Source organism: Pseudomonas sp. 7SR1, from assembly GCF_900156465.1.
GTDB lineage: Bacteria > Pseudomonadota > Gammaproteobacteria > Pseudomonadales > Pseudomonadaceae > Aquipseudomonas.
The window spans coordinates 2,315,975-2,426,653 of sequence record NZ_LT707064.1; the positions used below are offsets into that span (position 1 = coordinate 2,315,975).

Consider the following 110,679-nt stretch of genomic DNA (forward strand, 5'->3'; position numbering starts at 1 on the left):
CTTCGATCAGGCACGCTCCGCCGCCCTGCTGGAACGCCTGCTGCCGCAACAGTCGACCCTGGAACGGGCCCTGGCCTTGACCTGGCTGCAACGCAGCATCGAACAGGCTGCGCCGGCCGTGGCATTGACCCCAGGCGAGGGTTGGAAAGCCCGACAAGGCGCCACCGGGGAAACCTACTGGCAGTGGCAAAGCGCCCAAGTCCCGACCGTGCTGACCCTCAGCGGCGCCCAGGAGCGTCCATTGCAGGCCGCGCTGAGCTTCCAGAGCCAGCAACCGCCGATGGCACCGATGGCGGTGTCCATCACCCGTCGCCTGTCGCGCCTGGTGCCGGGTGTCGATGCCTACACCTTCACCCTCGAATCCGTGGGCAGCAAGCCGTTGTCCAGCGACGGCCTCTATCTGGATGAGGTGATCATCAACAGCAAGGCGTCGACCCCGCTGCGCTACGGCATGCTCGAAGTACCGCTGCCACCGGGTGCCGATGTGGAGCGCACCACCTGGGGCATCCAGTTGCTGGGCAAGGCTGGCAGCGAGCCGACTTCGCTGGAAAAGGCCCGCTTCGAACCCGGCCAGATGGCCTACGCGGTGCCGGTGGATGCCCTCAGTGGCGAACTGCGCCTGCGGCATCTGGTGCGCTTCTCCCAGAAGGGCCAGTTCAACCTGCCGCCGGTGCGCTTCACCCAGGTCTATGCACCGCAGAATCAGGCTTGGGAAAAGAAACCGGCGCTTGGTCAGGTCACGGTCGACTGACATGCGCGGCCTGCTGGTTGGGTGGCTGTTGTGCTTGATTCCTGCGCTGGCGACAGCGCAGGACGAGCCACTGCGCCTGGCCTTCGACGGCCAGCTGCTGCGGGTGGGCCAGGGCCAGGTGCTGGACCGCCAGCCGTTGCCCGATTCCCTGCAGGCACCACTGGGCAGCCTGTGGAAGCTGTTCGTCTACGCCTGGCTGGTGGACACCCATGCACAGGAACCGGCCTACGAGTGCCGCGGCCAGTCCAAGGAAGAAGTGTATTGCTGCAGCGCCGGGAAGAGCATCGGTCGCGACCAGGCCCTGGTGAAGTCCTGTGGGCTGTATTTCGAGCCGCAGCGGCTCGGGCTGGGGGCCACGGACTGGCGCGACTACTGGCAGGCTCGCCAGGCGCCGTCCTGGCTGCTGGACCTGCCCGCCCTGCAACCGCAAAAGCAGGTGCCCGTCGTCGAGCTGCTCAAGGCGCTGGCCACGTTGCCGGCCCAGGACCAGGCCCGTCGGGTGCTGCTGGATGTGGTGCTCAACGCCTCGGATGGCCGGCTTGTCGGTCAATTGGGCAGTCGCCTGCGGGTCAAGACCTGGAGTTGGCTCGGCGAGCAGGGGCCGGCATCGCGCCAGGGTGGCTTCGCCGGTTGGCTGGCCGATGGGACGCCCGTATGGGCCGGGGGGCGGGGCACCAGCCAGCAGGTCCTGAAGGTGTTCGGTGACGGGCTGGCCGCGGCGCTGCCGGTGCGTTGGCCGGCCGAAACGGGACGTTGCGTGGAAGTGGGCCTGTTTGCCCGCTACCCGTTGCAGCGTGTCATGTCGGGTGATCGGCCGGTCGCGCCGGGTCAATTGCGCGGTGATTACCGCGTCGAGTTCGCCAACGGCAACCAGTTGGATATCCATAGCGACGGTGAGCTGTTCCTGACGCCCGGCAAGCTGGTGGCGCGGCTGGACCGGGAGGAATACGTCGCCCGGGTCCTGCAGCGCGAAGCCAAGGCCGAACCCTCCGAAGCGGCCAAGGCCCTGGCCGTGGCGATTCGCACCTACCTGTTGCAGAACGCCCAGCGCAACGGCGATTGCCTGAGCATCGACGACAGCAGCCATCGGCAACGGGTCGCCCCGCGCCCGGCGACGGCCGAAACCCGGTCGATCGCCGCCTGGACCAACGACCTGGTCCTGGCCGGCACCGATGTGACCTATCACTCCGACCAGCCAGGTCCGGACAAGCTGTCCTGGCAGCAGGCGGTGGAACAAGCCAGCGCCGGGCAGCGCTACGACGCCATCCTGCTGCATGCCTATCCACGCGCCAGCCTCAGTCGCTGGGACAATCCGGTGGCGTCCTGCGAAGCGTTGCCGGCTGCCCAGCAATGGCTGCTCAAGCAGCGTCGAGGCTGGCGTCCTCGGCTGGAAAGCGAAGTGGGCTACAACGAAATCAGCGCTTTGGCAGTATGCCGTCTCGCCTTCGGCCGGCCTTATGTCGACCGCGAGCGCCAGCGCATCTACGTTCGGGGCGTGCTATCGCTCCAGGACCGCCTCGACCTGACTCATGAATACCTGCACCTGGCCTTCGAAGCTCATCCCAACGGCCAGGACGAAAACTATATCGAAGGGCTCGCCCGTCACCTCTTGCTGGAATAGACCATGACACTCCGTTATCCACAGGTCTTGCTGTTGCTCTGCGCCATGACCGCGTTGCCCCTGGCCGTTGCCGCTGACGGCATCAAACTCGACACCCCGGTCGGCGGCTGGCGCAGCGGCGCACCGGGCGGCGAGGATGAAAACTTCAGCCAGACCGTCAACTACCCGGCCTCGTCGGTCAATACGCCCCAGGGCCAGGCCGGCACGGCCCGCATTACCGGCCAGATCAAGGCCATGCCCAAGGACACGAGCGAGCCGGGCAAACTCATCGTCAACGGCGTGAGCCTGCCGTTGAAGCTCGATCCAGAGGGGCGCTTCGACCGGCCATTCTCGTTTCCCAACGGCACCAACAGCGTCGAAGTGCGCAGTCCCGATGGCCAGCATCGTCACCGCACCCAGTTCCTCAACACCAGTGGCGGCGCCACGCCGGCCAAGCTGCGGGTCTTGCTGACCTGGGACAGCGACGGCACCGACCTGGACCTGCACCTGCTCACGCCCGACGGTGCCCACATCTGGTACGGCGACCGGGTCGCTCCCAACGGTGCCGCGCTCGACGTCGACGTCACCACCGGCTACGGCCCGGAGATCTTCGCCATGCCGGCACCGATCAAGGGGCAGTACCAGGTCTACGTCAACTACTACGGCGGCGGTTATCGCAACGAGGAAAGCGATGAAGACGCAGAATCAGTCGAGCAGGCAAAACAAGCCCTGACCACGGCGCAGATCACCGTGATCACGGAAGAGGGCACGCCGAGCGAAAAAATGGAGACGTTCGTGGTCCCGATGCGGGCGCCGGGGGAGTTGACCCTGGTGAAAAGTTTTAGTTATCCGTGAGGAGAATTGGCCAACAGCTGTTGGACAATCGTGGGTGGTAGACAGGCAGGAGACTGTCACCGCCTGTCGCCTTCCCTGAATTCCCAACCCCCCTTCCAGTCGATTCCAGAGAGCCCATAAAAAACCGAAACAAACGCCCCACCCCGCGAAAGGAGGCCATCCATGCGCATCCATCACCTGAACTGCGGCTGCATGTGCCCGGTGGGCGGGGCGTTGTTCGATGGCTACAGTCGTGGGCTGACGGCGTGCCTGGTGTGTCACTGCCTGTTGGTCGAAACAGACACCAACGGCCTGATCCTGGTGGACACCGGATTCGGCCAGCGGGATATCCAGACCCCCGAGCGGCTGAGCCGATTCTTTCGCACGTTCAACAACATCCGGTTCGAGCATCGGCTCACGGCGCTGGAACAGATCCGACGCCTGGGTTTCGACGCCCACGATGTGCGACACATTCTCTTGACTCACCTGGATTTTGACCACGCCGGCGGGCTCCAGGATTTTCCCCAGGCGCGGGTGCATGTGATGCGCGACGAGATGGCGGTGGCCCGCTCCGCGAAGACCTGGATCGGTCGGCGTCGGTTCCAGGCCAGGCAGTGGCAGGGTGTGGACAGTTGGGAGTTCTACACCACGGAAGGCGACACCTGGTTTGGCTTCGACTCGGTGCGGGCGCTGATCGGGGCGGAAGAAGAGGATATTTTCCTGGTGCCGTTGCAGGGCCATACGGCCGGTCACGCCGGGATCGCCCTGCGCACCCCCGGCGGCTGGATGCTTCACGCCGGCGATGCGTATTTCTTCCACGATGAAGTCCATCAACCCGAACGCCATTGTCCGCCGGGCATGCGGTTTTATCAGTACATGATGGACACGGACCGTCCGGCACGCCTGCATAACCAGAGTCGTTTGCGGGAACTGGCGTTGTCCCGGGATCATCAACCTGTCGAGATCTTTTGCAGCCACGACGCCCGGGAGTGGGAACGAGCCGTGGCCCGAGCGCGCAAGCTGCGGGTCGACTCCAGTGCTATGCCGTCGGCCACGGGCAAGCAGTCAACCTGACGCTGGCCTGATGTTGCCGAACAGCTGCTTTCCCTTCGCCCACTTTCAGTGGGCTTTTTTCAGGTCCACCAATACCGGACCAGATGAAAGAAGATCGGTGCCGCGAAACACACCGAGTCCAGTCGGTCGAGCATGCCGCCGTGGCCTTCGATCATATGGCCCCAATCCTTCACCCCGCGGTCGCGCTTGATCGCCGACATCACGATGCCCCCGGCAAACCCCAGCAGGTTGATCAGCAAGGCGATGAGGAACGACTGCCAGGGGTTGAACGGCGTGATCCACCACAGCGCGCCGCCGATCAGCGAGGCCAGCAGGATGCCGCCGGCAAAGCCCTCCACGGTCTTCGAAGGCGACAGGTTCGGTGCGATCTTGCGCTTGCCGAACAACTTGCCGCACACGTACTGCAACACATCCGACAGCTGCACCACGATCACCAGGTACGCGATCAGCAACAGGTTGCGGCCCTCGAAACCGGCGATGTCCAGGGTCAGCAAGGCCGGGACGAAGGAGATGCAGAACACCGCGATCATCAATCCCCACTGCACCTTCGAAGCACGCTCCAGGAAGTGCGTACTGTCGCCGCCCAGGGACGCCAGGATCGGCAGCAGCAGGAACACATACACCGGGATGAAGATGGAGAACAATCCGTACCAGTCGTAGTAGATCAGCAGGTATTGCAGCGGCAGCGCCAGGTAGAACGCGGCCACCAGGGCCGGGTAATCGCTGCGTCGGGTGGGCGTCAGGGTCAGGAATTCCCGCAGGGCGTAGAACGACACTGCGTAGAACAGCAGGATGACCGCCGCATTGCCGAGCCAGAACGCGATGCCGATCACCAGCACCATGATCCACCAGGCATTGATTCGCGCGTTGAGGTTATCGATGACCGAGTTCGGTGCGCCCTTGGTCCGCAGTTTGAGGATGAAGCCGATCACGGACGCCAGCACCAGAATCGCGCCGATTCCGCCAAACAACATCAGGGTGTATCGATCCATGTCAGACGTGCTCCGGGGCCAGTGCCAGCAGTGCGGCGCGGCTGCGTTCAAGAAATTGCTCTTTGCTTTCGCCTTCTTCGATGCACAGCGGTGCACCGAAACTGGTGGTGCATAACAGGGGCAAAGGCAGCACCCGGCCCTTGGGCATGACACGGTTGAGGTTGGCGATCCATACCGGGATCACTTCGACCTCGGGATGGCTTTTCATCAGGTGATAGATCCCGCTCTTGAAGGGCAGCAGGCCTTCGTCTGGGTTGCGCGTGCCCTCGGGGAAGATGATCAGCGAGTCGCCGTTGTGCAGGGCATCGAGCATCGGTTGCAGCGGGTTGTACCCGGGATCCTTGCGCTCCCGGTCCACCAGCACGCCATTGAACACCCGGTTGATGATGTAGCGGCGCAGCGGGCTGGTCTGCCAATAGTCGGCACCGGCCACCGGGCGAGTGAGCTTGCGCAGTGCCGGCGGCAGGGACGCCCAGAGCAGCACGAAATCGCCATGGCTGCTGTGGTTGGCGAAATAGATCCGCTGCACCGGCCGCGGCGCGCAACCGAGCCACAGGCTGCGGGCGCCCGTGACCATGCGGGCGGCGGAGGTGATGAGGTTGGCGACCACGGGTTCGAACATGAGGATTCCTTATCCTGAAAAGGCTAGCCAGGGACTGGCCAGGATGAAGCCCAGCGTCAAGACAACTTGTGCCCCCAGCAGGCGCGACTGTCGACGCAACAGCATCAACGCGCCTCGTTGGCGTTCGCTCCACAGGCGGCCGGCGCGTTCGGCCGGCTGCAGGCCCAGGGCGGTGAGGGCCTGATCCAGGGCGAAGGTGCGCTCGGCCAGCGAATGGGCGCTGTCGGCCATGCGCTGGAACAGATCGGCATCGAATGCCACGCGCAGCGCCCAGTATTTTTCCAGCAAGCCGAGGACGATCAATGTGGCACTCAACAGCAGCAACCATGGGTCGATCACGCCCACCAGCCATTGCCCGAACCCCAGCAGCGCCGCCAGCAGCGTCAGCCCGGTGGACAGCTGGTCCAGGGCGTGACCGCGGCGCAACAGGCTCGCGACGGTATGCAGTTCCATGTCGCTGATCATCGCTGGTGCTCCTCGGCCAGTTGCGTCAACACCCGGCGGTGGGTCGGATGCAGTACGACGCCCGGGCGGGCCCGTTGGACTTGCCCGATGGCGTCATCGACACTCGCCGCCCGGCCACTGTGCAGCAGCCACGCGGCCACGGCGGTGGCGCTGCGTGAATAGCCCAGGGCGCAGCAGACCAGCACCGGCCCGTATGGGCGCAGGTTCTCGATCGCCTGCGCCGCTTCCAGGCATTGCCCGGCTGTCGGCACCGTCAAGTCGAGCACCGGCAATGAGCGATAGGCGATGCCAGTGCTGTCCACGGACAGTTCGGCGCAGAGGTCGAGCACGCCGCCGAACGGGCTGCCCTTCAATTCCGCCGACGTAGGCACGCGCCCCAGCCAGACGCCATCCGTGACCTGATCCGGCTGCGGATGCTGGCGTGTCCACCAACGGGAATTGACCCAGGCGGCTGCCAGGTAGGGGGCCAGCATCCAGCGTACGGCGGGGTTCAGCCGGCCATCGGCACGCTTCTGGAACCCGTCGGCGCCGAACAGCAGGTAATTGAGCGCCACCCAAAGCAGCGCCACCGCCGGCCAGACCAGCCACAGCCAGGCGCCGGCGAAGGCAAACGCCGGAATGAACATCGCTGCCGCGCCCAAGGCATAACGCAAGGCCAGTCGCAGGCGTGCGCGGTCATGGCTCAGGCGCGCGCTTCGCAACGGGCTGGGCCGATCCAGCGGCCACAGCCAGACACACAGCCAGCCGGCCAGCGCGCCGGTGGGAACGTCGATGAAATGATGCTGGTAAGTGGTCAGCACCGACACGCCGATCAAGGCGAACCAGCCGTGCATCAGCCAGCGCCAGATACCTTGCAGATGGCGCTGGTAGCAAACCCAGAGGATGACCAGCAACGCGATGTGCAGCGAGGGCGCCTGGTTGAATGGCTTGTCGAAACCGGCCAGCACGTCGAACAGCCAACCGAACACCCCATCCATCTCCGGTCGGGCAAAGGTGAAGCGCAGCGGCCAGAGCAGGAAGCAACTGACCGCGATCGCCTGGGCCGTGAGCAGGCGCAAGGCGTGTCGCTTGAGGGCCTCGCGGCTGTTGGGCAGCAGCAGGGACAAGCCATACAGCAGGTCGATCGACCAGTACGGCACGATGGTCCAGGCCATGAACGGCATGTGGCTTTCCCAGCCGAACACCAGGCTGCCGACATCGTCGCGCTGGGACGTGACCCAGGTGGCGAAGCCGTAGGTGCTGAAGAACAGCGGGGCCAGCAACAGCAGCCAGAACACCGCCGGCTTCAGCAGCGCCGGCTCCCGGGCGGGGGCGATGACAGCGCTCATCACTGCACTCGCTGGGCCAGCGAAACGCTGAAGATGCCCCACGCATCGACCCGCAGGGTGATCTTGCGAAAGCCTGCAGCCTCCACCAGTTGGTCCATTTCCGCCTGGCTGCGCCGACGCATCACCCACGCCTGCCCGGCGCGGTGGCTGGTGAGGGCGCGGGCAATGAGCTCCAGCTGCGGGTGCCACGGCTGGCCGGTGTAGATCAGGAACCCCCCCGGTTCCACCGCTTCGGCCAGGCCCGCGAGGGAGCCGCCGACCATCTGGTTATCGGCGAACAGCTCGTACAGGCCGGACACCACCGCGAGGGTCGGCTTGGGCTCCAGGGCCGCCAGGTCCTGGCGATCGAAAGCATCGCCTTTGACGAAACGGGCGATGTGTCCCAGGCCTTTTTCCTGGATCAGTGCGCTGCCATCACGCACGTTGATGTCGCTGTAGTCCCGCAGCAGGATCGACTCCGGCAACGGGCTGACACCCTGCAGCGCTTCGAGAATGTAGCGGCCGTGGCCGGCGGCGATATCGACGATGCGCACCTCGCGCTGCTCTTCGCGCAGCTTGCCCATGGCCAGGCGCAACAGTTCTTCCACGTGCAGCTTGCGCTGGCGGATGCCACGCCAGCCGATGGAATCCAGGTAGTTCCGGTCGATCAGCCGCCCCAGCGCCGAAGTACCGGTGGCGCGGTTGCGGTAGACATAATCCAGGGTGCTGCCGGAGTCGAAACCGGTGTCGAAGCCCAGCTTCACGCCGGCTGACAGGGTGCTGCCCAGGCGCATGCTGGCGCGGGTCATGCGCCAGTACAGGTCGCGCGGCGAATTGTGCGGCAGCGGCGTTGCCAGGGATTCGGCTTCGGCGCAGGTCGCGCCCAGGCGGTCGGCATCCAGCAGGGAAGGGCGCTCCAGGGGGCGTTCGAAATTCTGCAGGATAAAGCGCCGGGCGCTGGCAATGGCCGGTGCGCGGTGCTTCTCCCCCAGGGTGTCGTGGAAGAAACCCGGCAGGATGTGCTTCTCTTTCTGCAGGCTGCCCAGTCGCTCGAAGAACTGCTCCTGGGGTTTGCGGTGCACCACGAAGTCGGAACCGGAGATCAGCAACTGCGTCGGCACCAGGATCGCCTGGGCATCGGCCACCACCCGCTCGGCGGCTTCGTACAGGCCCAGCAGCACATTGACCGAGATGGCCTTGGTGATCAGCGGATCGCTGTCGTAGGACGCCACGCGTTGCGGGTCATGGCTGAGGAATTTCGCCTTGACGTAGCTGTTGACGAAGAAATTGCCGCGAAACCTGCGCATCAGCGCCAGGCCCGGACGGGCGAAAGGCACGTAGAGCTTCACCTTGAACGCCGGCGATGCCAGCACCAGCGAACGGATGCGCGGTGCATAGTCATGGACCCAGGTCGCGGCGATCACCGCGCCGACGCTTTGCGCCACCACGGCGATGTTCTGTTCGTCGATCTGGTGCTGCGCGCCGATGTGGTCGCAGAACGTCTGTACATCCCGCGCACTGGTGGCAAAGCTCGGGCTGTCGCCCCGCTCGCCAGGGGACTGGCCATGGCCCCGGGCGTCCCAGGCAAAAAAGTCGAAGCCGGGCAGGTCCAGTTCGTCCACCAGGTGCGCGATGCGCCCGGAGTGTTCGTGGCCACGGTGAAACAGCAGCACGGCCTGGCGGGGTTCGCCCGGGGCCACGTCGACGGCCGGCCAGTGTCGGTAGAACAGCTCCACGCCGTCATGGGTGGTGAATGTCCGGTGTTGGGCTTCGCGCATTGCAAGATCCTTTATGCTGAGGGAGCGTTTTCCTTCACTTGGTCCAGGCCATGACGCACCCGGTTGACCAAGGTATAAACCAGCAGGGCGGCAACCACCGCCATCACACCATCGACCCAGGGAGCCCCGAGCCAACCCAGGGCGATGCCAGTCGCCAGCACGCCCAGCACGAAGGCCCGGTCACTCTTGCCCATCGGCCCGTCGTAGCGTCGCGAAGCCCCGACCATCGGCCCCAGCACACCGGCGTATTCGCTGAACAACGCCAACAGCGTGACCGACAACACGAGCAACAGGCTGGCATCGGGAATCAGGGCGAAAGGCAGGATCAGGGCAGCGTCGGCGATGATATCGCATAGCTCGTTGAGGTAGGCGCCCAGATGCGATTGTTGGCCGAACTCCCGGGCGAGCATGCCATCCACGGCGTTCAAGGCCATGCGCAGGAACATCCAGGCTGGCACCAATACGAACACCCAGGGGTGCTGGGCGAACCCGGCGACGATCGCGCCGACCAGCACTGAAACGGCACCTGCCAGCACAGTGACCTGGTTGGCGGTGACGCCCTTGTCGTAGAGCCGTTGGACCATGGGCCGCAGCAGGTTCTGGAAGGCGGGTTTGAGTTGGTAGATCGAGGGCATCGCGATGGTCTCGGGACGTTGGCGGACGTGATGAATGCAGGTGCGAGATTACGACAGGTCATGGCCTGGCTGGTGGGGTATTTCTCCAGATTGGGCTCAGGTCTACATCTTGCCGTGAAAGGCCTGGCTGGTCTCGCGTGCCGGGGAGCACGAGGGACCGTCCCCATGGCCGCCACGCTGGCCGTGGCGTCATAGCTGCCCGGCGACTTCGACGATCAATTCCCTGAACCATTGCTGCGCCGGATGGGACTCGCTGCGCCTGTGCCAGATCAGGTCGAAGGTCATCGGCGGCAGCGTCACCGGTGGCGGGAACATCACCAGCTTATGGCTGCCGGCCGCGCTCATCGCCACTCTTCGCATCACCGTGGCGGTCAGCCGGGTACGGGCGATCAGCGAGGGGACGGCGAACATCTGCGGCAATGTCAGGGCGAGCTCCCGCTGTTTTCCTTGCTGGGCGAGAGCCTGGTCCACCACGCCGTACAAGTCTTGCTCGGGAGACACCAGGACATGGCGCAGCGCCAGGTAAGCCTTGAGGGTCATGGCGCGGCGGGCAACCGGATGGTCATGGGCCACGATGGTGACGAATTCGTCCCTGAGCACGGTTCGATTCAGGATCCTCGCCGCAGCCTGGGTCGGCGGCACGCCCACCGCCGCGTCGATCAGGCCGTTGTCCAGCATGTCGACGGTATGGTCGCGGTCGTTGAACGCATGGACATTCACCCAAACCCCCGGCGCCTGTTCGGCGAGGGCCTGCAACAGGGCGGGCAGGAGCACATAGGCCGGGTAGTCCGACAGGCCGAGCTTGAATACCGCGCGAGCCTCGGCAGGGTTGAACGCGGGGCGCTCCACCAGTGCCACCTGCAACTGATGCAACGCCTGGGCGATCGGCACCGCCAGTTCCCGGGCCCTGGGTGTCGGCAACAGACCGTCGGCGCTGCGGGCAAACAGCGGATCGCCCCACAGTTTGCGAAGCCTGGCCAGGGCCGCGCTCATCGCCGGCTGACTGACCCCCACCCGAGCCGCGGCCCGCGTGACGTTGCGCTCGGTCATCAGTGCGTCGAATGCCACCAGGAGGTTCAAATCGATGCCATGAAAATCCATGAATCAAATAAACATCCATATCGGTTATTTGTTAGACGGATCGTATCCCGCCCTCGCACTATCTCGCTACCCCACCTGGCCACAGCGAGAAACCGATGAATATCTCCAGCATCAGCCTTGCCGACCAACTGCGCGCCGAGCGCCTGGCGGTCGAAACGTTCTACCGCGCGTTCAGCGACAAACAACCGGATCTGGTCGACGAAGTGCTGGCCCCGCACTGGGACGACATCCCGTTGGCGCCGGGGCAGGCCCCCGGCCCTGAAGGCATCAAGACCATCATCCGCAGCGTTGTCCAGGCGTTCCCCGATGTGCGGATCGTTATCCACGACGTGGTCCAGGAGCCTGGAAAAATGGCCGTGCGCGCGCAAATCAGCGGCACCCATGACGGTGAGCTTTTCGGCATCGCCGCCACCGGCAGGCAAGTCAGTTTCCCCATCCATGAATTCCACCGCTTCCACGACGCGAAGCTGACGACGACATGGCACCTGGAAGACTGGTTCGGCGTGTTCATCCAGCTTGGCCGGTTCCCCACCCAGGCCTGAAGAGGAGTCTGCCAAATGAAGAGCGCTTTGATTCACGAGTTCGGTAGCCCGGATGTGCTGGTCGCTGGTGAAGCGACCCTGCGAACCCCTCAACCCGAGGAAGTCGTCGTCAGCGTCGAGGCCGCCAGCGTCAACCCGCTGGACGTCAAGATCATCGCCGGCTACATGCAGCCGATCTTTCCCGTGACGTTTCCCTATGCGCCAGGCACGGATTTCAGTGGCGTGATCGAATCGGTGGGCGAGCGGGTGAGGCACCTGAAGGCCGGCGACCGGGTCGTCGGCCGCACCACCCCCAGCCACGGTGGGGCCTTCGCGCAGCAGCTGGTCATCGCCGCCGCCGAGCTTTGCGTCATTCCCGCGTCGATGGGTTTCGAACAGGCCGCCGCCTTACCAACGGCCTATGGCACCGCCGCGCAGGCGCTGTTCGACGTCGGCAAGTTGCAGCCAGGGCAGCGGGTCCTGATCCATGCCGGGGCCGGGGGCGTGGGCAGCATGGCCATCCAGCTGGCCCAGCTTGCCGGCTGCCATGTGATCGCAACCGCATCGGCGAAGAACATCGAGCTGGTGAAAAGCCTGGGCGCCGACGAGGTCATCGACTACCGGAGCCAGACCCTTGAAGGTGTGCGGGATATCGACCTGGTGCTCGATACCCTGGGCGGCGAGACGCTCGAAGAGTCCTGGCAGGTGCTGCGCCCCGGGGGACACATCTCGACCCTGGTGGAGTTCAACATCCAGGGGCGGGACGGCTGCACAGGCGAATTCGTCTTCTTCGCCAGCGCAGTGCCGTTCCTTCCCGAGGCGGTCAGGCAGTTCAGTGCGGGCCGGCTGCAAATCATCATCGACTCGAGCTTTACCTTGTCCGACACCCGCGCGGCGCTGGAGAAGGTCGCCACCGCCCACGCGCGGGGCAAGGTGCTGATTCGTCCGGGTACCTGAGCGGTCAGGCCTGGGCCACCGTTTGTCGATGCATCGAGCGAAGGTCGTCGAGGTAGTCAGCCTCCAGGCCTTCCAGGGCAGCGCACCGCGTGACCAAGTCGCGGCGACGGACCTTGCCGGTGATCTGCGCCATCGCCATCAAGCCCTTGAGCACACCGGCCTCCTGGGCAAACCGCTGGACCCGTTCGAGGGTCGCCTCGGGTACGCCGGTCATCGACAGGTAGCGGGCAAAGCAATTGCGCGAGCCAGCCAGGAGCGTGAACACGTCATGCAGCGCGCGAAACTTGGTCGTGTCGCAGGCCAGGGGGTTGTCCAGCAGCGTTTCGAGGTGGCCGTAGAACCAGGGTTCCACCTTGAAGCCGTCCAGGAACGCCTGATGGCGCTGGCGGAATGAACGCTCGACACTGTGTCGTGGCGGTGTCCACTCCAGGCAGAACATGCGGCGACTGCCCTCGTTCTGGAAGAACTGGTCGATCACTTCCTGGGGGTAGCGGTATTCGCACAGCACACTGGCGGCATTGTCATCGACGATGTCCCAGGTGCCGTCGGCATGGGCCTGGCGCAGCACGACAACGTGCTGGGCATGTGAGCTGCGGTATTCGGGACAGTGTGCAAAGTAATACACGTCCCCCGACAGGAAGGCGCAACCGTAGGCCTGGATCTGCTGGTGGATGACCGGCAGCAGCTCATCCAGGTGTTCGGCCTTGCGCTCATGAAAACGTACGCCCAGCAGCGCCAGGTCGTCGTCGGCGAAATAGCCGCTTTGCAGCGCGTACTTGGCTTTGTTCTGCACCACCATCTGCTGGAAGATATCGTCCACCGCCGGCAAGGCGTTGTAGAAGAGCCAGTCCACTTCTATGCCCAGGCGTTTCATGAACACAACGGCATGGCGCTGGAAGCAATTGAGGAAACGTCGGTCGTACAGGTGCACATCGTAGGCAAACGGTTGTTCTTCCATGACGGGCGATCCTCGCCTAGGCAGTCAGGTAGTGCTCCAGGAGGAGCCCGGCGACAGCTGCCGGGCTGCCCAGGAACTGGGGGGCCAGATGGTCGGTTTCGAACTCGATCTCAAAGGCATCCTCCAGGCGCGTCACCAGGAGCATCAGCTTCATCGAGTCCACCCCTGCTTCGAGAAAAGACAGCTGCGGGTCGACCTGGACGCTTTGGGGCGCCACTTCCTTCATCAGCGCGTAGACCTGCGTGAGCACGGTCTGTCGATCGGTTTCAAGCTCTGTGGAACTCATCGGATGCCTCCATCAATCAATCATGAACGCGCCAGCGGAACGGGCTGCGCGGGGCGACGCAACTGGGCCAGTCCCAGCAGCCCGAGGGCGGTGACCAGGCCGGTGCCGATCATCAGCGCCGGGCCGGATGTCGGGCCCAAGACCGATGCGGAGGTCGCAAAGGTCAATAACAAGGGGCCGGTGGCCTGCATCGAATAGGCGCAGAACGTGCTGCGACTGCCCACCAATGCCGCCTGGGCATCGTTGTTCGCGCAGCGCATCAATTGGCTGCGAACGGCGATTCGCAGGTGGTTGGTGACGAATCCGACCAGGAACGCCCCGACCAGCGACAGCGGCACCAGGGGCGCCAGGACCATCAGCGCATCCACCACGATCAGGGCGCTGGCGAACAGCACCAGGCGGTGCTTGCCCAGGGGCAGCAGCGCGGCCAGGAAAGCCCCGATGCCCGCGACGCCGGACGCGATGCCGAAACTGGTGGGGCTCCAATGGTTAACTTGCTGGTAGACGACCGGCATCATGCTGTTGAAAGCGCCGATGTGCAGGGCGATCAACCCGAGGCAGGCCATCCAGCCGTAGGGCATTTCGAACGTATCGTCCCGGCTTTGCCTGGCCTGCCGAGGGGCAGGGCCCGGGGCCTCGACGATGACGCTGCGCCTCATCCGGCCGGCCAGCAACGCCGGGCTCAGGGCCGCCCCCGTCAACGCCACGGCCATCAGAAAGACCGAATCGTCGAGCAGGCCCAGCAGTGCGCCACCGGCCAACGACCCCGAGAAACCGCCGACCTGGATGGCGGTTTGCATATAGCGCGCGGCATCGTCCGCCGGTAGCCAGCCGGCGACGACCCGGCGGGTGTTCTCGATTTCCAGGGAACTGGCCGTGAGGAAATCGACTGTCCCCACCAGCAAGGCGATCAACAGGAAGACACCCAGGGCCGAGGCCAGTCCGGACCAGGCGAAGAGTGCTGCAATGGCAAAGGCCGAGATACGCAACGCCACCAGCCAAGGGGCGTCGATGTTGGCCGCTCGTCCTCGACTCAGCAGATCCAGCGCGAAGGGAACGGCGACCGAGAGACACAGGACCACGCCAAGGGGGACGCTGGAACCGGAGAGCTTGAGCGACATCCAGATCACGCCGGTCAATACGGCCTGGTCGCAAGCCGTGGACAGCGCAACGACACCGTAGAACAGCAAGTTTCGCGACGACATGAATGAAACTCCGGTGGGGCCAACCGCGTGACGGGCGATTGACCAGGGCGTGGACCGTCGAACGAGCGCCTCGAAGCAAACCCGCCCGCCACAGCCTTGATGATCGGCAGAGAGGGCGCGACGAGGACGCCTGAAAATACCCAGGCCCCGACACGCGGCGCAACTTGCGTTAGCAAAACTAAAGGCCACTGCAAAAACCTAACGCAACGCCACGAGGGTGTTTGCCAGTAGTAGGCTCTGACGACCGATGCCATCGGACGCAGGAGCGAGCGGCGTGGAAAGTGAAGGACTGCAAACACTGATTTCAAAGTTGAAAGGCAACCCGCGCAATGGGGTTGTGTTTCATCAACGTACGGAAATGGAACGTGTCCGGTTCGCTGACGTGTACCAGGAGGTTTCGCTGGTTTCGCGCCAGCTCGCCGAGGTAGGCCTTCAGGCGGGCATGCAGGTCGCGGTGATCGCCGAGAACGGCAAGGCGGCTTTTTTACTGGACCTCGCTTTATTGAATATCGGCTGCATCGCCTTGCAGATTCCCGAGAAAACCGCCCGCAGCGCCCTGGCCGACATCGGCCAGCAGAACATTGCCTTTGTGCTGGTCAGCGCCTTGTACCGCGACGAGGTGGACCCTGGTTCATGGGAGCCCGTCGGAACATTCCATGGCTTGAGGCTGTGTCGGAACCGGGCGTGTCCGAATGCCTTCGCTGCGGTTGCGGGGCCCACCATTTTCTCCTCCGGCACCAGCGGCAAAGAGAAGAAGATTCGCGTCAACAACGCCACCGTCCTGCTCAATGCCCGGCAGTTCTTCTCGGCCATCGACGCCCGGCCGGACGACAGTTTCCTGATCTTCCTGCCCCTGTCCAATTATCAGCAGAAGCTGTTGATCTACGGGTGCATCGATGCCGGCATCGACATCGTGCTCAGTGGCATGCAGACCGCCATGCAAGCCCTCAAGCAGACCTCCCCGAGCCTGTTCCTGGCCCCTCCGCTTTTTTATGACGCGATGTGGCGCCTGGCCGATGGCAATGGCCAGAAGCTGCGCGAACTGTTCGGCTCGAACATGCGACAGATGTGGAGCGGCATGGCTGCGTTGCCGCAGGCTGTGCTGGACGGATATCACACGGCGGGCCTGCCGCTTCTGGAAGCCTATGGCATGACCGAGTACGGCCCCATTGCCGTCAACACCCTCCAGCACAACCGACCGGGTTCGGTCGGTCGGGCACTGGTGCCGGGCAGCGTGACCCTGGAAAGCGACGGGGAGATTCTGCTCAGGTCGCATCGGCGGCTGACCTGCGGATACGTGGACCAGCCAGAAGAAGTCGCCAGGGCGGTGTATCGGGACGAAGTCGTCATTGCCACCGGCGACGTCGGCCGTATCGATGCCGACGGCTATATCTTCATTGAAGGCCGCAAGAACGACACGATCATCACATCAGGTGGCCAGAAAATTCACCCCACGGCCGTCGAGCAGTCATTCAACAGCCTGCCTGGCGTGCAGTACGCCGTGGCGCTGGGAGCCCGCCGTCCCCACCTGGGAATGTTGCTGGTGGTCGAACAGATCGATTCGAGCGCCCGGCAACTGATCGAAAAGACCATCGACGATTACAACGCCGGTGCCAGCGTACCGATCCGCAATTATTTCCTGTCCACCGAGCCGTTTACCGCCGAGAACGGTTTGCTGACCCGGAACCTGAAGCTGCAACGCAAGAACATATCGTCCCGATACGAAACTTGCGTATTCAATTGAGTCGTCACGCAAACATTGATCTTCCACACTGAGCAGGCAAGGAGATTTACCTTGGACGCGTTAAAAGAAGACTTCGGACTTAGCGATGAGGAAATTGCTTTCTTCTTCAAGAATGGATACGTAAAGCCGTTCAAGGTTTATGAACCGGAAGAGATGGAGCGGCAATGGCGAACGGTGCGGCTGCAGACACTGGACCGCAGCAACGCCGTGTATGCCGACAATACAATCTCCAACGCCGGCAACAATAACCTCGCCAACTATGACCGGCACCTGGATATCCCTTTCCTCGGCCAGCATGTCTGCAACCCCAGGATCGTGCACAAGGTGCGCAGCCTCATGGGCAAGGACCTGCTGTGCTGGCGCACCGAGTTCTTCTCCAAGTACCCCGGCGATGCGGGCACCGACTGGCACCAGGCCAATACCTTCGCCGGCGTGGCGGGGCGTCCCCATATCGTCTGGCCCGATGACTCGGGACGTCGCGGGACCCTGACCGCCTGGACCGCTTTCACCGACACGATGAAAGACACCGCCTGCATGGCGATTGTCCCCGGCACCCACAACATGATGCATTACGACGAAGAGAAGCGTCTGATCTTCAACCCCGAGAAGAACAACAACCTCGTCAAGGACGGCGTCCGTCGTGGGCTGTGGGGCTACGATTACCGCGACCTGCAAGTCGACCCGGACTGGAAGCCCGACGAGTCCAAGGCGGTCTACTTCGAGATGAAGGCCGGCGAGTGCGTGATCTTCTGGTCGACGGTGCTGCATTCCTCGCTTCCGCACCTGGGCCTGACCGACAAGATGCGCCTGGGATACTCCGCCCGCTACGTACCCCCGGAAGTCCTTATCCACCCCGATACCGACATGCTCCACGAGTTCGGTGGCGAGGTCAGCCTGGAGAATTACGGTGCTGTCGTGGTGTCGGGCGAGAACCGCTACACCCATAACCGTATCCGCGAAACGAACATGCTGGGCGAGCCGTTCATCCCTGCCTGATGACTCCAGGGCCGGAGCATCTGCGGCCCTGTTCCGTAAAAGGACGAATGCGCATGCGCATAATGATTGACGCTTGTTCCTACGCCCTGGGTGAAGTCGAACGTCCTTATCACGATGTGCCTGACTTCAAGGCTATGCTCGATCGCTTCGGCTATCCGGACGAGCCGGGGGTATTCGGCTGGGGAAGCTACTTCAAGACCGACGGCGATATATTCGACCTGGGCATCAGGTCCGCTCGCCAGACCCTGGCCCAGAGCCGCGTGTCTGCCGGCGATATCGACTTCGTCATGTTCTGCTCGACCTGCTTTCCCGGCAACGAGATCGAGTACATCAATTTCAACGTTCGGCTGTATGAAGGTCTCGAACTGAGAAAGGCTTTTCCCATCGGCGTCACCCTCAACAACTGCATCAGTTTCATGAGTGCCATCGTGATGGCTGAGAGCATGGTGCGCGCCGGTGTCTACAACAACATCCTGATCATCACCGCCGACAAGGTCTACGACGAGTCCATACGCTTCAACAACTTCGCCTTGCTCAGCGATTCGGCGGCCAGTTGCCTGGTCACCCGGTGCGATGGGCCGGGCCTGGAGATCGTGTCTTCGCGTTTCGGCGTCAGCCAGGATCCGATCACCTCCAACCACGGCAAGGACGAGCCCGAACTCTACGGGCGAATCCTGAATGAAGTCCTGGAGACTTCCGGGATCACCCTGGCCGATATCAGCAAAGTGTTCTGCAACAACATCTTCCGCCCCGTGACGCAGCTCAAGGAAACCCGCCTCGGGTTTTCGCGTCGCCAGCTGTACCTGGATAACGTGGCGCGCTGCGGGCACTGCTTCTCGGCAGACACGATGATCAACTACGTCGATTACGCCCGGCAAAACACTCCCGCCGAGGGCCAGAAATTCCTGTTCTCGATCGACGCGCCCAACCTGCGCGCCAATCTGCTTGCCCAATACACACCTCAACCGTGATTCAGCCAATCCCGCTCTCTGGAGGAACGCCCATGAACATGCCAACCCAGGAACTGCACACTCAGACCGACACCGGCCCGTTGTCCACGGTCCACTCCATTTGGGCGGAAGTGCTCAAGCACCCGGCGCAGACCGACCAGGCGGACTTCTTCGACGCCGGGGGCAACTCGATGCTGTTGATCGCGATACTGAACCTGATCCACGAACGGCTCGATCGCGAGATCAACCCGGCCGCGCTGGTCAACGGCATCACCCCGGCCAGGCTCGCTGAACTGGCCGCCTGAGCATGCCCAGGCCGACGCAGAGACCCACAGGGAAGGATTTCTTATGATCGAGTTCATTGATTCTCGCGGTGTGCCTGTGCGAGTGCAGGACGCCGACGAAGCAGACGAATTGGAGACTGCCCTGACGGGCATTCTTGGGATGGAGTTCGATCCACTTCCACTGTTGCAGCGGCGCGAAGTGCGTTGCCCGATTTCTAGGTTGATCGAAAGCGTCGTCAGGTTATCGAGCATGGAGGACCGGCAGATCCAGCAGGCCACGCTGCTGCTGGGCGGTCTCGATCCCGAGTGTTTGAACCCCCGCGAGCAGGGGCACCTGGCGGCCTGCAATCATTGGGTCAATCAGGACTACGAACTCGCCCATGCCTGCTGGCGCGAACTGCTGGCCCAGCATCCGCGGGATGTGGTGGCCTTGTTCAGCGTGCACATGCTGGAGTTCAACATGGGGTGGACCGAGCGGATGCGCGAAACGGTGCTCACCATAAGACCCTTCTGGGGGCCCGCGCATCCCTTGTATGGATACGTGCGCGGCATCGAAGCCTTTGCCCTGGTGGAAAACGGCGACTATGACGCCGCCAGTGTCGCGGCCGAATGCGCGCTGGCGATCAACCCCCGGGACATCTATGCGATCCATGCCGCCTGTCACGTCGGCTACGAGCGCGGGCAGTACGCCCAGACGCTGAAGTGGCTGGACGACACCGAGGACAACTGGGGCGACAACCTCTGCATGCGCATCCACCTGTGGTGGCATCACGCGCTGTTCAACCTCTATATGCAGCGCCCGGAGGCGGTCCTGCAGACGTTCCATCAGAAAATCAGGATCAAGAACGACCCCGACGGGTACGAGGACCTGGACGCAGTCAGCCTGTTGTGGCGCTTGTCGCTGACGGGGGTGGATGTTTCCGAGCTGTGGCAGGAAGTGGCGCAATACTGGATGCCTTCCATCGATCAGTCGCAGTACTGGTTCAACGATGTGCATTCGATCATGGCGATGGCCAGCTCCAATCACCAGGTGCTGGTGCAGCGCATCCTGCGACGCATCGACTCCACGTATGCCAAGGTCCCGATGATCGCCAACGTGACACGCACCGTTTGCCGGGGGCTGATTGCCTTCCAGCAGGAGGACTACGACAGCGCCCTGGATCTGTTGAGCAAGATCCTGCCGGCGGTGCGGGCCATAGGCGGCAGCAATGCGCAGCGTGACCTGCTGGAGTTGACCACCATCGAGGCGGCCATACGGGCCCGGCAGTTCGATCGTGCCAGGCAGCTCATCCAACAAGGACGCAGCCTGCGTCATCCTTCGCCTTTTCGGACGTTCTTCGTCGACCGTCTGCAGGACGAGGAGCCGATCCACCTGCGCGCATGACCGAGCCGGAAAAGGCATTGCGCCCAAGGGTGCAATGCACTTTCTTCAGCGCTGCGGGGAAATGATTCCGTCGAGCAGGCGCTGCAGGTTCCCCGAAAGGATCAGGCGCGCATCGTGATCGCTGATGGCCTGGTCCGGATCGACAATGAAGGCGCGCAGTCGCTTGTTGATCGCCTCATGATTGTTGATGGGCCAGTCTGTCCCGAAGATGATCTTGTGATTGATCTCGCTTTCCAGCAGCGTGCTCAGCACCGGCGAACGGCCGCGGGCGTCGATCGCGTGCTGGGCACCACTCAAGTCCAGGTAGACGTTGGGGCGGTACTTGCACAGCTGGATGCACTGCACCTGGTCGTTGACTGCGCCGTGGGCGAGGATGAACGGGATGTTCCGGTAGCGACGGGCGGGCTCGTCCACCCACATGGCCTGGGCGGGGGCGAAGGACAGGGCGGGGGAGGTGGGCCCGATGTGCAGCAGTACGGGCAGGTGGTGGGCGTCACAGTATTCGTAGAACGGCGCGAGCGCCGGATCATCGGCCTGGTAGCCGCAGGGCGGGTAGAGCTTCATGCCGCTGAAGCCGTATTGCTCGATGCCGCGGATGAACAGGTCGAGCCCGTCTCGCCCCCAGCGTGGGTCCACGCCGGCGAAGACCGCGAAACGTCCGGCATGGCGCTGGAGAATGGCCCGGTGTTCCTGGAACATCTCGTCGATGGTCAGCTCGGTATCCGGCAAGGCGAAGGAGAAGTCCGGCAGCAGCAGGACGGAGCGGCTGATTCCGGCCCTGTCCATCGCCGCGATCTGGGCATCTCCCTGGTGATCGGCCAGTTCGCGCTGGAACTGATCGAGGATCCTCGTGCGGGAAACCGGGAATCCACTGGCCCGCAGCTTCACTTCGATATTGTCGGCCACCCCCTCCAGGAAACTCAGCGGTGTGAAGCGTGTGGAAGCGATATGGCTGTGGCCGTCGATGAGCGTCGGTTCGTCAGTGCCCCCGGGTGTGTCACTCATCGCCCACCTGCTGCTGGCGCAGGAAGCGGGCGTAGCGCTCCATCATCTGCCTGACGACGCCTTCGCTTTCGCGGTCGACGCCGAAAACATAGCGGGGGAAATCCAGCTCCTTCTGCACCGCCCAGAGTTCATCATGCTGGTCGGGGGAAAAAAGCTGTGCCGGGTCGCCCGCGGCGATCCAGCCGATGGGCACCGTGGCGCCTGGCTCCAGCGCGGTCTTGATATGCACCACGCCGTTGATGCGCACCTCCGCGCCTTTGCCCAGGCGAGCGCCGTTGAAGACCGACGCACCGGTCGCGACGAACACCTCGTCGTCGATGCGGCAGCCGGTCAGATGGCAGTGCGGGCCCACCATCACGTGATTGCCGATGTGGCAGTCGTCATGGGCGGTGCTGCGGATCACGGCGTTTTCCATGACGATGCAGTTTTCCCCGATCGTCAGCGCGCCACCTTCCGCGACGAGGACCGCACCGTGTCCGATCACCGTTCCGGCACCGATGGACACATTGCCTTCGAGCACGGCGCTCGATGCAATCCGCGCCGTGGGGGCGATTTTCTGGTTGAGTTTGGCTTTGCCAGGCATGCGCAGATTCCTTTGCGTTACTGTTTTTCTCCAGAGACGAAGAATACGCCGATCCCCGCCCAGCCGCCCGGGCTCTCGATGCTTTGGGTGATCACGGCCATCTCGCGCCGGGCCAGTTCGAGTTCGTCTTCTGGAATCACTTCCATCTTGTAGCCAAAGACCAGGTCGCAGAAAGCGCTCGCCCCGATCAGCGACGTGGATACCAGCAACATGCTGCAGCGGATATCGCCATAGCCGGCCTGTTCGAAATAGCTCGCCAGCTTGCTGCCGACGTGACGGTCGCCTCCGCGAGCGGCTTGGGCCCTGGCCACGCGGGCGAGGAACGACTGCAGCTCGGGCGGCTGGGGCGAGGCGCCGAACCAGCGATCGTCAATGTCGCAGATGCACAGGCGCCCGCCGATGGCCAGGCTGCGGTGGATATTGCGCAAGGCGCTCAGGGGCTCCGACAGGTGCTGGAAAACCATGCGCGCGTAGCTGAAGTCGAACTGCCCCGGCTCGGTCAGGCTTTCGTCATACAGGTTGCATTGGCGCACCTGGGCTTCGTCGATGCCGGCACCGGCCAATTGCTTGCGCGTCTCGCTGATGCTGGTTTCGTTGCAGTCCAGGGCCATCAACCGGCTGGGCTGGGCCCGAAGCGCAATCTGGGTGGTGATGATGCCCGGGCCGCAGCCGACATCCAGGACCCGTTGTCCCTGGGTCAGCCCGGCTTGCCTCAGATGATCGAACTCCAGGTCCAGCGCAATGCCGGCCTGGGATTTCAGGCGACGCAGGGAGTCTTCATTGTCGCGAAAGGTCCCTAGCTGATACGACTCGTCAACGATCAAAACCATGAGCATTCCCTTCCATTTTTTTCTGTAGCCAGACTATGTCGACCAGAGTGTCCTCCAGCCTTGCGATCCGAGGAATCCGTACACATTCGGAGAAACCCTGAGACTTGCACCCGCGGGCACTGGCGTGGTTCGGCCCCAGGATAATGGCCACCAGCGACTCGAAACCGGCCTCTCTCGCCGAGACCTCCAGGGCTTGCAGCAATCGGATCCCGACCCCGCGGGCACGCATGTCCCGTCGTACATACACGGCGACTTCCGCCATGGTTTCGTCGTCGGGCCGTGCGGAAAAGGGTTTCAGGGCACCCCACGCGACCGTCTCGCCGTCACTCGACAGATAAACGAGAACGGCGAAACGCCGGTTCTTTCCGAAGTAGGTCAGGGCGAATTTTTCATGGGTGTGCTGGGGAACGTCACAATTGGCGAAAACCTTGTCGGCAATGGCCTGATTGTAGGTTTCCACCATGGAGGGCAAATCATCGGGAGTGGCCGGCCGAATCATCTGATAACTTCCTGTAGAACACGTTCAGCGTCGAATTTCCGCTCGCTCCCACCGCGCCGCCCAACAGAAAGGGGCTGTCGGAAAACCATGAGGCGTGGCGTTGCATATGGCTGTCCACCACACTGATCAGCGTGTGCACGCCTTGCTCTTTGCCCCTTGAGGCGCACGCGCTGGACAGCACATCGAAAACGCTGGAACTGGCATCCTCGTCTTCGCTGTGCAGCACCAGCTTCATGCTTCCGTCATAACCGGCGCGTTCGTGGAACCGAAAGTACACGGCCCAACCCGATGCAACGCCATCGCGGCGCGTGCAAGCATAAGCACCCCCCGGCCGGTGCGGATTGAATATCTCCGCGACACACTCCGCCGGGCTGGAAAAGCGCTGGGCGAGGACCCGTGTCCAGGCGTCGCTCCCCATGCTGTCGGTCAGGCATTTCAAGATTGCATCGGGGGCCATGGGGTGCGCGTGGTAAGCATCCGATCCAGTACTTTTCACGATGACGAGCCCCCTCACTCACCCAGTCTTGATGTCCGTTCGAGTCTACGCCCAAGCATGTCGCGCAAACGGCGCGTTAGATTTTTTAAAGCCACGCCAGTAACGCTTAACGAGCCTTGACGCCGTGGCGGATCGCTCAACAGGGCGCCGGTTGCAGGGACTTGCTGGCGGTATCGATGATGCGCCTTCCCACCAGGTCCTTGACCACCGAGTGGTTCATCCAGCCATGCCAGTAGAGCGGTTCGCGGTAACTGCTGTCCGGCATCAGGTCCACCAGTTGTCCTTCTTCGAGCAGCGGCGCGGCGACATCCGCGGGCATCAGCGTATAGCCCAGCCCCGCCAGGACCGCATCCTGGACCATGGGCAATGAAGGCAAGTAATGACAGGGGAACCGCTCGATCGAGACGCCGAGCAGTTCGCGAAGGAAGGCGGTGTGGCGCGTGTCATTGCGCCCCCGGGTGATCGCCGGCGCGTCGAGCAGCGAATGCGTGCCCATGCCGCGGGCCAGATAGCGGCGCATATAGTCGGGGGTGCTGACACATTTGTATTCCATGGCCCCCAACGGATGGACTTCAAACCCATCGAGGGGATCGGCGACCACCGACACGCACCCCTGGACATCCCCGCGCTTGAGAATGTTCAGGCTGGAGCAACGATCATCGGAAATGATTTCGACACAGACCTGTTCGGCCCGCATCAACTCGATCAACAGCGGGGCGAACCAGGTATTGAGCGAGTCGGGGTGTACACCGATGGCAATCTTGGAGTTCGTATTGCCTTTGCGCGACAGCAACCTCAGCACATCATGTTCGAGCGAACGCAGTGCCGAGACATGCTGCAACAAGGCCTGGCCGGCCGATGTGGGATGAATGGGTCTTTCGCGAATGACCAGGATGGTTGAAAGCGAGTTTTCCAGCGACTTTATTCGTTGCGAAATGGCACCGCTGGTGATGTTGAGCGCCGAGGCCGCGCGTTCAAAGCTCTTGTGTTCGATGACGCAGGCAAACGCTTCCAACTGTTGGCGATCCAGCATGACAACCTCCCTGTAAGCCACCGCGTTATCAGGCCAATAACGCAGGGTCATGAACATCCGTGTGCTCGTGGCTGACTGGCCACCCCACATACATTTTCATTGGCAGCGGCAATCCGAAAACGTCGGATCGTTTGAATAAGGAAGACTGTCATGGGGAACGCTGCCCCAGTTGATCAAATCACAAGCGCGCCCCATAGGGTGGGGCGTTGCGTTCGTATTTCCTGTTCGATACGAATCACGTCGCTTGCGCCTGAGCCGTCGGCATAGTCCGAACGGCTATATTGTTATGCGAACAAAATAGACCCATAACGCCCCTTGAGACAAGCCCTGGATCCAATCCATTCGGCGGGCCGAGTCATGGCTTTGCGGTGCTATCGGGCGCCAGCGAAAGGGGGCGCGGTGAGGGTGCCTGTCGGCCAGAGAATCGCCTGGGCGACGATGGTCCGCTCACCATTGAAAGTAACGGCCGGGCCACCATGCAGCGTATAGCCCATTTTCAACGCATCGCTGACCCGATGACAGAATGCGGCATCGTCGGGGCCTGTCAGCACCCGGTAGATGGGAAGCCCGTCGGGCGGTAGGTTCATGGTCATTCTCCTTGAGTACGACGGCAGCGAAATGCCCTCCGTCCGTTCGACGCCGCCGTGGGGAGCGTCCTGCACACCGTGAGGCAGTCTACTCGCCGTGGATCCGGGCAAACAACGGTCATGCCGCATCGGCCCGCCACCCGACACCGCTGCAATACCCAACCGACACCGCCTTGCGCCGTTGCCTACAACTACGCCAGAATCCGCCGGCTTGTGCGCCTGGGGTCGCGTCGGTAGCTTGGGACCTGTCACTGATTGTCAGTGATCGGGTTTAGTCGCCCGTTGTTGCTAAGTCGCTCAAGCGTCCTTCAGTCAGGGATCTCCCCATCCCTGCACTTGATGGTGGCTGTGCGCAGGGCGCCTTTGGGCGCGCCGATTTCTTAGCTCGTCGGTCGACTAACCTGCGTACAGCTGCCTCCCAATCGTTTAGTCGCGAGCGGGTTGTAGCCTTAACCAAACGAGAGCTAAGGCCATGGTCAAAATTACACCGAACCCCCCAGTCAACGACGAACACGTCTCCCGCGCCCAGACTGCCCGCAACAGGAAAATCGACGACGCAGCCTCCCGAGCATTGGATTTCTACCTGAAACCCAAGCCCGACAAGGAAACGTCCGACACTCTCAACACCCTCTTTCGCATCGTTTCCGATGTCGATTCCGAATGCCTCCTGGCCAGCCTCAGCGAAAACCTGGCTTCGGCCAACGCCATGATCAGCGACCTGGCCTTCGACCTGGACGGGTCCAGGCGGTATGTGGCGTTGGGGATCCAGCAGGTGATCGAGTTGAGTGAACTGTTGGCCAATCGAGCGTTGGATATCGTTGAGGTGAGGTAGTCAGCGGACACGCTGTCCCGGATAGGAAAAAGGTCTTGCCACGGCAAGGCCTTTTTTATGCCCGAATGCAACTCGTCCCGCCTGCCGTGAAAAACCCTAATGTGCAGGTAACGTCTTCGATCTCGCCATGAATTAACTTCCAGGAATGTCCATCGCTGAAACGTATCAGCATCCAGGAAAAACTCTGAATATGCACAAATGCATTTTTTTGCTTGACCCCTTTGGGGAGCCTCTATAAGGTTGTTTTCACTGTATGCGCATACAGTATTTATCAATCTTTATTCAGTTCAATCCATTCATGGACGAGGTAGTAGCTTATGAAAACCAACGCTGAAAAATTCGGTGTAACCCCCCATCAACCCAGCCTCTGGACCCGCGCCGATGCGTTGAAAGTCCGGGCGGATGATCCCACCACCACCCAGCCTCTGGTCAGCGCGGATTTCCCCGTATTGAGCGACGACGTGTTTATCTGGGACACCATGCCCCTGCGCGACCTGGACGGTAACGTGACGTCCGTCGATGGCTGGTCGGTGATCTTCACCCTGACGGCCGACCGTCATCCAAACGACCCGCAGTACCTGGACGAGAACGGTAACTACGACATCCTGCGCGATTGGAACGATCGTCACGGTCGGGCAAAGATGTACTTCTGGTTTTCCCGTACCGGCAAGGACTGGGAATTCGGTGGCCGTGTGATGGCCGAAGGCGTTTCGCCGACCGTTCGCGAATGGGCCGGTACGCCGATTCTGTTGAACGACCGAGGTGAAGTGGACCTGTATTACACCGCCGTCACCCCAGGCGCGACCATCGTCAAGGTGCGCGGTCGGGTCGTGACCACTGAACATGGTGTCAGCATGGTCGGCTTCGAGAAGGTCAAGCCGCTGTTCGAGGCCGACGGCAAGATGTACCAGACCGAAGCCCAGAACGCCTTCTGGGGTTTCCGTGACCCATGGCCATTCCGCGACCCGAACGACGGCAAGCTGTACATGCTGTTCGAGGGCAACGTGGCCGGTGAGCGCGGCTCGCACAAAGTGGGCGAGGCCGAAATCGGCGACGTGCCACCGGGTTATGAAGATGTTGGCAACTCGCGCTTCCAGACCGCCTGTGTCGGCATTGCCGTAGCCCGCGACGCCGACGGCGACGACTGGGAAATGCTGCCGCCCCTGCTGACCGCCGTGGGCGTCAACGACCAGACCGAACGCCCGCACTTCGTGTTCCAGGACGGCAAGTACTACCTGTTCACGATCAGCCACACCTTCACCTATGCCGACGGCGTGACCGGGCCGGATGGCGTGTACGGCTTCGTCGCGGACTCGCTGTTCGGCCCCTACGTGCCGCTCAACGGCTCCGGCCTGGTACTGGGCAACCCATCCTCCCAGCCATTCCAGACCTACTCGCACTACGTGATGCCAAACGGCCTGGTGACCTCCTTCATCGACAGCGTACCGACCGACGAAACCGGCACGCAGGTTCGCGTGGGTGGCACCGAGGCACCCACGGTGGGCTTGAAGATAAAAGGGCAGCAGACGTTTGTCGTGGCCGAGTACGACTATGGGTACATCCCGCCGATGCTTGACGTCACACTCAAGTAATAGCGGTACGGGGCTTTCAGGCAACGGTTTTGAGGTCGATGACAAAACCGTTGTGGATATGATCGAGATATCCCGCCTGATTTATTGCGATGTTGGTCGCGAGCCCCGTTGAACAACGAGTCGTAGCCTTCTTCGCGACTGGCTGCAAGGATGCAGCCAGTCGCGAATGCATTTGCCTGCGACGTATGTACACAAGCCCCTCTGTGGGAGCGAGCTTGCTCGCGATAGCGGTGCATCCGCAGCATTCCAGCCAGCTGTTTATCGCGACTCCACGAGCCTGGCCAAGACCGACATCGCCTTGCGCCATCGCCTACAACTACGCCAGAATCCGCCGGCTTGTGCGTCTTGGGTCACGTCGGTAGTTTGGGGCCTGTCACTGCTCATCAGTGATCGGGTTTAGTCGCCCGTCTCAACCTAAGGCGTACCAAGTCCCGTCGGACAGGCTTTGCTGTTCCTGTATTGATGGTGGCTGTGCGCAGGGCGCCCCCGGGCGCGCCGGGATTCTTAGGTTCACCGGTCGACTAACCTGCGCACAGCTGCCGCCCTCTCGTTTAGTCGCGAGGTGGTTGCAGCCTCACTTACAGGAACCTAAGTCGATGGCAAAAATTACACCGAACCCTCCAACCGCAGATGAGCATGTATCTCGCGCTCAGTCTGCTCGTAACAACAAGCTCGATGACGCTGCCAACCGGGCGTTGGATTACTACCTGAAGCCTACGCCGAAAAGCGAAACGTCTGACAAATCCAACACCATCTTTCGTATCGCACCTGATGTTGATTCGGAATGTTTGCTTGCCAATCTCAGTGAGAACCTGGCTTCGGCTAATGCCATGATCAGTGATTTGGCGTTTGGTCTTGAGGGATCACGACGGCATTTTGCGTTGGGGATTTTGCAGGTGATTGAGATGAGTGAACTGTTGGCGAATCGGGCTTTGGATATTGTTGAGGTGAGGTAGGGCGGGGTTCGCTGCCCTCCTGGCGTAAAAAAGGTCTTGCTTGGCAAGACCTTTTTCGTATCCGAGAGTCGCGAAACGACGAGCGCTCAGATTGTCCAACAACCTGTTGGAGAATTGTCTAAGTCAGCAGGACATCAGTGGGGGCGGTAATCGGCGAGCCGATTCTCAAAGTACTGTGCCGTCTCCTGATCAGTACAGTATAGGTAGCACCCTTTCATCCCACGGGTCATCAGCGTTCGGTAGGTGTTGATTGCTGGTGGGTAAAGAGGACATGGCAGGGGCTATCCGTAGGGTTCCCGTTTCGCTGTAGGACGCAGCGCAATATGTCGTCAGAATATTCTCTTCTGATAGCATTTGGGAATCATACGGTGTTCGATGACCTTTGCTGTCGAGCGCGGGGATACTTACGAGCGACGTTGTTTGGTCATCAGGCGAGATTTGGATGGGGATGGATAAAGTCCGGGCATTAAAAAGCCGGCTTATGGCCGGCTTCTCGTTGACTGACTCAGTTCGTTTTTGACAAACCTCACCAGCCTTCAAAACGTACATCCGGCTCTTGCGGCCGGCTGTGGGACTTGGTCAGAAAGTGATCTGCCTTGTCGGTGCGAGGCGTGGGCTCGCAAATGTGGGGCGCAGGATACGCGGGTTTTTGGCAGAAGCCCAGTGGTAAGTGGTGTGGAATCATTGGGTTAGGGTGGGGTTCAGGTAAAAAGCGGGGGCTGCTTTGCAGCCCAGCGGGGATGAATCCCCTCACCACAGATGTGCTCACCGTTGAAGCTTCTAACCGCCGAAGCCCAACACTAGAGCTTCGGTGGTTGTCTTTCCGAGCGGGACGATCAATCGCACACCGGCGGTCTCTGTTTGTTGAGGGTGGACCACCAGAAGACCCAGCCGATCACCCGTATGTTCTGCGCTTCGATCTGTTCGGTGCTGAAAACTTCGTCCGGGTAAGCCACGCTGTTGTGGCTGCGCAGGCGCAGTCGGTTGCCGGGGATGCGGTGCAGGTACTTGATGCGCAGCATGCCGTCGTGTTCGAGGGCGTAGATCTGGCCGTCGACGATTTGGGTCAGGCCGCGGTCGATGGCGAGGGTGGAGCCGTCTTCGATGCGTTCGGCCATGCTGTCGCCGACCATGGTGGTGCAGATGGCGTCGCTGGGGTTGATTTCCAGGGATTCGAGGTGGCTGCGGGGCAGGCGGGTGGTCTGGCCGGGGATCTCGATGACGTGGGTCTTGATCGCGCCGGGGGCGATGGGGGCTTCCTTGTAGTAGGGCAGTTCAATGTCCGTGGCTTCCGGCACGCTGTAGACGCCCTGGTTTTCGGCGGCATCGTAGGTGGTGCCGGGCCCCAGCCCCAGCGGGGTTTGCGGGCCTTCGCCGTTGGCGAGCCATTGGGGGCTGACGGTCAGCAGGCCGGCGATGCCATGGATGCGCCCGGGTGGGATGCCACGGTTGAACCAGTTGTTCACGTGCTGCGATTTCACGCCGTATAACTTCGCGAAGTCGGCGGAGCGGATATTGGCTTCTTTAAGAAGGGCTCTGAAGCGGTCGCCACTGGAGATCTTTTTCATAAACGGAAAGTTTAGGGGCGACTGTGTTTTGAGCAATAAACATGTCGTGCAAATTTATAAGACGATCTTTCCGTTTGCGGGAATTGAATTGAGTGAGCTAAACGCAGATAAACGTTGTTCGGCACTATTAATACATTGAAGTATTAAGCGATGCTCCAGGCATAAAAAACCCCGGTGGAAACCGGGGTTCTTCTGCAAGTTCAGGCTCAGCCCTTGTAGGCGGCAACCGACTTGGTGATCGCTTCGCGGGCGGCGTCAGCACCGGCCCAGCCTTCGATCTTGACCCACTTGCCCTTTTCGAGATCCTTGTAGTTCTCGAAGAAGTGCTCGATCTGCTGGATCAGCAGTTTTGGCAGGTCGGTGTATTCCTTCACATCAACATACAGCTGCGACAGTTTGTCGTGTGGCACTGCGATGACTTTGGCATCGCCGCCGCCGTCGTCGGTCATGTTCAGGATGCCGACCGGACGGGCGCGGATGACCGAACCTGGGGCAACCGGGTAAGGGGTCACCACCAGTACGTCGAGGGGGTCACCGTCGTCGGCCAGGGTGTTGGGGATGTAACCGTAGTTGGCCGGGTAGAACATCGGGGTGGCCATGAAACGGTCAACAAACAGGCAATCGCTGTCCTTGTCGATTTCGTATTTGATCGGGGCGTGGTTGGCCGGGATTTCGATCGCAACGTAGATGTCGTTCGGCAGGTCTTTGCCAGCCGGAATCTTGCTGTAGCTCATTGGGCGGTGCCCCCGTTAGTTGACCAAAAGGCTGGTCGGATTGACCAAAAGTGGCGGCGATTATAGGCATATTCAGCCGCTGATGCCACGTATCAAGGGTCTTAGAGACCTTGGTATGACGCCTGGTAGACCGGATCTTCGGCCTGAAGTTGCCGCAGCCGGGCCAACGGATCCTGGCGGTAGAAAAGCCGCAGCTGTTCATACACCCTGGGGTATGCCTGGTGCAGCAGGTCCGGGGCGCTGAAGAAGTATTCGCTGGTGACGGCGAAGAATTCCGCAGGGTTTTCCGCCGCGTAGGGATCAATGAGGGTTTGTGCATCCGGATTCTGGTCCAACTGGCGATCGAGGTCGTCAAAGGCCTGTTGCATGGCCTCGGCCCAGTCCTGGATCCGCATGTCGGCATGCAGCGGCGGCAGGCCGTTGGCGTCGCCGTTGAGCATGTCGAGCTTGTGGGCCAGTTCGTGGATCACCAGGTTGTAGCCGTCCCAGCCGCCGCTGGCGATGACGCCGTCCCAGGCCAGGATGATCGGCCCCTGGGGCCAGGCTTCGCCGCTGTGTTCACCATCCCATTCGTGCTCGATGCCGCTGGCGTCCCGGTAGCGCTGGGGGCTGAGGAAGTCGTCGGGGTAGAGGACGATTTCGTGGAAGCCCTGGTACCAGTTCAGATCCCCCAGGTGCATCAGCGGGAGCTGGGCCTGGGCCGCGAGCAACAGGCGCTGCTCCTGGTGCAGTTCGACGCCGGGCAGGGCGGTCAGGTGCTTGTCATGCAGGAACAGCACGCAGGCTTCGCGCAGCCACTGGTCCTCGGCGGGGCTGATGCCGTCGAGGAAGCACAGTTGATGACGCACTCGTTGCCAGGTTTCATCGGCAACGGGGTGCCTGGCGAGGGTGCGTCGGCGACGCCAAGTGCTCAGGGACCACATGATGGGTCAGCGCGATGCGGCGTTGGAACCGCGGGCCAGGCGGCTGCGGACCAGGCTGATGACCATCGGCAACAGCGACAAAAGGATGATGCCCACCACCAGCAGCGACAGGTTCTGCTTGATGAATGGGACGTTGCCGAAGAAGAAGCCGAGGGTGACCAGGCCGCCGACCCACAGCACGGTGCCGAGCACGCTGAAGCCGAAGAAGCGCATGTAGGGCATTTTCGCCACGCCGGCGACGAAGGGGGCGAAGGTGCGGATGATCGGCAGGAAGCGCGCCAGGGTCACGGTCTTGCCGCCGTGCTTGTCGTAGAAGTCGTGGGTTTGTTGCAGGTAGTCGCGGCGGAAGATCTTCGAGTTCGGGTTGCTGAACAGGCGCTCCCCCGCGGTGCGGCCGATGAGGTAATTGGTGCTGTCGCCGAGGATCGCCGCCAGCATCAGCAGGCCACCCAGCAACCAGGGGTCCATGCCGCCGCCCGCCGCCACGGCGCCGGCGATGAACAGCAGCGAATCCCCCGGCAGGAAAGGCGTCACCACCAGGCCGGTTTCACAGAAGATCACCAGAAACAGGATGGCGTAGATCCACGGCCCATAGTTGGTCACCAGCATGTCGAGGTACACATCGAGGTGCAGGATGAGGTCGAGGGGGTTGAAATCCATGCAAAACACCTGTGGTGGTGGCCTGGCTCGGCAGGCTTTGGGTCGGGCTTTGAGTATGACTACAGCGTGTGTAGCTTTTTCTTACAAGCCGGGAAGAGCGGCATTATACGGTCTGGAGGGGGAGGTGCGGGGTGAGTTTGTAGCTAGGGATTTCGGTGGTGTTCTGGCGGGGTGAAGGCTCTTGTGGCGAGGGGATAAATCCCCTCGCCACAAAGGGGGTGGTGTTGTGGCAGGGGACTCAGCCACAGGGTCAGATCCCTTCGCTGATCGGCAGCACGTAGTTCTTGAACTCGGTGTCTTCCTTGAAGCCGATGGACTCGTAGGTTTTCTGCGCCGCTTCGTTGTTGCTGCTGGTGGAAACGCGCATGCGCACGGCGTTGGTTTCCTTGGCCATTTTCTTCGCGGTGCGGATCAGGTGGTCGGCCACCAGCTGGCGGCGGGCGTCTTCGGCGACGTAGATGTCGTTGAGGATCCACACGCGCTTGAGGGACAGCGACGAGAAGCTTGGATAGAGCTGGCAGAAGCCCAGCAGCTTGTTGTCGTCGTCATCGGGCAAGGCCAGGTAGATCACCGACTCCTTGCGGCGCAGGCGCTTCTCGAGGAAGGCCCGGGAAGAGTCCGGGTACGGCAGTGAGCCGTAGAATTCACGGTATTTGACGAACAAGGGCGTCAGCAGGTCCAGGTGTTCCAGGGTCGCTTGGATAATCCGCATGGTAGGTCTCGCTAACAAAAGGTCGACAGAAATTCTGACAACGATGGTGCCTTGTCGTGCTTCGATGCTGCCTGAAAGCGGATCAGAAACGCAATCGGGCGCCGGATCAGTCTTGGGGCGGCATCAGTAGGAAGTTACCTTTCATCTCGGCGTTTTTTTCCGACTCTAGAGTGTGAACCTGGGCTTCGTCCTTCAGGTTGACCCCCGAGAGCTGTCGGCGGCAGGCCTCGCGCATCAGGTAGATCAGGCGATGGGCCGCCATGCCGTAGCTCAGGCCTTCGAGCCGGACGTTGGAAATGCAATTGCGATAGGCGTCGGTCAGGCCGACCTTGGGGTTGTAGGTGAAATACAGCCCCAGGCTGTCGGGGGAGCTGAGGCCGGGGCGTTCGCCGATGAGGATCACCGACATTCTTGCGCCGAGCCGCTGCGCCACTTCGTCGGCCACGGCGACGCGGCCCTGTTCCACCAGGACCACCGGCGAAACCGACCAGCCTTCGGCGGCGATCTGCTCTTCCAGGCGCGCCAGGAATGGCAGGGTATGGCGATGCACGGCAAGAGCGGAGAGGCCGTCGGCTACCACGATGGTCAGGTCAACGCCGCCGGGGTGGGCGGCGGCGTAGTCCTGCAGGGTCCGGGCGGACGCTTCGTCGAGCCGTCGGCCCAGGTCCGGGCGCTGCAGGTAGCTGTGGCGGTCGCTGGCGGCACTGTGGAGCAACAGGCTCTCGCGACCGCGCTCGCTCAGTTGCGTGCGCAGGCCCTGGTGATCGAATGCCAGGTGCACGGCGTCCCGGGCCTGGGCGTGGGCATACTGGAAATCCAGCTGTGCCTGGGTGGGCAGGCTGGTGCCGGTGCGGCCCAGGGCGATGCGCGCCGGTGTCAGGCGGCGCAGTTCCAACCAGGGGTTTTGCGTGTCGACAGGTTTTTTATCCATCGGCCAATACTCATCCAAATGCGGCTTATCCCAAATGTGCCAAGGCGTGGCGGAACGCCGGTGGCAGGTTGTCGCCGAACCGCACCCGGCCATCGGCCTGGGTAAAGATGCCCATGTTGGCGAGCCATTGTTCGAACTCCGGCGCCGGTTTCAGGCCCAGGGTCTGGCGGGCGTAGAGGGCGTCGTGGAACGAGGTGGTCTGGTAGTTGAGCATGATGTCGTCGGAGCCGGGGATGCCCATGATGAAGTTGATCCCGGCCACGCCCAGCAGGGTCAGCAGGGTGTCCATGTCGTCCTGGTCGGCTTCGGCGTGGTTGGTGTAGCAGATGTCACAGCCCATCGGCACGCCCAGCAGCTTGCCGCAGAAGTGGTCTTCGAGGCCGGCGCGGATGATCTGTTTGCCGTTGTACAGGTATTCCGGGCCGATGAAGCCTACAACCGTGTTCACCAGGAACGGGTTGAAATGCCGTGCCACGGCGTAGGCCCGGGTCTCGCAGGTCTGTTGATCGACGCCGTGGTGGGCGTTGGCCGACAGCGCGCTGCCCTGGCCGGTTTCGAAATACATCAGGTTGTTGCCGAGGGTGCCGCGATTCAGGCTCAACCCGGCCTCGTAGCCTTCTTTCAACACGTTCAGGTTAATGCCGAAACTGGCGTTGGCCGCTTCGGTGCCGGCGATGGACTGGAATACCAGGTCCAGGGGCACGCCACGGTTCGCCGCTTCGATGGAGGTGGTGACGTGGGTCAGCACGCAGCCCTGGGTGGGGATGTCGTAGCGTTGGATGATGGCGTCGAGCATTTCCAGCATGGCGCAGATCGAGGCCGTGCTGTCTGTGGCCGGGTTGATGCCGATCATGGCGTCGCCGTTGCCCAAGAGCAGGCCGTCTAGGATGCTGGCGGCGATTCCGGCGGGCTCGTCGGTGGGGTGGTTGGGCTGCAGGCGTGTGGACAGCCGGCCACGCAGGCCGAGGGTGCCGCGAAATTTCGTCACCACGCGGATTTTCTGCGCCACCAGCACCAGGTCCTGGACGCGCATGATCTTCGACACCGCCGCCACCATTTCCGGCGTCAGGCCCGGGGCCAGCGCCCGCAGGCTGTGCTCGTCGGCGGCATCGCTGAGCAGCCAGTCCCGAAATCCACCGACGGTGAGGTGGCTGACCGCTGCGAAGGCCTGTTTGTCGTGGGTGTCGACGATCAGCCGGGTGACTTCGTCGGCCTCATAGGGAATCAGTGCTTCTTGCAGGAAATGGCTGAGAGGAAGGTCGGCCAAGGCCATTTGCGCGGCGACTCGCTCGCCATCGTTGAGTGCGGCGACCTCGGCCAGGAAATCCCCGGAACGCGCCGGGCTGGCCTTGGCCATCAAGTCCTTGAGGCTGTCGAAGCGATAGGTCTGGGCGCCGACGGAATGGGCGAATGCGGCCATGGGCGGTGTCCTCCTGATTCTCTGAATAACTTGAATACACCCCGTGATCCTGTGGGAGCGAGCAAGCTCGCTCCCACAGGGGGTTGGCATGCACTTCTATATGGCAGGCACCGGGCCCTCGGCCCGGTGCCGGTGCAACTTCAGATACCTGTGAGCATAGCGTCCGCCGGGGCGTTGGAGCGTTGCTTGGCGGTCAGTTGGAAATACAGGTAGCCGGCAATCATGAAACCGAGGAAGACCAGGCAGATCACCGGGTTGAACCAGGCCATCGCCACCAGGCACACCACCGCCAGGAACAGCGCGATGCCCGGTACGATCGGGTAGCCCGGGGCGCGGAAGGTGCGTTCCAGGTTCGGTTCGGTCTTACGTAATTTGAACAGGCTGAGCATGCTGATGATGTACATCACGATGGCGCCGAATACCGACATGGTGATCATCGCCGCCGTCAGCGTCATGCCTTGCAGGTTCACCAGGCCATCGCTGTAGATCGCCGCGATGCCGATCACGCCGCCGGCCAGGATCGCCCGGTGCGGAGTCTGGAAGCGGGACAGCTTGGCCAGGCCCCGTGGCAGGTAGCCGGCCCGGGCAAGGGCGAAGAACTGGCGCGAGTAGCCGAGGATGATCCCGTGGAAACTCGCCACCAGGCCGAACAGGCCGATCCACACCAGCATGTGCATCCAGGTCGAGTCGTTGCCGACCACGGCTTTCATGGCCTGGGGCAGCGGGTCATTGATGTTCGACAGTTGCCGCCAGTCGCCTACGCCGCCGGCCATGATCATGACGCCGATGGCCAGGAAGACGAGGGTCAGGATGCCGCTGACATAGGCCCGGGGAATGGTGCGTTTCGGGTCCTTGGCTTCTTCGGCGGCCATGGCCGCGCCTTCGATGGCCAGGAAGAACCAGATGGCGAAGGGGATCGCCGCGAAAATGCCCGGGATCGAGGCGAGGCTGAACTCGTTGGAGCCGGCCCAGCCGTTGAGCACGAAGTTGCTGAAGCTGAAGCCCGGCGCGACCACGCCCATGAACACCAGCAGTTCGGCGACCGCCAGCACCGTGACCACCAGTTCGAAGGCGGCGGCGATGCTGACGCCGAGGATGTTCAGGGTCATGAAGATCACGTACGCGCCGACGGCCGCGAGCTTGGGATCCAGTTCCGGAAATTGCACGTTGAGGTAGGCGCCGATGGCCATGGCGATGGCCGGCGGCGCAAAGACGAATTCGATCAGGGTGGCGATGCCGGCGATCAACCCGCCTTTCTCGCCAAAGGCCCGTCGGCTGTAGGCAAAAGGCCCACCGGCGTGGGGAATCGCGGTGGTCAGTTCGGTGAAGCTGAAGATGAAACAGGTGTACATCAGCGCCACCATGAGGGCGGTGACGAGAAAGCCCAGGGTCCCTGCGGTTCCCCAGCCGTAGCTCCAGCCGAAGTACTCGCCGGAAATCACCAGGCCGACGGCAATGCCCCATAAATGCAGGGTGCCGAGTGTGGGTTTGAGTTGAGTCGTGGTTGTCATAAGTCCTCTCTTCTTTTTTATTGTTCGATCTGTTGGACTTTCGGGTTTGTGGTGGAGCGGGCACGCAAGGCTCATGCCAGAGCGGTGGGCGGTAAATGGATGTTGTCAGTGAGGGCGCTATCGCGAGCAGGCTCGCTCCCACAGGGATCTGTGGATAACTCTTTTTCCAGGGTTGGCAACAGATCCACTGTGGGAGCGAGCCTGCTCGCGATAGCTGTCTAAGGGGCAAGGTAGGAGAACCTGCCTTGCCCCAATGGCTTAGAAGAACCCCAGCGGATTGATGTCGTAGCTCACCAGCAGGTTCTTGGTCTGCTGGTAGTGGTCGAGCATCATCTTGTGGGTTTCACGGCCGACACCGGACTTCTTGTAGCCACCGAACGCGGCGTGGGCCGGGTACAGGTGGTAGCAGTTGGTCCAGACGCGCCCGGCCTTGATGGCCCGGCCCATGCGGTAGGCCCGGTTGATGTCGCGGGTCCACAGGCCGGCACCGAGGCCGAACTCGGTGTCGTTGGCGATGGCCAGGGCTTCGGCTTCGTCCTTGAAGGTGGTGATGCTCACCACCGGGCCGAAGATTTCTTCCTGGAACACGCGCATCTTGTTGGTGCCCTTGAGCAGGGTCGGCTGGATGTAGTAACCGCTGGCCAGGTTGCCCTCGAGTTTTTCCACCGCGCCGCCGGTGAGCAATTGCGCGCCTTCGCCCTTGGCGATCTCCAGGTACGAGAGGATCTTGTCGAACTGCTGCTCCGAAGCCTGGGCGCCGACCATGGTGTCGGTGTCCAGCGGGTCGCCGCGCTTGATCTGTTCGATTTTCTTCATCACCACTTGCATGAATTCGTCGTAGATCGACTCCTGCACCAGGGCACGGGAAGGGCAGGTGCAGACTTCGCCCTGGTTGAAGAACGCCAGCACCAGGCCTTCGGCGGCTTTTTCGATGAAGCTTGGCTCAGCCTGCATGATGTCTTCGAAGAAGATGTTCGGCGACTTGCCGCCCAGTTCCACGGTGGACGGGATGATGTTCTCGGCGGCGCATTTCATGATGTGCGAGCCCACCGGGGTGGAACCGGTGAAGGCGATCTTGGCGATGCGCTTGCTGGTGGCCAGGGCTTCACCCGCTTCCTTGCCGAAGCCTTGCACCACGTTGAGCACGCCGGGTGGCAGCAGGTCGCCGATCAGTTCCATGAGCACGCAGATGCCCAGAGGGGTTTGCTCGGCCGGCTTGAGCACCACGCAGTTACCGGCGGCCAGGGCCGGGGCCAGTTTCCAGGCGGCCATCAGCAGCGGGAAGTTCCACGGGATGATCTGCCCGACCACGCCCAGTGGCTCATGGATGTGATAGGCCACGGTGTTGCCATCGATCTCGGCGGCCGCCCCTTCCTGCGCCCGCAGGCAGCCGGCGAAGTAGCGGAAATGATCCGCTGCCAGGGGGATGTCGGCGTTGAGGGTCTCGCGTACGGCCTTGCCGTTGTCCCAGGATTCGGTGATCGCCAGGGTCTCGAGGTTCTGTTCGATGCGGTCGGCGATCTTCAGCAGGATCAGCGAACGCGCCTGGGCCGACGTGGCGCCCCAGGCATCAGCGGCAGCATGGGCGGCGTCCAGGGCCTTTTCGATGTCTTCGGCCGTGGAGCGCGGGAATTCGGCAATGGGCTGGCCATTGACCGGGGAAGTATTGGTGAAGTACTGACCTTTGACAGGCGCGACGAACTCGCCGCCGATGTAGTTACCGTATTTGCTCTTGAACGAAACGATAGCGCCTTCAGTACCGGGGTGAGCGTAACGCATGATGAGTTCTCCTTGGCTTTTGTGCTTATACGGGAGGCCGCGCAAATCGAGCGCCGGTATTTAAACCTAGAGCAAAGGTTGGGCCATTGCCTTGCAGGGCCCGTAAATCAAGACTTCAGGAGGAGTTCGTCGGACAAACGGATAGCCGGTGTGACGATCGCGATACGGCGGGTGTGACACTTTGTGCCATGGGTGAGACAGTCTGTGACTGCCGGGTCTCGCCAGCATTGCATTGCCGGTTGGGCTGGAGGATGCTGGGGCATGCGCCAGATGGCCTGCCGAACACCGTTATGGCGAAGGGGTATCTTTTGGTGAGTGGATGTACCTGTGGCGAGGGATCTATCCCCTCGCCACAGGTTAAGTGCCAGCCCCGGGATCAAGTGCCCAACCAGGTTCAAGCGTCACGTACAGGTTAAGTGTCAGATAAAGCATCAGGTGTCCGGACCGTTACTCCAACAAGGCCGCAACCTTCGGGGAGAATAATAAGAAATGCACAGCAACCATTTGACCCGCCATGCCCAGCAAGTCTTCACGGTCACCCAGGGTAAGGCCCATTTGCAGGGCCCTGGCAGCGATCCATCGATCGCCCGTTCCTGGCTGCGCTGCCTGGAGGATTATCACCTCGACCCGGCCCAGAACCTGGCGCCGACGGTGCTCGAGCATGGCCGGGTGCTGGAGAGCCGCGAGCGCCTGCAGCAGGTGCTGAATATCGCCGGCACGGAAATGACCAGCCTGCACCAGCAACTCTCCGGCGCCGGTCATGCGGTGCTGCTCACCGACGCCCGGGGGGTGATCCTCAATTGCGTCACCGCTCCCAGCGAACGCAAGATCTTCGAACGGGCCGGTCTCTGGCTCGGCGCCGACTGGAGCGAAGCCTGCGAAGGCACCAACGGCATCGGCACCTGCCTGGTGGAGCGCCAGGCCCTGACCATCCACCAGGAAGAACATTTTCGCGGTCGCCATACCGGCCTGACCTGCTCGGCGAGCCCGGTCTTCGACCCGCACGGCGAATTGATGGCGGTGCTCGACGTGTCCTCGGCCCGGCCCGACGTGTCGCGCCAGAGCCAGTTCCACACCATGGCGCTGGTCAACCTGTCGGCGAAGATGATCGAGAGCTGCTACTTCCTGCGTTGCTTCGACGATCAATGGCTGTTGCGCTTCCATTTGCAAGCCGAATCCGTGGGCCTGTTCAGCGAAGGGCTGCTGGCTTTCGATGGCGAAGGGCGGATCCGCGCGGTCAACCAGAGCGCCCTGAACCTGCTCGGGCACATGCGCGGTGGCTTGATCGGTCAGCGGGTCGAGGACTTTTTCGACTGTTCCCTGGACGAATTGCTGGGCCGGGCCAGTCCCCAGGCCAGCGCCAGTTGGCCACTGCGCAGCCGAGATGGGCGGCATCTGTTCGCTGTCTTGCGTGGCCAGGCGCGCAGCGTGCCGGTGCCGATCGCGCCGGCGCTCAAGGCCATCGAACCCGCGCGGGCGTCGGGTATCTGCCTGGGGGATACGACGCTTCAGGAGCATTTTCGCAAGGCGCTGCGGGTGTTCGAACGCGACGTGCCGCTGCTGATCCATGGCGAAACCGGCTCCGGCAAGGAGGCGTTCGCCAAGGCCGTGCACCACGCCAGCCAGCGCGCCGGCAAGCATTTTGTCGCCCTCAACTGCGCGGCCATCCCGGAAAGCCTGATCGAGAGCGAACTGTTCGGTTATCGCGGCGGCAGTTTCACCGGGGCCCGCAAGGAAGGCATGCGCGGCAAGCTGCAGCAGGCCGACGGCGGAACGTTGTTCCTGGACGAGATCGGCGACATGCCCCTGGCCTTGCAGACCCGGCTGTTGCGCGTGCTTGAAGACCGCCAGGTGGTGCCCATTGGCGGCGAGCCCGAGCCTGTCAACGTGCGCATCATCAGCGCAACTCACCGGCAATTGCTCGAGCGGGTCCGGGATGGCAGCTTCCGCGAGGACCTGTATTACCGGCTCAACGGCCTGGAGATTGCCTTGCCGCCATTGCGCGAGCGCGGCGACAAGGCCCAGTTGCTGGATTTCCTGCTGGCCGAAGAGGCTGGTGCCGACATGATCAACCTCGATGAACCGGCACGCCAGGCGTTGCTGGGGTTCGACTGGCCGGGCAATGTGCGGCAGTTGCGCAATGTCCTGCGCACCCTGGCCGCGTTGTGCGAAGGCGGGCGGATCGGCCTGGAAGACTTGCCGGCGATGATCCGCCAGCGCCCGGTTGCCGTGGTCGAAACGGTGGCAGAACGGCCCCTGGAAGATGCCGAGCGCCTGGCGTTGCTCGATGCCCTGGAGCGTCAGCGCTGGCACATGACCCACACGGCGGAACAACTGGGGATCAGCCGCAATACCCTTTACCGAAAGTTGCGTAAACACGCCATCGCCCGCTGAGCCGCAGCGCATCTACCTGAAGGAATGCGGTCAACTGTGGGAGCGAGCCTGCTCGCGATGACGGCGGCACATCCAGCATCAACGCAAGTTGACCCACCGCTATCGCGAGCAGGCTCGCTCCCGCAGGGGGTATGGGCTGTTTGCAAGTCTGGCGGGCACCTGTAAAGGCGGCGTGAAATCGAAACACAAGGTGCGATTTCCCCCTCCCTAGGCTAACCTGCGGCCATGTTTTACGAGGTCGACTATGCACATCCATATTCTCGGTATTTGCGGCACTTTCATGGGTTCGATGGCGGTCCTGGCCAAGGAGCTGGGCCATCACGTGACTGGCTCCGACGCCAACGTCTACCCACCGATGAGCACCCAGCTGGAAGCCCAGGGCATCGAACTGACCCAGGGCTATGACCCGGCGCAACTGGACCCCGCGCCGGACCTGGTGGTCATCGGCAACGCCATGTCCCGTGGCAACCCGGCGGTGGAATACGTGCTCAACAAGGGCTTGCCCTATGTGTCGGGGCCGCAGTGGCTGGCCGACCATGTGCTGCAGGGCCGTTGGGTCCTGGCAGTGGCCGGCACCCACGGCAAGACCACCACCAGCAGCATGCTGGCCTGGGTCCTGGAGCACGCCGGCATGAGCCCGGGCTTCTTGATCGGCGGCGTGCCGCAGAATTTCTCGGTATCGGCGCGCCTGGGCGGCACGCCGTTTTTCGTGATCGAGGCGGACGAATACGACAGCGCGTTCTTCGACAAACGCTCGAAGTTCGTCCATTACCGTCCCCGCACGGCGATTCTCAACAACCTTGAATACGATCATGCGGACATCTTCCCTGATCTGGCCGCCATCGAACGGCAGTTCCATCACTTGGTACGTACCATCCCGAGCGAAGGCCTGGTCATCCACCCCACCACCGAACCGGCCTTGCAGCGCGTCATCGAGATGGGCTGCTGGACCCCGGTGCAGACCACCGGCGCGGGCGGGCAGTGGCAAGTGAAATTGCTCAGCGAAGATGGCTCGCAGTTCGAGGTCATGTTTGAAGGCCAATCCCAGGGTGTGGTGGAGTGGGCGTTGACCGGCCAGCACAACGTCGCCAACGCCCTGGCGACACTGGCGGCGGCCCGGCATGTCGGTGTGGTGCCTTCCATGGGCATCGCCGCATTGAGCGCATTCAAGAGCGTCAAGCGGCGTATGGAGATAGTCGCCCAAGTGCGCGGCATCACCCTCTATGACGACTTCGCCCACCACCCGACCGCCATCGCCACCACCCTCGACGGTTTGCGCAAGCGCATCGGCGATGCGCCGTTGATTGCCATTATCGAGCCGCGCTCCAACTCCATGAAGCTTGGTGCGCACCGTGATGGCCTGCCCGAAAGCGTGGTGGATGCCGATCAGGTGATCTGGTACTCACCGGCCAACCTCGGTTGGGACCTGGGAGCCACTGCGGCGTTGTGCACGGTGCCGTCGATTGTCAGCGATTCCCTGGAAGGCATCATCGAGCGCGTGAAGAGCCAGGCACAGCCCGGCACGCACGTGGTCATCATGAGCAACGGTGGCTTTGGCGGCCTGCATGGCAAACTGGCCGAGGCGCTCAAATGAATACTCGCCTGGGGGACAATGGCCCCGAACGCATCACACTGGCAATGACTGGAGCTTCCGGCGCCCAGTACGGCTTGCGCCTGCTCGATTGCCTGGTGCGGGAAGATCGCGAGGTGCACTTCCTCATCTCCAAGGCGGCGCAACTGGTGATCGCCACCGAGACCGACGTGAGCCTCCCGGCCAAGACCCAGATGATGCAGGCGTTCCTCACCGAATACACGGGAGCTGCGGCGGGGCAGATCCGTGTGTACGGCAAGGAGGACTGGATGTCGCCGGTGGCTTCCGGCTCCGGCGCGCCGGCGGCGATGGTGGTGGTGCCGTGTTCCACCGGAACCCTGTCGGCGATCGCCACCGGTGCCTGCAACAACCTGATCGAGCGGGCCGCGGACGTGACGCTCAAGGAGCGCCGGCAGTTGATCCTGGTGCCTCGGGAGGCGCCGTACTCGAGTATTCATCTGGAGCATATGCTCAAGCTGTCGAACATGGGCGTAACCATCCTGCCGGCTTCCCCCGGGTTTTATCACCAGCCGCAGACCATCGACGACCTGATCGATTTCGTGGTCGCGCGAGTCCTCAATCTGCTGAACATTCCCCAGGACATGTTGCCGCGTTGGGGGGAGCATCATTTGAGCAGCGATGAATAAGCTGCTGGTCCTGGCGCTGGCGCTGCAACTGGCCGGCTGTGCCACCGCTCGTACCCTCGACGCCGCCAAGCCTGGTGCGCCGGTGGTATATGCCGGGACGCGGCTGGATCTCTATGCCCTCAATGGCGGTTGTTGCGCCAAGGACCGCTTCGGCGCCGAGGCCCCGCGCTATCCAGGCGTCGACCTGCCGGCCAGTGCGTTGCTCGACACCCTGTTGCTGCCGCTGTCGTTGTTCACGGCAATGGGCGTGGGGTTCCAGGCGACTGGCGGGATGTAGGGCTCAGAAGAGGTAGCTGCACGAAAGCACTCCCGTGGCGAGGGGATTTATCCGCGCTGGACTGCGCAGCAGTCCCAAAACCGCAACAGGCGTATATCAGGCCGATCGAGCTGGCTGCCTTGGGGCCGCGTCGCGGCCCAGCGGAGATGAGTCCCCTCGCCACAATTGCCTCGCACCACAAGCGCTTGGCTTGGATACGGGGCCGCTTGCCCAGCCTACTTGCCCAGCTTGCGCAACTCATCCGACTCCACCACCCGCACCCCATCCTGCTCTTCCAGGGCCAGGCGCCACATGGCGCGGGCCAGTTGGCAGGCTTCGATGCCGTGGTACTTGCCCGGGATCAGCTTCGACAAGGGGCCGGCCAGTTGCTCGGCCAGGCGAGGCTCGGGCCGTTCCCCCAGCAGCAGGGAAGGCCGGCAGATGGTCAGTTGCGGCCAGTCCTGGGCCTTGAGCGCCGCTTCCATCTCGCCTTTGACCCGGTTGTAGAAGATCGACGATTTTGGATCGGCCCCCAAGGCGCTGATGACGATCAGGTGCCGGGCCCCCAGTTCCCGGGCACGCTTGGCAAACGCGACGACCAGGTCCAGGTCCACCGCGCGGAAGGCCTGTTCGGAGCCGGCTTTCTTGAGGGTCGTGCCGAGGCAGCAAAAGGCGATATCGACCTGGCCGTCGAGTCGCGGCAGTACGTCGGCCGGCTCCCCGACCGGGTTTTCCAGGCGCGGGTGCTCCGCCAATGGCCGGCGTGAAGGCGCCAGGACCCGGCTGATGGTCGGTTCGTTGAGCAACCGGTCCAGTAGGTGTTCCCCGGTCAGCCCGGTAGCGCCGGCGAGCAAGACATGCTGAGGCGTCAAGTACATGGTGTTTCCCCCTTGATACGGTTCAGCTTAGTTGCTCTTTTGGCCCTCGTCGTTCAGTGCGGTACTTTGCAATGCTTTGCGCGCCTGCTGTTTACGCAGCAGTTGCCAGTGGGAAAGCACCGTCCTGGGCGCCCAGATCTGCGGTTCGGAGGCTTCGAAATTGTCCGCCTGTTCCCGTTCGGCAACGGTGGCCTTGGCCAGCTTGAAAGCCTGTTCCAGGTCGTCGGTCTGGTTCAGTGCTTGGGCGAACAGCGCATCGCCGAAATAAGTGAAGTTGGCCTCCTCGGAACAGCCGAAGGACACCCGGTCCGCCCGGGAAGCGGTCATGATCAGGGTGCGTTCGTCCTTGAGGGCCGGAATGAAACCCCCTGAGTAGCAGGCCGAGATCACCACGATCTTGTCGCGGTTTTTCAGGGGCGCCAGCACCGCCGCCAGTTCATCGGCGGGCAGGTCGGCCAGTTCCATGCGCGGTTGGTCCAGGACCAGTTCGTGTTCGCTGGTGCCATGGCTGGTGAGGTAGATGAACACCAGGTCTTCCGGGCCGCTGCGCTCGGCCAGTGTGCGGGCGGCGCGCCGCAGGCTTTCGCGGGTGGCCATGGGACGGTCGCCCAGGTGGTCGCGATGGTTGACCAGGCGGATCTGGCCGAACGCACCGAAGCGGCTGGTGAGCATGTTGGCGACATAGTCGGATTCGCGCAGGAACACGCTCTGCTTGCCGTCGCCGCCCAGGGTCAGGCTGTAGAGCTCCACCGCTGCCGTCGAGGCGGGGATGTCGGCCAGTGCGTCGTCCAGCAGCCGGCCCTGGGCCAGCAGGCCGAGTTCGAGTACATCCGGCAGCGGTTTGCCGTCGGCGTCGCGCACCCGCTGGCCATTGGCCCAGATACCGCTCTGTACCGTGCCGTCGGTGAGCGCCAGGGTGCCGCGACCGTTATAGCTGTCGTTTTCGAACTGGCCGATGTAGAAGCTGCCATCGGGCAGGTTCAGGCGGCCCTGGCCGGTGAAACGCCATTCATTGAATTGACCGCGGTAATGGCTGCCATCGGCACCGATCAGTTCGCCCTTGCCGGTGAGGGCGCCTTCCTTGAACTGGCCGATCCAGACATCGCCATCGGCGTTTTCGTAGCGACCGCGGCCGCTGAGCTGGTTGTCCTTGAACCCGCCGACGTAGACATCGCCATCGGCGCTGTTGAAGGTGCCCCGGCCTTGCAGCTGGCCGTCGACGAAGTTTCCGGTGAACTGATTGCCGGCGGCATCCAAGCGTTGGCCTTCTCCGTTGGGCTTGCCGTTGGTGAAGGGCCCCTGGTACTGGCTGCCATCGGCGAGCTCAAGGCGTCCGAGGCCTGAATACCGGTCGGCCTTGAATTCGCCGCGGTAGGTCATGCCGTTTTCCTTGAGCGTGCCTTCCCCGTCTCGCCGGCCGTGCTTGAACCCGCCGCTGTAGCTGCTGTTGGGCGTGCTCAGGCTGCCCTGGCCATGGAACAGCCCATGCTGGAACTGGCCGCGATAGACCTCGCCGTTGCTGCCGTGCCATTCCCCGTTGCCATGCCATTGGCCTTGGTCGAACTGCCCGGCGTACCAGCTGCCGTTGGGGTAGTCGACGCGCCCCTGGCCTTGCAGCAGGCCGTTCACCAGCTCACCGCGGTAGCGGCCGCCATCGGGCAGGCGAGCGTCGGGCGGCAGCAGCGATTCGCCGTCGCCGCAGGCAGTCAGCAAGAGGGTCAGGGCCAAGGGAGCAAGTGAGCGCATAACGGGGATCCAGGTAATCAGGCGACGAGTATGCCGCAGCTGCGCCTTCTGGATATAGAGAAGCGGTGCGAAACTGCCTGGGCGGCTTCGCTTCCGCCTGGGTTCACACGAAGCAGAGCGACAGGGGCTCGGCGATGTAGGCCGGTTTGTCCGAGCCTTCGATTTCCAGCGTGGCGGTGGCCTTGAGCAGCCATTGGCCGGGTTTTTTCTCGGTCACGTCCACCAGGTCGACCTTGAGCCGGACCCTGGAATCGACTTTCACCGGCTGGATGAAACGCACGCTGTCGAGTCCGTAGTTGACCACCATCTTCACGCCCTCGGGCAGGATCAGGATGTCTTCCATCAGCTTGGGCATCAGCGACAGCGACAGGAACCCGTGGGCAATGGTGCTGCCGAACGGGGTCTGTGCCGCCTTGACCGGATCGACGTGAATGAACTGGAAGTCACCAGTGGCTTCGGCGAACAGGTTGATGCGGTCCTGGTCGATGCTCAGCCATTCGGAACGTCCCAGTTCCTTGCCGACATAATCTTTGAGCGCTGCAACAGGCACATAGGGCATTGAGACTCTCCTTGGTTCATCGGTTTTATCTGGAGCGGGGACCTGGGTCCCCGGAGAACCACTGTAGATCAACATGACGGACCGGGCAGGTCATCGACCATGCTTTTTACGAATGCCGGACCATAGCGCGGGCATGCTTATAATGCGGGCGCATTCAATGGGGACATGTCGCGGGGGAAAGAGCGGATGCTGTTACGGGGCCTGACCTGGCTGGTGCTGTTCCAATTGCTGGGCACCGCCATCAATCACTTGTTCTTGCCGGTGCTGCCGGGGCCGATCATCGGCCTGCTGCTGTTGCTGGGTTACCTGGTCATGCGGGGCGAGGTCAGCGAGCCGCTGAGCCTGGCCGCCAGCAGCCTGTTGCGGTACCTGCCCTTGCTGCTGGTGCCGCCGGCGGTGGGGGTGATGGTCTATGCCCGGGCCATCGCCGCCGACTTCTGGGCCATCGTCGGGGCGCTGACGTTGTCGCTGGTCTTCTCCGTGGCGCTGACCGGCGTGCTGATGCAGCGCCTGGCCCGGCGTCACGCTCCGGCGCCGGAGGACTCGCAATGATGCTCGATTGGCAAGGCGCCTGGACCTCGGTGATCCATCATCCACTGTTTGGCATCGGCATCACCCTGGGTGCCTATCAACTGGTGCTGGCAGCGTTCGAAAAGACCCGCTGGATATTCCTGCAACCGGTGTTGATGTCGATGCTGGTGCTGATCGGTGTGCTGGTCGGTTGCGGCATCAGCTACGCCGAATACCGCAAGAGCACCGAGATCCTCAGCATCCTGCTGGGCCCGGCCACGGTCGCCCTGGCGGTGCCGCTGTATTTGAACCTGCGGCGGATCCGGCAATTGTTCTGGCCGATTTTTACTACGCTGGTGATAGGCGGAGTGTTCGCCACCGGGTCCGCAGTGCTGCTGGGGTGGGCGTTGGGGGCCGAGCATATGATCCTGATGACCATGGCGCCCAAGTCGGTGACATCGCCGATCGCCATGCTGGTGGCCGAGCAGATCGGCGGCGTGGCGGCCATGGCCGCGGTGTTCGTGCTGATCACCGGCGTGCTGGGGGCGATCCTGGGGCCGGGCATCCTGGACCGCCTGGGCGTGCGCAGCCCTGAGGCGCGGGGCATGGCGTTGGGCCTGACGGCCCATGCGGTGGGCACTTCGGTGGCATTGCAGGAAAGCGAGGAGTCCGGAGCCTTCGCGGCGCTGGCGATGAGCCTGATGGGCGTGGCCACGGCGGTGCTGCTGCCGCTGGTTGTATCGATGACCGTCTAAGGAACTGGGTTATGACGTTGCCGCTTTTCCCGTTGAACACGGTGCTGTTTCCCGGGTGCATCCTCGATCTGCAGATTTTCGAGGCGCGCTACCTCGACATGATCGGCCGCTGCATGAAGCAAGGTGAGGGGTTCGGGGTGGTGTGCATCCTCGATGGCCAGGAAGTCGGTATCGCGCCGCAAGGCTACGCGCGGGTCGGCTGTGAAGCGCGGATCACCGACTTTTCCCAGCAGGACAACGGCCTGCTGGGGATTCGCGTGCAGGGCGCACGCCGCTTCATCGTGCACAGCAGCACGGTGCAGCCGGATCAACTGACGGTCGCTGAAGTGGAGTGGCTGGAGGAAGAGCCGGAGCAACCGTTGCAGGACGAGGACGCCGACCTGGTGGCGTTGCTCAAGGCCCTGGCCGAGCATCCGATGGTCGAGGCGCTGAACATGGGCACCGAAGCGACCGGCCAGCAATCGCTGGCCAACCAACTGGCCTACCTGCTGCCGTTCAATGAGCTGGACAAGCTCGACCTGCTGCAGCTCGACGATCCCCAGCAGCGCCTGGACGCCATCCAGGCCTTGCTCGACGAGTTGCAGGGCGAACTCTTCGCCTGACACCACCAGACAGCACCGATCCCCTGTGGATGCGAGCTTGCTCTGGATTGCCTAATAGGCATACCGCAGCATCCCATGGGGCAGGTGTCGCAATGCAAAGAAGCTGAACCCCGCCACCAGGGCCGGCAGGACCAGCCACCAGATCTTCGGCGGCATGGCCTGCAGCGGCGCCTGGCGCTGGCTCAGCCACAGCATGGCGGCGCAGACGCAGGCGGCGAGCATGGCGCCAGCCAGGATGTCGCTCGGCCAGTGGACGCCGAGGTATACCCGTGACAGCGCGATGGCCAGGGCCGGCATGCAGCCCAGCAACAGCCAGGTCAGGCGCAGGCGCGGCGGCTGGCCACGCCCGGCCAGGACGGCGAGGGCCAGGAACATCGCGAACGAGCCGGAGGCATGGCCGCTGGGCATGCTGTAGCTGGTCAGGGGTTCGGTGAGGATTTCCGGACGCATGCGGGCGAAGAAATGCTTGAGTCCGGTATTGGCCAAGGCGGTGATCAGCATCGTCGAACCGGCGAAGATTGCCTGTCGCCATTGACGTGCCACCAGCAGCAGGACGGTAAGCAGTACGCTGAAAATCAGCATGTAGCGGAATTCGCCGATCAGCGTGAAGGTCACGGCGATTTCATCCAGGTTCGGGCTGCGATGCTCCTGGACCAGCGCCATCAGGCCCTGGTCGAAGGCGCTCAGGTAGCGGAACCCGATGAACAGGCCGATCAGGATCACCAGGCCCAGGCCGGCGATCAATGCCGCGGCATGTCGATGGCGGCGCAGGCTGCTGTTGACGCTCAAGCCGATCATCACGGCGATGCTGCCGATAACCACGCCGGCCTGGGGCCAGAAGCCTTCGGGCAGCGGCAGGCGAAACGCCGCCCCGGTGGCCCAGCCCGGCAGCAGGTACGCCACGCTCCAGCCCGCCGCGGCCAGCAGGCTGACGGCGGCAAAGCGCGGGAACGGCATGTCGCACATCCCGGCCACCATCGGCAGCATCGGCCTCAGCGGGCCGATGAAGCGGCCCACCAGCAGACTGGCGATGCCGTAGCGCTGGAAATAGTTTTCCGCGGCGCTCATCCATTCCGGGTGATGGCGCAGCCCCGGCAGGCGCCGGATGTTCTGGTGGAAGTGCCGCCCCAGGAAATACGACACCAGGTCCCCGAGCAAGCCCCCCAGCAGGCCCAGCAGCAACGTCTCGCCCAGGGACAGCGCGCCGCTGCCGGCCAGCACCGCCACCGCAAACAGCAGCACGGTACCCGGCACGATCAGCCCGGCGATTGCCAGGCATTCCACACATGCAACGATGAATACCGCTACCGCAAGCCATTGCGGGTTGGCGGCCAGCCATCCTGTGATGCTATCGAGCCATGGGCCCATAAGAACAACTCCGTTGAAAAGTGATCGGCATGCAACCTTTCCTGCACCGGGCCCTTGCGGGAGCGAGAGACCGTGGTCACCGAGACCCTTGTGGGAGCGAGCTTGCTCGCGATGGCGGTGGGTCAGTCAGCCCCCCATTCTGCTGATCCGACGCTATCGTGAGCAAGCTCGCTGCCCCAGGGTTCGGCGGTGCTGTGTTCATCCAAGCAAAAAATAGTCGCGACCTTCGACCTGGCCGCGTCGCAACGGGTTACGGGTGCACCAGGGGGCATAGGCCGCATCGACGAAGCGATAGGGCAAGTGTTCGTCGCGCCCCAATGGGATGCCCAGGCGGGTGGTCTGGATCACATTGACCGTCGGTACGCCCACGTCCTCCACCAGCAGGCGTTCGGGGTCGAAGCGCCTGGCATCCCAGTCCGGCACTTTCAGACCCAGGGCCTTGCACAGCAGGGTCTGGCCGGCGCAGAGCTTTTGCGGCGTGCGCGGGCGACCCTGGGCGTCGGGGTTGTTGAGCAGCATCTGCGCCAGGCTCTGGGGTCCGGAAATGCCATCGACCCAAGGGTAGGCCGATTTGATCAACACGGCGTTACCCGGGCCCTGGGCGCTGAAGTTCAGCGAATCGCCGCCCCGGGCGTAGTACATATAGATGTGTCCGCCATCCAGAAACAAAGCCTTACGTTTTTCCGTGTAGCCCAGCGAGGCGTGGCTGCCTTTTTCGGCAAAGTAATACGCCTCGGTCTCGATGATCCGCGCGCTGAGCCACAGTTCGCCAACCTTGTGGCGGATGACTTTGCCCAGCAGGTCCTGGGCCAGTACCTGGGCGTCGCGATCGAAGAAGGCGTGGGGCAGGGCAGTGGGCGTAGAAGGCGAGTCGGTCATGACGATGGGCGAAGTGAGGCCAAAGGAAGCGCGATGATAGCAATGCCAATCTTAATCACCGCTGAACAGGTGAAATTTGTGCCGGTTTTGTGCTTCCGCCGGTCACCGCTGCGAGTCCACGCTGTTAGTCGAGGGATACGACAGTTATAATCTGCCGCTTTCTCCCTCGCCAAGACCACACAGACCATGACTGAGTCCGTTCTTGACTACATGACCCGCCTGGGTCGCGCCGCTCGCGAAGCGTCGCGCATCATCGGCCGGGCCAGCACCGCGCAGAAAAACCGCGCCCTGCAGGCCGCCGCCAATGCGCTGGACGCTGCGCGCGCCGAGCTGTCCGCCGCCAACGAGCTGGACCTGGCCGCCGGCCGGGCCAACGGCCTCGAGCCGGCCATGCTCGAGCGTCTGGCGCTGACGCCGGCCCGCATCGACGGCATGATCGTCGGTCTGCGCCAGGTCGCGGCACTGCCGGATCCGGTGGGGGCGATCCGCGACATGAGCTATCGCCCGTCGGGCATCCAGGTCGGCAAGATGCGCGTGCCCCTGGGCGTGGTCGGGATCATCTACGAGTCGCGGCCGAACGTGACCATCGATGCGGCGAGCCTGTGCCTGAAGTCCGGTAACGCGACCATCCTGCGTGGCGGTTCCGAGGCGATTCATTCCAACCGTGCCATTGCCGCCTGCATCCAGCGCGGCCTGGCCGAAGCCGGCCTGCCGGCGGCCGTGGTGCAAGTGGTGGACACCACCGACCGCGCCGCTGTCGGCGCGCTGATCACCATGCCCGAGTTCGTCGATGTCATCGTGCCTCGTGGTGGCAAGGGGTTGATCGAGCGGATCAGCCGCGACGCCCGCGTGCCGGTGATCAAGCACCTGGACGGCATCTGCCACGTCTATGTCAGTGCCCACGCCGATCTGCCCAAGGCCCAGCGTATCGCCTTCAATGCCAAGACCTATCGCTATGGCATCTGCGGCGCGATGGAAACCCTGCTGGTGGACCAGGCCGTGGCCCGGGACTTCCTGCCGCCCATGGCTGCACAGTTGCGCGAAAAAGGCGTCGAGCTGCGCGGTTGCGAGCGCACCCGCGCGGTCATCGAGGCCGTTGCGGCCACCCAGGAAGACTGGGACACCGAGTACCTGGCGCCGATCCTGTCGATCCGCGTGGTCGACGGGCTGGATGAAGCCATCGAGCACATCAATCGCCACGGCTCGCACCACACCGACTCGATCGTCAGCGAGCACCAGGGCGAAACCCGGCGCTTCGTGGCCGAGGTGGACTCGGCGTCGGTGATGATCAATATCCCGACCTGCTTCGCCGACGGTTTCGAATACGGATTGGGTGCCGAGATCGGCATTTCTACTGATAAGCTGCACGCCCGCGGCCCGGTGGGCCTCGAAGGCCTGACCTGCGAGAAGTACATTGTGGTCGGTGACGGCCAGTTGCGCGGACAGGAGCCGGTCTGACTTGGGCGATCTCGACCCGGCAGTCGCTGCGACGATGACAACCGCGCCCCGGCGCATCGGCATCCTGGGCGGCACGTTCGATCCGGTGCACATCGGCCATTTGCGCGGTGCGCTGGAAGTCGCCGATGCCCTGGGCCTCGATGAGCTGCGCCTGACGCCCAGCGCCAGGCCGCCGCACCGGGGAACGCCGCAGGTATCGGCACAGGACCGTCTGGCGATGGTCGAGTGCGCGGTGGCAGGTGTGCCGCCGCTGGTGGTGGACGCCCGCGAATTGCAGCGGGACAAGCCGTCCTACTCCATTGACACCCTGGAGCTGATGCGTGCCGAACTGGCCGCCGATGCCCAGGTTTTCCTGCTTCTGGGCTGGGACGCATTTTGCGGCCTGCCTACTTGGCATCGCTGGGAGGAGTTGCTCCAGCATTGCCACATCCTGGTGTTGCAGCGCCCGGATGCCGACAGCGAGCCGCCGGATGCCTTGCGCAACCTGCTGGCGGCCCGCTCGGTGAGCGACCCGCTGGCCCTGAAGGGGCCGAGCGGACAGATTGCATTCGTCTGGCAGACGCCGCTCGCGGTATCCGCCACCCAGATCCGTCAACTGCTGGCCAGCGGTAAGTCGGTACGTTTCCTGGTGCCCGACGCGGTCCTGGCCTACATCGATGCGCACGGGCTGTACCGTGCGTCGAACTGAACAAGGCGTGCTTCACTGTTACGAAGCGCCCGAACATATGAGCAAAACGAGTTTTATATGACGAACAAAGACACCGTAATCGAGAACCCGATGGTCAAAGTGATCGTCGATGCCCTGGAAGACGTGAAGGCCCAGGACATCCAGGTTCTGGATGTTCGCGAAAAGCAAAGCATCACCGACTACATGATCATCGCCACCGGTACCTCCAATCGCCAGATCAACGCGATGCTGGAAAAGGTCCGTGAAGAGGTGAAGAAAAAGGGCCTCAAGCCTCTGGGCGAAGAAGGCAAGGGCGACAGCGACTGGGTACTGCTGGACCTGGACATCGCCATCGTGCACATGATGACCGCCTCGGCACGCCAGTTCTACGACCTGGAGCGCCTGTGGGCCGGTGCCGAGCAGAGCCGTGCGGCCGATGCCCGTCACCACAGCCCGGAAAACACCCATGAGCACTTCACCAAGCTCAACAAAGACCAGCAATAAGGGACCGCTGTGCGACTGCGCCTGATCGCCGTCGGTTCCCGCATGCCCAAGTGGGTCGAAGAGGGCTGGCATGAATATGCCAAGCGTCTTCCGTCCGAGCTGGCCCTGGAACTGGTGGAAATTCCGCTCAACACCCGTGGCAAGAACGCCGACGTGGCGCGCTTCATCCGCCAGGAAGGCGAAGCCATGCTGGCCAAGGTCGGGCCGAACGAGCGGATCGTCACCCTGGAGGTCCATGGCAAGCCCTGGAGCACCGAGCAACTGGCGGTGGAGCTCGATCGCTGGCGGCTGGATTCGCGCACGGTGAACTTCATGGTCGGCGGTCCGGAAGGGCTGGCGCCGGAAGTCTGTGCCCGGGCCGACCAGCGCTGGTCGTTGTCGCCCCTGACGTTGCCGCACCCGCTGGTGCGGATCCTGATCGGTGAACAGCTGTATCGTGCCTGGACAGTCCTGTCCGGGCATCCTTACCACAAGTAATCCAGCCCTCATGCCCCAGCCGATCCGCATCAAGGACCACGAAAAAGACGCCCGCCTGGTGCGCAGTCGCGTCGTGTTCGGTGCCATCACTGTGGTGGCGCTGATTGGCGTGCTGATTGCGCGGCTCTATTTCCTGCAGGTCATCCAGTACGACTATCACTCCACACTGTCGGAAAACAACCGGGTGCATGTCCAGCCGATTCCGCCGACTCGCGGGCTGATCTTCGACCGCAATGGCGTGGTGGTGGCCGATAACCGGCCCAGCTTCAGCCTGAGCATGACCCGCGAGCGTTCCGGCGACTGGCAGAAGGTGCTCGACGTGATCGTCGAAGTGCTGCAGCTCACGCCCGAGGACCGGGCCATCTTCGAGAAACGCATGCGCCAGGGGCGGCGGCCGTTCGAGCCGGTGCCGATCCTGTTCGAGCTGACCGAGGAACAGATCGCCCTGATCGCGGTGAACCAGTTCCGCCTGCCCGGCGTCGAGGTGGTGGCACAGTTGGTCCGGCATTATCCCCAGGGGCCGCACTTTGCCCACTCGGTGGGCTACATGGGGCGGATCAACGAGAAAGAGCTCAAGACCCTCGACCCGGTCAACTACAGCGGTACGCACCACATCGGCAAGACCGGCATCGAGCGCTTCTACGAGGCCGAGCTGCATGGCCAGGTGGGCTACGAGGAAGTCGAGACCAACGCCCGGGGCCGCGTGCTGCGGGTGCTCAAGCGCACCGACCCGATTCCCGGCAAGGACATCGTGCTGAGCCTGGACATCAAGTTGCAGGAAGCCGCCGAAGCGGCGCTGGGCGGGCGGCGGGGGGCCGTGGTGGCGCTGGACCCCAACACCGGTGAAGTCCTGGCGATGGTCAGCCAGCCGAGTTTCGATCCGAACCTGTTCGTCACCGGCATCAGTTTCAAGGCCTACGCCGAGCTGCGCGACTCCATCGACCGGCCGCTGTTCAACCGTGTGCTGCGCGGTCTTTATCCCCCGGGTTCCACCATCAAGCCCGCGGTGGCGATTGCCGGCCTCGACGCCGGGGTGGTGACCGCCTCGAGCCGGGTCTATGACCCTGGCTACTACATGCTGCCCAACTACGATCACAAGTACCGCAACTGGAACCGTACCGGCGACGGTTACGTGGATCTGGAAACGGCCATCATGCGTTCCAACGACACCTACTTCTACGACCTGGCCCACAAGCTGGGAATCGACCGGCTGTCGTCCTACATGACCAAGTTCGGGATCGGCCAGAAAGTCTCCCTGGACATGTTCGAGGAGTCGCCGGGCCTGATGCCGTCCCGGGAATGGAAGCGGGCGACCCGCCGCCAGGCGTGGTTCCCGGGTGAAACCCTGATCCTGGGGATCGGCCAGGGCTACATGCAGGCCACGCCGTTGCAACTGGCCCAGGCCACGGCCCTGGTGGCCAGCAAGGGCAAATGGCACCGTCCGCACCTGGCCAAGACCATCGAGGGCCAGACCCCCGTGGACCCGGATCCGATGCCGGACATCATCCTGCGCAATCCGTCGGACTGGCAGAAGGTCAACAACGGCATGCAGCAAGTGATGCATGGCGCCCGGGGCACGGCGCGCAAGGCGGCCATCGGCTCGCCGTACCGGATCGCCGGCAAGAGCGGTACGGCCCAGGTGGTCGCCATCAAGCAGGGCGAGAAGTACGACCGTTCCAAGGTCCAGGAGCGCCATCGCGACCACGCCCTGTTCGTCGGTTTTGCCCCGGCCGAGAACCCCAAGATCGTCGTGTCGGTGATGGTGGAGAACGGTGAGTCCGGTTCCGGCGTCGCCGCGCCGGTGGTGCGTCAGGTCATGGACGCCTGGCTGCTGGATGAGCACGGTCAGCTCAAGCCTGAATTCGCAAGCCCTATCAGCGCGGAGGCTACGGCCCGTGAAGAGTAATTTCGACCGGATCCTCTCCAGCGAAGACGTGATGCGCCGTCGCGCCACCCTGCTGCAACGCATGCACATCGATGGACCATTGCTCATCCTGCTGCTGATCCTGGCCGCCGGCAGCCTGTTCGTGCTGTATTCGGCCAGCGGCAAGAGCTGGGACCTGCTGGCCAAGCAGGCCACTTCGTTCGGTATCGGCCTGGTGTCGATGATCGTCATCGCCCAGTTGGAGCCGCGCTTCATGGCACGCTGGGTGCCCCTGGCCTATGTCGTCGGCGTGAGCCTGCTGATCGTCGTGGACGTGATGGGCCACAACGCCATGGGCGCCACGCGCTGGATCAACATTCCCGGGGTGATCCGCTTCCAGCCTTCGGAATTCCTGAAGATCATCATGCCGGCGACCATCGCCTGGTACCTGTCCAAGCGCTCCCTGCCGCCGCAACTCAAGCATGTGTGTATCAGCCTGTTGCTGATCGGCATCCCGTTCATCCTCATCGTGCGCCAGCCGGACCTGGGCACGTCGCTGCTGATCCTGGCCGGCGGCGCCTTCGTGCTGTTCATGGGCGGGCTGCGCTGGCGCTGGATCCTGAGCGTGATCGCCGCCGCCGTGCCGGTGTCGGTGGCCATGTGGTACTTCGTGATGCACGACTACCAGAAGCAGCGGGTCCTGACGTTCCTGGACCCGGAGAGCGACCCGCTGGGCACCGGTTGGAACATCATCCAGTCCAAGGCGGCCATCGGCTCGGGCGGTGTGTTCGGCAAGGGCTGGCTGATGGGCACCCAGTCGCACCTGGACTTCCTGCCGGAAAGCCACACCGACTTCATCATCGCGGTGATGGGCGAGGAGTTCGGCCTGGTGGGCATCTGCCTGCTGCTGCTGATCTACCTGCTGCTGATCGGTCGGGGGCTGGTCATCACTGCCCAGGCCCAGACCCTGTTCGGCAAGTTGCTGGCGGGCAGCCTGACCATGACGTTTTTTGTTTATGTTTTCGTCAACATCGGTATGGTCAGTGGCTTGTTGCCCGTGGTGGGGGTGCCGTTGCCCTTCATTAGCTACGGAGGAACTTCGCTGGTGACGCTACTGTCAGCGTTTGGGGTTTTGATGTCGATTCATACACACCGCAAGTGGATCGCTCAGGTTTGAATAAGGTGAAGAGTTCAATGCAAGCAATGCGTGGCTGGTCGACGCGACATGTTCCGTGGATCGGCCTGGTCGGCTTCCTGGGCGCTGCGTCGCACGCCTTGGCCGGCGAATACGAAGGCTCGCCGCAGGTGGCCGAATTCGTCGGTGAAATGACCCGCGACTATGGCTTCGCCGGTGAGCAACTGATGGGCGTGTTCCGCGAGGCCGAGCGCAAACAGTCGATCCTCGATGCGATTTCCCGGCCCGCCGAGCGGGTCAAGCAGTGGAGCGAGTACCGGCCGATGTTCATCACCGAGGCGCGCATCGCCCGGGGCGTGGACTTCTGGCGCCAGCATGAGGCCGCCCTGGCCCGCGCGGAGCAGGAATACGGTGTGCCGGCCCAGGTCATCGTGTCCATCATCGGCGTGGAGACCTTCTTTGGCCGCAACACCGGCAACTTCCGGGTCATCGACGCCTTGTCGACCCTCGGCTTCGATTATCCGCCGCGCGCCGAGTTCTTCCGCAAGGAGTTGCGTGAATTCCTGCTGCTGGCCCGCGAAGAACAGGTCGATCCGTTGACCCTCAAGGGTTCCTACGCCGGGGCCATGGGCCTGCCGCAATTCATGCCCAGCAGTTTCCGCGCCTATGCAGTGGATTTCGACGGCGACGGCCACATCAATATATGGACCAACCCCACCGATGCCATCGGCAGCGTCGCCAGCTATTTCAAGCGTCACGGCTGGGAAGCCGGCCAGCCGGTGGTCAGCCGTGCCGACGTGCGTGGCGACCAGGTGGACCAGGGGCTGAGCGAGGGCATCGAGCCGACGAAAACCGTCGGGGAGTTGCGAGCGTTGGGCTGGTCGAGTCATGATGCGCTGCGTGATGACATGCCGGTCACCGCCATGCGCCTGGAAGGCGAACAAGGGCCCGAATACTGGATGGGCCTGAAGAATTTCTACGCGATCACGCGTTATAACCGCAGTGTGATGTACGCCATGGCCGTGCATCAGCTGTCTGAAGAGCTGGTAAAAGCACGGGGCGTCAAATAATGCGGGCATTGCCTACCTGTCAACCCCTGAAGCTCGTGGCATTGGCCGCGTTGTCGCTGCTGGTCGTCAGCTGTTCGACCAGCCGCGCGCCGGCCCAGAAGAACAGCACCGCCGTGCGTGCCACGCCGGGCCTGGACATCAACCGTGCCCACAAGGACGGCGCGCCGTGGTGGGACGTGGATGTCTCGCGCATTCCCGATGCCACGCCGACCCTGCACACCGGTCCCTACAAGGCCAACCCCTATACGGTACTGGGCAAGACCTACTTCCCGATGGCCGATTCCAAGCGTTATGTCGCTTCGGGCACGGCCTCCTGGTATGGCACCAAGTTCCACGGCCAGAACACCGCCAATGGCGAGGTGTACGACCTGTATGGCATGAGCGCGGCCCACAAGACCCTGCCGCTGCCCAGTTATGTCCGGGTGACCAACCTGGACAACAACAAGAGCGTGATCCTGCGGGTCAACGACCGCGGGCCGTTCTATTCCGACCGTATCATCGACCTGTCGTATGCGGCGGCGAAAAAACTCGGTTACGCTGAAATCGGCACCGCGCGGGTCAAGGTCGAGGGCATCGACCCGCAGGAATGGTGGGCCCAGCGAGGCCGTCCGGCGCCTTTGATGCTCAACGAGCCGAAAGTGGCGCAGAATGCGGCGCCGGCGGTGACGGCTTCCACCGGAACGGTGGAGCAGTGGACGCCTCCGCCGCAGCAGCACGCCGCGGCCGTCGTGCCGATGCAGGTCGAGGCAAAAAAAAACGCTTCTGCAATGGCGTCTGGCCAGTATCTGCAAGTGGGCGCGTTCGCCAACCCGGACGCTGCAGAACTGCTACGGTCGAAGCTGAGCACGATGGTGAGCGCTCCGGTGTTCATCAGCTCGATCGTGCGCAACCAGCAGACACTGCATCGGGTGCGCCTGGGGCCGATCGGTTCTCCGGGTGAGGTCCAGCAGGTCCAGAACAGCGTGCGCCTGGCCAATCTCGGTTCGCCGAGCCTGGTCACCGCCGAATGATTTGATTCAAGGCCCGCTTGCGGTTCGAGCGGGTCAGGTTGTTGGCTCCATGAATAACAAAAGCCCGGCAAGGGATGTGAGTGAGCAACTTAAATACGCGGCAGCTCCAGGGCTGCCTGTTTAGTTTTGCCTTTGGGCAGTCCCATTAGCGATTTCGAGAGACGGATGAACATCACCACCTTTGCCAAGCGCCTTTGCCTGCTAGTCCCGCTGCTTCTTTCTCCCACCGCGTTCGCGGCCGAGATGATGCCGTCGCCTCCACAACTGGCGGCCAAATCCTTTGTGCTCATGGATGCCAGCAGCGGCAACGTGCTGGTCGAGAGCAATGGTGACCAGCGCCTGCCTCCGGCCAGCCTGACCAAGCTGATGACTGCGTACATCGCCACCCTGGAGATCCGTCGCGGCCAGATCGGCGAAAACGACCCGGTCACCGTCAGCGAAAACGCCTGGCGCACCGGCGGTTCGCGGATGTTCATCAAGGTCGGTTCGCAAGTGACCGTCAGCGACCTGCTGCACGGCATCATCATCCAGTCCGGCAACGATGCCAGCGTCGCCCTGGCCGAGCACATTGCCGGCAGCGAAGACGCGTTCGCCGACATGATGAACAAGACGGTCGCCGACCTGGGCATGACCAACAGCCACTTCATGAACCCCACCGGCCTGCCGAACCCCGAGCACTACTCCTCGGCTCACGACATGGCGATCCTGGCGCGGGCGATCATTCACGAAGACCCGGCGCACTACGCCATCTATTCCCAGAAGGAGTTCTTCTGGAACGGCATCAAGCAGCCTAACCGCAACCTGCTGCTGTGGCGCGACAAGACCGTCGACGGCCTGAAGACCGGCCACACCGAAGAGGCCGGCTACTGCATGGTGTCTTCGGCGGTTCGTGACGGCATGCGCCTGATCGCGGTCGTCTTCGGCACCAACAGCGAAGTGGCCCGTGCCGCCGAGACCCAGAAGCTGCTGACCTACGGTTTCCGCTTCTTCGAAACCCAGACCTTCTACCAGAAGGGCACCGAACTGGCCCAGGCCCAGGTCTGGAAAGGCACCAGCAGCCAGGTCAAGGCCGGCCTGGCCCAGGACCTGACCATGACCCTGCCAAAAGGCCAGCTCAAGAAGCTTGCCGCCAGCATGACCATGAATCCACAACTGACCGCCCCTATCGCCAAGGGTGACGTGATCGGCAAGGTGGAAGTCAAACTGGAAGACAAAGTGGTGCACAGCGCCGACCTGATCGCCCTGGACGCGGTCGAGGAAGGTGGTATCTTCCGCCGCATGTGGGATAGCATCCGTCTATTCTTCTACGGCTTGTTCAACTGATTCGAGTGTTGACCCTCATGGCCCCGTTCCTGTCCGGCGCGGGGCCATGTTCGTTACCACGGCTTGTGAGGCCGTACGCCATGACAGACTCTGAAGTAAAGGCGCCAAAAATCGAATTTCCGTGCGCGGATTACCCCATCAAGGTAATCGGCGATACAGGGGTGGGCTTCAAGGACAGGATCGTCGCCATCGTCGAGAAGCACGCCACCGTTGATCTCAAGAGCCTGGCCGAGCGCCAGAGCACCAACGGCAAGTACACCACGATTCAGTTGCACATCATCGCCACCGGCCAGGAACAGCTGTACGACATCAACAGCGAACTGCGGGCGACCGGTTTCGTGCACATGGTGTTGTGATGCCGGGCACGCTGGGCTTTCGCGAGCTGGGCCGGATGGCTTACGAACCGGTCTGGCATGCCATGCAGCGCTTTACCAACGAACGCGGTGACACCACCGCGGACGAAGTCTGGCTGGTGGAACACCCGCCGGTGTTCACCCAGGGCCAGGCCGGCAAGGCCGAGCACCTGCTGCTGCCGGGGGATATTCCGGTGGTGAAGGTCGACCGCGGCGGGCAGGTGACTTACCATGGCCCCGGCCAGCTGGTCGCGTACCTGCTGCTGGACGTGCGCAAGCTGGGGTTTGGCGTGCGTGAGCTGGTGACGCGCATGGAGACCTGCCTGATCGAGCTGCTGGCCAGCTACGGCGTGAGCGCCGCAGCCAAGCCGGATGCACCGGGCGTCTATGTCGACGGGGCGAAAATCGCTTCCCTGGGCCTGCGGATCCGCCACGGTTGTTCGTTTCACGGCCTGGCGTTGAACGTGGACATGGATCTTTCGCCGTTTCGACGGATTAATCCCTGTGGTTATGCGGGGCTGGCGATGACCCAGCTGCGCGATCACACAGGAACGATTGAATTTGCCGAGGTAAGTGCCCGGCTGCGCGCGCAGCTCGTCAAACACCTCGACTATGCTGAGCAGACGACCCTCACGGGCGGAATCGACTGATATGACTACTGATGCAGTGCAAACCATGATCCCGACGCAGGATGTTACCGAACGTCCGGCTCCGCGTGCCAAGGTCGAGGCCGGCGTAAAGCTGCGCGGCGCCGAGAAGGTTGCACGCATCCCGGTCAAGATCATCCCGACCACCGAGCTACCCAAGAAACCGGACTGGATCCGCGTGCGTATCCCGGTTTCCCCGGAGGTCGACCGGATCAAGGCGCTGTTGCGCAAACACAAGTTGCACAGTGTCTGTGAAGAGGCTTCCTGCCCGAACCTGGGGGAGTGCTTCTCCGGCGGCACCGCGACGTTCATGATCATGGGGGACATCTGCACCCGTCGTTGTCCGTTCTGCGACGTGGGCCACGGCCGTCCGAAACCATTGGATGCAAGCGAGCCGGAAAACCTGGCCGTCGCCATCGCCGACCTGAAGCTCAAGTACGTGGTCATCACGTCGGTGGACCGCGACGACCTGCGTGACGGTGGTGCCCAGCACTTCGCCGACTGCATCCGCGAGATCCGCAAGCTGTCGCCGAACGTGCAGCTCGAAACCCTGGTGCCGGACTACCGTGGCCGCATGGACATCGCCCTGGAAATCACCGCCGCCGAGCCGCCGGATGTCTTCAACCACAACCTGGAAACCGTACCGCGCCTGTACAAGGCCGCGCGTCCGGGGTCGGACTACCAGTGGTCGTTGACCCTGCTGCAACGTTTCAAGCAAATGATGCCGCACATCCCCACCAAGTCCGGCCTGATGCTGGGCCTTGGGGAAACCGACGACGAAGTCATCGAGGTCATGAAGCGCATGCGTGAACATGACATCGACATGCTGACCCTGGGCCAGTACCTGCAACCGTCGCGCAGCCATCTGCCGGTCCAGCGCTTCGTGCACCCGGATACCTTTGCCTGGTTCGCCGAGGAAGGCTACCGGATGGGCTTCAAGAACGTCGCTTCCGGTCCGTTGGTGCGTTCCTCGTACCATGCCGACGAGCAGGCGAAGCTGGTCAAGGCCGAGCTGCTGGGTTCCTGATTCGGCGGCCAGCCTCCAGAATGCCCGCGCGGTGTCTCGCCAGCGGGCATTTTTTTGCCTCGGATTTCTGTAAATTCAGCCTTTCTTGTAGCAACCGGCGGCGATCCCTTCTGTTCGGGCTCGTTCCTGACTACTGTGTGTGCATCACTTCCCAGGGAGATCCATGGATGACCGTTCGACCCACGCACGCCCTTTGTCCTCACCAGATGGTCCCCGCGTTGCCGCCCGAGGGGGTGATCGCCGTGATCGCGCCGGCCGGTCCCGGCGTGCTGGACACGGAAAAGGCAGTGCAATGGATGCGTGCCCGTGGCCACGAGTTGCGGATATTCCCCGGGGTCTATGAAAAGGATGGCTACCTGGCTGGCAGCGACGACGTTCGCCTCGACGACTTCCACGCCGCCTTCGCCGACCCCGAGGTCAAGGCCATCATTTGCCTGCGCGGTGGCTATGGCACGCCGCGCTTGCTGGATCGCATCGATTTCCAGCTTCTGCGCGACAACGCCAAGCCGTTTGTTGGCTACAGCGATATTACCGCGCTGCACCTGGCCATCAGCCGATACGCGGGTTTCGTCACGTTCCATGGGCCGTTGCTCAACGCCGATCTGCTGGGGGGCAAGGAGCCCTCCACCGTCACTTCGTTTTTCAGCTTCCTGCGCGGGCAGATGAAGGCGGGCAGCGTCATGATCCATCCCGAGGCCTATCCGTTGACCGTCGTGAAGCCTGGCATCGCCCAGGGGCGCCTGTTGGGGGGGAATCTGTCGATTATCGCGGCCACCATGGGCACGCCTTATCAGATCGATGCCGACGGGGTGATTCTGTTCATCGAGGACGTCAACGAGCCGCTGTACCGCATCGACCGGTTACTGACCCAGTTGCGCCTGGCCGGCACCTTGTCGCGGCTCAACGGCGTGCTGGTGGGGGATGTGGCCGGGGTGGATGGCGAGGCGCTGAATCGCTTGCTCAAGCAGACCTTCGAACCTTACGGCATCCCGGTGCTGTCCGGCTGGCGTAGCGGGCACTGCGATCCGAACCTGACCTTGCCCATGGGGGCCTTGGTGAAGCTGGATGCGGGGGGCAAGCGGTTGGTATTGGAACAGGATGTGGTGGCCGACCGTCAGGCTTGATGTTGAGCAGCCCCAGGGGTTGGATGTGTGTCCAACTCCTGGAGACAGCCCGTTTGAGCCGGGTTTCCATGTGGAAGCGAGCTTGCTTGCGGCCGCAAGGTGAGTCAGCGGTTGCGCAGGCCTTCCAGCAATTGATGGGTCGGGTACCCATCCGCCGGCCAGCCGAAGGATTGCTGGGCACTGCGAATCGCCTTGCGGGTGTTGGCGCCGATGATGCCGTCGGGGTTGCCTGCGTCGTAATTGTGCTTGCTTAGCAGGGTTTGCAGTTCGATGCGTTCGCTGCGACTCAGAGGCAGGTCATCCTTGGGCCACTGGCCGTAGATCAATCCCCCCTCTCTGAACCGCTCCGACAGCAGGCCCACCGCCAAAGCGTATGACGAGGAGTTGTTGTACTTGAGAATGGCGCGGAAGTTGTCGAGCACCAGGAACGCCGGGCCGCGATAACCGGCGGGCAGCAGCAGGGCCGCCGACAGTTGTTCGGTGCCGGGCGGGACCTGGCTGCCGCTCGGCAGGCTGACCCCCAGTTGCAGCCATTCGGAGACCGGCTTGCGGACCGAGCCATCGGCCAAGGGGTAGTTGAACCCATCCTTGAGTCGCACCTCGAACCCCCACGGCTGGCCGCGTTGCCAGCCGGAGCTTTGCAGGTAGTGGGCGGTGGAGGCCAGGGCGTCGGTGGCGCTGCCCCAGATGTCGCGGCGGCCGTCGCCGTCGAAGTCCACTGCGTGGGTGTTGTAGGTCGTGGGGATGAATTGGGTCTGGCCCATGGCGCCGGCCCACGAGCCGAGCATTTTTTCCGGTGTGATGTCGCCCTGTTGCAGGATTTGCAGCGCGGCGATCAGTTGCGCGTGGGCGAAGCCCGGGCGCCGCCCTTCATAGGCCAGGGTCGCCAGGGAGTTGATCACCGACTTGTTGCCCTGAAACTGGCCGAAGTTGCTCTCCATGCCCCACACCGCCACCAGCGCCTGGCGATCCACGCCATAACGCTGCTCGATGTTCTGCAGGACCTGGGCATTCTGCTGGATCAGGTTCTTGCCTTTGCTGACCCGCAACGGGGACAGCGCGCCATCGAGGTATTCCCAGACCGGCCGGGTGAACTCCGGCTGACTGCGATCGGCCTTGATCACGCTCATGTCCGGGCTCACGCCGATAAAGGCGCGATCGAACAGGTCGGCACGAATTCCGGCGGCCAGGGCCTCCTTGCGAAAGCTCGCTTGCCATTCGGCGAAGGTCTGGGTGGGAGCGATGTCGAGGTTGTCGCCGGTGGGCACCACAGGTGGGACCACGGCCGGAGCGGTCACGGCGGGAACGGTCTGGAGTGGTTGGGCGTCGGCGGCGGTGGGTTTTTCTGCGCAGGCGACTAGCAGCGCGAGGCTTGTGGCAGCAGCCAATTGGCGCAGGGGCCAGCGGCGAGAAAGACAGAAGGGCATGCAGGGGTCCAGAAATACAGATCAGATGCTGACCTTATCATGGGCGAGGCACAATTGGGCTGGTCCCGATGTTTCAAGCCGCCACAAAGCAAGAAGCCTCCCAGTTGTCAGACTGGAAGGCTTCGCGGCGGTAGCTGCCCTTGCCCTTGGCGGGTCGTTCCTGACGGCTTCGGAACAGGGGCTGGGCGATGATGGACTTGGCCTTGTTGGGGCCATGCCTGGATGGCTTTTTGCGCATGATCGGATCTCTCCTGGGGGATGATTTCTTGCGAGGCAAATCATGGGACAGGACTGGGTTTTTGTCCAGTCCCTGCATTGTGCAGGAAGTGACGTTCAGACGGACAGGCAATTTGTGGTGAGAGATTGCCTGTGGCGAGGGAATTTCCTGTTGGGGTGTGAAGCCGCGCTGGAGTCTGGTGCTGCAGGGTTTCAGGTGCGAATCAAGGGGGGCGCTTCGCGCCCCAGCGGGGATAAATCCCCTCGCCACAGATAAGTCCCGTTGCCACAAATGATCCCGTTGCCACAGATGAATCTCTTCACCACGGGTAGTCCCCTGCCGGGTAAGTCTCCAGTCAACGGTATGCAGTGTGCTCTGCCGTGTGTTTATTCGGCGGGTAACGGCAGGCGCTGGCCGGCCATCAACAGCGTCAACCGGCTCAGGCTCATCCACGGCGAGCCTGCGGCCTGGCCCTTGATCTGCGCATCGATGCGCTGGGCTTCCAGCAGCAACTGCGCCCAGCGCGGTGCGGAATAGCGTTGCAGGGCCTTGCTCATCAGCGGTTTGCGCTTGTCCCAGACCGGGGGGCGGGCCTGGCTGAAGGCTTTGTCCAGGGGGACGCCCTGGCTGTATTGCAGCGACAGGTTGGCCAGCAGGCGCAACTCCCGGGCCAGGGCCCAGAGGATCACCGGCGGCTCGACGCCTTCGCCCCGCAAACCCTCGAGCATGCGCAGGGCATGGGCGGCTTCGCCGTTGAGGATCGCATCGGTCAGGCCGAAGACATCGAAGCGCGCACTGTCGGCTACGGCGGCTTGCACCGTTTCCACGGTGATCTGCCCGTCTTCGGCCATCAGCTTGAGCTTTTCGATCTCCTGGGCGGCGGCCAGCAGGTTGCCTTCGACCCGGGCGGCGATCAGTTCCACTGCGTCCTGGCTGGCCGACAGGCCGGCCTGGGACAGGCGCTGACGGATCCAGCTCGGCAACTGGCTGACGTCCACCGGCCAGATCTGCACGAACTGGGTCTGTGGGCCTTCGACCAGGGCCTTGCCCCACTTGGTCTTCTGCGCGCTGCCGTCGAGTTTCGGCAGGCTGATGAGCAGTACGGTGTCCTCGGCCGGTCGTGAGCAGTATTCGATCAGCGCGGCGGCCCCTTTGTCGCCGGGTTTGCCGGACGGCAGGCGCAGTTCCAGCAAGCGTTTCTCGGCGAACAAGGACATGCTCGCACCGGCCTGGAGCAAGGTGCCCCAGTCGAAGCTGGCGTCGGCGGCGAACACCTGGCGCTCGTCGAAGCCTTGTTGGCGGGCGGCGCAGCGGATGGCGTCGGCGGCCTCCTGGCACAGCAGCGGGTCGTCGCCGCTGATGATGTAGACCGGCGCGAGGGCACCTTGCAGATGTTTGCCGAGTTGGGCGGGGGCCAGCTTCATAGACGGTTCATAAGAGAGGGCGAGCGGGGCGCGAGGGCGCCCCGCAAGGCTTATTCAGAAGGGATCTGCAGGGGCGACTGCTGCGGGGTTTGCGCCTCAGCCTTGCGTGCCGCTTCCAGCGCTTCGGCTTCTGCCTTGGCTCGGGCATCGGCGGTCTGCTGCAGTTGATCCAGTTGGGTGGGCGTCAGTTGCTGCAGGCGCAGCATCATGCGCTGTACCAGGTCACGGCGTATTTCGCCGCGCACTTCGCTGGACTCCTGGTCGGAACCGGTGATGTTGTTGCCGTCGTGCAGGTAGACCTTCTGCACCTGGAGCTTGTCGTCCAGCAGCATCAGGTTATTCCGGCCGCGCACTTCATAGCTCAGCACGCTGGACAGCTCGTACTCGGCCGAACGGCCGGCACCGGCGTAGCTCAAGCTGCGCTGGGTTTGCTGCTCGTTGGTCAGGACCAGCTTGTACGGTGCCCCGCTGTAGATTTTCACGCCGCTGCTCTCCAGCGTCTGGCGCAGCATTTTCACGGTGTCGCCATAGGCATCCCGTGCGCTGAGATCCAGCTCGGTGATGGCCAGCTCGGTGGTGCCGGTGCCCCGCAGCTGGAAGCCGCAGGCGCTCAGCAGGACGGTCAGGCCCATGACCAGCAGATTACGTTTGATCATCTTGTTGCTCCCCTTGAAACCCTATGGGCCGACAGTGCGGCCCCGCAGGTCATATTCGGCGCCCGGCCGCGGCCGGGCGCCCGATCCAATTAGCTTGCGACGATATTGACCAGTTTGCCGGGCACCACGATCACTTTACGGATCGTCAGGCCGTCGACGAAGCGCAGCACGTTTTCGTTGGCCCGTGCGGCGGCTTCGACTTCTTCGCGACTGGCGCTGGCCGGCATTTCGATCTGCCCGCGCAGCTTGCCGTTGACCTGGATGACCAGGGTCAGGTTGTCTTGAACCAGCGCGCTTTCATCCACCACGGGCCAGGAAGCGTCGATCACCGGGTCCGCGTGGCCCAGGCGATTCCACAGTTCATGGCTGATGTGCGGGGTGATCGGAGCCAGCAGCAACGTGACGGCCTCCAGGCCTTCATGCAGCAGCGCACGATCCTGTTCAGTACCTTGGGCGGCTTTTTCCAGGACGTTCATCAACGTCATCACCTGGGCGATGGCGGTGTTGAATTTGTGATTCTGGCCGACGTCATGGCTGGCCTGCTTGATGGCCAGGTGGATCGCGCGGCGGATGGCCTTCTGTTCGTCGTTCAGGACGGTGATGTCCAGCTTGCCCGGCAGGCCCTGGGTGACGTGGGCCTGGGCCAGGCGCCAGACGCGCTTGAGGAAACGGTGCGAGCCTTCGACGCCGGAGTCGGACCATTCCGCGCTCATGTCCGGTGGCGAGGCGAACATCATGAACAGGCGGCAGGTGTCGGCGCCGAACTGGTTGATCATCGACTGTGGGTCGACGCCGTTGTTCTTGGACTTGGCCATCTTCTCGGTGCCGCCGATTTCCACCGGCAGGCCATCGGCGATCAGCTTGGCGCTGATGACCTTGGCCTTGCTGTCACGCTCCAGCTCCACGTCCGCCGGGTTGTACCAGGTGTAGGCGCCGTTGGCCTCGCGGCGGTAGTAGGTCTCGGCGACCACCATGCCCTGGGTCAGCAGGTTCTTGAACGGTTCGTTGGAATTGACCAGGCCTTCGTCGCGCATCAGCTTGTGGAAGAAGCGCGCATAGAGCAGGTGCAGGATCGCATGTTCGATACCGCCGATGTACTGGTCCACCGGCAGCCAGTGGTTGGCTGCCGCCGGGTCTACCAGGCCGCCTTCATAGCGCGGCGAGGCATAGCGGGCGTAGTACCAGGAGGACTCGACGAAGGTGTCCATGGTGTCGGTTTCACGCTTGGCCGGTGCGCCGCATTTCGGGCAACTGCACTCGTAGAACTCGGGCATGCGGGCCAGGGGCGAGCCGGCACCGTCGGGTACGACGTCTTCCGGCAGGACCACCGGCAGCTGGTCTTCCGGCACCGGGACGTCGCCACAGGCGTCGCAATGCACGATCGGAATCGGGCAGCCCCAGTAGCGCTGGCGGCTGATGCCCCAGTCGCGCAGGCGGAACTGGGTGCGGGAGGCGCCCAGGTTCTTCTTGATCAGGGCCACTTCGATGGCGTCGAACGCGCCGGCGAAGTCCAGGCCGTCGAATTCGCCGGAGTTGATCAGCTCGCCGTGCTCACCGTAGGCGTCCTGCCAAGGGGCCGGGGTCTGGTCGCCCGCGCTGGTGCGGACCACCGGCTTGACCGGCAGGTCGTACTTGTGGGCGAATTCGAAGTCACGCTCGTCGTGGGCCGGCACCGCCATCACGGCGCCATCGCCGTAGTGCATCAGCACGTAGTTGGCGACCCATACCGGAAGTTTCTCACCGGTCAGGGGGTGCTCGACGAACAGCGAGGTCGGCAGGCCTTTTTTCTCCTGGGTGGCGACATCGGCTTCGGCCACACTGCCGCTCTTGCATTCGGCGATGAAGGCTTGCAGTTCGGAGTCGTTCCGGGCCGCCAGGGTCGCCAGCGGGTGCTCGGCGGCGACGGCGACGTAGGTGGCGCCCATCAGCGTATCCGGGCGGGTGGTGAAGACTTTCAGGGTACCGGCTTCGCCGATGGAGGCGACATCGTACGGGAACTGCACTTCCATGCCCCGGGACTTGCCGATCCAGTTGCGTTGCATGGTCTTGACCTGTTCGGGCCAGCCGGTCAGTTCGTCGAGACTCTCCAGCAGCTCATCCGCGTAGGCGGTGATCTTGAAGTAGTACATCGGGATCTCGCGCTTTTCGATCAGCGCGCCGGAGCGCCAGCCGCGGCCGTCGATGACCTGTTCGTTGGCCAGTACGGTCTGGTCCACCGGGTCCCAGTTCACGGTGCCGTTCTTGCGGTAGATCACGCCTTTTTCGAACAGGCGGGTGAACAGCCACTGTTCCCAGCGATAGTAGTCGGGCTTGCAGGTGGTGACCTCGCGGGACCAGTCCACCGCCAGGCCCAGGCTGCGCAGCTGGGACTTCATGTAGGCGATGTTTTCGTAGGTCCACTTGGCAGGGGCCACCTTGTTCTTCATCGCGGCGTTTTCCGCCGGCATGCCGAAGGCGTCCCAGCCCATGGGCTGCAGGACGTTCTTGCCTTGCATGCGCTGGTAGCGGGAGATCACGTCGCCGATGGTGTAGTTGCGCACATGCCCCATGTGTAGCTTGCCGCTGGGGTAAGGGAACATCGACAGGCAGTAGTAGGTTTCCTTGCCTGGCTGTTCGCTGACTTCAAAGGACTTTTGCTCGTCCCAGAAAGACTGGGCGGCGGCTTCGATTTCACGGGGCTGGTAGTGTTCGTGCATGGCTACTTTTGTACTGAATGGGGTGGCCCAATCCGCTTCGTTGCCATGCTGGACGCGAACGACGCCAAATGTGGCGCTTTCGATGCCCAGCGGAGCTGGAAGTGGAGTTACAGGAAGCGCCGTAGCATACATGACCGCGCTCCGCGGAGGGAAACCCTGATTGCGTGTCGGACCGTGTCGACAGCCGGCGCCACCGAGCGTTCAGGGCCGTTGGTCGCGGCGTCCTGCCGGTTTGCCCAGCGAAGCTAAGCTTCTCAATGGGGAGTGAGTCTTATCTTCAATGAGGTGAGGGATGGTTGAATCACAACGAAAAGTCGCTACACCGGAGTTGTATGAAAAACTGATCGATCGTCTCGGGGTGGCCCTGGACGCTGCAAGAACCGCCGGTCGCTTGCGCGATGAGCGTCCGGCAGAGCTGGAACTGCGTGGCTTGAGCCCCGCAGAGTTCGAACTGGTCAAGGCTTACCTCGAACAGGTCGGACATCAGGCCCGCACAAGCGGGGCCCAGGTACTCCAGCGTCTCGATGCGCCCCGTTCGGCCAAGGTTGTCTGGCTCAAGGATCGGACGCCCGACAAGGATGCTGCAAAGGTCCGGTCCATGCAGTTCAAGTAAGCCGGATTCACGCGTGCTGCTTTTTTGATTCAAGGTCTTTTCGAATCTGTTGTCGCTTTGCGTCAACCCACCTAGGCTTCGGGCATCTATGGAGATGCCCGATGCCGTTTCGCTATTTCATCAAACAGCTTTTATTACCTCCCGGCCTTCTGTTGCTGTTGCTGGCGCTTGCCTGGTGGTGGCGTGATTCCCGGCCGCGCCTGGCCCGCCTGTGTTTTATCGTGGGGCTGGGCGGTTTCTGGCTGATGAGCCTGCCGGTGGTGGTGCAGTGGAGTGCCAAGGGCCTGGAGCGCGAACCGCCTTTGCTGCACAGCGAATGGGCAGGTCTGGCCCAGCGGGCCGATGCCATCGTGATACTGGGCTCGGGCCGCGAGCGCGGCGACCTGGCCTGGGGCGCCGACCAGCCCACTGGTGTCGGCCTGGAGCGCCAGCGTTATGCGGCGCGCCTGGCCAAGGCCTCGGGACTGCCGGTGCTGACCTCCGGCGGCCTGCACTACGGCAGCCCGCCCTCCGAGGCACAGTTGATGGCCGATTCGATGCGGGACGATTTCGGCGTCACCGTGCGCTGGCAGGAAGGGCGCAGCCGCACCACTTGGGAAAATGCCCGGATGAGCGCCGAGATCCTGCTGCCGGCGGGTATCAAGCGGGTCGTGGTGGTGACCCAGGCGTGGCACATGCCACGGGCGGTCATGAGCTTCGAACGGTCGGGATTTGAAGTGGTGCCGGCGCCGGTGGGTTTCCTGGGGCAGGACAATGCGCGACCGCTGGGTGGCTGGATGCCGGAGTTCAAGTCGATCTGGCAATCAGGGCAGTTGATGAACGAGGCGGTGGGGCTGGTGGGGTATTGGTTGTTCTATCGCTGAACGGCCTTGTGATGAATGGCCTGTCTGTGGCGAGGGGGTTTTATCCCTGCTGGGCTGCGAAGCAGCCCCGAAAAAGAACCGACACTGTGGTGTGCCAGACAGTTTGAATGGGGGGCGCTTCGCGCCCCAGCGGGGATAAAGCCGCTCTCCATGGGGGCGGGAAAAGGCCTTAGACGGTCTTGGCCATCCGCCCCGCCATCAGCGCCCAGCCCACCAGCAACACACACAGGATGATCAATGGCCACGAGCGCCATTGCAGGTACGGTGTCAGTCCATGCATCGGCACCACGTCGCCATAGAGGATGCCTCGCTCGAATTGAGGGATCTGTGCGGTGATTTGCCCAAAGGGGTCGATCAGGCCGGTCACGCCGTTGTTGGTGGCGCGGATCATCCAGCGACCGGCTTCCAGGGCACGCATCTGGGCCATTTGCAAGTGTTGCAAGGGGCCGATGGACGTGCCGAACCAGGTGTCGTTGCTGATGGTCAGCAGCAGGTCGCTGCGGGCCGACAGGCCTGCGGCGAATTCTGGATAGACCACTTCATAGCAGATGAACGGCGCGATCTGGTAACCCTTGGCCTGCAGCAATGGCTGGTCGGACGGGCCGCGGGCGAAATCCGACATGGGCAGGTCGAAGAACGCGATCAGGCCCCGCAGCAGGTCCTGCAGGGGCACGTATTCGCCGAACGGCACCAGCTTCTGCTTGAGGTAGGTGCCGTCGCCTTCGCCGGTCACGGTGATGCCATTGAAATAGCGCTTCTCGTGGCGCACCAGTTGGCGAATCGGCACGCCGGTAATCAGCGCCGATTGCCGCTCGGCGGCGAAGTTGCCCATCATGTCCAGATAGCCCTGGGCAGATTCCTTGAGCACCGGGACCGCCGTTTCCGGCCAGATCAGCAGGTCGACGCGTTTGGAGGCGAAGCTCATGTCGCGGTACAGGGCCAGTTGCGCGTTGAGCTGATCGGGGTCCCACTTCATGTTCTGTTCGATGTTGCCCTGGATCGCCGCGACACTCAGCGGGTCGCCCGAAGGGCTGGTCCAGGCATGCCCCTTGAGCGCCATGCCGACGATCCACGGGCCCGCCAGCAATGCCACGCCGGCCGCGATGAATCCCTTGCGCCTGGCGCGGATCAGCCGGGGCGCGTTGTACAGCAGCGCAGCGGTCAGGGCCAGGGTGAAGGAAATCAGCCACATTCCGCCCAGCGGCGCGAGGCCGGCCAGCGGACCGTCGAGCTGGCTGTAGCCGGAATACATCCAGGGGAATCCGGTGAGGAACCAGCCGCGAAAGGCCTCCTGGCCGAGCCAGAGCGCGGCGAAGGCCAGGGCGTCGGCCAATGGGGCTTCGTTGCGCCGCAGCCAGCGGGCCCAGAGCCAGGCGGGCAGGGCGAAGAACCAGGCGATGGCGGCAACGAACAGCAGCATCAGCAGCCCGGCAAGCAATACCGAGGCGCCGCCGAAGTTATGGATGCTGACGTAGATCCAGCTGGTGCCGGCGCCAAACAGGCCGAAGCCGAAGCACCAGCCGCGGCCCCGGGCCTGGCGAGGGGAAAGCTCGCGCAACCCTGCGTAGAACAACCCCACCGCCAGCAGTGCCAGGGGCCAGATGTCGAAAGGCGCCAGGGCCAGGGTGGTGATCGCGCCGGCCGCCACGGCCAGCAGGTTACCGGGCCAGCCGGGGCGGGTTATCCAGCGCATGTATGTCCTTAGCGGGTCTCGAGTGGTTTAACGGGCGATGGGTGACAGGCGCAGCAGGTGGATCCGGCGGCTGTCGGCGTTCAGGATGCGGAAGCGCCAGGAACCGATTTCCGTGGTTTCGTTGCGCTTGGGCAGGTGGCCGAAGGCGCTCATCACCAGGCCGCCGACGGTGTCGAACTCGTCGTCGGAGAACTGGCTGTCGAAGAACTCGTTGAAGTTCTCGATCGGCGTCAGGGCCTTGATCAGGAAGTCGCCGCTGGGCAACGGCTTGATGTAGCTGTCTTCTTCCACGTCATGCTCGTCCTCGATGTCGCCGACGATCTGCTCTAGCACGTCCTCGATGGTGACCAGCCCGGCCACGCCGCCGTACTCGTCGATGACGATGGCCATGTGGTTGTGGTTGGCGCGGAACTCGCGCAGCAGCACATTGAGGCGCTTGGATTCGGGCACGAAGGTGGCCGGACGCAGCAGGTCCTTGATGTTGAAGCTGTCGCCGTTCTCCTGGAGGATCAGCGGCAGCAGGTCCTTGGCCAGCAGCACGCCCATGACATCGTCGTGACTCTCGCCGACCACCGGATAGCGCGAGTGGGCCGAGTCCACCACGGCTGGCAGGAATTCGCGGGGTGTCTGGGTCGCCTTGATGCTGATCATCTGCGAGCGCGGGACCATGATGTCCCGTACCTGCAGGTCAGCGACCTGGATGGCGCCCTCGACGATGGCCAGCGCTTCGCTGTCCAGCAGTTTGTTCTGGTGTGCATCGCGCAGCAGCTCCAGCAGCTCCTGGCGGTTTTTCGGCTCATGGGCAAAAGCCTGGGTGAGCTTGCCCAGCCATGACTTCTGCCCGTTGGTCGATCGATCTTCGCTCATAGCGATTACTCTGAATCCTTTGTCGTTACAGGTTGATGTATCAGTGTTCGTCGTCGGCGTAGGGGTCGGGATGACCCAACTCAGCTAGCAACGTTCGTTCCAGCGCTTCCATTTCCTCGGCTTCTTCATCTTCAATATGGTCGTACCCCAGAAGATGCAAGCAGCCGTGAATCACCAGATGGGCCCAGTGGGCCTCGGGGCTCTTGCCCTGTTCGGCCGCTTCGCGCTCCACCACCGGCACGCAGATCACCAGGTCGCCCAGTAGCGGAATGTCCAGCAGATCGTCGGGCACGTCGGCGGGGAACGACAGCACGTTGGTGGCGTAGTCTTTCTGCCGCCAGGTGTGGTTCAGCTCGCGGCCTTCGGGTTCGTCCACGAGGCGGATCGTCAGCTCCGAGTCGGCGCTGCGCTGGCGCAACGCCAGCTCGCACCACTGGCGGAACTGGGCTTCCTGGGGCGCGGGGTGTTCACTGGCCAGTTGCAGGTCGAGTTCAAGCATCGGGGCGATTGCCTTTGCCGTCATGCGTGTCCTCGGCCGCGCGCTGTTCGAAGCGCTCATAGGCCTCGACGATGCGCTGTACCAGTGGATGGCGCACGACGTCCTTGGGCATGAAATGGGTGAAGCTGATACCCGGCACGTCCTTGAGCACCTGGATCACATGGTGCAGCCCGGACTTGGTGCCACGAGGCAGGTCGACCTGGGTGATGTCCCCGGTGATGACGGCGGTTGAGCCGAAGCCGATCCGGGTCAGGAACATTTTCATCTGTTCGACGGTGGTGTTCTGGCTTTCGTCGAGGATGATGAAGCTGTTGTTCAATGTACGACCGCGCATGTAGGCCAGCGGCGCGACCTCGATGACCTGGCGCTCGATCAGCTTGGCGACATGTTCGAAGCCGAGCATTTCGTAGAGCGCGTCATACAGGGGCCGCAGGTACGGGTCGATCTTCTGGGTCAGGTCGCCCGGCAGGAAACCGAGCTTTTCACCCGCTTCGACTGCCGGCCGCACCAAGAGGATGCGCCGGACCTGTTCGCGCTCCAGCGCGTCCACCGCGCAGGCCACGGCCAGGTAGGTCTTGCCGGTACCGGCCGGGCCGATGCCGAAGTTGATGTCGTTGCCCAGGATTTCCTTCACGTAGCGCTGTTGATTCAAGCCGCGCGGGCGAATCATGCCTTTCTTCGTGCGCAGGGCCACGGCAGGTTCCGACGGGGCGTGGTTGTCGAGTTCTTCGACAGCCGATTCCTGCAGGAACAGGTGGACCGTGTCCGGCGACAGCTCGCTCCCTTTGGTTTCCCGATAGAGACGGCGCAGGAGGTTTTCCGCGGAGGTGGTGTGCTTGGGTTCGCCGATCAGCTCGAACTGGTTTCCGCGGTTACGGATCTCGATGGCCAGGCGCTGTTCGATCAAGCGCAGGTGCTCGTCGAATTGCCCGCACAGATTGGCGAAGCGGCGAGCCTCAAAGGGCTCGAGGATAAAGCGATGGGGTTCGATGGGTGCGTTCAAGGTCGTTTTTAGCCGCCCGGGGCAATTGAAGTGAAATCAAGGATAACGCCAGTAGGCTGGGTGTGAAAGGTCTTAAACGATCACAGGGCTCGACACTATCCCTATGGGAGCGAGCCAGCTCGCGGTGGCTGAGTGTCTGTCGACATTGGCATCAACTGATCCACCGCTATCGCGAGCAGGCTCGCTCCCACAGGCAATGGGGGGTTACTGGACCAGCGAACCCCGCAGGGAGTGCGGTTGCGCGGAGTCGATGTGCACGTCGGCGAACTGGCCGATCAGGGCCGGGGTGTCGCAGCGGAAATTGACGATGCGGTTGTTTTCGGTCCGTCCTTGCAGTTCGCCAGGGTCTTTTTTCGAGTAATCGGTCACCAGGATCCGCTGGATGGTACCGACCATTTGTCGGCTGATCTCGAAACCCTGCTGGTTCAAACGGTGCTGCAAGGCGTTGAGCCGTTCCTTTTTCAATTCCTCGGGGGTGTCGTCCGCCAGGTCGGCCGCCGGAGTGCCGGGGCGCTGGCTATAAACAAAGGAATAGGAAAAGTCGAAACCCACGTCTTCGATCAGCTTCATGGTCTGCTGGAAGTCTTTCTCGGTTTCGCCGGGAAAACCGACGATAAAGTCCGAACTGATGCAGATCCCCGGAACCGCCGCCCGCAGTTTGCGCAGTTTGGACTTGTACTCCAGCGCCGTGTGGTTGCGTTTCATGGCCGCGAGGATCCGGTCGGAACCCGATTGCACCGGTAGATGCAGGTGCTTGACCAGTTCCGGCACCTCGGCATGGGCGCGAATGAGGCTGTCGGAGAACTCCAGGGGGTGCGAAGTGGTGTAGCGAATACGGTCGATGCCGTCCACCGCCGCGACCACGCGGATCAGTTCGGCGAGGTCCGCGAGCCGGCCGTCATGGGTCAGGCCACGATAACCGTTGACGTTCTGCCCCAGCAGCGTGACTTCTCGAACGCCGTTCTCCGCCAGATGGATGATCTCGGCGATCACGTCGTCGAATGGCCGGCTGACTTCTTCGCCCCGGGTGTAGGGCACTACGCAGAAAGTGCAGTACTTGCTGCAACCTTCCATGACCGAGACATAGGCGCTCGGGCCATCGATGCGGGGCTCGGGCAGGTGGTCGAATTTCTCGATCTCGGGGAATGTGACGTCGACCTGCGGCAGCTTGGTGATGCGCGCCGCGTCGATCATTTCCGGCAGGCGGTGCAGGGTCTGCGGGCCGAAAACCACGTCAACGTACGGCGCACGGTCACGAATCGCCGCGCCTTCCTGGCTGGCCACGCAGCCACCCACGGCGATGACCATCTCCGGGTTGGCCAGTTTGAGTTCGCGCCAGCGGCCGAGCTGGGAGTAGACCCGGTCCTGGGCGCGTTCGCGGATCGAGCAGGTATTGAGCAGGATCACGTCCGCGTCTTCAGCGCGCGCGGTGACTTCCAGGGCCTGGTGCTCACCCAGCAGATCCACCATGCGCGAGCTGTCGTACTCGTTCATCTGGCAACCGTGGGTTTCGATGTAAAGCTTCTTGGCCATGGACCTGGGTCTCACGTGATTCAAAGAACCGCGCATTATAGGGAACAAGTCCCCCGGTTCCTACCGCTGTGCGAGCAACGGCTATGCTATAGTTCGCGCCCTCATTTTTACCCGCCGATGTGTTTCGCCTGCCATGACCAAACGTGAAGCTCCAATCTACAAGGTGATTTTCCTCAACCAGGGCCAGGTGTTCGAGATGTACGCCAAGCAGATCTACCAGAGCGATCTGTGGGGCTTCCTGGAGGTAGAAGAGTTCGTCTTCGGCGAGCGCACGCAGGTGGTCGTCGATCCGAGTGAAGAAAAGCTCAAGGCACAGTTCGAAGGCGTGGTGCGCAGTTTTGTGCCGATGCACTCGATCGTGCGTATCGACGAGGTGGAGCGCCTGGGCACCCCGAAAATCAGCGAAGCCCGTGGCACGGTTGGCAACGTGATGCCATTTCCGATGCCGATGCCCGAGAAGTAAGTCAAGACCGAGGTGCTCCCAATCGCGAGCAAGCTCGCTCCCACGCTGGATTGTCGATGCTCGCAAACTTGTGCGCACAGAGAGCCCATTTGGGAGCGAGCTTGCTCGCGATGAGGCCATCAAGGCCGAAGAATAGTCAGGGCAGTGGTGAAAAAGGCGTGCGCCCGTCGGCGTTCTGCAATTCCATCAGGTATTTGCGGAAGATCTGTCCCAGCACCTGGGTTGCCACTTCCAGCTCGTCGCGGGGCATCTGCTCGGCGACTTCGTCGGCGGTGTCCAGGGCTTCTTCGGCGCCATTGACCGCTGCCATCTTCAGGACAATGTAGGCCTGGACGTTATTGGCGGGTACGCCTTCGCCATGGAAGAACATGCCGCCCAGCTTGAACTGCGCCTGGGCATGGCCTTGCAGCGAGGCTTTTTCGAAATAGTCGAGGGCCAGCTTGAGGTCGCGTGGCGCGGCCTTGCCGTCGTAGTAGAACTCACCCAGCTCGTATTGCGCTTGAGCATCGCCTGCGTCCGCCGCTTTTCGACAGGCGTCGAGCGCCGGTGCGAGATCTTGTGGCTGGGTGTTGAGCGTGCAACGGCCCATCGCCGGGATCAACAACGAGTTGCCGCCTGCCTGTGCATTCGCCAGCAGGGGCTGAAGGAGCAACAGGCAGCCCAGGGCAAGGGTGCGGCCGGTGCGGTTCATGGGAATCGACTTACCTCTGAGGGGCGCGCGGACCCTCCGGGGGATCCAATAAGCGCGCATTATGAAATAAGCAGGGCCATCCTTACAAAGTCTTTACTCGTTTTTCTGCTGCTGATGGGCATCAATGGCGGCTTCAGGGGTAAAGGCGTAGGAAAAGAGGCCGGGGGCTATCGTCAATCACTGACGCTGGTGTCAGCCAGCGTCAGTTATCCACAGGCTTACTTCAGCGCAGCGAAGGCTCGTTCGGCCGCATCGAGGGTGATCTTCAGCTCGGCCTCGCCATGGGCGATGGAGGTAAAGCCGGCTTCGAATGCGCTCGGTGCCAGGTAGACGCCGCCTTCGAGCATCAGGTGGAAGAAGCGCTTGAAGCGATCTGCATCGCTGGCCATGACATCTTCGAAGGTCACGATGTCATCTGCGCCGCTGAAGTACAGCCCGAACATGCCGCCGGCCTGGGTGGTCACGAACGGGATGCCTGCGGCGTCCGCACGAATCTGCAGGCCGTCGAGCAGGCGGGTGGTGTAGTCGGTCAGCTCGGCGTGGAAGCCGGGGCGGCTGATCAGGCGCAAGGTGGTCAGGCCGGCGGCCATGGCCAGCGGGTTGCCCGACAGAGTGCCGGCCTGGTAGACCGGGCCCAGCGGCGCGATGCATTCCATGATGGCGCGCTTGCCGCCGAAGCAGCCCACTGGCATGCCACCGCCGATGATCTTGCCGAAGGTGCTCAGGTCCGGAGTCACGCCGTAATGGGCCTGGGCTCCGCCGAGGGACACGCGAAAACCGGTCATCACTTCATCGAAGATCAGCACCACGCCATGTTGGTCACACAGGCTGCGCAAGCCTTCGAGGAAACCGGGGGCCGGCGGAACGCAGTTCATGTTGCCGGCCACCGGCTCGACGATGATGCACGCCACTTCCTGGCCGACTTCGCCGAGCATCTTCTCGACTTCTTCCAGATCGTTGAACGGCAGGGTCAGGGTGTGTTTGGCGAATGCCGCCGGCACGCCGGCCGAGCTGGGCACGCCTTGGGTCAACGCGCCGGAACCGGCCTTGACCAGCAGGCTGTCGGAATGGCCGTGGTAGCAGCCTTCGAACTTGATGATGCTGTCGCGACCGGTGTAGCCGCGGGCCAGGCGGATGGCGCTCATGGTCGCCTCGGTGCCGGAGCTGACCATGCGCACCATCTCCATGGACGGCACGATGGAGCAGACCAGGTCGGCCATCTCGGTTTCCATCGCGGTCGGGGCACCGTAGGACAGGCCGTGCTCCAGTTGCCGGCGTACGGCATCCAGCACGTCCGGATGGCTGTGCCCGAGGATCATCGGGCCCCACGAGCCCACGTAGTCCACGTAGCGCTTGTCGTCTTCGTCGGTGACATATGCGCCTTCGGCGTGCTTGAAGAACAGCGGGGTGCCGCCGACGCTCTTGAATGCACGGACGGGGGAGTTCACGCCGCCGGGGATATGTTTCTGGGCGTTGGCAAACAGGGTTTCGGAACGGGACATGGTCGGTCTCTCGAAATCGGAATCAGTTGATGTGCAACAGGCTGTTGAAGGCGCGGGCGCGGCGCGTCACCTCGGCGGTGCTGTCGGCGCCGAACAGGCCGTGGACCACGGCGAGCAGGTCGACACCGTGGGCCACCAGCGGGGCGGCATTGTCCAGGGTGATGCCGCCAATGGCGCATACCGGGATATGCAGTTTGACGCGGGCCTGTTCGAGCAGTTCAAGGTTTGCGCTGGGCGCGCCGGGCTTGGTGTTGGAGTTGAAGAAGCGTCCGAAGGCGACATAGCTGGCACCCTCGCTGGCCGCCTGTTCGGCCAGCTCCAGGCTGGAATGGCAGGTGGAGCCGATGATCGCCTTGCGCCCGAGCAGCGCCCGCACCGGTGCCAGCGGGCCATCGGTCTGTCCCAGGTGCACGCCGACGCCCAGGCGCGCAGCCAGCTCGGCATCGTCGTTGATGATCAGCTGGGTCTTGTAGCGTTCGCACAGGTTGCGCAGCGCTTCGGCTTCGCGCAGGCGCCGTGCTTCGTCGCTGCTCTTGTCGCGGTATTGCAGCAGGGTGACGCCACCTTCCAGTGCCGCTTCGACATAGGCGAGGAACTTGCCGGCCAGTAACTGGCTATCGGTGATGGCGTAAAGGCCACGTAGTTTCATGCAGCAGGCCTCCGGTGCTAGGAGCAGAAATCCAGCGGCAGGCGACGCGGCACGAACTGGCCTTTGCCCAGCTGTTCGGCATCGCGCAAGGTGCGCCAGGTGTAGTCCAGGGCTGTCTTCACGGCGCTGGCAAGCTGTTCGCCCTGGGCCAGTCGGCCGGCCAGGGCGCTGGCCAGGGTGCAGCCGGAGCCATGGTAGCTGCCGGGCAGGCGCTGGCAGGTAAAGGTTTCGCGACGACCGTCCCGGCTATACAGGCGATTGTGAACTTCATGTTCGTCGCCATGACCGCCGGTGATCAACAGGTGCTTGACGAAGGGCAGCAGTTTTTCGGCGCATTCATCCGCGCTGCCCTCGGGCAGTTCGGCGAGGATGCGGGCTTCGGGCAGATTGGGGGTGGCAATGATCGACAAGGGCAACAGGCGTTCGCGCATGGCGTAGCCGACTTCATCCTTGCCCAGGCGACCACCGCCGCCGGCGCGCAGCACCGGGTCGCAGACCGTCGGCAAATGCGGATGCGCCTGGAGCAGCTCGACCACGGTGTCGACCATTTCCAGCGAGCCGAGCATGCCCAGCTTGACTGCCGCCACCGACGAATCGTTGAGCACGGCATTGGCTTGCGCCAGGACCCACTCCCGGTCGAGTACGCGGAAATCGCTCACGTTCACCGTGTCTTGCACGGTCAGCGCGGTAACCGCCGCAGCGGCGTGACAACCCTGGGCGAGCAAGGCTTCGATATCTGCCTGCAGGCCGGCCCCCCCACTGGGGTCGTGGCCGGAGAGACAGAGGACAACGGGGCGAGAGCTGTAGATATTCATGGTGCGCGAGCTTACCACCAAACCCATTCGATCGGCGCACGCCTGTAGCAGGGGAAACAGCTGCAGGCAGGATTTATGTGTGGCGAGGGATCCAAGGCCCTGTACGAAAAGCCTTGATGCCTGTTCATGCTGCGTTGAAAACTGCCCCGCACTGCCTGACCTTCGTCTCAAGACTTTTCGTACAGAGCCTGGCGAAACGCTAAAGTCCCCTCGCCACCCTCGAGCCTGGCTGCAGGGGCGCATCGCAATCTGACCAAAGCAACAGCTCTAGCTCAATGCATTGCGCTGAAACGCCCGTTCTAGAGCGTTCTGGTGGAAAAATTTCAATGGTGCAGATTGGCCATCAGCGGCTATGCTAAAGATGGATCCAACACATAACAGGTAATGCCGGTTTTACGTCTACTCAGGGAATGGGGGGCTTCCTGACTCAACCGGACAGGCCACGCTGGGGCTTAAATGCGCTATTTGCTGATGTTGCTGCTGTGCTTGCCCCCCTTGGCGAGCGCCCTCGAATTCAATGAGTTCACCCAACGCCTGTCCCTGGGTCAGGCCATGCAGGTTTTCGAAGACGTCAACGGCACGGCCACCCTCGACGATGTCATGGCCCAGGCCGCAACCGGTGGCTTCAAGCCCCATGGCAAGGACACCCTCAACGCCGGTTATTCACGGTCGGCGTTCTGGCTGAAAATCGACCTGCACTACCGTCCCGAGAATCCCCAGGCCCAGCGCACCTGGCTGCTGGAGCTGGCGTATCCGCCGCTGGACCACCTCGACCTGTACCTGCCGGACGCCACGGGAGCGTATCGCCTGGTTCGCCGGACCGGCGATGCGCTGCCGTTCGCCGCCCGGGAAATTCGCCAGAACAATTATGTCTTCAGCCTGGACTTCAAGCCCGACCAGCGCCAGACCGTGTATCTGCGCCTGCAGAGCGAGGGGTCGATCCAGGCGCCGCTGACGCTGTGGTCCAGCACCGCTTACCTCGAACAGCAACCGGTGCGCCTGTATGTGTTAGGGACCATCTATGGCGTGTTGCTGGGGATGCTGGTCTACAACCTGTTCATCTACCTGAGCGTGCGAGACACCAGCTACCTCTATTACATCGTCTACATCGCTTCGTTCGGCCTCTATCAGTTGTCGGTCAACGGCGCGGCGGTGGAGTTCTTCTGGCCGGACAGCCCCTGGTGGGCCAACGCCGCGACGCCGTTCTTCATCGGTTGCGCAGGACTGTTCGGCAGCCAGTTCGCCCGCAGCTTCCTGCAGACCACCCAGTACTGCCGCTGGATGGACCGGCTGTTGCTGGCCTTGATCGCCTACAGCGCCGTGGTGATCGGCCTGTCTTTGATGACCAGCTACGCCCTGGCACTGCGTCTGGCGACACTACTGGCGCTGGTCTTCACCGTGGTGATCTTTGCCGCCGGGTTGTTCGCCTGGTGGCGCGGGTTGCGGGTGGCTCGTTACTTCATCATCGCCTGGTCGGCGTTCTTGGTGGGGGGCATCGTCAACACGATGATGGTGCTCGGCTACCTGCCGAACGTCTTCCTGACCATGTACGCCAGCCAGATCGGCTCGGCCATCGAGGTGGCGCTGTTGTCCCTGGCCCTGGCCGACCGCATCAACGCCATGCGTGAACAGCAGGCCCAGACGCTGTTCGACGCCGGGCAGAAACTGGAAATGCTCAACCAGCAGTTGGTCCAGGGCAACAAGCTCAAGGACGAATTCCTCGCCACCCTGACCCACGAGCTGCGTACCCCCATGAATGGTGTGATCGGTTCCCTGGAGCTGATGGAAACCGTCGAAATGGGGGAGGAGCTGATCCAGTACCAGCAGACCGCCGCCGGTTCGGCGCGGGACATGATGCGTATGGTCAACGGTATGCTCACCCTCACCGAGTTGCAGGCGGGCAAGCTCAAGGTTTCGCCGGCACCGTTCAGCCTTCGCGGGATGATCGATGCCCTGCAGGTGCAGTTCGGCAGCAATGCCGGGGCCAAGGGGCTGGATTTCAAGGTTGACGTGGCATCCGGCGTGGCGGATCGCCTGCTGGGGGACAGCGGCAAGCTGGCGCAATGCCTGGAGTGCCTGTTGGACAATGCCATCAAGTTCACCCGGGTGGGGGGGCTTGCGCTGCGAGTCAGTGGCAGGCCAACGGCGCTCGATCGATGGGCGCTGTCCTTCGCCGTGATCGATACCGGCATCGGCTTCACCGACCTGGGCGAGGCGACGTTGTACCAGCGGTTCTTCCAGCTCGACGGCTCGATGACCCGTGAGTTCGGTGGTCTCGGCGTCGGCCTGGCGATTTGCCGGCAACTGGTGGAGTTGCTCGGTGGCCGTTTGACCCATACCTCCGAGCCCGGCCGTGGCAGCCGTTTCCAGCTGGACGTCGAATTCGAGACGGCACTGCCCGTGTCCGTGCCCACGCCGTTTTCGTTCGGCGCTCGGCAGGGCGCTCGCCGGCCCCAGGACTGCACGGTGCTGTTGGCCGATGACAATAGCGTCGATCAGTTGGTCATGCGCGGCATGTTGCTCAAGCTTGGCTATCGGGTGCGTACGGTCGACAACGGGCATGCGGCACTGGAACTGTTGCAGCAAGACAGTTTCGATGCGGTGTTGCTCGACTGCCAGTCGACCCCGCTGGACGGGGCGGCGGTCTGCTGCCAGATCCGTACCCTGGCCGGGTGTGAAGATGTGCCGGTGCTGGTGGTCAGTCCCTCCCTGGAGCAGCCTTTCTGTCCCTCGGGTTCTTTGATCGATTACCTGAGCAAACCGGTGAAATTCGAGGTGTTGCAGACGATCCTGCAACGGCGGGTGCTTTGTCCTAAGCAGGGTGAAAGCGCCGATATTTAGGCAGGTATGACACTTTGTTCGGCCTGGAGGCGGTGCTTAACTGAAGGTCTGCTGGCCGACCGAGGAGCCCCGTCATGAACCTGCACCAGTTCGCCGAAACCCACGACGTCACCAATCAGCCCCCCTCCCTGGACGGTGCCAACCTGTATCGCATCGACCTGCCGCTGCAACAGTGGTCGCAGCGTTTTGGCGCTGGCTGGGCACAGGCGCGGATCGATGAGTACGGCGCGCTGGCCGGTGGGCCGTTGATGGAGGCGGGCTTCCTGGCCAACCAGAACAAGCCGGTGTTTTCCAGCCATGACCGTTATGGCCACCGCATCGACCTGGTGGAATTCCATCCCGCCTACCATCAGTTGATGCGCACCGCCATCGAGCATGGCCTGCCCAGTCTGCCTTGGGCCCATCCGCAACCCGGTGCCCACGTCGCCCGGGCTTCGATGACCTACCTGCATAGCCAGGCCGAAGCGGGCACCGGTTGCCCGTTGACCATGACCTTCGCCAGCGTGCCGGCGTTGCGCCTGCAACCGGACCTGGCCGAGCGCTGGCTGCCGAAAGTGCTCGCCACCGAATACGACCCGCGCAATGTCGGCATGGCGCACAAGGCCGGGGTCACCCTTGGCATGGCGATGACCGAGAAACAGGGCGGCACCGATGTGCGCGCCAACACCACCAAGGCCTATCCGGTGGGCGCCAGCGGTCCGGGGCAGGCCTATGAGCTGGTGGGTCACAAATGGTTCTGTTCGGCACCGATGTGCGATGCCTTCCTGACCCTGGCCCAGACCGACAAGGGGTTGAGCTGTTTCCTGCTGCCGCGCCACCGCCCGGACGACACCCGCAATCAGTTCTACATTCAGCGGTTGAAGAACAAGCTGGGCAATTGTTCCAATGCCTCCAGCGAAGTCGAGTTCCGTGGGGCCCTGGCCTGGATGATGGGCGAAGAGGGGCGGGGGGTACCGACCATCATCGAGATGGTTGCCATGACACGCTTCGATTGCATGGTCGGTTCCAGCGCCCTGATGCGCCAGGCCCTGACCCAGGCCAGCCATCATTGCGCGCACCGCCAGGTCGGCGGCCGGTTGCTGAGCGAGCAGCCGCTGATGCAGAACGTCCTGGCCGACCTCGCCCTGGAAAACGAGGCCGCCCTGGCCCTGAGCCTGCGCATGGGCCGGGCGCTGGATCACTTGAGTGACGAGCACGAGGCCAGGTTCGCCCGGCTGGTGACGGCGGTGGGCAAATACTGGATCTGCAAGCGCGCCCCCGGGATGATCAACGAGGCCGCCGAATGCATGGGCGGTGCCGGTTACGTGGAAGACAGCATCCTGCCGCGCCTGTACCGGGAAGCGCCGGTCAACTCGACATGGGAAGGCTCCGGCAACGTGCAATGCCTGGATGTATTGCGGGCCCTGTCCAAGGAGCCGGGGGTGCTGGAAGTGCTGTTCAGCGAACTGGGCGACGGCCACGGCGACAAACGCCTGGCCGCCCATATCGAGGGACTGCACACGGCGTTCAAGGACACCGACGACATCCAGTACCGCGCCCGGCAGTTGACCGAAGACATCGCCGTGGGCCTGCAAGCCAGGCTGTTGCTGGAGGCGGGGAACAGCGAGGTCAGCGATGCCTTCATCGCAAGTCGCCTGGGTTCGACCGGCCGGGCGTATGGAGCCCTGCCTCGGGGGTTGAATGTCGAGGCGATCGTGGCGCGCTCGACTCCGCATGGCTTTTAGAAACACCACCTCTCCCTGTGGGAGCGATCAAGCTGGCCTCCACAGGGGCTGAAGATCAATTGTGGGTGAATGATCGAGCGCGCCAATACGCCACTGTTCCCGTCGGGCGGCGATGCAGGCAAGATGAAGGCCTGCAAGTCAGAACACAGGAAGCTGATCGTGACCGAAGCGTTTATTGTCGTTCAAACCGCCGAGCAAGCCGTAGACCGGCTCGCGGCACTGCACGAGCGTGCGACCACCGCGCTGAACCAGGCGCTCATGCGTTACCTCAAGGATCGAATCGAACCGGATGCCGAGCAGCGGGCCTTGTTTCGCTATCCCGCCCTGCGCCTGACCTACCATTGCCACGGCGAAGTCCCACAAACCACCCGGGCCTACGCCAAGGTCCAGCTGCCGGGCACTTATTGCGTCACCGTTACCCACCCTGCCGCGTTCCGTAAATACCTGCTGGAACAGCTCGTCCCGCTGATGCATGACTTTACCGTCACCGTGGAAGTGGGTGTCAGCGAACAGAACATCCCGTACCCGTACGTGGTCGAGCAGGGTGACGAACTGGCCGGCTCCGGCGTGACGGCAGCGGTGCTGGCGCGGGTTTTCCCCAGCACAGACCTGTCGGCCGCCACCGACGGCATCGCCGACGGGCTCTATGACTGGGAAAATACCGACCCGCTGCCCCTGGCGCTGTTCGATGCCGCCCGCGTGGACTTCTCCCTGCGCCGACTGGTGCACTACACCGGTAGCGACTGGCGCCATGTGCAACCTTGGATCCTGCTGACCAACTATCACCGCTATGTCGACCAGTTCATCGTCCACGGCCTGGAGCAGTTGCGCAGCGATCCGCGTTTCGTGCGTATGGTCCTGCCGGGCAACGTGATCATCGACAAGAACATGGACCACGGCGAAGCCTCGGCCATCGCCGCCGGCGTGGTCTGGCACCGCTACCAGATGCCGGCCTATCACCTGCAGGCCAGCGACGGCCATGGCGTGACCCTGGTGAACATCGGGGTGGGTCCGTCCAACGCCAAGAACATTACCGACCACCTGGCGGTACTGCGACCGCATTGCTGGCTGATGATCGGTCACTGCGGCGGCCTGCGGCAGTCCCAGACCATCGGCGACTATGTCCTGGCCCACGCCTACATGCGCCGCGATGGCATCCTCGACCGGGTGGTACCGCCAAACATTCCGATTCCGGCCCTGGCGGAAGTGCAACTGGCGCTCCAGCAGGCCGCGGCGAATATCACCGGCGAGAAGGGCGACGAGCTGAAGAAGCGCCTGCGTACCGGCACGGTACTGACCTACGATGACCGCAACTGGGAACTGCGCTGGGCCCAGGAACGTCCGTTGATCAACCTGTCTCGCGCCGTGGCGGTGGATATGGAGAGCGGCACCATCGCGGCCCAGGGTTATCGCCTGCGGGTGCCGTATGGCACGTTGCTGTGCGTTTCGGACAAGCCGCTGCACAGCGAGATCAAGCTGCCCGGTTCGGCCAACGCGTTCTATGAACGGGCGGTCAACCAGCACCTGAAGATCGGCATCGCCGCGCTGGACCTGCTGCGCACCGAGCTGAACTCCTTGCACTCCCGCAAGCTGCGCAGCTTCGACGAGCCTCCGTTCCGCTGATGTGACGGTGGTTATTTAGCGGTCGGGCCACTAGCATTGGCGGCCCTGATCGCTAGATGCCGTGCCACTATGTCCCGTTCTCCTCGTCCCGCTTCCCGTCGTCCCGGCGCGAAGCCACAGGCAACCGCGCCGCGCCGCGTGGCCAAGCCCCCGCCGGCGGAGCCGAAGCTGATCCTGTTCAACAAACCCTTCGATGTGCTGACCCAGTTCAGCGATGGCCAGGGGCGGGCGACGCTCAAGGATTTCATCGACATACCGGGCATTTATCCGGCCGGGCGATTGGATCGCGACAGTGAAGGGTTGCTGCTGCTCACCAACGATGGGCAATTGCAGGCGCGCATTGCCGACCCTAGGCATAAGCTGGCCAAGACCTATTGGGTGCAGGTGGAAGGCGAGCCGAGTGCCGGGCAGTTGCAGCGTCTGCGCGATGGCGTGGAGTTGAACGACGGCATGACCTTGCCGGCCGAGGCGCGGCAGTTGGATGAGCCGCAGCTGTGGCCACGCAACCCACCCGTGCGCTTTCGCAAGAGCGTGCCTACGAGCTGGCTGGAATTGGTGATTCGCGAGGGGCGCAACCGCCAGGTCCGGCGCATGACCGCTGCGGTGGGCTTGCCGACGTTGCGCCTGGTGCGGGTCAGGATCGGCGACTGGACGATCGAAGGGCTCGACCAGGGCCAGTGGAAGGAAGTGCCGGCGCGCTTATAGCGTCCCGGATTCGATCAGGCCGATCACCACGCTCTTGATGATGAACGCTGCCACGCCAAGGCCCAGCACGAAGAACAGGATGAACGAGCCGAAGCGTCCGGCCTTGGATTTCTTGGCCAGGTCCCAGACGATGAAACCCATGAAAATGATCAGGATGCTGACCAGGCCAGTCATCATCCACTCTTCGAAAACGGCAGGATCCATCGAAACACTCCGGCGTGGGCGGGGTTGAAAAGGCGCGGCGAGTATACGGCATGGTGCAAGCGCGGGGGATTGGCCTGCGGCGGTGTGTCGCAGCTATTCATCGCCTGGGCTGACGCGATCGCGAGCAAGCTCGCTCCCACGTTGGATTTATGACAAGCGCAATATCCATGCGCCCGGCCCCCCTGTGGGAGCGAGCTTGCTCGCGATGGCGGCATTACCGCTGTCAGTGATTTGGCCGGTCCACCGCCATCGCTTGCTCAGGATTTCATGGGGATATTCAGTTACGCAGGTGAGTCAACGGCAACTCGGTGCTGTTGAGCACCTGGTTCAGTACGAAGCTCGAACGCACGCTGGTCACGCCGTCGATCCGGGTCAGGTGTCCCAGCAGCAGCTTTTGGTAATGGTCCATGTCCGGTACCACCACCTTGAGCTGGTAGTCCGCGTCCATGCCGGTCACCAGGCTGCATTCCAGGACCTGCGGCAGGTTGCGGATGGCCGCCTCGAAATTCTCGAAACGCTCGGGCGTGTGGCGATCCATGCCGATCAGCACATAGGCCGTCAGGCTCAGGCCGAGCATCTTGCGATCGAGCAGGGCGACCTGGCGTGAAATATAACCGTCGTCTTCCAGCTGCTTGACTCGTCGCGAGCAAGGGGAGGGCGACAGACCGATGCGCTCGGCCAGTTCCTGGTTGGAGATCCGCGCATCGCGCTGCAATTCCGCCAATATGCTCAGGTCGTAACGGTCGAGTTTGCTCATCGGTCGGGCCTTTATCTTGATAATTGCGGCAGATTATCTCTCTGGGGTTAAAAATTGCGCAAGTGATGTTTAAAGCAGCAATCTTCGCAATCATCTGTCGGCCCGTGAAGCCTATCCTTATCACCAAGATCACTGCTCGGACAAACAGTCCAGTGCAGCCCGCCGAATCAGGCCGGCTGCGGTCGCGGCACCCACCGGTGCCGGCAGGCCCCCGAGCTGCACACTGTCCAGAAGACGGCGTGAGGTGAGCCGACGTCAAAAGCGTCGAGCACGGACAAAATTCACAAGGGGAGGCCGACGGGCCTCCCTTTTTTATGCCTGCGAAATAAGCCCCGGGGCTGATAATCTGTGCAGAACCGGCCTGGGCTTTTCCAGTCTCATGTTCAGGCCCTGAACCCGTGTGAGGAATTTCATGAAGTCGCGCATCTGGCGTTTGGCAGGTGTTGGTCTGTTGTGGGCAAGTGTCAGTGCGCAGGGAATGGCCGACGATCAGCAGAATCGTGGCGGCCCGCAGGGTTACCCAGGCCAGCCCCGGCCCCAAGGCAACGAGATCATTCGTGGCGATAACAGTCGGCAGTTCGAGGTCCAGCCGCAGTACCCCAGTGGGCAGCAGGACGTTCGTCCACCTTACGATCCCAACGCCTACGGTCGCCCGCCGCAGCAGCAACCCGGCAACAACCTGCCGATCCAGGGCCGTCCCGACAGCGTGACCCAGACCCGGGAGCCGCAGCCGGGTTACTACCGCGATATTCCGCGCCGCAGCGAGGGTTACCCGGCCAATGGGTCGCGACCTGGCCATGACAGCCGTCCCGATCCGCACTGGGCCGGTAGACCGGACGGGCATGGCAACGGCTGGGGCCCAGGGCCGCAGTATCGTCCCGGGTATGTGATCGACCGTTTTCCGGACCGTCACTATCGCGTGCCCTATCGCGGCGAGGATTATTTCTATTCGGGTGGCTACTGGTATCGACCCCAGGGGCCGCGCTACGTCGTGGTGCAGCCGCCACGAGGCATTCGTACCCGTTATCTGCCCGATTACGCCCGGGAAGTGTGGATCGGCAGTTCGCTGTTTTTCCTCGCTGCCGGGGCCTATTACATCTATGAAGCCAACACCCGGGATTATGTGGTGGTCGACGCGCCGGTGGCCAACCCGCAGCCGCAGCCCCAAGGCAACGGTTTCGACGTGTTGGCTTATCCGGCCAACGGCCAGTCCCCCGAACAGGTCAACCAGGATGGCTACGAGTGCTATCGCTGGGCAGTGCAGCAGAGCGGCTTCGACCCGCGCAACTACACCTACCCGCCGGCACCGGAAGTGGTACAGACCTATCGCCAGGCCCAGGGTGGTTGCTTGAGCAGCCGTGGGTATCAGGTGACTTACTGATACCCACAACCGAATCAGCGTCGACACCTGCTTCTGTGTCCGGCATCAAGCGCTGGTGTGCTTCACCACTTCCGACGGATCGGCATGGACCAACACTTCTGCCTTCGGATAGGCCTGGTGGATGGCGTCGGCGGCCTGGTCGCTGAGGCCATGGGCCACGGACAGGGTCAGGTCCCCTGGTAACTCCAGGTGCAACTGCACGAACCAGTGGTTGCCGGAGATTCGCGTACGCAGGTCATGGGCACCGAGCACGCCCGGCACGGCGCAAGCCAGTTCCAGCATATGCTGGCTGACATCGGGCGGCAGTTCCTCGTCCATCAGCACCGCGAAGCTTTCCCGGGCGATCTGCACGGCGCTCCACAGAATGTACGCGGCGATGCCCAGGCCGAACCACGCATCGACCTGGAACCAGCCGAGCCCGGCCAGCACCAGTGCTACCAGGATGCTGCCATTGAGCAACAGGTCGGAGCGGTAATGCAGCGAGTCGGCACGCACCGCGTTGGAGCCAGTGGCACGGATGACTCGATGCTGCAACGCCAGCAGCGCCAGGGTCAGCACCAACGAAAACACGATCACACCGACACTCAGCCAGGGCGCATCCACCGGGACCGGCGCTTTCATGCGTTCGAACGCCTGCAGCGCGATGAGCACGGCACTGCCCCCGATGAACAGCGCCTGGGCCATGCCGGCCAGGGACTCGGCCTTGCCGTGCCCGTAGCGGTGGTCGTCGTCGGCGGGGCGCAGGGCGTAATGCACCGCCAACAGGTTGAGCAGTGAGGTGACACCGTCCAGCGCCGAGTCGGTCAGGCCGGCGAGCATGCTCACCGACCCGCTCAACCACCAGGCCAGGGCCTTGGCGACGATCAGGATCAACGCCACGGCCACCGAGGCGCGGGTGGCCAGGCGCAGCAAACGGGCATGCTCGGTGCTGGTAGTCATGACGCGCTCGTTCCTTCGGCGGCGCCCTTCATGCGGCAGGCTTGAGGCCGAAGGCAGCCAGTTGCTGGGCGCTGCCCTTGTGCTGGATCAGCCGTGGATCGTCCAGCGGGAAGCTGCGGCCCAGTTCGCTTTCCAGGATCGCTTGCAGCTTATGGTTGTCGACACTGCCGTCGGCGTTGATGGCCGGCTTGAGTTTCTCCGGGGCGATCTGGGCGCTCTTGCCCGGTTCGAAGTAGATGGCGCCGGTGGCAAAGTCCACGGCGAACGCGATCAGGCCGGGAATAATGTAGAACAGCAGGCCGACGGCATCGAGGGCGGCGATGGCCGGGTCGATCTTGCCATCGATCTGTCCACGGCGATCGGGATAGAAGATCGAGCCGCAGGCACTGAGCTGGGTCAGCAGGGTGGCGACCAGGACGCCGCCGATCACGCGAAATGGCATACGCATAACAATCTCCCGAGCAGGTAAAGGCGTTGCTGGTTGGAGTCCAGACCACGCGAAACAGTTCGCCGTTATACTCGGCCCTCCGTTCTGGAGCTAGTGGCCTGTGTGGCTAATTTGTGCACTCAACTTCGGCGCCAGAACTTGCCAGGCTGCGTTGCCAATCCTCGCCGTAGCGGGCTACGAGTCGTCATGCGCCTTGCCTGACAAGCCTTGGCACTCGAAGTTGAGCACTTGAATTAACCGTACAGGCCACCCGCATGATTTTTTTGCCGATTGATGAAGTTTTACCCGCCCTGCGCCAAGCCTTGGCATCGCGCCACGAAGCCGTGCTCGAAGCACCGCCCGGTGCCGGTAAAACCACCCGCGTTCCCCTGGCCTTGCTGAACGAGCCCTGGCTGGCCGGACAGACCATCCTGATGCTCGAACCCCGGCGCCTGGCGGCCCGGGCGGCGGCCGAGCGGCTGGCCAGCGAACTGGGGGAAAAGGTCGGTGAAACGGTGGGCTACCGGATTCGCCTGGACAGCAAGGTAGGCCCGAAAACCCGTATCGAAGTGGTCACCGAAGGCATCCTCACCCGCCGCCTGCAGGACGATCCGGCGCTGGAAGGCGTGGGCTTGCTGATTTTCGATGAGTTTCATGAACGCAGCCTCGATGCCGACCTGGCCCTGGCCTTGAGCCTCAACGGCCGGGAGCTGTTTCGCGAAGAGCAGCCGCTGAAGATCCTGCTGATGTCCGCCACCCTCGAAGGCGAGCGCCTGGCCGGGCTGCTGGATAGCGCGCCGATCCTGCGCAGCCAGGGGCGGATGTTTCCCGTGACGGTGCGTTGGGGCCGTCCGTTCCAGCCCGGCGAATTCATCGAGCCGCGGCTGGTGCAGACAGTGCTGCAAGCCCTGCACGATGAAACGGGCAGCGTGCTGGTGTTTTTGCCTGGGCAAGCGGAGATCCGCCGCGTCCATCAGCAATTGGCCGATGCCTTGGGCGAGAGCGGCGATGTGCTGCTGTGCCCGCTGCATGGCGAATTGGACCTGGCGGCCCAGCGCGCCGCCATCGACCCCGCGCCAGCGGGCCGACGCAAAGTGGTGCTGGCCACCAATATCGCGGAAACCAGCCTGACCATCGACGGCGTGCGGGTGGTGATCGATGCCGGACTGGCCCGAGTGCCACGTTTCGACCCGGGCAGCGGCATGACCCGCCTCGACACCCAGCGTATCTCCCGGGCCAGCGCCACCCAGCGGGCCGGTCGCGCCGGGCGGCTGGAGCCGGGGGTGTGCTACCGCTTGTGGTCCGAGGACCAGCACGAACAACTGGCGGCCTACGGCAGCGCCGAGATTCTTTCGGCGGATCTGGCCGGGCTGGCCTTGCAATTGGGACGCTGGGGCGTGGCGCCGCAACAGCTGGTCTGGCTCGACGTCCCGCCTGCCGCCGCATACGCCCAGGCCCAGGACCTGCTGCAACGCCTGGGCGCCCTGGAAGGCGAGCAACTGACGCGCCATGGCCAGGCCATGGCCGAGTTGCCGGCCCATCCACGCATTGCCCATCTGCTGCTGCGCGGCCAGGCCTTGGGGCTGGCGGAGATGGCGTGCAACGTCGCGGCGCTGTTGGGTGAGCGAGACATTCTCCGGGGCGCCGGCGCCGACCTGCACAGTCGCCTGGCCCTGTTGTCCGGCGAAGAGCGTGCGGCACGCGGCGCCCAGGGCGGGGTGCAACGGGCGCGGCAACTGGCCCGGCAATATCGCGGCTATCTGCGGGGCAAGGCCGAAGAGGCCGTAGCCGACCCCGATCATCCGCGCTGGCTCGGTGCGCTGCTGGCGTTGGCCTATCCGGATCGCGTCGCCCAGCAGCGGCGGCCCGGTGGTGCGGAATATCGCCTGGCCAACGGCCGTGCCGCGCTGTTTGCCGAGGCTGACAGCCTGATGAAGCAACCGTGGCTGGTGATCGCCGACCTCGGCAGCCGCCAGGGCCAGCGGGAGGAGCGCATCTATCTGGCGACGGATTTCGACCCGACGCTGTTCGATTCGGTGCTGGCCGAGCAGGTTCGCACGGTGGATCAACTGGACTGGGATGAACGCGAAGGCGTGTTGCGGGCCGAGCGCCAGCGCAAGGTCGGTGAGCTGGTCCTCAGCCGCGAACCGCTGACCGGCCTGGACGAATCGGCGCGCAGCCAGGCGCTGGTGAACCTGGTTCGGCGCAAGGGCCTGGAGCTGCTGCCCTGGACCCCGGAGCTGCGACAATGGCAGGCGCGGGTTGCGCTGCTGCGTCGGCTCGACCTGGACGCCAAGGGCGAAAGCGAATGGCCCGATGTCAGCGACCGGGCGTTGCTGGACAGCCTCGAACACTGGTTGATGCCCTATCTGGGGCGAGTCTCGCGCCTCAGTCATTTCGCCAACCTGGATTTGTCCAGCATCGTTCACAACCTGCTGCCCTGGCCATTGCCGCAGCGCCTGGACGAGCAGGCTCCCCATCACTTGAGCGTGCCCTCGGGCTCGTCGATTCGCCTGGACTACAGTGAGCATCCACCCATCCTGGCGGTGCGCTTGCAGGAGCTCTTCGGCCTGGCCGATACCCCGCGCATCGCCGGCGGACGCCAGGTGGTCAAGCTGCACCTGCTGTCGCCGGCACGGCGGCCGGTGCAGGTGACCCAGGACCTGGCCAACTTCTGGCGCAGCACCTATGTCGAAGTGAAGAAGGACTTGAAGGGGCGCTACCCCAAGCATTACTGGCCGGATGATCCGTTGGTGGCCGAAGCAACGGCACGGGTCAAGCCGCGCAAGTGAGCTGACCCCGGCGCAGGTCCAGTTGTGGCGGCGATGCGGCCTGGGTCAAGGCGATGCCGGCAGCAGGAACCGTGCAATCACCGGCAGATGGTCGGAAATGCGCAAGGTATCGTCCTGCCGCACCCTGGCTGCGACCCGCTTGATCTGCGGGCTGTAGAACAGGTAGTCGACGGTGCGGTCGGGGCCGTTGAGGCCGGGGTCGTTCGGATAGTGGGTCAGCCAGTGCTTGCGGTCGATGCCGCTGGCCTCGTTGTTGGTGGGAATCATCGGGTATTTGTCCCATAGCAGATGCAGCGAGCTGTCTGCGGAATAGGGCGTGCGTTGTTCGACCGGCAGGCGCAGGTACTGGCCCAGGGGCAGGAGGTTGAAGTCGCCGCCGATCATCCAGGGCGTGCCTGCCGATTCGAGCCTGTCCAGGGCCCTGGCCACGGCCGCGACCTGCTTGGGCAGGGTTTCATCCGACTCGTCAGCCCGTTCCAGATGGGTGTTGAGCACTGCCAACTGACCGCCACCGTTGAGTGGCAGGTAGCTCATGAGCAAGGCATTTTTGGGTTGGAACTGGCGGCTGACGACATTGGCGTTGGCAACGGGCAGTTGCACCCGTTCGGCGTGGTCGATGCGGTAGCGACTGAGCGTCGCCAGTTGCCGGCCGACGCTGCCGAAGATCCGCGGGTTGGGGATGAAGTCGGCTTTCCAGTCGAAGGCGCTGGTGCTGCATGGATAGAGATCGGCGAGCCGCTCTTGCAGCAACTTGAACTGGTTCTGGTAGTCGCTGGCCTTGGCGCCGTTGTCCAGCTCCTGGAGCAGGACAATGTCCGGCTGCTCGTCGCGGATGACACGTGCCACTTCATCGAGGCTGAAGGCCATGTCTTCCAGGGTCGGGCTTTCATCGTCGCCCCGGGCCAGGTCGTTCCAGAACACATAGCGTTTGCCCGCCAGGAACTGGACGTTCCAGGTCATCACCTTCAAGGCCTGGCCGGGCATCAGCGGCGCCGCATTGGCAGTGCAGCTGACCGGCAGGGTTTCCCGGTCCTGCGGACGCCAGGTCAGGCTGTAGATCGACAGGGCGGCCAGGCAGAGGATCGACAGCAGGCCCAGCAGGGTGTAGCGCAGTAAACGGGTCATGGCTCGGCTTTGGGCGGTACGCAAAAGTGATCCCGAGCATAACCGAGAGCGCTTCCCAGGCCCAACCCCGATACCTGCATGGCACCTGTCACGAGTTGTCGGTTTTTTCTTCGATCAGCATGAACATCCGGAACAGCACCACACTGGTGAACAGCTGCAGGAAGCTATGGACGCTGTCGATCAGCAAGGTGACCCAGGGGTTCTGCGGTGGCGGATACACCGAGACGCTGGCCCCCTTGAGCAGCCACAGCGGGCCCATCACGCCAAGAATGCACAACAGGATCCGCCAGAAGCGACCGCGGCTCATGCGCAGGCTTTGCTTCATCGCCGCCAGGGGCGCCAGGCCCCTGAGCACCAGCAGGTATTCGCTGAATGCCAGCGTCACCATCAGCCACAGGCCCGGCAGCAGGTACAGCGAGATACCCAGCAGGATCAGCAGCGTGTTGAGGGCTGTCAGCACGGCGAAGCGTGGCCACAGGGTGAGGGCGGCGGCCAGGAGGTCACGGGCGCGGGGCGATTCGCCGCGGCTGCGTGCATCGAGAAACAGGATCAGTGCAGCGGTGTACAGCGGATATACCAGCAGCCCGACGATCAGGCTGTAGCCAGGAAATCCGTCGGGACCGACGGCGCTGTCCACGCCTTGCTGCAGCACGGCTTCGAGTATCACCAGGGGCAGGCACAAGCCGGCAATCCGGCCCAGATGGCGCTTGAAGAAATACAGGGAGTCGCGCAGCACGTCTAACGGATTCATGGGTCGGTATCGCAGTTCAACAAAGCGGTCTGACACTTTAACCGATCAAGCCACCGCACAAGCAAACGTAAACATCTGGTAAAGAGCATTGAAACCTTCCCGGCGAGCCCCATTACTGGCTGGCAGCGGTCCTGCGGGACCGGCATGGTTTTTTACCCGGCAATCTGATGAGGTCGCCATGAACAGCGAAGAACAAACCCTGATCGATGGACTGTTTTCACGGCTGCAACAGGCCGAAAAGGACTCAGCCCCGCGCGATGCCCAGGCCGAGGCGCGGATCAAGGAGCATATGGTCAACCAGCCGGCGGCGGGCTATTTCATGGCCCAGGCGATCCTGGTGCAGGAGGCGGCGATCAAGCGCCTCGACGAACAGAATCGGCAGCTCGCCCAGCAGGTGGAACAATTGCAGGCCGACCTGCAAAATGCCCGCAACCAGGGCGCGGCGCCCAGCGGCGGTGGTGGCTTTCTCTCGAGCATTTTCGGCGGCAACCGCGATTCCCGGCCGGCTCCGGCTCCGGCTCCGGTCGCTCCGGCTTCCGGCGGCTGGCGCGAACCTGCGCGCCCGTCCTTCAATAGCGCCCCGGCCCAACAGGGCTTCGGCACGCCTGCGGCTGGCTACGGCGCGCCGCAGCAGCAGGCCCCGGCGACGAGCAGCTTCCTGGGCGGCGCCCTGAAAACCGCGGCGGGCGTGGCCGGTGGCGTGATGTTGGCACAGGGCATCAGCAGCCTTTTCCATAACAGCCAGCAGCCTCAGGAAATCGTCGAGATTCTCCAGCAAGAGCCGGCCCAGCCGGTCAATGACACCGGTGGCGGCGACAGCGGCTGGGGCGACGAGCAGCGCGTCGCCGACAACCAGAGCTGGGGCAGTGACCAGGACGGTTTCAGCGACGCGGACTACAGCGACGATTCGTCTTTCTTCGGCGACGACGATTCCTTCGTCTGAGCCCGCCATTCGTCCGGGGTGCCAGGCACCTCGGACCGATTATTCGCGGAACGATCCCCGGGGCTGGCATACTGGGCGCCTTTCGGGCCTGGTGGCCTGACCCAGAGCCTGCGCGCTTGTGCATTCAAGAGGATCCGCGGTGAAAAAAATCGCTGTGTTCGCCGATGTCCAGAACCTCTATTACACCGTCCGCCAGGCCTATGGCTGCCATTTCAACTATGCGGCCTTGTGGGCCGATGTCAGCAGGCAAGGTCAGATCGTCGAGGCCTATGCCTATGCCATCGACCGCGGTGACAGCAAGCAGCAGCAATTCCAGCAGATCCTGCGCAACCTGGGGTTCACCGTGAAACTCAAGCCCTACATCCAGCGCAGCGATGGTTCGGCCAAGGGCGACTGGGACGTGGGCATCACGCTCGACATCATGGACGCCGCCGACCACGTCGACGAAGTGGTGCTGGCTTCCGGTGACGGCGATTTCGACATGCTGCTCGAACGCATCATCCGCAAGCACGGCGTCCAGGCCGTGGCCTATGGCGTACCGGGGTTGACGGCCAACTCGTTGATCCGCGCCGCCAGTCGCTACGTGCCCATCGAAGGCGCGTTGCTGCTCAAGAATTGATCGTTACGGAGTTCACACGGGTTTGGAACGCATCGCAGTCATCGACTTTGAAACCACCGGTATCACCCCCAGCAGCAGTTGCCGGGCCACCGAGATCGCCGTGGTGATTCTCGAACAGGGCCGCATCGTCGACCGCTACCAGAGCCTGATGAATGCCGGTGTGCGGGTGCCCGCGTTCATCGAACAACTGACCGGCATCAGCAATGCCATGCTGCGCAGCGCGCCGCCGGCCGAGCGGGTGATGAACGAGGTCAACGAGTTCGTCGGCATCACGCCGCTGCTGGCCCATAACGCCGCGTTCGACCAGAAATTCTGGGATTTCGAATTGGGGCGGATCAAACGCACCCGCCTGCAGAACTTCGCCTGTTCGCTGTTGCTGGCCCGGCGCCTGATGCCGACGGCGCCGAACCACAAGCTGGGTACGCTCAACGCCTTCGCCGGCCTGCCCCATACCGGCCAGGCCCACCGGGCCATGGCCGACGCCGAAATGGCCGCCAACCTCACCGCGCACCTGGCCTCGGAGTTGCGGCAAAAGCATGGGTTGCGGGAGTTGTCCCATGATTTGCTGTGCAGCTTGCAGAAAGTGCCGGCGGCGAAGATCAACGATCATCTCAAGCGCCATCGCGGCTTTTAGGCACACCGCCGGACAACTGTGGGAGCGAGCTTGCTCGCGATAGCGTCGGATCAGTCAGCTTCTCTGTAACTGACACTCCGCCATCGCGAGCAAGCTCGCTCCACAGTTGATCAGTGTCATTTCCCATTGCCTTCCAGGTGCCCCAACGGCACGCGCTTTTCAATGGCACTGGACAGCACGATCGAAGTCTTGCTGAAGCCGAACTTGGCGATACGGTTGATCAGCTCTTCCAGTTCCGGCATGGAGCCGACCGCCGCTTGCATGATGACGCATGGATCGCCGGTCACCCGGTGGCATTCGGTCAGTTGTGGGATCTTGCACAGCTCGTCGTAGGTCGATTGCTTGCCGTGCTGGTTCATGCGCAGTTCGATGACGCATTGCACCGGCAGGCCGATCTTGGCCATGTCCACCTTGGCCTGGTAGCCGGTGATCACGCCGCTGGCCTCCAGTTTGCTGACCCGTTCGGCCACGGCCGGGGCTGACAGGTTCACTTTGCGGGCCAGTTCGGCGTAGGACGCACGACCGTTTTCCAACAAGGCGCCAAGGAGCATGCGGTCGTATTTATCCACGGTTCGGCTTCCAGTTCGGGTGGCTTTCGAAAGCCTGGTTTATAGCGCCGATCTCCTTGCTTTGAAAAGTGTATGGCCTGGATAAACAGGTTTTGTAGCTTATTTTCCGTCCATCGCCTTTTTAGAATAGCGGCTCTCATTGTCCTGACTTCGAGCTCTCCATGCCTGGCACACGCCGTTTTTCCCTGCCGTTGATCGCAGCCTTCTTCGCCTTGTACGTCATCTGGGGTTCTACCTACCTGGTGATTCGCATCGGCGTCGAGCACTGGCCGCCATTGCTGCTGGCCGGGATTCGCTTCGTGCTTGCCGGGTCAATGATGTACGGCTTCTTGCGTTGGCGCGGTGCGCCGGCGCCGACCTGGGCGCAATGGAAGGCGGGGGCCATCATCGGTGTGCTGTTGCTGAGCTTCGGCAACGGCGCGGTGAGCGTCGCGGAACATACCGGCGTGGCCTCTGGTGTAGCGGCGTTGGCCGTGGCGACGGTGCCGCTGTTTACCTTGCTCTGCGGCTATTTCTGGGGCGCTCGTAATACGCGTCTGGAGTGGGCGGGGATTGTGCTGGGGCTGATCGGCATCGCGATGCTCAACCTGGGGTCCAACCTGCAATCGAGTCCCCTGGGCGCGACGTTACTGGTATTCGCGGCAGCATCCTGGGCTTTCGGCTCGGTGCTGAGCAAGCACCTGCCACTGCCGGCAGGGGCAATGGCCAGTGCCGTGGAGATGCTGGTGGGCGGCGTGGTGCTGTTGATCGGCAGTGTCGCCAGTGGCGAACACCTGGACCGCATGCCTCCCCTGGAAGGCTGGTTCGCCCTGGCGTACCTGACCTGTTTCGGCTCGATCATCGCCTTCAATGCCTACATGTATCTGCTCAAGCACGTGCGTCCGGCGGCGGCCACCAGTTATGCCTACGTCAACCCGGCGGTGGCGGTGCTGCTGGGAATCGTGTTTGCCGGTGAAAGCATTGGCATCGAAGAGACCGTGGCGATGCTGGTGATCATCAGTGCCGTGGTGTTGATTGGGCTTCCCCAGTGGCGCAAGCCCAAGCCAGCAGCCTGATTTGAGGTAAACTGCCGCGCATTGCACACCTTGCGCTGATTTTTCCTACGGTACTTCCATGACTTTCGCCACCCTTGGCCTGATCGAACCCTTGCTGCGCGCCCTCGAGACGCTCGGTTACCAGACCCCGACCCCGGTGCAGGCCCAGGCCATGCCGGCCGTGCTGGCCGGACGCGACCTGATGGCCGCGGCCCAGACCGGCACCGGCAAGACTGCCGGGTTCGCAGTGCCCTTGTTGCAGTTGCTGACCACTGAGGGGCCGAAAGTCGCTTCCAATTCCGTGCGCGCACTGATCCTGGTGCCGACCCGTGAATTGGCCGAGCAGGTTCACGAAAGCGTTCGCCAGTACGCCCAGCACCTGCCGCTGAGCACCTACGCGGTGTACGGCGGCGTGAGCATCAACCCGCAGATGATGAAGCTGCGCCGGGGCGTCGACCTGCTGGTCGCCACGCCGGGTCGCCTGCTCGACCTGTTCCGGCAGAACGCGCTGAAGTTCAACCAGTTGCAGACCCTGGTGCTGGACGAGGCCGATCGCATGCTGGACCTGGGGTTTTCCGAGGAACTGGCAAATATCTACAAGGCATTGCCGAAAAAGCGCCAGACGCTGCTGTTCTCGGCCACGTTCTCCGATGCGATCCGCCTGCTGGCCGGGCAGATGCTCAACGATCCGCTGAGCATCGAAGTCAGTCCGCGCAACGTGGCCGCCAATACCGTCAAGCAATGGGTGGTGACGGTGGACAAGAAGCGCAAGCCGGAACTGTTCGTGCACCTGATGCGCAAGAACAAGTGGAAACAGGTGCTGGTGTTCGCCAAGACCCGCAACGGGGTCGATGCGTTGGTGGAGAAACTCCAGGGCCTGGGCGTCAACGCCGATGGCATCCACGGCGACAAGCCCCAGGCTACCCGGCAACGGGCGCTGGACCGTTTCAAGCTGGGCGAGATCCAGATCCTGGTGGCCACGGACGTGGCGGCCCGTGGACTGGATATCGAAGACCTGCCGCTGGTGGTGAACTTCGACCTGCCCATCGTTGCCGAGGACTACATCCACCGTATCGGCCGTACCGGCCGGGCGGGCTCCACCGGGGAAGCGATTTCCCTGGTGTGCGCCGATGAGGTGAATCTGTTGTCGGCCATCGAGATGCTGACACGCCAGGCCTTGTCGCGCCGGATGGAGCCGGATTTCGAGCCTGAGCACCGGGTGCCGGATACCGATGCCAGTGGCCAGGTCATCAAGAAGCCGAAAAAGCCGAAGAAACCGAAGGCCTCGGGCGGCGGTGGCAAGCGCAACCTGGGCAAGTGGGTCGACAGCGGCGACTCGGCGCCTGTGGAGCCGTCGATCAAGCCAGTGCGAAAAGTGCCGGTGTTCAATACCGGGCCGCGTAAGCGCAAGCCTTGATGTGCTTTGTCTGGTAGATCGCTATCGCGAGCAGGCTCGCTCCCACAGGGATCGCATACGCCGTCGAACTGTGGGAGCGAGCCTGTTCGCGATGGGCGCGTCGCGGTATCAATTCTTGCGCTGTAGCCACTCCAATATCCCCAACCCCGCTGCCCGGCCGCTGGCAAAACAGGCCGTCAGCAAGTAGCCGCCGGTCGGCGCTTCCCAGTCGAGCATTTCCCCGGCGCAGAACACACCGGGTATCCGCTTGAGCATCAGGCGTTCGTCCAGGGCTTCGAATGCCACGCCACCGGCACTGCTGATGGCCTCGTCCAGTGGACGGGGTTTTACCAGGGTGACGGGCAGAGCCTTGATGGCCTGGGCCAGGCGTGCCGGGTCAGCGAAGCATTCGGCGGGCGTAAGTTCGCGCAACAGCGCGGCCTTGAGCCCGTCGATCCCCAACTGACTGTGCAAGTGCTTGGCCATCGAGCGTGAACCGCGAGGTTTGCTCAGGGCCTGCTGGATCTTATCCACAGGTCGGCCCGGCAACAGGTCCAGATGAAGGGTCGCGCTGCCGTGTTGGTTGATCGCTTCGCGAATCGGTGCCGACAGGGCATAGATCAGGCTGCCTTCGATGCCGGTGGCGGTGATCACGCATTCGCCGAGGCGCGGTAGATCGTCGTTCAAACCGATGGCGATGTTTTTCAGCGGAGCGCCGGCGAATTTGCTGATCATCAGATCGCTCCAGGCCTGCACGTCGAATCCGCAATTGCTCGGTTGCAGTGGCGCAAGGGTGACACCGCGCTGTTCCAGGGGCAGCATCCAGGCGCCATCGGAGCCCAGGCGCGACCAACTGCCACCGCCCAACGCCAGCAGTGTCGCATCGGGCAAGAGGGTCTTTTCGCCGTCCGGGGCGGTTACGCGCAGGCTGCCGTCGGGGTTCCAGCCCAGCCAGCGATGGCGGGTATGAATCATCACCCCGGCATCGCGCAGGCGCTTGAGCCAGGCGCGCAACAGGGGGGCAGCCTTCATGTCGGTGGGAAACACACGGCCCGAGCTGCCGACGAAGGTGTCGATGCCCAGGCCGTGGATCCACCTGCACAGCTCATCGGCCCCGAAGGCCCGCAGCAAGGGGGCAAGGTTCGGCGCGCGTTCGGCGTAGCGGGACAGAAAGGCCGGGAAAGCTTCCGAGTGGGTGATGTTCATACCGCCGACACCGGCTAGCAGGAACTTCCTGCCCACCGAGGGCATGCCGTCGTACAGGTCGACCCGGACGCCGGCCTGGCTCAACACCTCGGCCGCCATCAGGCCGGCGGGGCCACCGCCGATGATGGCAATGTTGGGTGTGTCGGATTGGGGGGCTTGGGTCATGGCGATTGGTGAGGCTGGGGAATAAGCCGCGCATTCTATCAGCACAGACCCTTGTGGGAGCGGGCTTGTACTGGGTGTTCTCGGGAGGCGTGATCAAAAAGTAGCCAGGCGTGCGCAAGCTACAGGCGACATAGCCTGTAGATCATTTCACTCAGGTTATCCACAGGCCGCTCCACAGGCATTGTGGGTAACGCGCCCAGCATTCAATGACAGCCTGATGACACCCAGACCTTTTGTGCGCTGTGGTGCAGGATGCCATGGCGTCGGGCGAGGGCCTTGCGGTCCTTGCTGTAGCCGCCACCGATCACGCCGACCACCGGGATGTCGCGTCCCAGGCAGTGGCGCATCACGCTTTCGTCACGGGCGGCGAGGCCTTCGTCGGTCAGCTTCAGGTAGCCGAGGGCATCGTCCTTGTGCACATCGACGCCGGCGTCGTACAGCACCAGGTCCGGCTGGTAGAGCGGCAGCAGATAATTGAGGGCGTCGTCCACCACGCTCAGGTACGCGGCATCTCCCATTCCCATCGGCAGCGGGATGTCCCAGTCGCTGTGGGCCTTGCGGGCCGGAAAATTCTTTTCGCAGTGCAAGGAAACTGTTACCGCGTCCGGCGTGTCATGGAGTATTCGAGCCGTTCCGTCACCCTGGTGCACATCGCAGTCGAAGATCAGTACCCGCGAGACGCGACCGCTGGCCAGGAAATAACGACTGATGACCGCCAGGTCGTTGAAAATGCAGAAGCCGGCCGGGTGATCGTAATGGGCGTGGTGGGTGCCGCCGGCCAGATGACAGGCCAGTCCGTGTTCCAGAGCCTGTTCGGCCGCCAGCAGCGAACCGCCCACGGCGCGTACCGTGCGGCGGGCCAGGGCTTCGCTCCAGGGCAGGCCGAGCCGCCGTTGGTCTTCCCGAGACAACTCGCCCCCCATGTAGCGTTCGATATAGGCGCGGTCATGGGCCAGGGCCAGGATCTGCGGCGGACACAGGGACGGGCGCAACAGGTCCGCGTCGCGGGTCAGGCCGCTGTCCACCAGGTGATCGCGCAACAGGCGAAATTTGTCCATGGGAAAACGGTGTTCCGCCGGAAATTCGGGGCTGTAGTCTTCGTGATAGATCAGTGGCAGTGACATGGGTGTTTTCGGCGGCAATTGAGCAATGAATCCTACCAGCGATGTAGACTCTGAGCATGGAAAGGGAGTGAAGATGGAGCTGATACTGGAACTGGAAAGCCCGCGACTGTTGTTGCGGCAATGGCGCGACGAGGACCTGCCGGAATTCGCCGCCATGTCCGCCGACCCGCAAGTGATGCGCTATTTTCCGGCGCCCCTGAGTCGGCTGGAAAGCGCCGCGCTGATCGGCCGGGTGCGGGGCCATTTCGCCGAGCACGGCTTTGGCTTGTGGGCCCTGGAGCGCAAGGACACCGGCGCCTTCATCGGGTTTACCGGCCTGGGCGTGGTCGGGTTCGACGCCCATTTCACGCCCGCCATCGAGATCGGCTGGCGCCTGGCCCGGGAGCATTGGGGCCTGGGCTATGCCAGTGAGGCGGCCTGGACGGCGCTGCGATGTGGGTTCGACCAGTTACAGCTGGAGGAGGTGGTGGCATTCACCGCCGTGGATAACCTGCCGTCGCAGAAAGTCATGCAGGCCATCGGCATGCACCATGACCCGGCCGATGATTTCGAGCATCCAAAACTCGCGGTCGGTCATCCATTGCGTCACCATGTGCTTTATCGCATCAATCGCGAGCAGTGGCTGGAAACCCTGCACGGTTAGCCGACACGGACGTTTACAATGCCCGCCAGAGTGGCCCGGGCCAACAATCGATCCACCGCCGCAGCACAGACTGCGCGGTATGTGCTGTGTGAGGAAAGTCTGAATGAGCCACGTGTTGGAAGATCTGGTCGACCTGCTGACCCTGGAACCGATCGAAGAAAACCTGTTTCGCGGTCGTAGCCAGGACCTGGGGTTCCGTCAGTTGTTCGGCGGCCAGGTGCTGGGCCAGTCGCTTTCGGCCGCCAGCCAGACCGTGGAAGAAGCGCGCCATGTGCATTCGATGCATGGCTATTTCCTGCGCCCCGGCGACGCGGCGTTGCCTGTGGTCTACCAGGTGGACCGGGTGCGTGACGGCGGCAGTTTCAGTACCCGTCGGGTCACGGCGATCCAGAAGGGCAATCCCATATTCACCTGCAGCGCCTCGTTCCAGTACGACGAGCAGGGCTTCGAACACCAGAGCACCATGCCCCAGGTGGTGGGGCCGGAAAACCTGCCGTCCGAACTGGAACTGACCCAGCAGCGCGCGCACCTGCTGCCCGAGCACATGCGCGAAAAACTGCTGTGCCCCAAGCCGATCGAAGTGCGCCCGGTCACCGAGAAAGACCCCTACAACCCGCAACCGGCCGATCCGATCAAATACGTGTGGTTCCGGGCCGATGGCGCCCTGGCGGACTCGCCGGCCCTGCACAAGTACCTGCTGGCCTATGCCTCGGATTTCGGTTTGCTGACCACCTCGATGCTGCCCCATGGCCGGTCGGTGTGGCAGAAGGATATGCAGGTCGCCAGCCTCGATCACGCTCTCTGGTTCCATGCCGATCTGCGCGCCGACGACTGGCTGCTCTATGCCATGGATAGCCCCTGGGCCGGTAATTCCCGCGGGTTCTCCCGCGGCAGCGTGTTCAACCGCGCCGGGCAGCTGGTGGCCTCGGTGACCCAGGAAGGCCTGATCCGTCATCGCAAGGACTGGGCATGAGCCTGGCCGATGTGCGCCACTGGGTATTCGACATGGACGGCACGCTGACCGTCGCGGTGCATGATTTCGCGGCGATTCGCGTGGCCCTGGCGATTCCTCCCGAGGACGACATCCTGACGCACCTGGCGGCGTTGCCGGCGGACGAAGCCGCGGCCAAGCATGCCTGGCTGCTGGAGCACGAGCGAGACCTGGCGCTGGGCTCGCGGCCCGCCCCCGGCGCGGTCGAGCTGGTGCGCGAACTGGCCGGGCGTGGCTATCGCCTGGGAATCCTGACTCGCAATGCCCGGGAGTTGGCCCATGTGACCCTCGAAGCCATCGGCCTGGCCGACTGTTTCGCCGTGGAGGACGTGCTGGGGCGTGACGAGGCACCGCCCAAGCCGCATCCCGGTGGCCTGTTGAAGCTGGCCGAGGCCTGGCGCGTCGCGCCCGAGGCGATGGTGATGGTGGGCGATTACCGCTTCGACCTGGACTGCGGCCGCGCTGCGGGCGCACGGACGGTGCTGGTGAACCTGCCGGACAATCCTTGGCCGGAGTTGGCTGACTGGCATGCGCGCGATTGTTTCGAGTTGCAGCGCCTGCTTTTGGCTTGAGGAGGGCGGTCTCCTCGAGACTCACTGCCCGAACAACACCTTCAGTCCCTCAGGCGAGGTCAGCATCCCATCGCCGTCATGCCCCACCCCGGGTACTTCGATCAGCCGCTGGTTCAGGCCAACGGGATGACGTCGGGTCAGATAGTCGAAGAAGAAGTGCCCGCGCAGCAGGCGATACGGGCCCTGGGTCTGGGCCTCGCAGCCTTTGTCCAGCGCCGGATGCTCCGGGTCGGTGTCCTGCTGTCCCAACAGATAGACGATGTCGCGTTTGATGTAGTGCTCTTCCAGCTGGGCGGGCGTCTGCCCGGCGGCATAGGCGGGCAAGTTCTGCAGGCCATATTTCCACTGGTCGAAGCCGGGGCAGCTGGCGGGGGCGAAGGCCATGGGCCGTTGCGCATCGAAATAGGCATAGGAAGACGGGTTGGCGACGACGAAGCGCGGGGAAATCCGGAACGGCCCCCGGGCGAGCAGGGCGTAGCGCTGGACCACCTGGGCCCCGCCGGAATGACCTGCGATGACGATCTCCTTCACGTCGGGAAACTGCTGCCGGTCACTGACCCGGGCCACGATGTCGTCGAGCACCTGGAAGGAGCTCAGCGGATGCGGCCCCGTGGACAAGCCGCCGGCCATCCATTCATTGCCTTGCCAGCGCAGGAGTTCGGCGGGCAGTTGGTGGCGCAGCACATCCTGTTCGTTGAGAAACTGCGGGGCGATGATCAAGGTCGTGGCCAGTTGCCCGGCCTGCCCGGCGGCTTTTTCGGCGCTGTGCAGATAGGTCTCGGCATTGCGCAGCCGGCCGTGGACGATGATCAGCACCCGTTGGATGGAGGCCGGAGGCGGGCCCACGGCCACGACCATGGCGCCCCCCTTGAGTTGCAGTCGCCCTTGAGCGACTGCGTGCACGGCGTGTTCGTCTGCCTGGGCGAGGGTGCCGCTCAGCACCAGCGCGATCAATGCGATCCACTTCATCTACAGGTTTTTCGCCGCGAAGGTGTCGCACTGGCTGACCTGGCCCTGGGCGAACCCGGCCTTGAACCAGCGCACCCGTTGCGCCGATGTGCCGTGGGTGAAGGAATCCGGTACCACGCGGCCCTGGCCTTGCTGCTGCAATCGGTCATCGCCGATGGCATTGGCGGCGTTCAAGGCTTCCTCGACGTCTCCCGGCTCAAGCCAGTTCAGGCGCTTTTGCGCATGGTTGGCCCAGACGCCTGCCAGGCAATCGGCTTGCAATTCCTGACGCACCAGCAGACCGCCGTCCCCTTCCATCTGCCGACCTTGCTGGCGGGCTTCCTGGATTTTCGCCGACACCCCCAGCAGCGTCTGTACGTGGTGTCCGACTTCATGGGCGATGACATAGGCCTGGGCGAAGTCGCCGGCGGCCGCAAAGCGCTGGGACATTTCCTTGAAGAAACTCATGTCCAGGTAGACCTGCCGGTCCGCCGGGCAATAGAACGGGCCGGTGGCCGAGGACGCCAGGCCGCAGGCCGAATTGACCCGACCGCTGAATAGCACCAGCTTGGGTTGCTGGTATTGCCGCCCGGCCTGCTGGAACACCTGGCCCCAGGTGTCTTCGGTGTCGCCGAGGATCGAGCGTACGAACTCCGCTTCTTCATCGTTCGCCGGTGGCGCCTGGCGGGTCTGGGAGGAGGGTGGTGCCGTCTGGTCCATCTGTCCGGCCAGTTGTCCGAGGATCTGCATGGGGTCCTGGCCGGTGATCCAGCCGATGCCGACGATCAGCAGGACGGCCGTCAGGCTCAGTCCCTTGCCACCGCCGAAACGCATTCCGCCTGAGCTGCCCCCATCACCACGGGCGTCCACCACGTTGTCACTGCGGCGACCTTTTTTCCATAGCATGTGGGAATCCTCTGATTGACCGTGTGCAGAGTGTTGTCGCTGGGCAGGTTTACCGCCAGTGCTCTCTGAAGCTTTCAGGCAACCATTGCCGGTTTTGGTTCATCGACACGAACCTCTACCCGGTTCCAGAATTTGAATTAAACTCAGCATATTTTAGAATCGACCAATCTTTCATCTGGAACCCCCATGGCCGGAAGTCAAATCGAACGGGTCTTCAATGTGCTGGAAAGCCTGGCCAGTGAACCTAGAGGCTGGCCGCTCCAGGGCCTGGCCGAAGAACTGCAGATACCGAAAAGCGCCACCCACCGCCTGCTCGCCGAGCTGATGCGCCTGGGTTATGTGCGGCAGAATCCCGAGAACCTGCGTTATCACGTGTCGACCCGGCTGGTCGCCCTGGGGTTTCGCTACCTCTCCCGTAGCGGTGCCGACATCGTGCAGCCAGTGCTCGATCGTCTGGCCCGGGAAAGTGGCGAACTGGTGCGCCTGGGCGTGATCGAAGGGGATCGCCAGACCTGGATCGCCAAGTCCCAGGGCGCACGGTCCGGCTTGCGCTACGACCCGGACATGGGCCGTGAGGCTCCGCTGTCCTATACCGCGTCGGGACATGCCTGGCTGGCGAGCATGAGCGACGTCGAGGCCCTTGGGCTGGTGGAACGCCAGGCGGCGCCGGTACCGGCACAGGTGGGGCCGAACGCTCCGCGCAGCCCGGCTGAGCTGCTCGAATACCTGCGCAAGGCCCGAGAGCAGGGGTACGCCTGTGTCGAGGAAAGCTCGGCGGTCGGTACGTCGGCCATTGCCGCCGTGGTGCGACATCCGTTGGACGGTCGGGTCGTCGGCGTGCTCAGCGTTGCAGGGCCCAGCGCGAGGATGACGCGGGCGCGGCTGCATGAACTGGCCCCGACCTTGCTGGCATTTGCCGAAGAGTTGTCGCAAGCGAGCCAGGCATCGGAGTTGTTCAGCTGAGTGCGTACTCGCAGGCGGGGCTCCGCATCGGCGTACCGACACGCCGTGTTTTCCATTTCACGCAACGCAGGGTATCCACATGACCGTCAGCACCCCGCTTTCCGGCGTCAACCAGGCCTTCAAGGGCATCCTGCTGATTGTCTGTGCCACCTTTCTGTTTTCCAGCCACGACGCCTTGTCGAAATACCTCTCGGGCTTCTATCCGATCGTCATGGTGGTGTGGGCGCGCTACGTGGTGCATACCCTGCTGATGGCGGGAATCTTCCTGCCGCGTTCCGGGCTGCGTGTCCTGCGCACCAGGCGTCCGCTGTGGCAGTTGGCTCGGGCCCTGTGCCTGCTGGGGACCAGCCTGTTTTTCACCACGGGGCTGCAGTACATCCCGTTGGCCGAAGCGACCGCGGTCAACTTCCTGGCCCCGGTGCTGGTCACCGCATTGTCGGTGCCGTTACTGGGCGAGCGGGTGACGCGAGGCCAATGGATCGCGGTGATCTTCGGCTTCATCGGCGTGCTGATCATTGTCCATCCCGGCGGCGACCTGTTCACCCCTGCGGTACTGCTGCCGTTCTGCTCGGCGCTGTTTTTCTGCTTCTACCAGCTGCTCACTCGCAAGCTCAGTGAGATCGACAGTCCGACCACCAGCAATTTCTTCGCGGGGTTGTGCAATACCATCGTGATGAGTGCGCTGGTGCCGTTCTTCTGGCAAGTGCCGAGCCTGCTCCATGGCGCGATGATGCTGGCGCTGGGCGCCTGCGGGATGACGGCGCACCTGATGCTGACCCAGGCCTTCCGTTTTGCCGCCCCGGCACTGCTGGCGCCTTTCGGATACTGCCAGATCGTGTTCGCCGGTCTGCTGGGCTGGCTTTTGTTCAGCCATACGCCGACCCTGACCACCGTGGCGGGGATCGTGCTGATCTGCTTGAGTGGGTTGGCGGCGGCGTGGCAGCAGCGGAGCAAGTAGATGCACCTGCCCGGAACGGGGAACGATGGGCTCTGTGGTGACGGGATAAATCCCCTCGCCACAGAGTGGGGTTCCAGTCTCGATGGCTAATCAGTTTTCCAGGGTTGGCACCTTGCGCGGCGCCATGAAGTACATCCAGATCAGCGCAATGAAGTACATGGCGGGGATCAGGGTGAACAGCACGGTGTA

General features: G+C 63.1%; 110 protein-coding genes and 1 pseudogene (2 of these 111 only partly in view). 53 read left to right on the forward strand and 58 right to left on the reverse strand.

The genetic code is table 11. The features are described 5' to 3' along the window. The 4 genes from BW992_RS10515 to BW992_RS10530 form a co-directional block, all read left to right on the forward strand. Positions 1-751, forward strand: partial view of an alpha-2-macroglobulin family protein gene (locus tag BW992_RS10515; protein WP_076406156.1) — the 3' portion only. 3,818 nt of this gene lie to the left of the window's left edge; the window shows 751 of its 4,569 coding nt (coding positions 3,819-4,569); its start codon lies off the left edge, out of view; it ends in the stop codon at positions 749-751. A 1-nt stretch (position 752) separates the two neighbouring features. Then, positions 753-2,372, forward strand: coding sequence for a DUF2300 domain-containing protein (locus BW992_RS10520; protein WP_076406158.1), 1,620 nt, complete (start codon positions 753-755; stop codon positions 2,370-2,372). A gap of 3 nt (positions 2,373-2,375) precedes the next feature. Continuing rightward, positions 2,376-3,206, forward strand: coding sequence for a YfaP family protein (locus tag BW992_RS10525; RefSeq protein ID WP_072395630.1), 831 nt, complete (start codon positions 2,376-2,378; stop codon positions 3,204-3,206). A 162-nt stretch (positions 3,207-3,368) separates the two neighbouring features. Then, positions 3,369-4,259: an MBL fold metallo-hydrolase gene (locus BW992_RS10530; RefSeq protein ID WP_076406160.1), complete on the forward strand. Its 891-nt coding sequence runs from the start codon at positions 3,369-3,371 to the stop codon at positions 4,257-4,259. 59 nt (positions 4,260-4,318) lie between these two features. On the opposite strand, the gene BW992_RS10535 is transcribed toward BW992_RS10530, so the two are convergent. From BW992_RS10535 to BW992_RS10565, 7 genes are all read right to left on the reverse strand, one after another. After that, positions 4,319-5,251 (reverse strand): phosphatidate cytidylyltransferase, encoded by a 933-nt coding sequence (locus tag BW992_RS10535; RefSeq protein WP_072395634.1) that lies wholly within the window; start codon positions 5,249-5,251, stop codon positions 4,319-4,321. 1 nt (position 5,252) lies between these two features. Next, entirely contained in the window at positions 5,253-5,873 is a 621-nt protein-coding gene (locus tag BW992_RS10540; protein WP_072395636.1) for a lysophospholipid acyltransferase family protein, read from the reverse strand. Between the two features lie 9 nt (positions 5,874-5,882). Beyond that, entirely contained in the window at positions 5,883-6,338 is a 456-nt protein-coding gene (locus BW992_RS10545; protein WP_072458870.1) for a hypothetical protein, read from the reverse strand. Continuing rightward, entirely contained in the window at positions 6,335-7,666 is a 1,332-nt protein-coding gene (locus BW992_RS10550; RefSeq protein ID WP_076406161.1) for a phosphatase PAP2/dual specificity phosphatase family protein, read from the reverse strand. Before BW992_RS10550 ends, BW992_RS10545 begins: the two co-directional genes overlap by 4 nt. Next, positions 7,666-9,423 (reverse strand): bifunctional alpha/beta hydrolase/class I SAM-dependent methyltransferase, encoded by a 1,758-nt coding sequence (locus BW992_RS10555; RefSeq protein WP_076406163.1) that lies wholly within the window; start codon positions 9,421-9,423, stop codon positions 7,666-7,668. The genes BW992_RS10550 and BW992_RS10555 overlap by 1 nt, the downstream gene beginning before the upstream one ends. Positions 9,424-9,434: 11 nt before the next feature. Then, positions 9,435-10,058 (reverse strand): CDP-alcohol phosphatidyltransferase family protein, encoded by a 624-nt coding sequence (locus BW992_RS10560; RefSeq protein ID WP_072431423.1) that lies wholly within the window; start codon positions 10,056-10,058, stop codon positions 9,435-9,437. 189 nt (positions 10,059-10,247) lie between these two features. Then, positions 10,248-11,159 (reverse strand): LysR family transcriptional regulator, encoded by a 912-nt coding sequence (locus BW992_RS10565; RefSeq protein WP_076406165.1) that lies wholly within the window; start codon positions 11,157-11,159, stop codon positions 10,248-10,250. 95 nt (positions 11,160-11,254) lie between these two features. Between BW992_RS10565 and BW992_RS10570 the strand changes: the two genes are divergently transcribed. Beyond that, positions 11,255-11,701 carry an ester cyclase gene (locus BW992_RS10570; protein WP_072395657.1) on the forward strand — a complete coding sequence of 149 codons (447 nt, stop codon included), beginning with the start codon at positions 11,255-11,257 and terminating at the stop codon, positions 11,699-11,701. Between the two features lie 15 nt (positions 11,702-11,716). After that, positions 11,717-12,637: an NADP-dependent oxidoreductase gene (locus BW992_RS10575; RefSeq protein ID WP_076406167.1), complete on the forward strand. Its 921-nt coding sequence runs from the start codon at positions 11,717-11,719 to the stop codon at positions 12,635-12,637. A 4-nt stretch (positions 12,638-12,641) separates the two neighbouring features. Here the strand turns inward: BW992_RS10575 and BW992_RS10580 are convergent, their stop codons facing one another. Genes BW992_RS10580 through BW992_RS10590 form a run of 3 tightly spaced genes read right to left on the reverse strand, consistent with a single transcriptional unit; the run spans position 12,642 to position 15,086 of the window. Next, positions 12,642-13,595 carry a hypothetical protein gene (locus BW992_RS10580; protein WP_076406168.1) on the reverse strand — a complete coding sequence of 318 codons (954 nt, stop codon included), beginning with the start codon at positions 13,593-13,595 and terminating at the stop codon, positions 12,642-12,644. Positions 13,596-13,611: 16 nt separating this feature from the next. Next, entirely contained in the window at positions 13,612-13,881 is a 270-nt protein-coding gene (locus BW992_RS10585) for an acyl carrier protein (RefSeq protein ID WP_076406170.1), read from the reverse strand. 20 nt (positions 13,882-13,901) lie between these two features. Continuing rightward, positions 13,902-15,086 carry an MFS transporter gene (locus BW992_RS10590; RefSeq protein ID WP_076406172.1) on the reverse strand — a complete coding sequence of 395 codons (1,185 nt, stop codon included), beginning with the start codon at positions 15,084-15,086 and terminating at the stop codon, positions 13,902-13,904. 358 nt (positions 15,087-15,444) lie between these two features. Between BW992_RS10590 and BW992_RS10595 the strand changes: the two genes are divergently transcribed. The 5 genes from BW992_RS10595 to BW992_RS10615 are packed head-to-tail and all read left to right on the forward strand — an operon-like array spanning position 15,445 to position 20,444. Further along, on the forward strand, positions 15,445-16,830 hold the full coding sequence (locus BW992_RS10595) for an AMP-binding protein (protein WP_168199074.1): 1,386 nt from the start codon (positions 15,445-15,447) through the stop codon (positions 16,828-16,830). Positions 16,831-16,881: 51 nt separating this feature from the next. Then, complete coding sequence (locus tag BW992_RS10600; RefSeq protein ID WP_072431416.1) at positions 16,882-17,826, forward strand: chlorinating enzyme; 945 nt, start codon at positions 16,882-16,884, stop codon at positions 17,824-17,826. A gap of 53 nt (positions 17,827-17,879) precedes the next feature. Further along, positions 17,880-18,797 carry a hypothetical protein gene (locus tag BW992_RS10605; protein ID WP_072458865.1) on the forward strand — a complete coding sequence of 306 codons (918 nt, stop codon included), beginning with the start codon at positions 17,880-17,882 and terminating at the stop codon, positions 18,795-18,797. A gap of 32 nt (positions 18,798-18,829) precedes the next feature. After that, on the forward strand, positions 18,830-19,081 hold the full coding sequence (locus BW992_RS10610; protein ID WP_072395690.1) for an acyl carrier protein: 252 nt from the start codon (positions 18,830-18,832) through the stop codon (positions 19,079-19,081). A gap of 43 nt (positions 19,082-19,124) precedes the next feature. Then, a complete protein-coding gene (locus BW992_RS10615; RefSeq protein ID WP_072395699.1) occupies positions 19,125-20,444 on the forward strand; it encodes a tetratricopeptide repeat protein in 1,320 nt (439 codons plus the stop codon). A 45-nt stretch (positions 20,445-20,489) separates the two neighbouring features. Here BW992_RS10615 and BW992_RS10620 read toward each other — a convergent pair whose 3' ends face one another. The 7 genes from BW992_RS10620 to BW992_RS10650 all read right to left on the reverse strand — a co-directional run bounded on the left by BW992_RS10620 (position 20,490) and on the right by BW992_RS10650 (position 25,477). Continuing rightward, positions 20,490-21,449, reverse strand: coding sequence for an amidohydrolase family protein (locus tag BW992_RS10620; RefSeq protein ID WP_072431414.1), 960 nt, complete (start codon positions 21,447-21,449; stop codon positions 20,490-20,492). Further along, positions 21,442-22,032 (reverse strand): gamma carbonic anhydrase family protein, encoded by a 591-nt coding sequence (locus tag BW992_RS10625; protein WP_076406177.1) that lies wholly within the window; start codon positions 22,030-22,032, stop codon positions 21,442-21,444. The genes BW992_RS10620 and BW992_RS10625 overlap by 8 nt, the downstream gene beginning before the upstream one ends. A gap of 17 nt (positions 22,033-22,049) precedes the next feature. Beyond that, positions 22,050-22,862, reverse strand: a complete 813-nt coding sequence (locus BW992_RS10630) for a class I SAM-dependent methyltransferase (protein ID WP_072395706.1) — start codon at positions 22,860-22,862, stop codon at positions 22,050-22,052. Further along, positions 22,846-23,361 (reverse strand): GNAT family N-acetyltransferase, encoded by a 516-nt coding sequence (locus BW992_RS10635; protein WP_072395708.1) that lies wholly within the window; start codon positions 23,359-23,361, stop codon positions 22,846-22,848. The genes BW992_RS10630 and BW992_RS10635 overlap by 17 nt, the downstream gene beginning before the upstream one ends. Continuing rightward, entirely contained in the window at positions 23,336-23,818 is a 483-nt protein-coding gene (locus BW992_RS10640; RefSeq protein ID WP_072395709.1) for a hypothetical protein, read from the reverse strand. The genes BW992_RS10635 and BW992_RS10640 overlap by 26 nt, the downstream gene beginning before the upstream one ends. A gap of 175 nt (positions 23,819-23,993) precedes the next feature. After that, the gene (gene argP / locus BW992_RS10645; RefSeq protein WP_072396092.1) at positions 23,994-24,890 is read right to left on the reverse strand and encodes an HTH-type transcriptional regulator ArgP; all 897 of its coding nucleotides are present in this window, start codon (positions 24,888-24,890) and stop codon (positions 23,994-23,996) included. Between the two features lie 371 nt (positions 24,891-25,261). Then, positions 25,262-25,477: a DUF1737 domain-containing protein gene (locus BW992_RS10650; RefSeq protein WP_072395711.1), complete on the reverse strand. Its 216-nt coding sequence runs from the start codon at positions 25,475-25,477 to the stop codon at positions 25,262-25,264. 472 nt (positions 25,478-25,949) lie between these two features. Between BW992_RS10650 and BW992_RS10655 the strand changes: the two genes are divergently transcribed. The 3 genes from BW992_RS10655 (at position 25,950) to BW992_RS10665 (ending at position 28,857) form a co-directional block, all read left to right on the forward strand. After that, positions 25,950-26,309 (forward strand): DUF6124 family protein, encoded by a 360-nt coding sequence (locus tag BW992_RS10655; protein ID WP_076406179.1) that lies wholly within the window; start codon positions 25,950-25,952, stop codon positions 26,307-26,309. 317 nt (positions 26,310-26,626) lie between these two features. Further along, the gene (locus BW992_RS10660; RefSeq protein WP_076406181.1) at positions 26,627-27,901 is read left to right on the forward strand and encodes a glycoside hydrolase family 68 protein; all 1,275 of its coding nucleotides are present in this window, start codon (positions 26,627-26,629) and stop codon (positions 27,899-27,901) included. A 596-nt stretch (positions 27,902-28,497) separates the two neighbouring features. After that, the gene (locus BW992_RS10665) at positions 28,498-28,857 is read left to right on the forward strand and encodes a DUF6124 family protein (RefSeq protein ID WP_076406183.1); all 360 of its coding nucleotides are present in this window, start codon (positions 28,498-28,500) and stop codon (positions 28,855-28,857) included. Positions 28,858-28,991: 134 nt separating this feature from the next. Here BW992_RS10665 and BW992_RS27385 read toward each other — a convergent pair. From BW992_RS27385 to exaC, 10 genes and pseudogenes are all read right to left on the reverse strand, one after another. Continuing rightward, positions 28,992-29,105: pseudogene (locus BW992_RS27385) on the reverse strand (DNA/RNA helicase domain-containing protein); the annotation flags it as partial. A gap of 588 nt (positions 29,106-29,693) precedes the next feature. Continuing rightward, positions 29,694-30,425 carry a LexA family transcriptional regulator gene (locus BW992_RS10675; protein ID WP_076406185.1) on the reverse strand — a complete coding sequence of 244 codons (732 nt, stop codon included), beginning with the start codon at positions 30,423-30,425 and terminating at the stop codon, positions 29,694-29,696. Positions 30,426-30,631: 206 nt separating this feature from the next. Further along, positions 30,632-31,159: an inorganic diphosphatase gene (gene ppa / locus BW992_RS10680; RefSeq protein ID WP_072395734.1), complete on the reverse strand. Its 528-nt coding sequence runs from the start codon at positions 31,157-31,159 to the stop codon at positions 30,632-30,634. 101 nt (positions 31,160-31,260) lie between these two features. Beyond that, positions 31,261-32,082 (reverse strand): zinc-dependent peptidase, encoded by an 822-nt coding sequence (locus BW992_RS10685; protein ID WP_076406187.1) that lies wholly within the window; start codon positions 32,080-32,082, stop codon positions 31,261-31,263. Positions 32,083-32,088: 6 nt separating this feature from the next. Next, positions 32,089-32,742, reverse strand: a complete 654-nt coding sequence (locus BW992_RS10690) for a DedA family protein (RefSeq protein WP_076406189.1) — start codon at positions 32,740-32,742, stop codon at positions 32,089-32,091. Positions 32,743-32,992: 250 nt separating this feature from the next. Continuing rightward, on the reverse strand, positions 32,993-33,454 hold the full coding sequence (locus tag BW992_RS10695; RefSeq protein ID WP_072395750.1) for a GNAT family N-acetyltransferase: 462 nt from the start codon (positions 33,452-33,454) through the stop codon (positions 32,993-32,995). Between the two features lie 106 nt (positions 33,455-33,560). Then, positions 33,561-34,385 carry an ethanolamine ammonia-lyase subunit EutC gene (gene eutC / locus BW992_RS10700; protein WP_076406191.1) on the reverse strand — a complete coding sequence of 275 codons (825 nt, stop codon included), beginning with the start codon at positions 34,383-34,385 and terminating at the stop codon, positions 33,561-33,563. A 25-nt stretch (positions 34,386-34,410) separates the two neighbouring features. Further along, positions 34,411-35,805, reverse strand: coding sequence for an ethanolamine ammonia-lyase subunit EutB (locus BW992_RS10705; RefSeq protein ID WP_072395754.1), 1,395 nt, complete (start codon positions 35,803-35,805; stop codon positions 34,411-34,413). A 140-nt stretch (positions 35,806-35,945) separates the two neighbouring features. Then, positions 35,946-37,316 carry an ethanolamine permease gene (eat, locus tag BW992_RS10710; protein ID WP_072395756.1) on the reverse strand — a complete coding sequence of 457 codons (1,371 nt, stop codon included), beginning with the start codon at positions 37,314-37,316 and terminating at the stop codon, positions 35,946-35,948. A gap of 258 nt (positions 37,317-37,574) precedes the next feature. Further along, positions 37,575-39,095 (reverse strand): acetaldehyde dehydrogenase ExaC, encoded by a 1,521-nt coding sequence (exaC, locus tag BW992_RS10715; RefSeq protein ID WP_072395758.1) that lies wholly within the window; start codon positions 39,093-39,095, stop codon positions 37,575-37,577. Between the two features lie 489 nt (positions 39,096-39,584). Between exaC and BW992_RS10720 the strand changes: the two genes are divergently transcribed. The 4 genes from BW992_RS10720 (at position 39,585) to BW992_RS10735 (ending at position 44,004) form a co-directional block, all read left to right on the forward strand. After that, positions 39,585-41,489, forward strand: a complete 1,905-nt coding sequence (locus BW992_RS10720) for a sigma-54-dependent Fis family transcriptional regulator (RefSeq protein ID WP_076406193.1) — start codon at positions 39,585-39,587, stop codon at positions 41,487-41,489. Positions 41,490-41,733: 244 nt separating this feature from the next. Next, positions 41,734-43,083 carry a UDP-N-acetylmuramate:L-alanyl-gamma-D-glutamyl-meso-diaminopimelate ligase gene (gene mpl / locus BW992_RS10725; RefSeq protein WP_072395773.1) on the forward strand — a complete coding sequence of 450 codons (1,350 nt, stop codon included), beginning with the start codon at positions 41,734-41,736 and terminating at the stop codon, positions 43,081-43,083. Then, positions 43,080-43,727, forward strand: a complete 648-nt coding sequence (gene ubiX / locus BW992_RS10730) for a flavin prenyltransferase UbiX (protein ID WP_072395775.1) — start codon at positions 43,080-43,082, stop codon at positions 43,725-43,727. The genes mpl and ubiX overlap by 4 nt, the downstream gene beginning before the upstream one ends. Beyond that, a complete protein-coding gene (locus BW992_RS10735) occupies positions 43,720-44,004 on the forward strand; it encodes a YceK/YidQ family lipoprotein (RefSeq protein ID WP_072395777.1) in 285 nt (94 codons plus the stop codon). Before ubiX ends, BW992_RS10735 begins: the two co-directional genes overlap by 8 nt. Before the next feature lie 215 nt (positions 44,005-44,219). On the opposite strand, the gene BW992_RS10740 is transcribed toward BW992_RS10735, so the two are convergent. The 3 genes from BW992_RS10740 to BW992_RS10750 form a co-directional block, all read right to left on the reverse strand. Beyond that, positions 44,220-44,861, reverse strand: a complete 642-nt coding sequence (locus BW992_RS10740; protein WP_072395779.1) for an oxidoreductase — start codon at positions 44,859-44,861, stop codon at positions 44,220-44,222. A gap of 27 nt (positions 44,862-44,888) precedes the next feature. Further along, entirely contained in the window at positions 44,889-46,607 is a 1,719-nt protein-coding gene (locus BW992_RS10745) for a C13 family peptidase (RefSeq protein WP_072395781.1), read from the reverse strand. A gap of 103 nt (positions 46,608-46,710) precedes the next feature. Continuing rightward, the gene (locus tag BW992_RS10750; RefSeq protein ID WP_072395783.1) at positions 46,711-47,166 is read right to left on the reverse strand and encodes a MaoC family dehydratase; all 456 of its coding nucleotides are present in this window, start codon (positions 47,164-47,166) and stop codon (positions 46,711-46,713) included. A 186-nt stretch (positions 47,167-47,352) separates the two neighbouring features. Here BW992_RS10750 and BW992_RS10755 point away from each other — a divergent pair, with 186 nt between their 5' ends. The 3 genes from BW992_RS10755 to BW992_RS10765 are packed head-to-tail and all read left to right on the forward strand — an operon-like array spanning position 47,353 to position 49,033. Beyond that, a complete protein-coding gene (locus BW992_RS10755) occupies positions 47,353-47,718 on the forward strand; it encodes a CidA/LrgA family protein (RefSeq protein WP_072395785.1) in 366 nt (121 codons plus the stop codon). After that, positions 47,715-48,431 carry an LrgB family protein gene (locus BW992_RS10760; RefSeq protein ID WP_072395787.1) on the forward strand — a complete coding sequence of 239 codons (717 nt, stop codon included), beginning with the start codon at positions 47,715-47,717 and terminating at the stop codon, positions 48,429-48,431. The genes BW992_RS10755 and BW992_RS10760 overlap by 4 nt, the downstream gene beginning before the upstream one ends. A gap of 11 nt (positions 48,432-48,442) precedes the next feature. Beyond that, a complete protein-coding gene (locus BW992_RS10765; protein ID WP_072395798.1) occupies positions 48,443-49,033 on the forward strand; it encodes an LON peptidase substrate-binding domain-containing protein in 591 nt (196 codons plus the stop codon). 51 nt (positions 49,034-49,084) lie between these two features. Here the strand turns inward: BW992_RS10765 and BW992_RS10770 are convergent, their stop codons facing one another. Then, positions 49,085-50,401 carry a bifunctional DedA family/phosphatase PAP2 family protein gene (locus tag BW992_RS10770; RefSeq protein ID WP_072431401.1) on the reverse strand — a complete coding sequence of 439 codons (1,317 nt, stop codon included), beginning with the start codon at positions 50,399-50,401 and terminating at the stop codon, positions 49,085-49,087. A gap of 198 nt (positions 50,402-50,599) precedes the next feature. Further along, a complete protein-coding gene (locus BW992_RS10775) occupies positions 50,600-51,280 on the reverse strand; it encodes a DNA-3-methyladenine glycosylase (protein WP_072395802.1) in 681 nt (226 codons plus the stop codon). Between the two features lie 186 nt (positions 51,281-51,466). On the opposite strand from BW992_RS10775, the gene BW992_RS10780 reads away from it, so the two are divergent. The 13 genes from BW992_RS10780 to BW992_RS10840 all read left to right on the forward strand — a co-directional run bounded on the left by BW992_RS10780 (position 51,467) and on the right by BW992_RS10840 (position 63,939). After that, on the forward strand, positions 51,467-52,738 hold the full coding sequence (locus tag BW992_RS10780; protein ID WP_076406195.1) for a glutamate-5-semialdehyde dehydrogenase: 1,272 nt from the start codon (positions 51,467-51,469) through the stop codon (positions 52,736-52,738). A 34-nt stretch (positions 52,739-52,772) separates the two neighbouring features. Then, a complete protein-coding gene (nadD, locus tag BW992_RS10785) occupies positions 52,773-53,426 on the forward strand; it encodes a nicotinate-nucleotide adenylyltransferase (RefSeq protein ID WP_168199065.1) in 654 nt (217 codons plus the stop codon). A 57-nt stretch (positions 53,427-53,483) separates the two neighbouring features. Further along, a complete protein-coding gene (gene rsfS, locus BW992_RS10790; RefSeq protein WP_072395809.1) occupies positions 53,484-53,909 on the forward strand; it encodes a ribosome silencing factor in 426 nt (141 codons plus the stop codon). A gap of 9 nt (positions 53,910-53,918) precedes the next feature. Further along, positions 53,919-54,386 carry a 23S rRNA (pseudouridine(1915)-N(3))-methyltransferase RlmH gene (gene rlmH, locus BW992_RS10795; protein WP_003185785.1) on the forward strand — a complete coding sequence of 156 codons (468 nt, stop codon included), beginning with the start codon at positions 53,919-53,921 and terminating at the stop codon, positions 54,384-54,386. A 10-nt stretch (positions 54,387-54,396) separates the two neighbouring features. Next, on the forward strand, positions 54,397-56,292 hold the full coding sequence (gene mrdA, locus BW992_RS10800; protein WP_072395811.1) for a penicillin-binding protein 2: 1,896 nt from the start codon (positions 54,397-54,399) through the stop codon (positions 56,290-56,292). Between the two features lie 31 nt (positions 56,293-56,323). Beyond that, positions 56,324-57,427 (forward strand): rod shape-determining protein RodA, encoded by a 1,104-nt coding sequence (gene rodA, locus BW992_RS10805; protein WP_165887857.1) that lies wholly within the window; start codon positions 56,324-56,326, stop codon positions 57,425-57,427. Positions 57,428-57,444: 17 nt separating this feature from the next. Continuing rightward, on the forward strand, positions 57,445-58,455 hold the full coding sequence (mltB, locus tag BW992_RS10810) for a lytic murein transglycosylase B (RefSeq protein WP_072395815.1): 1,011 nt from the start codon (positions 57,445-57,447) through the stop codon (positions 58,453-58,455). Next, positions 58,455-59,465, forward strand: a complete 1,011-nt coding sequence (locus BW992_RS10815) for a septal ring lytic transglycosylase RlpA family protein (RefSeq protein WP_076406197.1) — start codon at positions 58,455-58,457, stop codon at positions 59,463-59,465. Before mltB ends, BW992_RS10815 begins: the two co-directional genes overlap by 1 nt. A 165-nt stretch (positions 59,466-59,630) precedes the next feature. After that, positions 59,631-60,788 (forward strand): D-alanyl-D-alanine carboxypeptidase family protein, encoded by a 1,158-nt coding sequence (locus BW992_RS10820; protein ID WP_072395825.1) that lies wholly within the window; start codon positions 59,631-59,633, stop codon positions 60,786-60,788. A gap of 80 nt (positions 60,789-60,868) precedes the next feature. Beyond that, the gene (locus BW992_RS10825; protein WP_072395826.1) at positions 60,869-61,144 is read left to right on the forward strand and encodes a DUF493 domain-containing protein; all 276 of its coding nucleotides are present in this window, start codon (positions 60,869-60,871) and stop codon (positions 61,142-61,144) included. Then, complete coding sequence (gene lipB / locus BW992_RS10830; RefSeq protein ID WP_072395827.1) at positions 61,144-61,791, forward strand: lipoyl(octanoyl) transferase LipB; 648 nt, start codon at positions 61,144-61,146, stop codon at positions 61,789-61,791. Before BW992_RS10825 ends, lipB begins: the two co-directional genes overlap by 1 nt. A 1-nt stretch (position 61,792) precedes the next feature. Further along, the gene (lipA, locus tag BW992_RS10835) at positions 61,793-62,815 is read left to right on the forward strand and encodes a lipoyl synthase (RefSeq protein ID WP_072395828.1); all 1,023 of its coding nucleotides are present in this window, start codon (positions 61,793-61,795) and stop codon (positions 62,813-62,815) included. 167 nt (positions 62,816-62,982) lie between these two features. Then, positions 62,983-63,939: a S66 peptidase family protein gene (locus tag BW992_RS10840; protein ID WP_076406199.1), complete on the forward strand. Its 957-nt coding sequence runs from the start codon at positions 62,983-62,985 to the stop codon at positions 63,937-63,939. A gap of 104 nt (positions 63,940-64,043) precedes the next feature. On the opposite strand, the gene BW992_RS10845 is transcribed toward BW992_RS10840, so the two are convergent. From BW992_RS10845 to leuS, 5 genes are all read right to left on the reverse strand, one after another. Further along, a complete protein-coding gene (locus BW992_RS10845) occupies positions 64,044-65,366 on the reverse strand; it encodes a lytic murein transglycosylase (RefSeq protein WP_072431397.1) in 1,323 nt (440 codons plus the stop codon). Between the two features lie 73 nt (positions 65,367-65,439). Continuing rightward, on the reverse strand, positions 65,440-65,604 hold the full coding sequence (gene arfA / locus BW992_RS10850; RefSeq protein WP_072395834.1) for an alternative ribosome rescue factor ArfA: 165 nt from the start codon (positions 65,602-65,604) through the stop codon (positions 65,440-65,442). Positions 65,605-65,969: 365 nt separating this feature from the next. Next, positions 65,970-67,007: a DNA polymerase III subunit delta gene (gene holA / locus BW992_RS10855; protein ID WP_072395836.1), complete on the reverse strand. Its 1,038-nt coding sequence runs from the start codon at positions 67,005-67,007 to the stop codon at positions 65,970-65,972. 50 nt (positions 67,008-67,057) lie between these two features. Beyond that, positions 67,058-67,663, reverse strand: a complete 606-nt coding sequence (locus BW992_RS10860) for an LPS-assembly lipoprotein LptE (protein WP_072395838.1) — start codon at positions 67,661-67,663, stop codon at positions 67,058-67,060. A gap of 89 nt (positions 67,664-67,752) precedes the next feature. After that, positions 67,753-70,359: a leucine--tRNA ligase gene (leuS, locus tag BW992_RS10865; RefSeq protein ID WP_076406201.1), complete on the reverse strand. Its 2,607-nt coding sequence runs from the start codon at positions 70,357-70,359 to the stop codon at positions 67,753-67,755. Positions 70,360-70,651: 292 nt separating this feature from the next. Between leuS and BW992_RS10870 the strand changes: the two genes are divergently transcribed. Further along, positions 70,652-70,972: a hypothetical protein gene (locus BW992_RS10870; RefSeq protein ID WP_072395842.1), complete on the forward strand. Its 321-nt coding sequence runs from the start codon at positions 70,652-70,654 to the stop codon at positions 70,970-70,972. A 101-nt stretch (positions 70,973-71,073) separates the two neighbouring features. Beyond that, entirely contained in the window at positions 71,074-71,835 is a 762-nt protein-coding gene (locus BW992_RS10875; RefSeq protein WP_076406203.1) for a YdcF family protein, read from the forward strand. Positions 71,836-72,004: 169 nt separating this feature from the next. Here BW992_RS10875 and lnt read toward each other — a convergent pair whose 3' ends face one another. The 5 genes from lnt to miaB form a co-directional block, all read right to left on the reverse strand. Next, positions 72,005-73,528 carry an apolipoprotein N-acyltransferase gene (gene lnt / locus BW992_RS10880; RefSeq protein ID WP_076406205.1) on the reverse strand — a complete coding sequence of 508 codons (1,524 nt, stop codon included), beginning with the start codon at positions 73,526-73,528 and terminating at the stop codon, positions 72,005-72,007. A gap of 27 nt (positions 73,529-73,555) precedes the next feature. Then, positions 73,556-74,395: an HlyC/CorC family transporter gene (locus tag BW992_RS10885; protein WP_072395868.1), complete on the reverse strand. Its 840-nt coding sequence runs from the start codon at positions 74,393-74,395 to the stop codon at positions 73,556-73,558. A gap of 40 nt (positions 74,396-74,435) precedes the next feature. Then, positions 74,436-74,894, reverse strand: a complete 459-nt coding sequence (gene ybeY, locus BW992_RS10890) for an rRNA maturation RNase YbeY (RefSeq protein ID WP_072395870.1) — start codon at positions 74,892-74,894, stop codon at positions 74,436-74,438. Continuing rightward, positions 74,887-75,897 carry a PhoH family protein gene (locus BW992_RS10895; protein ID WP_072395872.1) on the reverse strand — a complete coding sequence of 337 codons (1,011 nt, stop codon included), beginning with the start codon at positions 75,895-75,897 and terminating at the stop codon, positions 74,887-74,889. The genes ybeY and BW992_RS10895 overlap by 8 nt, the downstream gene beginning before the upstream one ends. Before the next feature lie 204 nt (positions 75,898-76,101). Then, the gene (gene miaB / locus BW992_RS10900; RefSeq protein WP_165887259.1) at positions 76,102-77,430 is read right to left on the reverse strand and encodes a tRNA (N6-isopentenyl adenosine(37)-C2)-methylthiotransferase MiaB; all 1,329 of its coding nucleotides are present in this window, start codon (positions 77,428-77,430) and stop codon (positions 76,102-76,104) included. Between the two features lie 133 nt (positions 77,431-77,563). Here miaB and BW992_RS10905 point away from each other — a divergent pair, with 133 nt between their 5' ends. Beyond that, complete coding sequence (locus tag BW992_RS10905) at positions 77,564-77,893, forward strand: DUF1820 family protein (RefSeq protein WP_024780849.1); 330 nt, start codon at positions 77,564-77,566, stop codon at positions 77,891-77,893. Positions 77,894-78,029: 136 nt separating this feature from the next. Here BW992_RS10905 and BW992_RS10910 read toward each other — a convergent pair whose 3' ends face one another. From BW992_RS10910 to BW992_RS10925, 4 genes are all read right to left on the reverse strand, one after another. Beyond that, a complete protein-coding gene (locus BW992_RS10910; protein ID WP_072395876.1) occupies positions 78,030-78,584 on the reverse strand; it encodes a tetratricopeptide repeat protein in 555 nt (184 codons plus the stop codon). Positions 78,585-78,802: 218 nt separating this feature from the next. Beyond that, positions 78,803-80,086 (reverse strand): glutamate-1-semialdehyde 2,1-aminomutase, encoded by a 1,284-nt coding sequence (gene hemL / locus BW992_RS10915; protein WP_072395888.1) that lies wholly within the window; start codon positions 80,084-80,086, stop codon positions 78,803-78,805. A 22-nt stretch (positions 80,087-80,108) separates the two neighbouring features. Continuing rightward, positions 80,109-80,735: a thiamine phosphate synthase gene (gene thiE / locus BW992_RS10920; RefSeq protein WP_072395890.1), complete on the reverse strand. Its 627-nt coding sequence runs from the start codon at positions 80,733-80,735 to the stop codon at positions 80,109-80,111. 17 nt (positions 80,736-80,752) lie between these two features. After that, positions 80,753-81,550, reverse strand: coding sequence for a bifunctional hydroxymethylpyrimidine kinase/phosphomethylpyrimidine kinase (locus tag BW992_RS10925; protein ID WP_072395892.1), 798 nt, complete (start codon positions 81,548-81,550; stop codon positions 80,753-80,755). Between the two features lie 456 nt (positions 81,551-82,006). Here BW992_RS10925 and BW992_RS10930 point away from each other — a divergent pair, with 456 nt between their 5' ends. The 4 genes from BW992_RS10930 to BW992_RS10945 all read left to right on the forward strand — a co-directional run bounded on the left by BW992_RS10930 (position 82,007) and on the right by BW992_RS10945 (position 88,443). Continuing rightward, positions 82,007-84,391 (forward strand): hybrid sensor histidine kinase/response regulator, encoded by a 2,385-nt coding sequence (locus BW992_RS10930; RefSeq protein ID WP_076406206.1) that lies wholly within the window; start codon positions 82,007-82,009, stop codon positions 84,389-84,391. 74 nt (positions 84,392-84,465) lie between these two features. Further along, positions 84,466-86,115, forward strand: coding sequence for an acyl-CoA dehydrogenase family protein (locus BW992_RS10935; protein ID WP_076406208.1), 1,650 nt, complete (start codon positions 84,466-84,468; stop codon positions 86,113-86,115). Between the two features lie 123 nt (positions 86,116-86,238). Continuing rightward, positions 86,239-87,738, forward strand: a complete 1,500-nt coding sequence (gene amn / locus BW992_RS10940; protein ID WP_165887859.1) for an AMP nucleosidase — start codon at positions 86,239-86,241, stop codon at positions 87,736-87,738. Positions 87,739-87,876: 138 nt separating this feature from the next. Beyond that, positions 87,877-88,443, forward strand: a complete 567-nt coding sequence (locus tag BW992_RS10945; RefSeq protein WP_168199552.1) for a pseudouridine synthase — start codon at positions 87,877-87,879, stop codon at positions 88,441-88,443. Here BW992_RS10945 and BW992_RS10950 read toward each other — a convergent pair. Both BW992_RS10950 and BW992_RS10955 read right to left on the reverse strand, forming a co-directional pair. Beyond that, a complete protein-coding gene (locus BW992_RS10950; protein WP_039594082.1) occupies positions 88,438-88,647 on the reverse strand; it encodes a DUF2788 domain-containing protein in 210 nt (69 codons plus the stop codon). The genes BW992_RS10945 and BW992_RS10950 overlap by 6 nt on opposite strands. Before the next feature lie 277 nt (positions 88,648-88,924). Beyond that, entirely contained in the window at positions 88,925-89,404 is a 480-nt protein-coding gene (locus BW992_RS10955; protein ID WP_072395908.1) for an Lrp/AsnC family transcriptional regulator, read from the reverse strand. A gap of 412 nt (positions 89,405-89,816) precedes the next feature. On the opposite strand from BW992_RS10955, the gene BW992_RS10960 reads away from it, so the two are divergent. Further along, positions 89,817-90,785: a DUF6515 family protein gene (locus BW992_RS10960; protein ID WP_076406212.1), complete on the forward strand. Its 969-nt coding sequence runs from the start codon at positions 89,817-89,819 to the stop codon at positions 90,783-90,785. Positions 90,786-90,830: 45 nt separating this feature from the next. On the opposite strand, the gene BW992_RS10965 is transcribed toward BW992_RS10960, so the two are convergent. Together BW992_RS10965 and BW992_RS10970 are read right to left on the reverse strand one after the other, a co-directional pair. Continuing rightward, complete coding sequence (locus tag BW992_RS10965; protein WP_072395912.1) at positions 90,831-91,724, reverse strand: cation diffusion facilitator family transporter; 894 nt, start codon at positions 91,722-91,724, stop codon at positions 90,831-90,833. Positions 91,725-91,752: 28 nt separating this feature from the next. Next, on the reverse strand, positions 91,753-92,172 hold the full coding sequence (locus BW992_RS10970) for a hypothetical protein (RefSeq protein WP_053151726.1): 420 nt from the start codon (positions 92,170-92,172) through the stop codon (positions 91,753-91,755). Between the two features lie 254 nt (positions 92,173-92,426). On the opposite strand from BW992_RS10970, the gene hrpB reads away from it, so the two are divergent. Further along, positions 92,427-94,943, forward strand: coding sequence for an ATP-dependent helicase HrpB (hrpB, locus tag BW992_RS10975; protein WP_076406214.1), 2,517 nt, complete (start codon positions 92,427-92,429; stop codon positions 94,941-94,943). Positions 94,944-94,988: 45 nt separating this feature from the next. On the opposite strand, the gene BW992_RS10980 is transcribed toward hrpB, so the two are convergent. Together BW992_RS10980 and BW992_RS10985 are read right to left on the reverse strand one after the other, a co-directional pair. Further along, positions 94,989-96,068 carry an endonuclease/exonuclease/phosphatase family protein gene (locus BW992_RS10980; protein ID WP_076406216.1) on the reverse strand — a complete coding sequence of 360 codons (1,080 nt, stop codon included), beginning with the start codon at positions 96,066-96,068 and terminating at the stop codon, positions 94,989-94,991. An 88-nt stretch (positions 96,069-96,156) separates the two neighbouring features. After that, positions 96,157-96,819, reverse strand: coding sequence for a YciC family protein (locus BW992_RS10985; protein WP_072431390.1), 663 nt, complete (start codon positions 96,817-96,819; stop codon positions 96,157-96,159). Positions 96,820-96,997: 178 nt separating this feature from the next. On the opposite strand from BW992_RS10985, the gene BW992_RS10990 reads away from it, so the two are divergent. The 3 genes from BW992_RS10990 to BW992_RS11000 all read left to right on the forward strand — a co-directional run bounded on the left by BW992_RS10990 (position 96,998) and on the right by BW992_RS11000 (position 99,015). Then, on the forward strand, positions 96,998-97,762 hold the full coding sequence (locus BW992_RS10990) for a DUF2076 domain-containing protein (RefSeq protein WP_076406218.1): 765 nt from the start codon (positions 96,998-97,000) through the stop codon (positions 97,760-97,762). A gap of 139 nt (positions 97,763-97,901) precedes the next feature. Next, complete coding sequence (locus tag BW992_RS10995) at positions 97,902-98,381, forward strand: LabA-like NYN domain-containing protein (protein WP_072395923.1); 480 nt, start codon at positions 97,902-97,904, stop codon at positions 98,379-98,381. A 22-nt stretch (positions 98,382-98,403) separates the two neighbouring features. Beyond that, complete coding sequence (locus tag BW992_RS11000) at positions 98,404-99,015, forward strand: 3'-5' exonuclease (RefSeq protein ID WP_076406220.1); 612 nt, start codon at positions 98,404-98,406, stop codon at positions 99,013-99,015. A gap of 116 nt (positions 99,016-99,131) precedes the next feature. Here BW992_RS11000 and BW992_RS11005 read toward each other — a convergent pair whose 3' ends face one another. Beyond that, positions 99,132-99,584, reverse strand: a complete 453-nt coding sequence (locus BW992_RS11005; protein WP_072431388.1) for an Lrp/AsnC family transcriptional regulator — start codon at positions 99,582-99,584, stop codon at positions 99,132-99,134. A gap of 161 nt (positions 99,585-99,745) precedes the next feature. Here BW992_RS11005 and yedA point away from each other — a divergent pair, with 161 nt between their 5' ends. Together yedA and BW992_RS11015 are read left to right on the forward strand one after the other, a co-directional pair. After that, positions 99,746-100,639 (forward strand): drug/metabolite exporter YedA, encoded by an 894-nt coding sequence (gene yedA / locus BW992_RS11010; protein WP_072395936.1) that lies wholly within the window; start codon positions 99,746-99,748, stop codon positions 100,637-100,639. 58 nt (positions 100,640-100,697) lie between these two features. After that, positions 100,698-102,035, forward strand: coding sequence for a DEAD/DEAH box helicase (locus BW992_RS11015; protein WP_076406222.1), 1,338 nt, complete (start codon positions 100,698-100,700; stop codon positions 102,033-102,035). Positions 102,036-102,143: 108 nt separating this feature from the next. On the opposite strand, the gene BW992_RS11020 is transcribed toward BW992_RS11015, so the two are convergent. Together BW992_RS11020 and BW992_RS11025 are read right to left on the reverse strand one after the other, a co-directional pair. Next, positions 102,144-103,385 carry a TIGR03862 family flavoprotein gene (locus tag BW992_RS11020; protein WP_076406224.1) on the reverse strand — a complete coding sequence of 414 codons (1,242 nt, stop codon included), beginning with the start codon at positions 103,383-103,385 and terminating at the stop codon, positions 102,144-102,146. A gap of 203 nt (positions 103,386-103,588) precedes the next feature. Then, positions 103,589-104,509: a histone deacetylase family protein gene (locus BW992_RS11025; protein WP_072395942.1), complete on the reverse strand. Its 921-nt coding sequence runs from the start codon at positions 104,507-104,509 to the stop codon at positions 103,589-103,591. A 73-nt stretch (positions 104,510-104,582) separates the two neighbouring features. On the opposite strand from BW992_RS11025, the gene BW992_RS11030 reads away from it, so the two are divergent. The 3 genes from BW992_RS11030 (at position 104,583) to BW992_RS11040 (ending at position 106,715) form a co-directional block, all read left to right on the forward strand. Further along, complete coding sequence (locus BW992_RS11030) at positions 104,583-105,152, forward strand: GNAT family N-acetyltransferase (protein ID WP_072395944.1); 570 nt, start codon at positions 104,583-104,585, stop codon at positions 105,150-105,152. Positions 105,153-105,255: 103 nt separating this feature from the next. Then, a complete protein-coding gene (gene tesB, locus BW992_RS11035) occupies positions 105,256-106,125 on the forward strand; it encodes an acyl-CoA thioesterase II (RefSeq protein WP_072395946.1) in 870 nt (289 codons plus the stop codon). Continuing rightward, positions 106,122-106,715, forward strand: a complete 594-nt coding sequence (locus BW992_RS11040; protein ID WP_072395948.1) for an HAD family hydrolase — start codon at positions 106,122-106,124, stop codon at positions 106,713-106,715. Before tesB ends, BW992_RS11040 begins: the two co-directional genes overlap by 4 nt. Positions 106,716-106,736: 21 nt before the next feature. Here BW992_RS11040 and BW992_RS11045 read toward each other — a convergent pair whose 3' ends face one another. Further along, on the reverse strand, positions 106,737-107,684 hold the full coding sequence (locus BW992_RS11045) for a hypothetical protein (RefSeq protein ID WP_072431384.1): 948 nt from the start codon (positions 107,682-107,684) through the stop codon (positions 106,737-106,739). Continuing rightward, the gene (gene ypfJ / locus BW992_RS11050; RefSeq protein ID WP_072395952.1) at positions 107,685-108,569 is read right to left on the reverse strand and encodes a KPN_02809 family neutral zinc metallopeptidase; all 885 of its coding nucleotides are present in this window, start codon (positions 108,567-108,569) and stop codon (positions 107,685-107,687) included. Positions 108,570-108,755: 186 nt separating this feature from the next. Between ypfJ and BW992_RS11055 the strand changes: the two genes are divergently transcribed. Both BW992_RS11055 and BW992_RS11060 read left to right on the forward strand, forming a co-directional pair. After that, positions 108,756-109,532, forward strand: coding sequence for an IclR family transcriptional regulator (locus tag BW992_RS11055; RefSeq protein ID WP_072395964.1), 777 nt, complete (start codon positions 108,756-108,758; stop codon positions 109,530-109,532). 79 nt (positions 109,533-109,611) lie between these two features. Then, positions 109,612-110,490 (forward strand): DMT family transporter, encoded by an 879-nt coding sequence (locus BW992_RS11060; protein WP_072395974.1) that lies wholly within the window; start codon positions 109,612-109,614, stop codon positions 110,488-110,490. 90 nt (positions 110,491-110,580) lie between these two features. Here the strand turns inward: BW992_RS11060 and BW992_RS11065 are convergent, their stop codons facing one another. Beyond that, positions 110,581-110,679, reverse strand: partial view of an MFS transporter gene (locus BW992_RS11065; protein ID WP_076406226.1) — the end only. It continues 1,239 nt past the right edge of the window; 99 of the gene's 1,338 nt are visible here — the last part of the coding sequence; its start codon lies off the right edge, out of view; it ends in the stop codon at positions 110,581-110,583.

What these genes read in the sequence shown, in the direction of transcription:
- BW992_RS10555 (WP_076406163.1), bottom strand. Translation starts at nt 9,423, where the DNA reads ATGCGCGAAGCCCAACACCGGACATTCACCACCCATGACGGCGTGGAG.
- BW992_RS10755 (WP_072395785.1), top strand. Translation starts at nt 47,353, where the DNA reads ATGCTGTTACGGGGCCTGACCTGGCTGGTGCTGTTCCAATTGCTGGGC.
- BW992_RS10910 (WP_072395876.1), bottom strand. Translation starts at nt 78,584, where the DNA reads ATGAACCGCACCGGCCGCACCCTTGCCCTGGGCTGCCTGTTGCTCCTT.
- BW992_RS11040 (WP_072395948.1), top strand. Translation starts at nt 106,122, where the DNA reads ATGAGCCTGGCCGATGTGCGCCACTGGGTATTCGACATGGACGGCACG.
- BW992_RS10905 (WP_024780849.1), top strand. Translation starts at nt 77,564, where the DNA reads ATGACCAAACGTGAAGCTCCAATCTACAAGGTGATTTTCCTCAACCAG.
- BW992_RS10860 (WP_072395838.1), bottom strand. Translation starts at nt 67,663, where the DNA reads ATGATCAAACGTAATCTGCTGGTCATGGGCCTGACCGTCCTGCTGAGC.
- BW992_RS10585 (WP_076406170.1), bottom strand. Translation starts at nt 13,881, where the DNA reads ATGAGTTCCACAGAGCTTGAAACCGATCGACAGACCGTGCTCACGCAG.
- exaC (WP_072395758.1), bottom strand. Translation starts at nt 39,095, where the DNA reads ATGCGTTACGCTCACCCCGGTACTGAAGGCGCTATCGTTTCGTTCAAG.
- BW992_RS10750 (WP_072395783.1), bottom strand. Translation starts at nt 47,166, where the DNA reads ATGCCCTATGTGCCTGTTGCAGCGCTCAAAGATTATGTCGGCAAGGAA.
- ypfJ (WP_072395952.1), bottom strand. Translation starts at nt 108,569, where the DNA reads ATGCTATGGAAAAAAGGTCGCCGCAGTGACAACGTGGTGGACGCCCGT.
- BW992_RS10970 (WP_053151726.1), bottom strand. Translation starts at nt 92,172, where the DNA reads ATGCGTATGCCATTTCGCGTGATCGGCGGCGTCCTGGTCGCCACCCTG.
- BW992_RS10590 (WP_076406172.1), bottom strand. Translation starts at nt 15,086, where the DNA reads ATGTCGTCGCGAAACTTGCTGTTCTACGGTGTCGTTGCGCTGTCCACG.
- BW992_RS10610 (WP_072395690.1), top strand. Translation starts at nt 18,830, where the DNA reads ATGAACATGCCAACCCAGGAACTGCACACTCAGACCGACACCGGCCCG.
- BW992_RS10665 (WP_076406183.1), top strand. Translation starts at nt 28,498, where the DNA reads ATGGCAAAAATTACACCGAACCCTCCAACCGCAGATGAGCATGTATCT.
- BW992_RS10925 (WP_072395892.1), bottom strand. Translation starts at nt 81,550, where the DNA reads ATGAATATCTACAGCTCTCGCCCCGTTGTCCTCTGTCTCTCCGGCCAC.
- BW992_RS10765 (WP_072395798.1), top strand. Translation starts at nt 48,443, where the DNA reads ATGACGTTGCCGCTTTTCCCGTTGAACACGGTGCTGTTTCCCGGGTGC.
- BW992_RS10875 (WP_076406203.1), top strand. Translation starts at nt 71,074, where the DNA reads ATGCCGTTTCGCTATTTCATCAAACAGCTTTTATTACCTCCCGGCCTT.
- BW992_RS10635 (WP_072395708.1), bottom strand. Translation starts at nt 23,361, where the DNA reads ATGATTCGGCCGGCCACTCCCGATGATTTGCCCTCCATGGTGGAAACC.
- rsfS (WP_072395809.1), top strand. Translation starts at nt 53,484, where the DNA reads ATGACGAACAAAGACACCGTAATCGAGAACCCGATGGTCAAAGTGATC.
- yedA (WP_072395936.1), top strand. Translation starts at nt 99,746, where the DNA reads ATGCCTGGCACACGCCGTTTTTCCCTGCCGTTGATCGCAGCCTTCTTC.
- BW992_RS10845 (WP_072431397.1), bottom strand. Translation starts at nt 65,366, where the DNA reads ATGCCCTTCTGTCTTTCTCGCCGCTGGCCCCTGCGCCAATTGGCTGCT.
- BW992_RS10595 (WP_168199074.1), top strand. Translation starts at nt 15,445, where the DNA reads ATGGAACGTGTCCGGTTCGCTGACGTGTACCAGGAGGTTTCGCTGGTT.
- BW992_RS10770 (WP_072431401.1), bottom strand. Translation starts at nt 50,401, where the DNA reads ATGGGCCCATGGCTCGATAGCATCACAGGATGGCTGGCCGCCAACCCG.
- ppa (WP_072395734.1), bottom strand. Translation starts at nt 31,159, where the DNA reads ATGAGCTACAGCAAGATTCCGGCTGGCAAAGACCTGCCGAACGACATC.
- nadD (WP_168199065.1), top strand. Translation starts at nt 52,773, where the DNA reads ATGACAACCGCGCCCCGGCGCATCGGCATCCTGGGCGGCACGTTCGAT.
- BW992_RS10775 (WP_072395802.1), bottom strand. Translation starts at nt 51,280, where the DNA reads ATGACCGACTCGCCTTCTACGCCCACTGCCCTGCCCCACGCCTTCTTC.
- BW992_RS10565 (WP_076406165.1), bottom strand. Translation starts at nt 11,159, where the DNA reads ATGGATTTTCATGGCATCGATTTGAACCTCCTGGTGGCATTCGACGCA.
- BW992_RS11030 (WP_072395944.1), top strand. Translation starts at nt 104,583, where the DNA reads ATGGAGCTGATACTGGAACTGGAAAGCCCGCGACTGTTGTTGCGGCAA.
- BW992_RS10605 (WP_072458865.1), top strand. Translation starts at nt 17,880, where the DNA reads ATGCGCATAATGATTGACGCTTGTTCCTACGCCCTGGGTGAAGTCGAA.
- BW992_RS10885 (WP_072395868.1), bottom strand. Translation starts at nt 74,395, where the DNA reads ATGAGCGAAGATCGATCGACCAACGGGCAGAAGTCATGGCTGGGCAAG.
- leuS (WP_076406201.1), bottom strand. Translation starts at nt 70,359, where the DNA reads ATGCACGAACACTACCAGCCCCGTGAAATCGAAGCCGCCGCCCAGTCT.
- BW992_RS11025 (WP_072395942.1), bottom strand. Translation starts at nt 104,509, where the DNA reads ATGTCACTGCCACTGATCTATCACGAAGACTACAGCCCCGAATTTCCG.
- BW992_RS10735 (WP_072395777.1), top strand. Translation starts at nt 43,720, where the DNA reads ATGAATAAGCTGCTGGTCCTGGCGCTGGCGCTGCAACTGGCCGGCTGT.
- BW992_RS10965 (WP_072395912.1), bottom strand. Translation starts at nt 91,724, where the DNA reads ATGACTACCAGCACCGAGCATGCCCGTTTGCTGCGCCTGGCCACCCGC.
- amn (WP_165887859.1), top strand. Translation starts at nt 86,239, where the DNA reads ATGAAGGCCTGCAAGTCAGAACACAGGAAGCTGATCGTGACCGAAGCG.
- BW992_RS10780 (WP_076406195.1), top strand. Translation starts at nt 51,467, where the DNA reads ATGACTGAGTCCGTTCTTGACTACATGACCCGCCTGGGTCGCGCCGCT.
- BW992_RS10535 (WP_072395634.1), bottom strand. Translation starts at nt 5,251, where the DNA reads ATGGATCGATACACCCTGATGTTGTTTGGCGGAATCGGCGCGATTCTG.
- BW992_RS11015 (WP_076406222.1), top strand. Translation starts at nt 100,698, where the DNA reads ATGACTTTCGCCACCCTTGGCCTGATCGAACCCTTGCTGCGCGCCCTC.
- hrpB (WP_076406214.1), top strand. Translation starts at nt 92,427, where the DNA reads ATGATTTTTTTGCCGATTGATGAAGTTTTACCCGCCCTGCGCCAAGCC.
- BW992_RS10615 (WP_072395699.1), top strand. Translation starts at nt 19,125, where the DNA reads ATGATCGAGTTCATTGATTCTCGCGGTGTGCCTGTGCGAGTGCAGGAC.
- arfA (WP_072395834.1), bottom strand. Translation starts at nt 65,604, where the DNA reads ATGCGCAAAAAGCCATCCAGGCATGGCCCCAACAAGGCCAAGTCCATC.
- BW992_RS10990 (WP_076406218.1), top strand. Translation starts at nt 96,998, where the DNA reads ATGAACAGCGAAGAACAAACCCTGATCGATGGACTGTTTTCACGGCTG.
- BW992_RS10550 (WP_076406161.1), bottom strand. Translation starts at nt 7,666, where the DNA reads ATGAGCGCTGTCATCGCCCCCGCCCGGGAGCCGGCGCTGCTGAAGCCG.
- BW992_RS10815 (WP_076406197.1), top strand. Translation starts at nt 58,455, where the DNA reads ATGCGGGCATTGCCTACCTGTCAACCCCTGAAGCTCGTGGCATTGGCC.
- BW992_RS10685 (WP_076406187.1), bottom strand. Translation starts at nt 32,082, where the DNA reads ATGTGGTCCCTGAGCACTTGGCGTCGCCGACGCACCCTCGCCAGGCAC.
- mltB (WP_072395815.1), top strand. Translation starts at nt 57,445, where the DNA reads ATGCAAGCAATGCGTGGCTGGTCGACGCGACATGTTCCGTGGATCGGC.
- BW992_RS10980 (WP_076406216.1), bottom strand. Translation starts at nt 96,068, where the DNA reads ATGACCCGTTTACTGCGCTACACCCTGCTGGGCCTGCTGTCGATCCTC.
- tesB (WP_072395946.1), top strand. Translation starts at nt 105,256, where the DNA reads ATGAGCCACGTGTTGGAAGATCTGGTCGACCTGCTGACCCTGGAACCG.
- BW992_RS10930 (WP_076406206.1), top strand. Translation starts at nt 82,007, where the DNA reads ATGCGCTATTTGCTGATGTTGCTGCTGTGCTTGCCCCCCTTGGCGAGC.
- BW992_RS10580 (WP_076406168.1), bottom strand. Translation starts at nt 13,595, where the DNA reads ATGGAAGAACAACCGTTTGCCTACGATGTGCACCTGTACGACCGACGT.
- thiE (WP_072395890.1), bottom strand. Translation starts at nt 80,735, where the DNA reads ATGAAACTACGTGGCCTTTACGCCATCACCGATAGCCAGTTACTGGCC.
- mpl (WP_072395773.1), top strand. Translation starts at nt 41,734, where the DNA reads ATGCACATCCATATTCTCGGTATTTGCGGCACTTTCATGGGTTCGATG.
- BW992_RS10520 (WP_076406158.1), top strand. Translation starts at nt 753, where the DNA reads ATGCGCGGCCTGCTGGTTGGGTGGCTGTTGTGCTTGATTCCTGCGCTG.
- lipB (WP_072395827.1), top strand. Translation starts at nt 61,144, where the DNA reads ATGCCGGGCACGCTGGGCTTTCGCGAGCTGGGCCGGATGGCTTACGAA.
- BW992_RS10720 (WP_076406193.1), top strand. Translation starts at nt 39,585, where the DNA reads ATGCACAGCAACCATTTGACCCGCCATGCCCAGCAAGTCTTCACGGTC.
- BW992_RS10950 (WP_039594082.1), bottom strand. Translation starts at nt 88,647, where the DNA reads ATGGATCCTGCCGTTTTCGAAGAGTGGATGATGACTGGCCTGGTCAGC.
- BW992_RS11060 (WP_072395974.1), top strand. Translation starts at nt 109,612, where the DNA reads ATGACCGTCAGCACCCCGCTTTCCGGCGTCAACCAGGCCTTCAAGGGC.
- holA (WP_072395836.1), bottom strand. Translation starts at nt 67,007, where the DNA reads ATGAAGCTGGCCCCCGCCCAACTCGGCAAACATCTGCAAGGTGCCCTC.
- mrdA (WP_072395811.1), top strand. Translation starts at nt 54,397, where the DNA reads ATGCCCCAGCCGATCCGCATCAAGGACCACGAAAAAGACGCCCGCCTG.
- miaB (WP_165887259.1), bottom strand. Translation starts at nt 77,430, where the DNA reads ATGGCCAAGAAGCTTTACATCGAAACCCACGGTTGCCAGATGAACGAG.
- BW992_RS10820 (WP_072395825.1), top strand. Translation starts at nt 59,631, where the DNA reads ATGAACATCACCACCTTTGCCAAGCGCCTTTGCCTGCTAGTCCCGCTG.
- BW992_RS10525 (WP_072395630.1), top strand. Translation starts at nt 2,376, where the DNA reads ATGACACTCCGTTATCCACAGGTCTTGCTGTTGCTCTGCGCCATGACC.
- BW992_RS10560 (WP_072431423.1), bottom strand. Translation starts at nt 10,058, where the DNA reads ATGCCCTCGATCTACCAACTCAAACCCGCCTTCCAGAACCTGCTGCGG.
- BW992_RS10745 (WP_072395781.1), bottom strand. Translation starts at nt 46,607, where the DNA reads ATGCGCTCACTTGCTCCCTTGGCCCTGACCCTCTTGCTGACTGCCTGC.
- BW992_RS11020 (WP_076406224.1), bottom strand. Translation starts at nt 103,385, where the DNA reads ATGACCCAAGCCCCCCAATCCGACACACCCAACATTGCCATCATCGGC.
- BW992_RS10840 (WP_076406199.1), top strand. Translation starts at nt 62,983, where the DNA reads ATGACCGTTCGACCCACGCACGCCCTTTGTCCTCACCAGATGGTCCCC.
- BW992_RS10530 (WP_076406160.1), top strand. Translation starts at nt 3,369, where the DNA reads ATGCGCATCCATCACCTGAACTGCGGCTGCATGTGCCCGGTGGGCGGG.
- BW992_RS10660 (WP_076406181.1), top strand. Translation starts at nt 26,627, where the DNA reads ATGAAAACCAACGCTGAAAAATTCGGTGTAACCCCCCATCAACCCAGC.
- lnt (WP_076406205.1), bottom strand. Translation starts at nt 73,528, where the DNA reads ATGCGCTGGATAACCCGCCCCGGCTGGCCCGGTAACCTGCTGGCCGTG.
- BW992_RS10570 (WP_072395657.1), top strand. Translation starts at nt 11,255, where the DNA reads ATGAATATCTCCAGCATCAGCCTTGCCGACCAACTGCGCGCCGAGCGC.
- BW992_RS10650 (WP_072395711.1), bottom strand. Translation starts at nt 25,477, where the DNA reads ATGAACCTACCGCCCGACGGGCTTCCCATCTACCGGGTGCTGACAGGC.
- BW992_RS10955 (WP_072395908.1), bottom strand. Translation starts at nt 89,404, where the DNA reads ATGAGCAAACTCGACCGTTACGACCTGAGCATATTGGCGGAATTGCAG.
- BW992_RS10690 (WP_076406189.1), bottom strand. Translation starts at nt 32,742, where the DNA reads ATGGATTTCAACCCCCTCGACCTCATCCTGCACCTCGATGTGTACCTC.
- BW992_RS10655 (WP_076406179.1), top strand. Translation starts at nt 25,950, where the DNA reads ATGGTCAAAATTACACCGAACCCCCCAGTCAACGACGAACACGTCTCC.
- BW992_RS10625 (WP_076406177.1), bottom strand. Translation starts at nt 22,032, where the DNA reads ATGCCTGGCAAAGCCAAACTCAACCAGAAAATCGCCCCCACGGCGCGG.
- BW992_RS10985 (WP_072431390.1), bottom strand. Translation starts at nt 96,819, where the DNA reads ATGAATCCGTTAGACGTGCTGCGCGACTCCCTGTATTTCTTCAAGCGC.
- ubiX (WP_072395775.1), top strand. Translation starts at nt 43,080, where the DNA reads ATGAATACTCGCCTGGGGGACAATGGCCCCGAACGCATCACACTGGCA.
- BW992_RS10705 (WP_072395754.1), bottom strand. Translation starts at nt 35,805, where the DNA reads ATGGCCGCATTCGCCCATTCCGTCGGCGCCCAGACCTATCGCTTCGAC.
- BW992_RS10870 (WP_072395842.1), top strand. Translation starts at nt 70,652, where the DNA reads ATGGTTGAATCACAACGAAAAGTCGCTACACCGGAGTTGTATGAAAAA.
- eutC (WP_076406191.1), bottom strand. Translation starts at nt 34,385, where the DNA reads ATGGATAAAAAACCTGTCGACACGCAAAACCCCTGGTTGGAACTGCGC.
- BW992_RS11055 (WP_072395964.1), top strand. Translation starts at nt 108,756, where the DNA reads ATGGCCGGAAGTCAAATCGAACGGGTCTTCAATGTGCTGGAAAGCCTG.
- BW992_RS10620 (WP_072431414.1), bottom strand. Translation starts at nt 21,449, where the DNA reads ATGAGTGACACACCCGGGGGCACTGACGAACCGACGCTCATCGACGGC.
- BW992_RS10545 (WP_072458870.1), bottom strand. Translation starts at nt 6,338, where the DNA reads ATGATCAGCGACATGGAACTGCATACCGTCGCGAGCCTGTTGCGCCGC.
- eat (WP_072395756.1), bottom strand. Translation starts at nt 37,316, where the DNA reads ATGACAACCACGACTCAACTCAAACCCACACTCGGCACCCTGCATTTA.
- rodA (WP_165887857.1), top strand. Translation starts at nt 56,324, where the DNA reads ATGCGCCGTCGCGCCACCCTGCTGCAACGCATGCACATCGATGGACCA.
- BW992_RS10675 (WP_076406185.1), bottom strand. Translation starts at nt 30,425, where the DNA reads ATGAAAAAGATCTCCAGTGGCGACCGCTTCAGAGCCCTTCTTAAAGAA.
- BW992_RS10640 (WP_072395709.1), bottom strand. Translation starts at nt 23,818, where the DNA reads ATGGCCCCCGATGCAATCTTGAAATGCCTGACCGACAGCATGGGGAGC.
- lipA (WP_072395828.1), top strand. Translation starts at nt 61,793, where the DNA reads ATGACTACTGATGCAGTGCAAACCATGATCCCGACGCAGGATGTTACC.
- BW992_RS10630 (WP_072395706.1), bottom strand. Translation starts at nt 22,862, where the DNA reads ATGGTTTTGATCGTTGACGAGTCGTATCAGCTAGGGACCTTTCGCGAC.
- BW992_RS10575 (WP_076406167.1), top strand. Translation starts at nt 11,717, where the DNA reads ATGAAGAGCGCTTTGATTCACGAGTTCGGTAGCCCGGATGTGCTGGTC.
- argP (WP_072396092.1), bottom strand. Translation starts at nt 24,890, where the DNA reads ATGCTGGATCGCCAACAGTTGGAAGCGTTTGCCTGCGTCATCGAACAC.
- hemL (WP_072395888.1), bottom strand. Translation starts at nt 80,086, where the DNA reads ATGTCCCGTTCCGAAACCCTGTTTGCCAACGCCCAGAAACATATCCCC.
- BW992_RS11045 (WP_072431384.1), bottom strand. Translation starts at nt 107,684, where the DNA reads ATGAAGTGGATCGCATTGATCGCGCTGGTGCTGAGCGGCACCCTCGCC.
- BW992_RS10935 (WP_076406208.1), top strand. Translation starts at nt 84,466, where the DNA reads ATGAACCTGCACCAGTTCGCCGAAACCCACGACGTCACCAATCAGCCC.
- BW992_RS10695 (WP_072395750.1), bottom strand. Translation starts at nt 33,454, where the DNA reads ATGCGGATTATCCAAGCGACCCTGGAACACCTGGACCTGCTGACGCCC.
- BW992_RS10760 (WP_072395787.1), top strand. Translation starts at nt 47,715, where the DNA reads ATGATGCTCGATTGGCAAGGCGCCTGGACCTCGGTGATCCATCATCCA.
- BW992_RS10540 (WP_072395636.1), bottom strand. Translation starts at nt 5,873, where the DNA reads ATGTTCGAACCCGTGGTCGCCAACCTCATCACCTCCGCCGCCCGCATG.
- BW992_RS10825 (WP_072395826.1), top strand. Translation starts at nt 60,869, where the DNA reads ATGACAGACTCTGAAGTAAAGGCGCCAAAAATCGAATTTCCGTGCGCG.
- BW992_RS10960 (WP_076406212.1), top strand. Translation starts at nt 89,817, where the DNA reads ATGAAGTCGCGCATCTGGCGTTTGGCAGGTGTTGGTCTGTTGTGGGCA.
- BW992_RS10740 (WP_072395779.1), bottom strand. Translation starts at nt 44,861, where the DNA reads ATGTACTTGACGCCTCAGCATGTCTTGCTCGCCGGCGCTACCGGGCTG.
- ybeY (WP_072395870.1), bottom strand. Translation starts at nt 74,894, where the DNA reads ATGCTTGAACTCGACCTGCAACTGGCCAGTGAACACCCCGCGCCCCAG.